Genomic DNA, 115,343 nt, shown 5'->3' with positions numbered 1-115,343 from the left:
CGAATGTGGCCGTGGCCCGTTTGCATGAGCTGTCCTCTGCGCTGGGTGAGGCTGAGGGCCGGGATGGTGAGGGCCTGCCTGCCGCCCGCCGTGAGGCCGCCCATGTTCTGGCCATGCTGGTTTCTCCCATGATGCCGCATCTGGCCGAGGAGCTGATGCTGCTGCTGGAGCCGGAAGGCCCGATGGTGGTGGAGCGGAGCTGGCCGGAAGCGGATGGGAGCCTGCTGGCGGTGAAGAAGGTGACCATTGCCGTGCAGGTGCTGGGCAAGCTGCGTGGTACGATCACCTGCGCCCCTGATGAGGCGAAGGAGACTGTGCTGGCACAGGCCAGGGCCGAGCCGAATGTGGCGAAAGCGCTGGAAGGCAGACGGGTCGTCAAGGAGATCCATGTGCCGAACCGGATCGTCAATTTTGTGGTAGCGGGCTGAGCGGGAGAGGCTGGATGAACGGAAACTCCCGGATGAAGAAAGTGGCTCGCCGGGGCCTTGGCATCCTGCTGGCCGGGGTCGGGCTTGCCAGTCTGGGAGCGTGTGGTTTCCAGCCACTTTATGGCAGGCAGGCTGGGCAGAAGGATGCTGCCGTCAATGCCCAGCTGAAGGATGTTTATGTAGCGAACATTCCGACCCGTTTCGGGCAGGAGCTGCGCCTTGGCCTGCAAAAGGAAATGGCGGGGGATGGGCCCGAACGGCCGGAGGGGTACATCCTGCGTGTGAATGCCACGGCTTCTCTGGAGTCGATCGATATCCATCAGGACAATACCTCGGGTCGCACCCGTGGTGTTGGCTGGGCTGACTGGCGGCTTTATCGTGTCGGGGATACCAGCAAGGTGCTGGCACGGGGCTATGCCCGCACTCTGGACGGCTTCAACATGAATATTGAGCAGTATTTTGCCCAGACGCTCAATAACGAAACGCTTTACAAGCGGATCGGGGAAAGCCTGGCGCATGACATCACCATGCAGGTGGCTGTCTGGTTCCGGGCGCATCAGTCTCTGGGAGAGGAGAAGTCCATCCGTCCGGGGCGTGATCCCTATCTGGACCGTCTGCCCGGCACGCAGCGGACGGACATGCGCTATATTGGTGTTGATGGCTTCCCAGCCAATGCAACGGGGCGCAGCAGCAACAACGCCTCCACATGGACGGGTGAGGACAGCCGGAATCTGGAGGACGAAGAGGATAACGGTCTGTGAAGATCAAGACGCAGGCTGCCAGGCAGACTCTGAAGGAGGCTGGCAGCTGGCGTGTGATTCTTCTCCACGGAGATGATGGCGGGTTGATCCGTGAGCGGGCGAGGGAGGCTGTCCAGACCATACTGGATGATCTGGATGACCCGTTTCGTCTGGCCCGGCTGGAAGCGGAAGAGCAGGACAGGCTGGAGGAAGAGGCTCTGGCCCTGTCCCTGACAGGGGGGCGGCGTGCTGTCTGGTTGCGTGGTGTGCAGGATGGCGCTCTTGGCCAGCTGAAATCCCTTCTGGAGCATCAGAGCGATACATTGGTCGTTCTGGAAGGGCCAGGATTGGGAAGTCGCTCCAAGCTGCGGCAGTTTGCAGAAAAACACAGGCAGGTGGCGTCCATCGGGTGTTATCCGGAGGAAGGGCGCAACCTTGCCCAGACGGTGAGCGATATTCTGGCGGAAGATGATATCCGGCTGGATCGTGATGGCATGGCGTGGCTGCTCGGTCATCTGGGGCATGATCGGACGCTGGTCCGTAGTGAAGTGGAAAAACTGCGTCTTTACGGTGAGCCGGGTAGCACCCTGACCGTTGATGACGTCCAGGCCTGCGTGGGGGATTCGGGGCAGGCGTCCCTTGATGATGCGGTGTATGCGGCCCTGGCGGGGAACCGGCTGGAGGCTGACCGGGCGTTTGAGCGGGCCATGGGGGATGGGGCCAGCCCTGTTGCTTTTGCCCGTGTGACACTGTCCGTGCTGGAGCGCTTCCAGCGGGCGTTTTTTCTGGTGCAGGAGGGACAGTCCCGGCAGGAGGCCATGGCTGCCCTGAAGCCACCTGTCTTTTTTCGTCACAAGGATGCTTTTCTGGCGGGCATGAGGCGCTGGTCTCAGGTTGCTCTCTCCCAAGCAGCGGAGGCAACGCAGGAGCTGGAGCTGGCCTGCAAGCAGAGCGGGGCCCCGGATGATCTGCTCTGTCGCCGTCACCTTGTCAGGCTGTGTCATCCCCGTTCTTTTGATCGGGAATAAAATAAATTAATTCCTATAATAGGATATACCTTTCACTGTGCCTATGTGACTGGTTTCATTGACTGTTCCCATCTGCTTTTTTTTAGAAAAAACATGAGTTTCCTGCCATTCTTCTGTTGGTGAGGAAGGGTGTGTGTCCGATCTTTAAATTAAACTTTATTATATAATAATTATTATTATCACCTAGAACGGCTTCTGAATAATGTTGTTTTTCTGGTGGTATATATGAGTCGTTTCATCCGTAGTGGTCTCAGGCCGTTATCTGCAGTTCTGACAATGGGGGGTGTTGTAGGGAGTGCCCATGCAGAGCCGGGAGCGGCAAACAGGGTTGCCCAGGATGTAACGTCTCCTGCAGATGGAACAGATGATTCCAGAGGAATTCAGGCCAAGGGGGTCGAGCAGATTCATGTCATCGGCCACCCGTTCAACACGATGCATGCCAGCAACGACATGGGCCGGATGCCGCAGGATGTCATGCACACGGCCCAGACGATCGATGTCGTTCCCCGGGAGCTCATCAAGCAGCAGAATGCAAAATCGCTCGAGGAAGCCCTGAAGAATGTTCCCGGTATCACCTCTTCCGTGGGGGAAGGGGCTGGAGGAATGAGTGGCGACCAGTTCCTCATCCGTGGCTTCCCGGCGCAAAATGACATTTATGAAGATGGTTTGCGGGATTTTGGGGTTTATACCCGTGACAGTTTCTTTCAGGATTCCGTCAATGTCATCAAGGGGCCGTCCTCCGAGGTGTTCGGTAACGGAACGACAGGTGGGGCCATCAATATCATCACCAAAACCCCGACCCTGAAGGATCATTACGGAGCCGATTTCAGTGGTGGGTCGGGGAATTTCTACCGTGGCACGGTGGATGTGAACAAACGCATCGGGGATACTTCGGCCTTCCGTCTGGAGGGCATGGGAAATTCCAATGACGTGGTGGGACGTGATTACGCCTATTCCCACCGCTGGGGTATTGCACCGTCCATCGCTTTTGGTATCGGCACGAAAACGACGGTTGTGTTGCAGGTGATGCACCAGACCTCCCGCAACGTGCCGGATTATGGCGTGCCGGTCGTCAAGGGCCATCCCATCACGGAGCAGTCGTCTCTCGGTGTGCGCCGGGGCAACTGGTACGGCAAGACGCAGGACCATGACAACAGCGATGACACGATGGAGACATTGCGGCTGAAGCATGTCTTCAACCGTCATTTCACGTTCCACAATGACCTGCGCTTCGGTGAATACAGCCGGGACTTTGCGGCCTCCACGCCGCACTGTGCCAATGCGTCCTGCTCCGAGATGCAGATATACAATCCGGGGTACAAGAAGGTCGATCCGGCTGCCGGTGTGGGCCTCAATGGCGGGCCGATGCCGTACAAGCAGTCCAGCTGGTCCTTTCAGGACGTGGCCTCCCTGCAGGCGGACTTCAATACGGGATTCCTGCGCCATCAGGTCGTGACGGGATTCGACATGGAATATGTGCAGGATTCCCGTCGCCAGTATGCGTATGATGCCGTGGGTGCCCACCGGGCCATTCCGTGGCAGAACACCTACCATCCGCAGCGTGACGCTTATGGTTATGCGACCTGCCGGGCGGATTCCGGAAACTGCTGGAAGAACACCAATTACAGTCTGGGGCGGCCGGATTCCCGTGGCTATGGATTCGATACGGGTCTTTTCCTGTATGACCAGATCTGGTTCACCAAGTGGCTGTCCGCCAAGGGTGGGCTGCGCTGGGACCGCTGGCAGACCATGTACAGGACATGGGGAGCGGACGGGCAGGAGAGTGCGGCGGCCCGTGGCCCGTTGGGCAAGGCGCCGTCTGCGGCGTTGGATTATCATGACACGAAGGGCGTCATCAATCCGACGGCCAGCCTGCTGATCACGCCCAACAGCTGGCAGACCTTCTACTTCACCTATGCAAGCTCCACGACGCCGATGGGCATGTATGTGACCAACGGTGCCCTGCCGATCCGCCCCGTGAACGGGCAGGTGGCCACCCAGCCTGAACGCTCCCAGCTCTATGAGGTGGGGTCCAAGATGAGCCTGCTGCATGACCGTCTCGGGGCCACGATCTCGCTCTTCCGGCTGGACAAGAGCAATGCCCTGACGACGGACCCGGTCGCCGGGCAGGTACTGGCCACGGGTGTGAAGGAACGCAACCAGGGGCTGGAACTGTCCCTGGGAGGCATGATCCTGCCGGGCTGGAACGTGACGGCCACATATGCCCTGTATGACCCGCGGGTGATGTCCGGTCCCAATCATGGCCGGAACATCCAGTACGTGCCGCACAATCAGGCGACGCTGTGGTCCGCTTATGAAGCCTTTCCCGGCAAGCTCTGGAACTTCACCATCGGTGGGGGGCTGACATGGCGGCAGGGCGTGTATCTGAACCTTGCCAACACGGCGAAGGTGCCCGCCAACGTGGAGTTCGATTCCTACATCTCGCACCGCATCAACCGGCACTGGGTCGTGTCGTTGAATGCCTACAACCTGTCCAACCGTCTCAACTACAACTCACTCTTCACGAACCGGGTAACACCGGCTCCGGGGCGGGCCTTCCTTGGGCGGTTGAGCATGGATTACTGATCTACCCTTCAGACACGGATCATCTGCTGGATTCTGCGCCTTTCCCGTTTGGGAAGGCGCAGTTTTTTTTTATGGGAGATCGCAATGGTTAATATTTAATTGTTTAAATATTAACAAAAATAATGAGAGGGACTGTGTCTGTCTTATAGATAACAAACAAAAGATTAAAATAAATGTGTTTTTTACGACACATTCATCAAATTTCTGCAAAGGACAACAATTTCTTAAAGTTAAAATTAAGAATTAGTCGCATTTATGAGCGGCTATCCCGCTGGGGATGTGCGTGACCCTTTCAGGACAAAGGTTGTTTCCATGAGTCGTTTTATCCATCAATGTCTAAAACCGGTCTCAGCGGTGCTGACTTTAGGGAGCATGGCAGGGGGGGCTTTGGCTGCTTCTGCCTCCCATCAGGAAGAAAGCACGCCTACAGGGCAGGAAACGACGACACCAGCGCCTTCTGTCAATGATGCCCAGACGCAGGGCGTGCAGGCAACGCAGGTGGAGCGCATCCATGTCATCGGTCATCCGTTCAACACGATGCATGCAGGCAACGACATGGGGCGTCTGCCGCAGGATGTCATGCACACGCCGCAGACCATTGATGTCGTCCCTCGGGAACTGATCAAGCAGCAGAACGTGAAGTCTCTGGATGAGGCCCTGCGCAACGTCCCCGGCATCACGGCTTCCGTCGGGGAAGGGGCTGGCGGCCTGAATGGGGACCAGTTTCTCATCCGTGGGTTCCCGGCACAGAATGACATCTACGAAGATGGCCTGCGAGACTTCGGTGTCTACGCTCGTGACAGCTTCAATTATGATTCCGTCAATGTCATCAAGGGGCCGTCTTCACAGGTTTTCGGTAACGGAACGACTGGCGGCGCCATCAATGTCGTGACGAAGACGCCGATGGCCAATGACCATTACAACGTGGATTTCAGTGGCGGGTCAGCGGATTATTTCCGTGGCACGGTGGATGTGAACAAGACCATCAATAACAGGACGGCCTTCCGTCTGGAAGGCATGGGAGCGTCCAACAATGTGGTGGGTCGGGACCATGTCTGGGATCATCGCTGGGGCATTGCGCCATCCGTGGCCTTCGGGCTGGGGACGAAGACGACCGTTGTTCTTCAGGTGATGCACCAGACAGATAACAGCGTGCCAGATTTCGGGATGCCGGTCATCAAGACAAAGTGGTCGGCTTATGGGCGGCCTTTGTCTGAATATGGCGTGCCGCGGCACAATTTCTTTGGCAAGCAGCAGGACCATAATCACACCGACGACACGATGGAAACATTGCGGCTGAAGCATGTTTTCAATCGGCATTTCACCTTCCACAATGATCTGCGCTTCGGTGAATACAGCCGTAATTTTGAAGCTTCGAAGGTCGTGTGCCGGGCTGGCTGTATTGATGCGATCAATGGCGGTGATTTTGGCAAGGGGCTGGTCAATCGCACGACGCCGGGCAACAGTGTGCCGCTGCCCTACAAGCAGAACAGCTGGTCCTTCCAGGACGTTGCGTCCCTGCAGGCCGACTTCAAGACATGGTCTCTCCGGCATCAGGTCGTGACAGGGTTTGACATGGAATATGTCCATGATTCCCGTCATCAGGACGTCTATGCCGGGACCATTCCTGCGGCCAATCTGCTCTATCCCAATCCGCATGAGGTAACGGATGCACAGGCCCGTCGTGTGCCGGGAGGGGAGAATCCGAAGAGCATGCCGTACATTGCCGGGCTGGGCAGAAAGCCGGACAATCATGGTTATGGGTTTGATACGGGCATCTTCCTGTATGACCAGATCTGGCTGACAAACTGGGCGTCCATCAAGGGCGGGTTCCGTTGGGACCGCTGGCAGAGTGGGTACACCGTAACAGGTGGGCCAGAGACGACCCTGAATGAGAAAAACCGCCCCGTCCCGAATGAGGACAAGCGTTTCCCGCAGACGAAGAATACCTTCAACCCGACGGCCAGCCTCGTGCTGACACCGACCAGCTGGCAGACGATCTATTTCACCTATGCCAGCTCCACCACACCAACGGGCATGTATGTGACCAGCGGGGCCGTGCCGGTCCGGCCGGGCAAGAATGGAGGAACGGTGGATAACCGGCCACAGCATGCCCGCCTGTATGAGGTCGGCAGCAAGTTCAGCCTGCTGCATGACCGCCTGGGGGCCACCATCTCGCTCTTCCGTTTGGACAAGGACAATGCCCTGACGACAGACCCGGTCTCCAACTCCACCATCAACACGGGGGCCCAGCAGCGCAACCAGGGCATGGAACTCTCCCTCGGGGGGATGATCCTGACGGGTTGGAACATCACAGCCACTTATGCGCTGTATGATCCGAAAACATCTTCCAACAATGGCGGGCCCATGCATAATCAGATCCAGTACGTGCCGCATAATCAGGCGACTCTCTGGTCCGCTTATGAGGCCTTCCCCAACCTGCCATGGAACTTCACGATCGGTGGGGGGCTGACATGGCGGCAGGGTGTGTATCTGGATAACAACAATACCTCCAAGGTGCCCGCCAACGTGGATTTTGACACCGTTATTTCCCATCATTTCGGGCGGCACTGGCAGGTCTCTCTCAACGGGTACAATCTGGCCAACCGGCTGAACTACAACACGCTCTTCAGTGGCTATTCTACCCCTGCACCGGGGCGGACATTCCTTGGCCGTCTGACCATGGATTACTGAGCTGTTTTTTCAGGCCGGACATACTGTCCGGCCTGAAGGTATGGCTCCGCATTGGGGCTGGGGAACGGGCTCCTGTTTTTGTGTTCGGTTTATCCTGTCATTTCTAAGAAATAATCGGCAATACCTGTTCACAACATGGGAGTGGAGGTAGCAACATGCTGAAAAACAGCAGGAAACAGCCATTATGGTAATGGTGTGTCATATTGTGGCAATTAAGACACAATCTTATCTGTAAACGATTTGGTATGATTTTTATGGTTTGAAACTGAGAATAATTATCATCTATGGAAGGTGTCTCTCCTTGGTGGAGGTCGTATTACCCTGATGTGGAGCACCTTTGTATGAGTCGTTTTATCCATCAATGCCTCAAGCCGGCTTCGGCTGTCCTGACACTGGGTGGTGTCGCTGGGGGGGCCTATGCTGCTGACACAACAGCCCTGCATCAGGATGGCGTTGCCACATCAGATGGAACACATGCGGAACAGACAACAGCCGGAACATCTGCATCCCGGGCGGCACAGGATGGTGTGCAGGCAACGCAGGTGGAGCGTATCCATGTCATCGGTCATCCGTTCAACACGATGCATGCAGGCAACGACATGGGACGTATGCCGCAGGATGTCATGCACACGCCGCAGACCATTGATGTCGTTCCCCGGGAACTGATCAAGCAGCAGAATGCGAAGTCTCTGGATGAGGCCCTGCGCAACGTCCCCGGCATCACGGCTTCCGTCGGGGAAGGGGCCGGTGGTCTCAACGGGGACCAGTTTCTCATCCGTGGGTTCCCGGCACAGAATGACATCTACGAAGATGGCCTGCGGGACTTCGGTGTCTATTCCCGTGACAGCTTCAACTATGATTCCGTCAATGTCATCAAGGGGCCGTCCTCACAGGTTTTCGGTAACGGAACGACCGGTGGTGCTATCAATGTCGTGACGAAGACGCCGACGGTCAACGACCATTACAACGTGGATTTCAGTGGCGGGTCAGCGGATTATTTCCGTGGCACGGTGGATGTGAACAAGCGGATCAACGACACCACGGCCTTCCGTCTGGAAGGGCTGGGGGCGTCCAACAATGTGGTCGGGCGGGACCATGTCTGGGATCATCGCTGGGGCATTGCGCCATCCGTGGCCTTCGGGCTGGGGACGAAGACGACCGTCGTGCTTCAGGTGATGCATGAGACGGATAACAGCATCCCGGATTACGGGATGCCGGTCGTCAAGGCCCGTGGGTCCGCCTATGGGCGGCCGATCTCGGAATATGGCGTGCCCCGGCAGAACTGGTACGGCAAGCAGCAGGACCATAATCATACCGATGACACGATGGAGACGCTGCGCCTGAAGCACATCTTCAACGATCATCTGACATTCCACAATGATCTGCGCTTCGGTGAGTACAGCCGTGACTTTGAGGCCTCCAAGGTGCAGTGCGGCACGAAGTGCGTCAATGCGCTGAACAGTGGCAATTACGGTGCCGGTGTGATCACCCGCAACACCAACGGGAGCGTGCCGCTGCCCTACAAGCAGAACAGCTGGTCCTTCCAGGACGTCGCCTCCTTGCAGGCCGACTTCAAGACAGGGTTCCTGCGGCATCAGGTCGTGACAGGGTTTGACATGGAATATGTCCATGATTCCCGTCATCAGGATACCTATGAGGGTGCTTCCCTCACTAAGGCGGTGCCGACCGCCAACATGCTGTATCCAGACCCGCACAATGTGCCGGATGCCATGGTGCGCCGTGTCTCCGCACAGGCCAATTCCATGCCCAATATTGCCGGTATCGGCAAGAAGCCGAACAGCCGCGGGTATGGGTTCGACACGGGCATTTTCCTGTATGACCAGATCTGGCTGACAAACTGGGCATCCATCAAGGGCGGGTTCCGCTGGGACCGCTGGCAGAGCAACTACCGGACGTCCGGCCTGTCCGAACTGCCGAACAACCCGGACAGGAGCTTCCCGCAGACGACCAACACCTTCAACCCGACGGCCAGCCTTGTGCTGACACCGACGAAGTGGCAGACGGTCTATTTCACCTATGCCAGCTCCACCACACCGACGGGCATGTATGTGACCAGCGGGGCCGTGCCGGTCCGTCCGGGATCAAAGGGAACCGTGGATACACGCCCGCAGCGTGCCCGCCTGTATGAGGTCGGCAGCAAGTTCAGTCTGCTGCATGACCGCCTGGGGGCCACCATCTCGCTTTTCCGTCTGGACAAGAGCAATGCCCTGACGACAGACCCGGTCTCCAACTCCACCATTAACACGGGTGCCCAGCAGCGCAACCAGGGCATGGAACTCTCCCTTGGTGGCATGATCCTGCCGGGCTGGAACATCACGGCCACTTACGCCCTGTATGACCCGAAGACATCCTCCAATGGTGGCGGGCGGATGCATAACCAGATCCAGTACGTGCCGCACAATCAGGCGACCCTCTGGTCCGCCTATGAGGCCTTCCCCGGTACGCCGTGGAACTTCACCATCGGTGGTGGTCTGACATGGCGTCAGAAAGTGTATCTGGATAACAACAATACCTCCAAAGTGCCTGCCAATGTGGATTTTGACACCGTCATTTCCCATCATTTCGGGCGGCACTGGCAGGTCTCTCTCAACGGGTACAATCTGGCCAATCGGCTGAACTACAACAGTCTCTTCAGCGGCTATGCCACGCCCGCACCGGGGCGGACATTCCTTGGCCGTCTGACCATGGATTACTGAGTGTCGGGGCCGGCCATGCCTTCTGCATGTCCGGTCTTGAAACCGGTGGATGATGGTGTGAAGGTTTCACATGGAGCAGGCAGGTCTGTCTGCTCCTTTTCCTGTAGGTGGCGGGGCTGCTGGCCTGCCTGAAAGGCATGATCTCATGATGTTGCATATTCCGGGAGTTCTCTCGGCAGAAGAGCTGGCTGACCTGCGGTCCCGTCTGGCCGCGGGAGAATGGGTGGATGGCCGGGGAACAGCCGGGTCACAGTCTGGCAGTGTGAAGAACAATCTTCAGATCGCTCCAGACAGCCCGCTGGGGAAGGAGCTCTCCACGTTTGTCCTGCGCAAGCTGGGCACGAACCCGCTCTATAACAGTGCCGTGCTGCCCCTGCGTCTCGTGCCGCCGCTCTTCAACCGTTATGATGTGGGGATGAATTTCGGGGCGCATGTCGATAACGCCCTGCGGCCCATTCCCGGTACGGGGCACCGCATCCGTACGGACGTGTCCAGCACGCTTTTCATTTCCGATCTTGATGAATATGACGGGGGCGAGCTGGTCCTTCATGGGCCGTCAGAGGAAAAGCGGGTGCGCCTGCCTGCGGGGGACATGATTGTCTATCCCACCACGGCCCTGCATACGGTCACTCCGGTGACACGGGGCAGCCGCTGGGGATCTTTTTTCTGGGCGCAGTCCGTCATCCGCTCGCAGGAGCACCGGTCCATCCTGTTCGACCTTGACCAGAGCATCATGGCCCTGACCCAGAGCCACGGCCCCAAGGATGCGGAGGTCCTGCGGCTGACCAACGTGTATCACAACCTGCTGCGGACATGGGCCGAGATGTGACCGTCTGGCCCACTTTTCAGAAGTGGGCTGACACATCCAGATAATAGTAGCCGCCATTGATGCCGAGCTGGGATGTGCTCAGGTAGTATTTGGCGGCTCCCAGATAACGGTTGCCATGAGGCACCTTGCTGGGGAAGGCGGCGAAGATGTTGTTCCCGCCCAGTGTTGTACTCCAGATTTTGTTGATGTTGTACGTCACCGAAAGATTGGTCGTCCATTTCGGTCTGTTATGGAACTGGAGGTAGTTGGTGGTCGAGGCCGTTGAGGTATTGTTGTTCCGGTAATAGGTCAGGGCGGAGGTCGTCTGCCCGTACCGGATTTCATGTAGGGCAACGGCCCAGCGATGCGCCGGGGATACCCATGTGCCACCAAAGATGATCTTGCTGCGGGGATACGCAGTCGTGATGTAGGCCCGGCTGGGGGCGTTGAGGACCGGCGTGCCGTCGCTGCGGGTCGCCTGATGGCGCAGTCTGGTGCGGTTCAGGTTGATGGCGGCATCCCAGTTGATGCGCCCGGCGTGGCGCAGTTTCGTGGTGTAGGTGATGGTCATGTCCATGCCCTGCGTGCGGGTGTTCGCCACATTGGCAAACCACTGGGTGGACAGATTGTTGTTCGTGATGTTGGCGGGCAGGTCGGTGATGCCGTTGGCTGCCAGAATGTTGGCGGCTTCCACACCATAGAGGTTGTTCCCGGGCAGGATGCGGCCCCGCAGGTCGATCTGGTAGAAATCGGTCGTGACATGCAGCCCTTTGAAGGGTTCGGCAATGATGCCCCCTTCCACATTCGTGCTCTGCTCCGGTTTCAGACGCTGGGCCCCGCTGGCCAGGGCTCCGGGAGAGGTGGCGGCCACCAGCCCACGGGCCACGGTCGGGGAGAGGGTCAGGGCGGAATAATGTTCCTGCGCCAGTGTGGGAGCGTGGAAGCCGTTGCTGAATGTCCCCCGGAAGGCAAGCCTCCTTGACACGTCATAACGGGTGGAAATCTTGCCGGTCTGCGTGTTGCCGACATCGGTGTAATGTTCGTACCGTCCGGCCATGTCCAGCTGCCAGTGCTTTGTCAGATGGGTGGAAATGTCGACATAACCGGAGACCACGTCACGGTTGGAGTTGCCCGCACTGCGGGGGCTTGTTCCGGCGAGGGCCAGGCTGGTGCCGCCGCCATAGGTACTGGCACTGGAGCCTTCAGCAATGGAGTAGGCTTCATAACGGTATCCGGCCCCTCCGGCGAGATTGATGCTGTGGGGCCAGAAGGACAGATTGAGCTTCCTGTTCAGGTTCAGTTCGTTGTTCCACTGCGTGTCATTGAAGCCCTGCACCCTGTTGTAGGTGGTTTGCAGGGCGGAGGCGGGAAGGGCCTTGTTGGCGTCATTCTTCAGGCCGATATTGTCGAAATCCCGCCCGTACGTGCTGGACAGGTCCCAGTGCCAGCCTGCCAGACGGCCTTTCAGCCCTGCCGTGATTTCAAAATCATTTTCTTCCAGCGTCTGGAGGGGGGAATAGCCGTCCGGGTAGATGGCGGCGTAACCGGGTGTGCTGGCAAGGGATGAGGGCAGACGGTAATTCTGGAAGGCCTCCGCATGGCGGTGGGCATAGGTGGCCGTGCTGTAGAGCTGGAGCGTGTTGGTGATGTCATAGCCTGCATTGATGGCTACGGACTCCCGGGTCTGTTCCGGCTGGCTCAGGATCTTGTTGATGGTTGTTCCGGTCCGGCTGTCCGGTCCGGAGCGGAAGCTGTGGTCCTGATGCACGAGGTCGCCACTGACATGGATGAAGCCACGGTCCTCCCCGAAGGAGGCCCCGCCATCAATGAAGATGCCCTGCTGGTAGCCGTCGCCCTTGCTGGTGATGCCGCTGTTGGACCGGATCGTCAGTCCGTGATCCTGCTTCTTGAGGATGATGTTTACTACTCCGGCAATGGCATCCGATCCGTACTGGGCCGAGGCACCATCTCGCAGCACTTCGATGTGATCGATGGCAGAGAGGGGGATCATGTCGATGTCGGTCGGGGTCGTGCCCTGCTGCGGCCCGGAATCGGCATAGATGTTGGCCGTGGTGTGCCGCCTGTGCCCATTGACGAGGATCAGCGTCTCATTGGAGCTCAGTCCCCTCAGGCTGATGGAATCCGTCAGGGCGCCTGTATCAAAGCCGCCTGTGGGGACGGTGAGGGATGGCAGCAGGAGCTGCATGGCATCCCGCAGGGTTGGCTGGCCGGTACTGGTGAGCTGCCGGCTGGAGACGACATCAATGGGTGCAATGGAATCACGGGCCTTTTTCCCGATCTCCCGTGTCCCTGTGACGATGAGTGTTTCCGTTCCGCCGGGCATCTGCTGGACGTGTTTCTGACGCAACGGGGTGGTGGCCTGCCGCCTGGTGATGGGTTTGGGCTTTCCTGTGGCAGATATTTTTTCCTGTGCCGGTGCCACGGTCTGGTCTCTGGTTGCCGCCTTGACCTGGGAGGATAGAGCCGTCATGCAGCCCAGCCCGATGCCAAGCAGGGAGGGGAGGGTAGTCAGGCGACGTGAAGGAGGCAGGGAACGCATCAGAGACCAACTTTCCAGCAGGTGAAGCAGGACCTTGCACACGGGGGATCATCCGGGCAAACTCCTATTCTTCATAGTGAAAAATAGAAACATCTATGCGCCTGTCTGATATAGAACAGTCGTCTTCAAGACCATGGGATAGAGGGTGTGACAGGGCACCTGTTGCATGAAAGGCGCCGTACTGTGCTGTCCTGGACACATAATGAACCATGATGAATCGTTCATTATGGGACAGAAAAAGCTCCTCTGGGGAGCGGAGCAGCGAAGACTGCAGAAACCGGCCTGGCAGCATCCCTGTCAGGCATAGGGAGACAGTGGCGGGGCAGGCCCCGCACAAGGTATGGTCAAGGGAAAGGGAGTACTACAGGTCCTCATTGGGGGTCATGGTGGAAACCTGCGCCCGCAGGCCACTCTGCGGGACCTGGATGTCGATCTCCAGCTTGGAGCATTTCTGCCCCCGATCCATCTTGATCTGCACATTGTCTTCATCAATGGAGACATGACGTGCCAGAACTTCAAGGATTTCAGCATGGAGAGTCCGGAGGAGGGTTGAGTCCCCACCTTCCTGCGCCTGCCGCTCATGCGCCAGCAGGATCTGCAGCCGGTCCCGTGCTACATTGCTGCTTGCCTCGGGGCGTTTCCGGGAAAAGAAGCTGTCCAGAAAACTCATGATCCCCTCTTTTTGAAGATGCGGTCGAACAGACCACGTTTTTCGGTCGGGATGGTGACGGGGATGTCCTTGCCTTCCAGGCGGGCCACGGCTTCGAAATAGGCCAGGGCAGGGACGCTCTCCGGGGAGGCAAAAGTGACCGGAGCCCCGACGTTGGAGGCCTTGAGGACATCTTCGCTTTCGGGAATGACGCCAAGCAGGGGCAGGGAGAGGATGCCCACGACATCTTCAACACTCAGCATCTCACCACGGGAGGCCCGGCTCGGGTCGTAGCGTGTCAGAAGCAGGTGCTTCTCGACCGTCTCACCTTTCTGTGCCCGGGCTGTCTGGCTGTCGAGCATACCGATGATGCGGTCAGAGTCACGGACGGAGCTGACTTCCGGATTGGTGACGATCACGGCGTGGTCGGCATGATGCATGGCCAGCTGGGCCCCGCGCTCAATGCCGGCTGGGCTGTCACAGAGGATCCAGTCGAAGCGCTCCCGCAGCTCGTTCATCACCCGTTCTATGCCCTCGCTTGTCAGGGCGTCCTTGTCCCGGGTCTGGGAGGCCGGCAGGATGGACAGGGTATCACAGCGCTTGTCACGGATCAGGGCCTGATGGAGTGTGGCTTCCCCCTGGATGACGTTGATCAGGTCGAACACGACCCGCCGTTCGACCCCCATGATGAGGTCCAGGTTGCGGAGCCCGACGTCAAAGTCGACCACAGCCACATTCTGTCCGCTTCGCGCCAAGGCGGCCCCAAGGGCGGCTGTTGTTGTCGTTTTGCCAACGCCCCCTTTGCCGGATGTAACAACAACGATCTTTGCCATGAAATTTTTAGCTTTCCCGCAGTCGGCTCATGAGCCTTATTTGTGGACATTATTGCAGATGATTAAGGTTCAGTAAAAGGGAACCTTACCTTGTTGCTTCATACTCTACAGTGATGATTAAGCATTGATAAGACATTCTGTGTCACAAGTGGGCAGTTTTCTTTTTTCAAAAAGGAAAAAGTCATATTTTGACAGTCCCTGCCTGAAGGGGAGTCACATTCAGCCGTTCCTGTTCCAGATAGACCTGTGCGGCTTTCCCCACGGAGTCTTCCGGCATTTCTTCGGCCACCATGTAGAAACCGTCAATGGCGAGCAGTTCGGCCTCCATCTTGGCGGTGTAGATGCGGGCCTGGGGATGGCCGTCCACCCCGGCAATGGCCCGCCCGCGCAACGGCCCGTAAACATGGATGGACCCACCGGCAATGATCTCCGCACCAGAGGAGACGGCCCCCAGCACGATGACGTCCCCATCGGGATTCTGGATGGACTGGCCAGAGCGTACGACCCGGTTGATGATGAGCGGTTCGCTCAGGTTCGCAGTGGCGGGCTCGGCCGCCTGCGGCTCTTCGCCATCGGGCAGGTTCACGGGCCCGCTCGGGCGCCCGCCCTGGAGTTCGATGGGCCACTCCCATGACTGGAGGGCTGCCCAGTGGCGATCTCCCCCCTCAATGCCGATCAGATGGATATGGCGCTGGCGCAGTTCCTGCTGGAAACCGGCCAGTCCTTCCGTATTTTCATCCAGCAGGCTGAGGTCCAGAATGACGGGCTGGCGGTTGAAGAACCCGGCGGCGCGCCTCATATGCTCATCCAGTCCGGCCAGCCAGTCCTTCAGCGGGGCTTCTGGGGAGAGAATGAGTGCCAGGAAAGACCGGCCCCGGGCACGGATGGTCATTCTGCTGGTACCTGGGGCTTGCACTGCGGACGCATCTGACGGATGAAACGACGGAGATGCTGATGGGCTGGACATGAACTGTGGATCACCGTGGTTGTGTCTGGACTGATTGGAATGGTCTCTGTTCCCTGATGCAAAAATGCCGTAGGAAAAACATATGCGTATACTGCATCACTTACCCCTGTCTCCGCAATCGCGTTTTGTGCGGCTCATGCTGGCAGAGAAGAAGCTGCCGTTTGAGCTCGTCGTGGAAAAGACGTGGGAGCAGAACGAACGGTTTCACGAACTGAATCCGGCAGGCGAGGTGCCCGTTCTGGTGGAGGACAGTGGCATGGTCGTGCCTGGCGGGCGTGTGATTGCCGAATATCTGGAGGATGCCTACCCGGAGACCTCTCTTCTGGGGCGCAATCTGGCTGAACGGGTGGAAGTCCGCCGCCTCATGGACTGGTTTGAGCGGCTCTTCCAGCAGGAAGTCATGGTCAACCTTCTGGGGGAAAAGGTGGAGAAGCGTCTTTTCGGGCAGGGGCATCCTGATGGGAAGATTCTTCAGGCAGGGTACAAGAATCTCCGTTTCCATCTGGATTACATTGGCTATCTGGCCGAAACACGGACATGGCTGGGCGGTTCTGTTCTGACAGCGGCAGATTTTACGGCTGCGGCCCATATTTCCGCCCTGGATTTTCTGGGTGATATCGACTGGCGCCGGGCTCCGTGTGTGCGGGACTGGTACGCCCGCATAAAGTCCCGCCCCTGTTTCCGTGATCTTCTGGGTGACCGTGTCAGCGGCGTGAAACCACCTGCCCATTATGCCGATCTTGATTTCTGACGGGTCATGAAGGGCGTGGGGCAGACATGGTGATGTGGGATGTGGCCGTCATGGGGGCGGGGGCAGCTGGCATGATGGCGGCTGCCACGGCAGGGCAGAGGGGCGCGCGGACTGTCCTTCTGGACCATGCCGATCAGCCGGGGCGGAAAATTCTCATTTCTGGTGGTGGGCGGTGCAATTTCACTAACCTGAAGGCGGACTGGACATATTACCGCTCTGAAAATCCCCGTTTCTGCCGCTCCGCTCTGGCCCGGTACCGCCCGCAGGATTTTCTGTCCCTTGTCGAGAAATACCGTATTCGCTGGCATGAGAAGGAAGAGGGACAGCTTTTCTGCGATGAATCGGCCCGGCAGATTGTTTCCATGCTGGAAGATGAATGTCGGGTTGGCGGGGTTACGTTCCAGCTGGGCTGTTCCCTGAGTGATGTGAGCCATGATGGTCACAGTTTCACACTGGAGACATCACAGGGGCCGGTGCGGGCACGGTCCATCATTCTGGCAACGGGGGGGCTGGCCCTGCCCAAGCTGGGCGCCACCGACATTGCCCTGAAGCTGGCCCGGCAGTTCGGCCTGCGGATTGTGCCACCCGCTCCGGCCCTCGTGCCTTTTCGTCTTGAAGCGGCCCAGCCGAATCTTGCCGGTGTGTCCCTTCAGGTCACGGCTTCGCTGGCCGGGCGGAAGAAGCCGGTCTTCACGGGGGGGATGGTCTTCACCCATCGGGGTGTGTCCGGCCCGGCCATCCTGCAGATATCGTCATGGTGGGACGGGCATGAAGCCCTGCGCCTGAATCTGGCTCCGGGGCGTGATGTTCATGAGGATATGCGGGGGATTTGCCAGCAGCGCCCGAAGGCCCATGCGCCTGCCCTGCTGGAGGCCCTGCCCGCCCGGTTGGTGAAGGTGTTGGTCGCTGGAATGCTGGATGACCGCCCGCTGGCGGAACAGCCAGCGAAGGCGGTGCGTGCCCTGGCAGCGCAGGTGAGTGACTGGGTTCTCCACCCGGCGGGTACGGAGGGTTACGCCAAGGCAGAGGTCATGCGGGGCGGTGTGGATACGAGAGACCTGTCCTCCCAGACCATGGAGGCCCGCACGGTACCGGGGCTGTATGTTGTCGGAGAGGCCGTGGATGTGACAGGCTGGTTGGGAGGGTACAATTTCCAGTGGGCCTGGGCCAGTGGCGTGGCGGCCGGACAGGCTGCGGCAGGGCGGTCTGGTGTGTGATGGTGGCCAGAGGAGGGGCGATGCGATGGCGGCGGAAAAGAAGATGAAGAAGATGGAACGGCAGCCATGGCCCAGCGATGCTCCGCTGGAGGGTGAGGGACAGGCCCCGGTAAAGCTTCTTCTTGTCGAGGATGACGACAGTCTTGCGGAAGAGATCGTGGGGGATCTGTGCGGGCGTGGCTATGAGGTTTCACGTGCGGCAACAGGGACCGAGGGGCTGGAGATGGCCCGCCGGGATGATTATGCCCTGCTGGTGATGGACCGCATGCTGCCGGGCATGGACGGGCTGAGCGTGTTGGAGACCCTGAGGGAGCAGGGCATGACCATGCCGGTTCTGGTCCTGTCGGCCCTGTCAGCCGTGGATGACCGCATCAGTGGCCTGAAGGCGGGCGGGGACGATTATCTGACAAAACCATTCGTGATGGAAGAGCTGGCCGCCCGGCTGGAAGCCCTGCTGCGCCGTCCCATCTATGGCCGTACCTCCATGCTGAAGCTGGGGCCGCTGGAGATGGACCTTCTGGAACGGCGGGTGCGACGGGACGGGCGGGAGATCGACCTTCTGCCACGGGAGTTCCGGCTGCTGGAATACATGATCCGCCGCCCCAATACGGTGCTGACCCGGACCATGCTGCTGGAGGATGTCTGGAATTACCGGTTCGTCCCCCGCACCAATCTGGTGGACGTGCATATCGGCAAGCTGCGTCGCAAGGTGGACCGGGATGGCGAGGAGCCGTTGATCCACAGCATCCGTGGTGCCGGGTTCTGCCTGCGTGTCCCGGAGTGACCTGTTTCGCACGGCGGCGTTCCGGCTGACGCTGGGGCTTGTCTGTGTCGTCGTGCTGGGGATGCTGCTGGAGCTGATCCTGCTTTATGGGCAGATCAGTACTTATGAGCAGCTGCGCACCAATGACCTGCTGCGCCGTTCTGCTTCGGTCCTGATGCAGGAGGCCCCGGGTGATCTGGAGGTCCGGCTGAAAGAACGCAGCACGAGCGAGCTGCGCATCTTCCTGAATGCTGCCGCCCTGTTCGACAGGGACCATCACCCCATAGCCGGGGACATGACAACGTGGCCCGCAGGGCTTACGGCCAGTCCCTCTACCCAGAACCTTTCCTTTGTCCTGCCGGATCATTCCGTGACGGTCATGCGCTTTCTTGTGGTGGAAGTGCCGGGGATGCAGCCGGGGAAGACCCGCCTTCTGGTATTGGGGCGCTCCCGCCACATGGTGGATGAGCTGCGGCGTGTGGCCCGGCAATGCGCCCTGTTCTCCATGGTTCCGGTCGTACTGTTTGCTCTCATGGCGGGGATGATCCTCAGCCGCCGTGCGTTGGGGCGCATCACCAAGATGCATCATTCCATCGAGCAGATCGTCAAGGGGCAGCTTCGGGAGCGCCTGCCTGTCGGACGCGGTCATGATGATCTTGACCGTCTTGCCGGGTCGGTCAACAGAATGCTGGACCGTCTGGAGCAGCTGATGGGTGAAATGCGGGATGTTGGCAACGACATTGCCCATGATCTCCGTACACCATTGGCCCGTGTCCAGGCCCGGCTGGATCGCCTGAACGGTTTTGTACAGGCGTTGACATCGACCCCGGAGGAGGAGCTCCGCTTCGAGCAGGCAATGGCTTTGTGCCAGAGGGATCTCGAGCAGTGTTTTTCTGTCATTACGGCCCTGCTGAGGATCGGGGAGATTGAAAATGGTCAGCGCAGGGCTGGTTTCAGGCGCATGGATATCATGCCTCTCATTGCCGACATGGCTGATCTGTACGAGCCCAATGCAGAAACGCAGGGGCTGACCCTGTCCGTGATACCTCATGAAGGCCCCGTGGAGCTTTGGGGGGATGCCGACCTGCTGAACGAGGTTCTGGCCAATCTTCTGGACAATGCTCTGAAATTCACGGGGGAGGGGGGAGCTGTCACTCTACGGGCAGGGCGGAACGAGCTGGGGGAACCGTGGTTCGAGGTGCGGGATACCGGGGTTGGTATTGCGGTGGAGGAGCGTGATGCCGTGATGGGCCGCTTCTACCGGGCAGACAAGAGCCGCCACGTGCCCGGCAGCGGGCTGGGGCTGAGCCTTGTGGCGGCCATCGTCCGGCTGCATGAGGCCCGTCTCGTGATTGATGAGAACCGTCAGGGGGATGTTGGCAGCGGAACCGTGTTCCGTCTTGTTTTCCCGGTTCCTGAACAGGCCCAGTGCGCAGGGTGAGGTGTGATGGGCCGTGGCAGATAAAAGGCTGGTAACGGAACCGTGTTCTTAAAAATCTTTTCAGATGAAAAGCATTTTTTCTTTGGGTTGCGTCGTTATAATCCCCCGGACGCAGGGTTGGGGCCTTCGGGCACCTGTGGCCCGTCCAGGTGGAGAGACAGATTGCCCAGCAGTATCGAGACAGAGAAGACAGCCTATCGAATGAAAGCAGGGATGGGTGAGGGGGCCTTCATGCTGGGACTGCCCCTGTCCGACATGGGGTCCTGCCCGTCATGAATGCCATTGTCCTGACCGCCCTGCGGCGGCCCTATACGTTTGTGGTCATGTCCATCATGATCCTCATTTTCGGGGTGAGGGCCATCCTGGGCACGCCGACGGACGTGTTCCCCAACATCAGGATTCCGACGGTGGCAGCTGTCTGGTCCTATACAGGGCTGATGCCAGAGGAAGTCTCAGGCCGTATCGTCTATTATTATGAGCGTGCCCTGACGGCGACCGTCAACAATATCGAGCACATTGAGAGCAACTCCTATTACGGGCGTGGGATTGTCAAAATCTTCTTCCAGCCCGGTACGGATACCAGCGTTGCCCAGACGCAGATCACTTCCGTGTCCCAGACGGTCATCAAGCAGCTGCCCACCGGGGCCACGCCGCCGCTCATTCTGGCACTGGATGCATCATCCGTCCCTGTCCTGACCCTGCAGGTCAACAATCCCAACATGTCCGCTTCGGAGGTCTATAACATGGCCTCCAACCTCATACGGCCGGAGCTGGTTTCCGTAGCGGGGACGGCCATCCCCAATCCTTATGGTGGTGTGGCAGCGGACATCATGGTGGATATCGACCCGGTGAAGCTTCTGGCGCACCGTCTCTCTGCCGTGGATGTGGCCAGTGCCCTGAACAGGCAGAATATCGTGCTTCCGGCCGGGGATCAGAAGGTCGGTGCCATGGATTTCATGGTGCGGACCAATTCTGCCCCCATGGATATTGCCGCTTTCAACCGGATGCCCATCAAGCAGGTGGGTAATTCCGTCATCTATCTGCGGGATGTGGCCTGGGTCCACAAGGGTGGGCCGCCGCAGACGAACGCCGTGCTGGTGCGAGGCAAGCAGGCGGTGATGATCGTCATCCTGAAGAGTGGGAACGCTTCCACGCTGGATGTGGTGAGCGGGGTGAAGAAACTTCTGCCGGATATCCAGAAGACGCTTCCCCCCGGCACAAGCATGGATATTCTCACCGATGCATCCAGCTTCGTGAAGGAATCCGTGGTCGATGTGGTGCGGGAAATGATCACCGCTGCCATCCTGACCAGCCTGACGGTTCTGCTCTTTCTGGGGTCGTGGCGTTCGACCGTGATCGTAGCGGTTTCCATTCCGCTGGCCATGCTTTCGGCTCTGATTGGCCTCAGCCTGGCCGGGCAATCCATCAATGTGATGACGCTGGGCGGTCTGGCTCTGGCTGTCGGTATTCTCGTGGATGATGCCACGGTGATGATCGAGAATATTGATGCCCACCTTCATATGGGCAAGGAGCTTGAGCCTGCCATTGTCGATGCTGCCAACCAGATCGTCATCCCGACATTCGTTTCGACCACCTGCATCTGCATTGTCTGGTTCCCGCTCTTTGAGCTGACAGGTGTGGCGGGATGGCTGTTCATGCCGATGGCCGAGGCCATCATTTTTGCGATGATTGCCTCTTTCGTTCTTTCCAGAACGCTCGTCCCGACGATGGCGAACTGGCTTCTGGCCGCACAGGTGGAGCAGCAGCGCCATCCTGACCATGCCAGCCGGAAAAAGGGTTTCTTTGGCAGGTTCCAGGAGAGATTTGAGGCATATTTCGAGCGGTTCCGCCAAAGTTATCATGATGTTCTTCTGGCCGTACTGGCGATACGGGCCCGGTTCATCATTCTTTTCCTCTCCGGTGCGCTGGCGTCTCTTCTTCTGCTTTTCTTTGTCGGGCAGGATTTTTTCTCGGAGATCAAATCCGGGACCATGCAGATGCATTTCCGGGCTCCGGTCGGAACCCGTATTGAGGAAAGTGCCAAACTCAGCGGGTTGATTGAAAAGAAAATCCGTGAGGCCCTGCCGGGTCAGGTGAAGCTGATCGTCAATAACTGCGGCCTGCCGATGAGCCAGATGAACCAGGCCATGGTGCCCTCTCCCACGACAGGAACACAGGACTGTGATGTCACCATTCAGCTGGAGGATGATGAAAGTCCGATCGCCGAATACCGCAAGCGCCTGCGTACGGCCCTCAGCACGGCTTTCCCGGGGATAGGCTTCACCTTCCAGCCGGGCGATCTGACAGCCAAGATTCTCAATTTTGGCCTGCCATCTCCCATTGATGTCCAGATTGTCGGGCGGGATCTCCAGCATAATTATGCCTTCGCCGTCCGTCTGGCCCAGCGTCTGCGCAGAATTCCCGGTGCGGTGGATGTCAGTGTCCAGCAACCCATGACCCAGCCGACCATGCTCATCAATGCCCATCGCAGTTTCGCCATGGGCACCGGCATCACGGAGCGTGATATCGCCTTCAATGTGCTGACAACCCTTTCGGGGAGTTCGCAGGTCGGGCAGACTTATTACCTCAACCCGCAGGGCACTTCACAGCTGATCGACGTGCAGGCCCCGGCCATGTACCTCCAGACCCTCAATGACCTGGAGAAGATGCCGCTCGACAAGGGGGATGGCAACCCGCAGAACGGGACCATGCAGATACTGGGTGGTGTCAGTCATATCGAACAGACAGGGACACCGGCGGAAGTCTCCCATTACAACATCATGCCGGTGTTTGACATCTACGTGGCGGCAGAGGGGATCGACCTCGGGGCTCTGTCCCGTGCTGTGAACCGGGAGGTGGAAAGCGTCCGGCCTGACCTGCCGCATGGGTCCAGCATGGTGGTGCGTGGGCAGGTCGTGACGATGAACAATGCTTATGTCCAGCTGATTGGCGGGCTGCTGCTTTCCATCGTGCTGGTCTATCTGATCATTGTCGTGAACTTTCAGTCGTGGCTGGATCCGTTCGTCATTGTCATGGCTCTGCCTGCCGCTCTGGGCGGGATTGCGTGGAGCCTGTTCCTGACCCATACGACCCTGTCCGTTCCGGCGCTGACAGGGGCCATCATGTGCATGGGGACAGCCACGGCCAATGCCGTGCTGGTTGTGGCTTTTGCCCGGGAGCGGCTGGAGGAACACGGCAATGCCGTTCTTGCCGCCTCGGAAGCCGGATTTGAACGCATCCGGCCCGTGCTGATGACAGCCCTTGCCATGATGATCGGCATGATCCCCATGTCCATCAGCAATTCCTCCAATGCGCCGCTGGGCAAGGCCGTGATCGGCGGGCTGATGATGGCCACGGTGGCTACGCTGCTGTTTGTCCCCTGCGTTTTTGCCCTGATCCATGGTGGTGCCCCGAAGAGTGACCGGGCCACTCCAGAAGGAGAACCTTCATGAATCCGTCCCCCCATCAGACTCCATCTCCGGCTCGTGGCAGGGGGCGCCTGCTGATTCTCATCCTTCTGGCGGTGCTTGCAGGGCTGGTTGTACTGGGGCTTGTGCAGCGTGCCTTGCACAGGAGAGAGCTGGTGCGGGAGGCGCAGGACAGTGCCATTGCCCGTGTCGTGCTGATAAAGGCGCAGCCGGGTCCTGCCACCCGGACCGTGGACCTGCCTGCCAATCTGGCAGCCTGGTATGAGGCGCCGATCTATGCGCAGGTCTCTGGTTATGTGAAGATGTGGTATAAGGATTACGGGGCCCATGTGAAGCGGGGCGACCTTCTGGCGGAGGTCAGCACGCCGAGCATTGATGCCCAGTACGCAGCGGCCAAGGCGCATTATGAGGTCATCAATGCCCGTTACAAACTGGCGCTGATTACCACGCAGCGCTGGACAGCTCTGCGGGGGACACAGGCCGTCTCCCGGCAGGAGGTGGATGTGCAGGCTGCCAATGCCGCTGCCCAGAAGGCCGAGCTTGACGCTGCCGCCCATGAAGTTGAACGGGTGGAGGCGCTGGAGAATTTCAAACGTATCGTAGCCCCTTTTGATGGGATCGTGACGTCCCGTCTGGTCAATGTCGGGGATTATGTGAACGCGGCCGGGGGCAATCTCAATTCACGGGGGGCGATCGCCGAGCTGTTTTCCGTGGCGGATGTGCATCGGATCCGTGTGTTCGTATCGGTACCGCAGGATTTTGCCAGTGTCATTTCGCCCCGCATCAGTGCGGAGCTCAGCGTGCCACAATATCCGGGGCGTGTGTTCAAGGCCCGTTTTCTGGCCACGGCCAATGCCTTCAATGCCGCAACCCGGACCGTGACGACCGAGCTGGTGCTGGACAATCCTGATGGGCTGCTCTGGCCCAATTCTTACGCCACGGCGCATATTCAGGCTCCCGGCGACCCGAACGTGCTGATTGTGCCTACCAGTGCTCTCATCTTCCGTGCCCAGGGGATGCAGGTGGCCAAGGTTGTGAATCATCATGTCCGGCTGGAGACTGTGCAGGTCGGTACGAATTTTGGCATGACGACACAGGTTCTTTCCGGCATGTCCCTGGATGATGAGATTGTGGCCAATCCGACAGCCGACATGCTGGATGGTGATGAGGTCCGGGTTGTGACACCCACCCGTGGATATAATGATGTCAAACCCAAGGATACTGAGAAGCCAGTGCCGAATGTGACATCGAATGATCTGAGGCGTGTCGGTGCGATGCCACCACCGGAGGAAAACAGCCCTGATGATCAGGCAAAGCCGGGCGAAAGAGGGGCAACGGCATCCGATTCTGCGCCTGTCAGACAGGAACAGGGGCAGCACTGATGGCAACAGGGGTGTGGAAGACGGTCTCCCTTCTGGCAGGAGGGCTCTCTTTTTTTCTGACATCATGTGATCTGGCTCCGAACTATCACAGGCCACATTTCATTTACCCGGAGGGGTGGGCAGGCAAAGGCATCATGGGGGATGCCAAGCCGGCCGATGCAGTCGTGCGGGGAGAATGGTGGAAGCTGTTCCACGATCCCCAGCTTGATGAGCTGGAAGAGCGGCTGAACGTCTATAATCCGGACCTTCAGGCAGCGGCGGAGGTTTTCACGCAGGAGCGTGACATCGCCCGTGAGACGGAAAGTCGTCTGTATCCGCAGCTGGCCGGTGGGGCGCAGATGAGCCGGAACAAGCAGTCTGATGGGCGGCTCTTCCTGCGGCGGAGCAACAATACGCCCATTTATGAATCCAACGTCGCCTATAGCGGTGCCGCCACGTGGGAGCCGGATTTCTGGGATGCCATCCGCAACCAGACGCACATGCAGAAAAATCTGGCGCAGGCCGGGGCTGCTGAATATGCACTGACGAGGCTGAGTCTCCAGGCCGAGCTGGCATCAAACTACATGGCACTGCGTGGGATTGATGCCCAGCTGGCTGTTTATGATGATTCCATACGGTATTTCCGTACGGCCGTGGAGATCACGAGGTTGCGGCAGGGTGGGGCCATTGGTGCGGGGCTGGATGTCTCCCGTGCGGAGAATGAGCTGTACTCCGCACAGGCGGCAAGGAGCTATCTGGAGGCGACCCGGCAGGTGCAGGAACATGCCATTGCTGTCATGGTGAACATGGTGCCTGCCAGTTTCCACATCCAGCCGGTCAAGGATTTCCGGCTGCATTTTGATACCATCCGGGTGAAGGAAGGTATCCCATCCACACTGCTGGAGAGACGGCCCGACGTGGCCATGAGCGAGCGGCAGATGGCTGCCGCTGCACGGGCCATTGGTGTGTCCCGGGCAGCTTTCTATCCCCATATCACCATCAGTGCGACGGGTGGCTTCGAGGATGCCGGGTTTGATCTGGCCAGCATCTCCAAGGCGTTCTGGCGGGTGGCCGTGCAGGCTGTGGAGCCGCTTTTCACGGGGGGGATGCGGCGTGCGGCCCTGCAACGGGCCTGGTCGCAATATCGGGAACGCGTGGACGCCTATCGGGCGACGGTTCTGGCGGCCTTTCAGGATGTTGAGGATGGGCTGAGCCAGACAGCCCTGTACCATCAGGAACGGCTCCAGCAGCATCAGGCAGTGGATGCTGCACTGCGGACACAGGCCATGACGATGGCTCTTTATACGGGGGGGCTGACGAACTATCTGGATGCACTGGTGGCCCAGCAGGATGCGCTGAAGGCCCGCCTGCTGGAGGTGCAGGCGCAGACACGGCAGCTCCAGTCCACGGTCAGGCTCATCCGTGCCCTTGGCGGCGGCTGGTCGGACAGGCTCCTGCCGGACATAAAGAGCATCGATCCGATTGGGCCGTTGCAGTATGAGGGGCTGCACCATGCCCGCCCCGCCGGTGAGGTGCCGGTGGGAACCCCGCAGAAGGGTTCTGAGATCGAACCACCCGCTGCGGAACGTGACCTGACGGGGGCGGCTGCCGTGCCAGCGCACCCCTGATTCCTGCTTGACGGTATGGGGGGAATGGTCTAGGCACCCTCTCAGTCGAACGTGGGAGGCGGGGATGATCCCTGCCGTCTCAACCACGGTTCGGGAACTGTAAATTAGGGAGTCCCGGATATGGCCAAAAAAGTAGTTGGCTACATCAAACTGCAGATTCCGGCTGGCAAGGCTAACCCGTCTCCGCCGGTCGGTCCGGCGCTGGGTCAGCGCGGTCTGAACATCATGCAGTTCTGTAAGGAATTCAACGCAAAGACGCAGGGTCTTGAGCCGGGGATGCCGATCCCGGTCGTGATCACCGCCTATGCGGACCGTACCTTCACCTTCATTACGAAGACGCCGCCGAACACCTACTTCCTGCTGAAGGCAGCGAAGATCACCAAGGGTTCCCAGACGGTTGGCCGTGCGTCTTCCGTCGGGTCCGTGACGACATCCCAGCTGCGTGAGATTGCTGAGAAGAAGTTCCAGGACATGAACGCAAACGACATCGATGGTGCCGTGCGTATGCTGGCAGGGTCTGCCCGTTCCATCGGTCTTGATGTGGTGGAGGGCTGAGAACATGGCCAAGAACAAACGTATTGCCGCCCTGCGCGCCAAGGTTGATGGTGACAAGCTGTACTCCCTGAACGACGCTGTCGCTCTGGTGAAGAGCAACGCAACGGCCAAGTTCGATGAGACGGTTGAATTCTCCATCGGTCTCGGTGTTGATCCCCGTCATGCTGACCAGATGGTCCGTGGTCTGATCTCCCTGCCGCACGGTACGGGCAAGACGCTGCGTGTCGGTGTGTTCGCCCGTGGCCCGAAGGCTGAGGAAGCTGCCGCCGCCGGTGCCGAGGTTGTCGGTGCGGAAGACCTGGCCGAGAAGGTGCAGGCTGGTGAGATCGAGTTCGATCGCTGCATTGCCACCCCGGACATGATGGCTCTGGTTGGACGTCTGGGTAAGATTCTTGGTCCGCGCGGCCTGATGCCGAACCCCCGTCTCGGTACCGTGACGATGGACGTCAAGGGTGCCATTGAGGCTGCCAAGTCCGGTCAGGTGGAATATCGTGCCGAGCGTGCCGGTATCGTTCATGCTGGCGTCGGCAAGGCTTCTTTCTCCGAGTCCCAGCTGGCTGAGAACGTGAAGGCTCTGGTGGATGCGCTCCAGAAGGCCCGTCCGTCCGGTGCGAAGGGGACTTATCTGAAAAAGGCTTCACTTTCCTCCACAATGGGGGTAGGTGTGCGTATCGATCTCTCCAGCTTTGAAGGCTGATTGAGGGGAGATTATGGAATCGCCACCCTCCAGGGTGGTGTTCTGGAGCAGCCTAGGCTGCTCCTTTCCTGTCCTAGAACGCATGTGGGTGTCATCCCTTAAAGCCCTTTTCGGGCGCAGGCGTGAGACGGGCAGAGCGTATCAGGCCCTCTGGGTGCGATGCGGTCTTCCTTATCATGGACAGGCGAGCGGGCTCTGTTGTGCCTTTGGGTAGGGCAGGGCCTATGGGTAACCTGGTCCGAGCAATCGGACTAACGAGGAGACAGGTTTTGGACCGTACGGAAAAACGGGCCTTTGTCGAGTCCCTCAGCAAGGTGTTTGGTAGCACGTCCATGGTTGTCGTCACCCAGAATCTGGGTCTGACGGTTGCCGATGCGACAGAACTGCGCCGCAACATCCGCGCTGTAGGTGCGACATACAGGGTTGCGAAGAACCGGCTGGTCAGCCGTGCTCTGGATGGGACCCAGTTCGACGGCATTGCGCCGCTGCTTAAAGGCCCGACGGCCATTTCTTGGTCGGATGAGCCGGTTGGTGTGGCGAAGGTGCTGGTCGAGTTCGCCAAGAAGAATGACAAGCTGGTGGTACTTGGTGGTGCCCTTGGCAATCAGACCCTTACGGCTGATAGCGTCAAGGCACTGGCCTCCCTGCCATCTCTGGACGAGCTGCGTGCACAGCTGGTTGGTATGATCAGTACCCCGGCAACCCGCATCGCAGGCGTCACCCAGGCTCCGGCTGGGCAGCTTGCTCGCGTTCTTGGTGCCTATGCCAGAACAGGCGACACGGAAGCCGCTTGATTAACGGGGTGGCCCGCATGAGCGACGCCGCCTGACATTTACGCATCTTAGAGGATATTATCATGGCCGATCTGGCAAAACTGGTTGACGAACTGTCCGCTCTCTCCGTTCTGGAAGCTGCCGAGCTGTCCAAGCTGCTCGAAGAGAAGTGGGGCGTTTCCGCTGCTGCTCCGGTTGCTGCTGTTGCTGCTGCTCCGGCTGCTGGTGGTGAAGCTGCTGCCGAGAAGACAGAGTTCGATGTTGTTCTGGCCAAGGCTGGTGACAAGAAGATCAACGTCATCAAGGAAATCCGTGGCATCACGGGTCTGGGCCTGAAGGAAGCCAAGGACCTGGTCGAGGGCGCTCCGAAGACCATCAAGGAAGGCGCCACGAAGGACGAGGCCGAGAAGATCAAGAAGGTTCTGGAAGAGAACGGCGCTACCGTCGAGATCAAGTAAGAGCTGTATCCATGCGGTCCCCTTTGGGGGAGCCGTTGGAGCGAGTGGGCGGGTGCTTTATGGTGCCCGCCCCATTTGCCGTTGACAGGGAAGTTGTCTATAGTAAGGCATTCCGTCACGCGTCATAGACAGGATTAAGCCAGCCGTTCAAGTCGTCTGATATTCCATGGGGTTAATGGGATGGTCACATAGCGGACGACTTGAAGGTCTGGTTCAGAGGCAGGATAAGATGGCGATCACAAAATCGTTCACAGGGCGTAAGAGGATCCGCAAGAGCTTCGGGCGCATTCCCGAAATTGCGCCGATGCCTAATTTGATTGACGTGCAGCGGGCTTCCTATGAAGCTTTCCTGCAGATGAATGTGCGCCCCGACAGCCGGGAGCCGGCTGGCCTTCAGGAGGTGTTCCGTTCAGTTTTTCCGATTCATGATTTTGCTGGCCGTGGGCGGCTGGATTTCCAGTATTATGAATTCGAAGAACCGAAATACGATGTGGAAGAGTGCATCCAGCGTGGCCTGACCTATGCGGCCCCGCTGAAGGTCATTCTGCGTCTGACAACGTGGGATATTGACGAGGATACGGGGACCCGCTCCATTCACGACCTGAAGGAGCAGCCGGTCTATATGGGCGACATGCCGCTCATGACAGACAACGGGACCTTCATCATCAACGGGACGGAACGTGTCATCGTTTCCCAGATGCATCGTAGTCCCGGCGTGTTCTTCGATCACGACAAGGGCAAGACACACTCTTCCGGGAAGTATCTTTTTGCTGCCCGTATCATCCCTTACCGTGGTTCCTGGCTCGATTTCGAGTTCGATGCCAAGGATATCATCCATGTCCGCATCGACCGCAAGCGCAAGCTGCCGGTTACCACGCTGCTCTATGCACTGGAAGGTGACAATTACCTCAAGGCTCGTGAAGCCAAGCTGGCCGAGGGTGGTGACGTCGATACACTTGAAGTTGCCGGTATGGATGAGGACGAGATTCTCTCCACTTTCTACGATGTCGTGCCCTTCACCCGCATGGGTGGCGAGTGGGCCCGCCCGTTTGAGCCGGATGCCTTCCGTGGCCTGAAGCTGCTCAGCCCGCTGGTGGATGCTGATACCGGCGAGGTTGTGGCAGATGCCGAGACCAAACTGACAGCCCGTGTCGTTCGCAAGATCGCCGAGAAGACCCGTGTTGTGCAGGTGGGGCGTCTGGATATTCTGGGTCGCTTCATTGCCCATGACCTTGTCAATGAAAAGACCGGTGAAATCTATGCCGAGGCTGGCGAGGAGCTGACGGAAGAGAAACTGGCCGAGCTGGAAGAGCTGGGCCTGAAGGAGCTTCCGCTTCTCGCAATTGACGGGACGCATGGCCCGTGGATCCGCAACACCCTGATGGCGGACAAGAACACCACGCGGGAAGAGGCGCTGATCGATATTTATCGCATCATGCGCCCTGGTGAGCCGCCGACCCGTGAGACAGCAGAAGCCATGCTGCATGGTCTGTTCTTCTCGCAGGACCGGTATGACCTGTCTGCCGTTGGCCGTGTAAAGATGAACATGCGGCTGGATGTGGATGCGCCCGATACGCTGCGGACGCTGCGCAAGGAAGACATCCTGCGGACGGTCAAGATCCTCTGCGACCTCAAGGATGGTCGTGGTCAGGTCGATGATATCGACAACCTCGGCAACCGTCGTGTCCGTTCCGTCGGCGAGCTGATGGAGAACCAGTATCGCATCGGTCTGCTGCGTATGGAGCGCGCCATCCGTGAGCGTATGGGCTCTGTCGATATTGACACGGTCATGCCGCATGACCTGATCAACGCCAAGCCTGCTGCTGCTGCCGTACGTGAGTTCTTCGGTTCCTCCCAGCTCAGCCAGTTCATGGATCAGACCAATCCGCTCTCCGAGGTGACACATAAACGTCGCCTGTCGGCCCTTGGTCCGGGCGGTCTGACCCGTGAGCGTGCAGGCTTTGAAGTCCGTGACGTTCATCCGACCCATTATGGCCGTATCTGCCCGATCGAGACGCCGGAAGGGCCGAACATCGGTCTGATCAACTCCCTGGCCACTTATGCCAAGGTGAACAAGTACGGCTTCATCGAGACGCCGTATCGTCTGGTGAAGGATGGCGTTTTCCAGGACGGCTGGAAGTATCTCTCCGCCATGGAGGAAGAACGCCTGCTGGTGGCGCAGGCCGATGCCAAGCAGAGCGACAATCGTCTGACGGATGAGCTGGTGGCTGTCCGCCAGACCGGTGACTTCCGTCTTGTGCCGCCGGAACAGGTTACCGCCTGTGACGTGTCGCCGAAGCAGCTGGTTTCCGTGGCTGCTGCGCTTATTCCGTTCCTGGAAAACGACGACGCCAACCGTGCGCTGATGGGTTCCAACATGCAGCGTCAGGCCGTGCCGCTGGTGAAGGCTGATGCCCCGCTGGTCGGTACCGGCATGGAAGGCCCTGTGGCGCACGACTCTGGTGCGACCATCATTGCCAAGCGTGGCGGTGTGGTGGACCAGCTGGATGGTGCCCGTATCGTGATCCGTGCGACGGACGAGCAGGGGGCCACCCAGGGCGTGGACATCTACCGTCTGCGCAAATACATGCGTTCCAACCAGTCTACCTGCCTCAATCAGCGTCCGCTGGTGAAGGTTGGCGATCTGGTCGCTGCCGGTGACATCATCGCTGATGGTCCGTCCACCGAACTGGGTGAGCTGGCTCTGGGCCGTAATGTGCTCGTGGCCTTCGTGCCGTGGAACGGGTACAACTTCGAGGACTCCATCCTGATCTCCGAGCGTATCGCCCGGGATGACATCTTCACTTCAATTCACATTGAAGAGTTCGAGGTCATGGCCCGTGATACCAAGCTGGGTCAGGAAGAAATCACCCGTGACATCCCGAATGTCGGTGAGGAAGCCCTGCGCAACCTTGATGAGGCCGGCATTGTCTATGTCGGTGCCGAGGTCAATCCGGGTGACATCCTGATCGGCAAGGTGACGCCGAAGGGTGAAAGCCCGATGACACCGGAAGAAAAGCTTCTGCGTGCCATCTTCGGTGAAAAGGCTTCTGATGTACGTGACACCTCCCTCAAGCTGCCCCCGGGCACGAGCGGGACGGTGGTTGATGTCCGTGTCTTCTCCCGCCGTGGTGTGGACAAGGACGAGCGTGCCATGGCCATCGAGCGGGCCGAGATCGAGCGTCTGGCCAAGGACCGTGATGACGAGCGTGCCATCCAGGAGCGCAGTTTCTACAACCGCCTCAAGGAGCGTCTGGTCGGGCAGGAAGCTGCTGCAGGCTTCAAGGGCGTGCGGGCTGGCACACCGATCACGGCCGAGCTGCTGGGTGAGCATCCCCGTGTGACGTGGCGCAATATTCCTGTTGCCGACGTGGCCGTCATGGCCGAGCTGGAAACGCTGTGCCGTGAGTTTGATGGTGCCATCAAGCGCATCAACAACCGCTTCGACAACAAGGTCGAGAAGCTCCAGCGTGGTGACGAGCTGCCGCCTGGTGTGATGAAGATGGTCAAGGTCTTCATTGCCGTGAAGCGCAAGCTTCAGCCGGGTGACAAGATGGCTGGCCGTCACGGTAACAAGGGTGTGGTGTCCCGTGTCGTTCCTGTCGAGGACATGCCGTTCCTCGAGAATGGTCAGCCGGTTGATCTGCTGCTGAATCCTCTGGGCGTGCCGTCCCGCATGAATGTGGGGCAGATTCTGGAGACGCATCTGGGCTGGGCCTGTGCCAATATCGGCCAGAGCATCGGTGCGATGGTTGATGAATATCAGCGCACGGGTGAGCGTCGGCAGGAGCTGCTGGACCGTCTGAAAGATGTCTATGGTGAGAAGATCTTCAATGAAGATATCGCCACGATGGACAACGATCAGCTGATCGAGCTGGCCAACAACCTGCGCAAGGGCGTGCCGATCGCAACTCCGGTGTTTGATGGTGCCTCCATCCCTGACATCGAGGAGATGCTGAAGAAGGCTGGTGTCAGCGAGAGTGGTCAGTCCCAGCTGATCGACGGGCGTACGGGCGAGAAGTTCGAGCGTCAGTCCACGGTGGGCTACATCTACATGCTGAAGCTGCATCACCTTGTTGATGACAAGATTCATGCCCGCTCGATCGGTCCTTACTCGCTGGTCACCCAGCAGCCGCTTGGTGGTAAGGCCCAGTTCGGTGGTCAGCGTTTCGGTGAGATGGAGGTCTGGGCACTGGAGGCTTACGGTGCTGCCTACACGCTGCAGGAAATGCTGACGGTGAAATCGGACGATGTGTCCGGCCGGACGAAGGTGTATGAGGCGATCGTTCGTGAACAGGACGACTTTGAAGCTGGTATTCCAGAGAGCTTCAACGTTCTGGTGAAGGAACTGAAGTCGCTTGGTCTGAATGTCGAACTTGAGCAGGGAGGGCTGTGAGGGCAGTGCTTTCCGCTTCTTCTTCATTGTTCATGTTTAACGTGCCGGCGGGACGCCGCCCGGCACAGTGGGGTTTCGGCAAATGAACGAACTCATGAAGATTCTGGGTCAGTCTGGTCAGTCAGGCACGTTTGACCAGATCCGCATCCAGCTCGCCTCCAGTGAGCAGATCCGCTCATGGTCCTATGGCGAGATCAAAAAACCGGAGACGATCAACTACCGTACCTTCAAGCCGGAGCGTGACGGGTTGTTCTGTGCCCGGATTTTTGGTCCGACCAAGGATTACGAGTGCCTCTGTGGCAAGTACAAGCGGATGAAGTTCCGTGGGATCGTCTGTGAGAAGTGCGGTGTCGAGGTGACGCTGGCCAAGGTCCGCCGTGAGCGGATGGGCCATATCGACCTTGCTTCACCTGTCGCTCACATCTGGTTCCTGAAGTCCCTGCCGAGCCGCATTGCCACGATGCTGGACCTGCCGCTCAAGGATGTTGAGCCGGTCCTGTATTTCGAGAAGTTCCTAGTGCTCGACAAGGGCGTCTGCGAGTCCGATCAGGTCGAGTCCTACAAGCACGGCAAGCGTCGTGACCAGTATCTGCTGGATGAAATCCGTTGCGAAGAGCTGATGGATGAATTCGCTGATGACGGTCTGGATGTCGGTATCGGTGCCGAGGCCATCAAGCGTGCGCTGTCCAGCTATGACTGGGGTCTGCCGAACGCTCAGGAGGCCGAGCTGAGCCGTGCTGCCCGGGAGCGTGGCGAGCCGGATCCGTTCGATTACGACGCCGAGGTGATGGACGGCGATTCGGAAAAGACGGTCATGCGCAAGAAGTTGCGCAAGGCGACATCCGAGGCAGCCCGCAAGAAGCTGGTCAAACGCCTCAAGATGGTCGAATCCTTCGTCGAGAGTGGTGCCCGTCCGGAATGGATGATCATGGACATCGTGCCCGTGATTCCGCCGGAGCTGCGTCCGCTCGTGCCGCTGGATGGTGGGCGTTTCGCCACCTCCGACCTGAATGACCTGTATCGCCGTGTCATCAACCGTAACAACCGTCTGAAGCGGCTGATCGAGCTGCGTGCGCCGGACATCATTGTCCGCAATGAAAAGCGCATGCTGCAGGAAGCCGTTGATGCGCTGTTCGACAATGGCCGCCGTGGCCGTGCCATCACCGGGGCCAACAAGCGTCCGCTGAAGTCCCTGTCCGACATGCTGAAGGGGAAACAGGGCCGCTTCCGTCAGAACCTGCTCGGCAAGCGTGTTGACTATTCCGGCCGATCCGTGATCGTGGTGGGGCCGGAGCTGAAGCTGCATCAGTGTGGTCTTCCCAAGAAGATGGCGCTGGAGCTGTTCAAGCCCTTTATTTATTCCAAGCTGGAGAAGTACGGGCACGCCACGACCATCAAGGCCGCAAAGCGGATGGTCGAGAAAGAGCGTCCGGAAGTCTGGGATATCCTCGAAGAGGTCATCCGTGAACATCCGGTGATGCTGAACCGTGCGCCGACCCTGCACCGTCTCGGCATCCAGGCGTTTGAGCCGAGCCTCGTGGAAGGCAAGGCCATCCAGCTGCACCCGCTGGTCTGCACCGCCTTCAATGCGGACTTTGACGGTGATCAGATGGCCGTGCACGTACCGCTTTCGCTGGAAGCCCAGCTGGAAGCCCGTGTGCTGATGATGTCCACCAACAACATCCTCAGCCCGGCCAACGGCAAGCCGATCATTGTGCCTTCCCAGGACATCGTGCTTGGCCTGTACTATCTGAGCCTCGAGGTGCCCGAGTACCGTCTGACGCCGGATGAAGCCGAGATCAAGGATGGCAAGGTCATCAAGGCGGCTCCGCCTGCCTATGCGGCTGTGGCCGAGATTGAGGCGGCCCTGCTTTCCGGTGCGCTGAAGCTTCATGACAAGATCCGTCTGCGTCTGGATGCTCAGGATGAGGAAGGCAAGCCGGTCCGTCAGATGATCCTGACGACACCGGGTCGCGCCCTGATTGCCCAGATCCTGCCGAAGCATCCGGCCATTCCGTTCAGCCTGATCAATCGTCAGCTGACGAAGAAGCTGGTGTCCGACGTGATTGATACCGTGTATCGTCACTGCGGGCAGAAAGAGGCTGTCATTTTCTGTGACCGTCTCATGGCTCTTGGTTTCCGCCACGCTGCCAAGGCTGGCATCTCCTTCGGCAAGGACGACATGATCGTTCCAGCCGAAAAGACCACTCTGGTCAACAAAACCACCGAAGAGGTGAAGGAGTTCGAGCAGCAGTATCAGGAAGGTCTGATCACCGCTGGCGAGCGCTATAACAAGGTGGTGGATGCCTGGTCCCGCTGTACGGATGAAGTGCAGGCGGCCATGCTCAAGGAGATTTCCAAGCAGGTACCGGGCAAGCCGACAAACTCTGTCTGGATGATGAGCCATTCCGGGGCCCGTGGGTCACCGGCCCAGATGAAGCAGCTTGCCGGTATGCGCGGCCTGATGGTGAAGCCGTCTGGTGAGATCATCGAGCAGCCGATTGTGGCCAACTTTAAAGAAGGTCTGTCAGTTCTTGATTACTTCACGTCCAGCCATGGTGCCCGTAAGGGGCTGGCTGATACGGCGCTGAAGACCGCCAACTCTGGTTACCTGACACGTCGTCTTGTCGACGTGGCGCAGGACTGCATCATTACCGAAACTGATTGCGGTAGCGAGCGTGGCCTCGTTGTCCGTGCGGTGACGGATAGCGGTGAGGTCGTGGCTTCTCTGGCAGAGCGTGCCCTCGGGCGGACCCTGTCCCAGGATGTGTTCCATCCGATGACGGGTGAGAAACTGCTGGAGCGCAACCGTCTGTTGGAAGAAGCTGATGTCGAGATGCTCGAAGGTGCCGGGATTGAAGCGGTGGAAATTCGCTCCGTCCTGACCTGTGACAGCAAGGCGGGCATCTGCGCTCATTGTTATGGCCGTGATCTGGCCCGTGGTACGCCGGTCAACATCGGTGAAGCCGTTGGCGTGATCGCTGCCCAGTCCATCGGTGAGCCGGGAACGCAGCTGACGATGCGTACCTTCCACATTGGTGGTGCGGCGACCCGTGGTGCCGAGCAGTCCATGGTCGAGGCCTTCCGTGACGGCAAGGTGACCATCCGTAACCGCAACGTCGTCCAGAATTCCCAGAACGTTCCTGTGGTCATGTCCCGGAACTGTGAGATTCTGCTGATTGACGAAACCGGGGCGGAGAAGGCCCGCTACCGTGTGCCTTACGGTGCCCGCCTGATGGTGTCCGAAGGGCAGGAGGTCAAGCGTGGTGACAAGATGGCAGAGTGGGATCCCTACACGCTGCCGATCATCACGGAGCAGGCTGGGACGGTCGAATATCAGGACCTGATCGACAGCATCACGCTGGTCGAGCGGGTTGACGAGGTGACCGGTCTGACCTCACGTGTTGTCGTGGACTATAAGCAGGCCGCCAAGGGTGTTGATCTGCGTCCCCGCCTCCAGCTCAAGGATGCGGATGGCAATGTGGTCCGTCTCGCCAATGGCAACGAGGCCCGCTACTTCCTGTCTCCTGACAGTATTCTGTCTGTGGAGAATGGGGCCGTGGTCCATGCCGGTGATGTGCTGGCCCGTATTCCGCGCGAGGGTTCCAAGACCCGTGACATTACCGGTGGTCTGCCACGTGTGGCCGAGCTGTTCGAAGCCCGCCGTCCGAAGGACCATGCGATCATCGCCGAAGGTGATGGCCGCATCGAGTTCGGCAAGGACTACAAGTCGAAGCGTTGTGTCATCGTACATAATGACGAGACGGGTGAGCGGACGGATTACCTGATACCCAAAGGCAAGCACATTTCCGTGCAGGAAGGTGACTTTGTCCAGAAGGGTGACCCGCTGGTCGATGGTCCCCGTGTGCCGCATGACATCCTCAAGGTCATGGGGATGGAAGCCCTGTCCGACTATCTGGTCAATGAGATTCAGGACGTCTATCGCCTGCAGGGCGTGAAGATCAACGACAAGCATATTGAAGTGATCGTCCGCCAGATGTTGCAGAAGGTTGAGGTTCTGGAGCCGGGTGATTCCACCTATCTCATTGGTGAGACTGTGGACCGGATCGAGTTCGAGCGGGACAACAGGATGCTTCTGGAGCAGGGGCGTGAGCCGGCAAAGGCCATGCCGATCCTTCAGGGTATTACCAAGGCGTCTCTACAGACGCAGTCCTTCATCTCTGCGGCCTCCTTCCAGGAGACCACGCGTGTGCTTACCGATGCTGCCACATCTGGCAGAATCGATACGCTTGGTGGCCTGAAGGAGAATGTGATCGTGGGCCGTCTCATCCCGGCAGGGACGGGCGGTGCCATGCGGCGTCTGCGTAATCTTGCAGCAGACCAGGCCCCGGCTCGTCTCGATAAGGGGAGAGCTGAGGTGGAAGACGCTGCTGAGTGAGGAATTCTGGGGTCAAGCCTCTCTGTTATGGCAGAGAGGCTTGACTCTCGGGCCAACCCAACTTAGGGTCCGCGCCTTAGACAGTTCCCGCCTGTTAAGGTGAAGGAATCGTCCCAGAATAAAAAATAGCATCTGGCACTACTTTTGTTTCTTGGAAAAAAAGGTTAAGTCCAGAGGCAAGTAGCTTTGGAGGAGGGAAGATTCTTTCCTTTCTTCTGTGCAATCGTGCGAAGACAGGCGGTTCAGCCGCATGTCGGTTAGAACGGAATGTCGTGGCGGGGGTTTCCCCGTCAGCATATGGACAAGGATTGGGAAGGGCGCATGCCGACCATCAACCAGTTGATCGCAAAGGGCCGTGAGCCGGCCGCAAAGCGGAACAAGGTTCCTGCTCTGCAGGGATGTCCGCAGAAGCGTGGTGTTTGCACACGTGTTTATACTGTAACGCCGAAAAAACCGAACTCCGCCCTGCGTAAGGTCGCCAAGGTGCGTCTGACCAACGGGTATGAGGTGGTGAGCTATATTCCGGGTGAGGGGCACAACCTCCAGGAGCATAGCGTTGTTCTGATCCGCGGTGGTCGCGTGAAGGATCTTCCCGGTGTGCGTTACCACATTCTTCGTGGTGTGCTGGATACGCAGGGTATCGCAAAACGCCGTCAGCGCCGTTCGCTGTATGGCGCAAAGCGGCCGAAATAAGGGGTATTTGGAATGAGTCGCCGTCATCGCGCTGTCAAGCGTGAGATCCTTCCCGATCCAAAATTCGGAGATGCCGTCATTACGCGCTTCATGAATGCGCTGATGTATGATGGTAAGAAATCTACTGCTGAACGCATCGTTTATGGAGCGCTGGAAGTGCTGCGTAAGCGTGGCGGGTCTTCTGCGGACCCGGTGGCCATGTTCCACTCAGCACTGGATAATGTAAAGCCGGCCGTTGAGGTCCGTTCCCGCCGTGTTGGTGGTGCGACCTATCAGGTTCCGGTAGAGGTTCGTGCAGAACGCCGTCAGGCGCTGGCTATCCGCTGGCTGATTGAGGCGTCCCGCAAGCGTGGTGAGAACACCATGCAGGACCGTCTTTCCAATGAGTTGATGGACGCGGTGAACAACCGCGGTGCAGCCGTCAAGAAGCGGGAAGACACTCACCGTATGGCTGAAGCCAATAAGGCATTCAGTCATTATCGCTGGTAATTTTTACCGGTAATAAGGCTTCTGGCCATTTTCTGGTTTCCAGAGTGGCCAGCATGAAGTTTCAGTCATACCTCTGGCCCCTGTGGGTCAAGGTTTTGGAGAGAGACGATGGCAAAGGCTAAATTTGAGCGTACAAAGCCGCATGTTAACATCGGCACGATTGGTCACGTTGACCATGGTAAGACCACGCTGACGGCTGCAATCACAAAGACACTGGCTGAGACCGGTGGTGCAACCTTCAGTGCTTATGACCAGATCGACAAGGCTCCTGAAGAGCGCGCTCGTGGTATTACGATTTCCACAGCTCACGTTGAGTATGAGACGGAAAACCGTCACTACGCTCACGTGGACTGCCCCGGCCACGCTGACTATGTGAAGAACATGATCACCGGTGCGGCCCAGATGGATGGCGCCATTCTGGTTGTCTCCGCTGCTGACGGCCCGATGCCGCAGACACGTGAGCACATCCTGCTGGCCCGTCAGGTCGGTGTGCCGGCTCTGGTGGTCTTCCTGAACAAGGTTGACCAGGTTGACGATCCGGAGCTGCTGGAGCTGGTGGAGATGGAAGTTCGTGAGCTTCTGTCCTCCTACGACTTCCCTGGTGACGATATCCCCATCGTCAAGGGTTCTGCTCTGGCCGTTCTGGAAGATGGTAACCCGGCGCAGGGCAAGGAAGCCATCCTGGAGCTGATGAAGGCTGTTGACAGCTACATCCCGCAGCCGGAGCGTCCGGTTGACCGTCCGTTCCTGATGCCGATCGAAGACGTGTTCTCCATCTCCGGGCGTGGTACGGTTGTGACTGGCCGTGTCGAGCGTGGTGAAGTCAACGTCGGTGACGAGGTCGAGATCGTTGGTCTGCGTCCTACCGTCAAGACGACAGTTACGGGCGTCGAGATGTTCCGCAAGCTGCTGGATCGCGGTGAAGCCGGTGACAACATCGGTGCTCTGCTGCGTGGCACGAAGCGCGAAGATGTTGAGCGCGGTCAGGTTCTGGCAAAGCCGGGCACCATCACCCCGCACAGCAAGTTCAAGGCTGAGGCCTACATCCTGACGAAGGAAGAGGGTGGCCGTCATACGCCGTTCTTTACCAACTATCGTCCGCAGTTCTACTTCCGTACGACGGACGTGACGGGTGTTGTGACCCTGCCGGAAGGCACCGAGATGGTGATGCCGGGTGATAATGCTACCATGGATGTCGAGCTGATTGCTCCGATCGCCATGGACGAAGGTCTCCGCTTCGCTATTCGTGAAGGTGGCCGTACAGTGGGTGCCGGCGTGGTGGCTTCCATCAGCGCCTAAGTCCCTGCTGACTTCGGAATCTGGTGCCCCGGTCGAATTTTTTTCGGCCGGGGTTCCATTTCTAGGAGAAATGCAGTAGGACGGCATCCGGTTTATTAAGGATGAAGTGAAATCATGGACGACCAGAACATCCGCATTCGCCTTAAAGCGTATGATCATCGCGTGCTGGATAACAGCACGAAAGAGATCGTCAATACGGCGAAGCGTACGGGTGCGCGGGTTCGGGGTCCCATCCCCCTGCCGACGCATATTGCCCGGTTTACTGTGAATCGTTCACCGCATGTGGATAAGAAGAGCCGCGAGCAGTTCGAAATGAGAACGCACCGCCGGCTGCTCGACATTGTCGAGCCGACCCCGCAGACCGTGGACGCCCTCATGAAGCTCGATCTCGCCGCTGGCGTAGATGTCGAGATTAAACTCTAAGGTCCAGACGATGCGTACCGGATTGATTGCAAAAAAGCTGGGGATGACCCGGCTCTTTAAAGAAGACGGCACACATGTGCCGGTGACGGTGCTGCACCTTGATGCTGTCGAGGTTGTGGATGCCCGTACACAGGAGCGTGATGGCTATACGGCTGTCCAGCTTGGTATGGGGGCTGCAAAGGCCAAGCACGTCACAAAAGCGAACCGTGGGCATTTTGCCCGTGTGAAGGTTGAGCCCAAGAAGAAGCTGGCCGAGTTCCGTGTGGCAGAGGATGCCCTGCTGGAACCGGGGACGAAGCTTTCTGCTGCCCATTTCGTGGTTGGTCAGAAAGTGGATGTCACGGGCCGCAGCAAGGGTAAAGGTTTTGCTGGTGTCATGAAGCGCCACAACTTTGCCGGTCTTGAGGCGACACACGGCGTGTCCATCAGTCACCGTTCTCACGGCTCTACAGGTCAGCGCCAGGATCCTGGCAAGGTCTTCAAGGGCAAGAAGATGGCTGGTCACCTCGGTGACAAGCGCGTGACAACACAAAACCTCGAAATTGCTGCTGTGGATGAAGAGCGTAACCTGATCATGGTGCGCGGTGCTATCCCAGGTGCCAAGAACAGTGTTGTTCTGGTTCGCGATGCAATCAAGAAGGCCCGTAATGCGGACGCGCCATATCCGGCAGCGACCGTTGAGGCCGCCGGGTGAGGGATATGGAATACGATATCAAAACCCTCGAAAACGGAAGTGCCGGTAAAATCGCACTGCCGGAAGAGATTTTCGGGATTGTTCCCCGCAAGGACATCATGGCCCGCGTCGTGAACTGGCAGCTTGCCAAACGTCGTGCTGGCACACACGCAACAAAGGGCAGGGGTGTCGTTTCTGGCACAACCAAGAAGCCGTATCGCCAGAAGGGGACAGGTTCTGCCCGTCAGGGCTCTCTGAGAGCTCCGCAGTTCCGTACCGGTGGTGTTGTGCATGGTCCGGTCGCCCGTGATCATGGTTTCGACCTCCCCAAGAAGGTGCGTCGTCTCGGGCTGCGCTCTGCCGTTTCCCAGAAGGCTTCTGAAGGCAAGCTGATCATCCTGAAGGATCTGGCTGGCGTTGAGAAGACCCGTGAGGCTGCTGCCCGTCTGAAGGCTCTTGGCTGCTCGTCTGCGTTGATCGTGGATCAGGTTGCTGACCAGCCGTTTGCCCGTGCGATTGCCAATCTGCCCAAGATTGATCTCCTGCCCACGATCGGGGCAAATGTTTATGATATTCTCAAGCATGATGTGCTGGTGATTACCCACGCTGCTCTTGAGGGTCTCAAGGAGCGTCTGGCATGACAACGAAAACAGTTCTGAATGCACGCAAGGCGGCTGCTGGCCTGTCTCAGGAAGCTCTGTTTGATGTGCTGCGTGCACCGCTGATCACTGAAAAGGCAACCATGGCTTCTGAGAAGAACCAGGTTGTGTTCAAGGTGGCTCTGGAAGCAACGAAGCCGCAGATCAAGGTCGCTGTCGAGAAGCTTTTCAACGTCAAGGTGGCTGGTGTCAGCACCCTGATCCAGAAAGGTAAGACAAAGCGCGTCAAAGGTCGTCCGGGTCGCCGTTCTGACATCAAGAAGGCGTATGTCCAGCTTGCTGAAGGTCAGTCAATTGACCTCACAGCGAAGCTTGGTTGAGGCGCGGGGTAAGATACCATGGCATTGAAGCACTTTAATCCCACGACACCAAGCACTCGTGGTACCGTGCTGATTGACCGGAGCGAGCTCTGGAAGGGCAAGCCCGTCAAGCAGCTTACGGAAGGCAAGAACAAGACTGGTGGCCGTAACAACTACGGGCGTACAACCGTGCGCTTCCGTGGCGGCGGGCACAAGCAGTCCTACCGTTATGTTGATTTCAAGCGTCGCAAGTTCGATGTTGTCGGCACGGTCGAGCGTCTGGAATATGACCCGAACCGTACGGCCTTCATCGCACTGGTCCGCTATGAGGATGGTGAGCTGGCCTATATCCTGGCTCCGCAGCGCGTGAAGGCTGGTGACCGTGTGGTTGCTGCCCATCATGCTGACGTCCGTCCGGGCAACGCCATGCCGCTGGCTTCCATGCCGGTTGGTACGATCATCCACAACATCGAGCTGAAGCCCGGTGCTGGTGGCAAGCTGGCCCGTTCGGCTGGCAACTATGCCCAGCTCGTTGGCAAGGATGCCGGTTACGCACAGATCAAGCTGCAGTCCGGTGAGCTGCGTATCGTGCGTGCCGAGTGCATGGCAACTGTTGGTGCGGTTTCCAACCCGGACAACATGAACCAGCACTTTGGTAAGGCAGGTCGTCGTCGCTGGATGGGGCGTCGTCCACACAACCGTGGTGTGGTCATGAACCCCGTCGACCATCCGCATGGTGGTGGTGAGGGTCGTACCTCTGGTGGCCGTCATCCTGTCACACCGTGGGGTGTGCCGACCAAGGGCTACAAGACCCGTACCAACAAGAAGACGGACAGCCTGATTATCCGTCGTCGTAAAACCGGCAAGTAAGAGAGGGGCATAGAAGATGGCACGTTCCGTCTGGAAAGGCCCGTTCGTCGACGGGTATCTGTTTGGCAAGGCTGAGAAGGCCCGTGCATCGGGCCGGAATGAGGTGATCAAGATTTGGTCCCGTCGTTCCACCATCCTGCCGCAGTTCGTCGGGCTGACGTTCGGCGTCTATAATGGTCAGAAGTTCCTGCCTGTGCAGGTGACGGAGCATATGGTCGGTCATAAGTTTGGTGAGTTCTCACCCACCCGTACTTATACCGGTCATGGTTCCGATAAGAAGTCGAAGCGAGGCTGAGCATGAGTAAGCCTAAGCATATCCGTACCCTGGCTGATACAGAGGCACAGGCTGTTGCCCGCAACATCCGTGTCAGCCCACGCAAGCTGAATCTGGTTGCTGCCACGATCCGCAACCAGCCGGCAGGCAAGGCAATCGCTGCGCTGACGTTCTCCCGTCGCCGTATCGCCCAGCAGGTCAAGAAGGCTCTTGAGAGTGCCGTGGCCAATGCAGAAAACAATCATCAGCTTGATGTTGACAAGCTGGTGGTGAAGACTGCTGAGGTTGGCAAGTCGATCGTGATGAAGCGCTTCCATGCACGGGGCCGTGGTCGTTCTGCTCGTGTTGAGAAGTTTTTCAGCCACCTGAAGATTGTTGTTGCTGAGCGCGCTGAAGCTGAGGAAGCTCCGAAGGCCGGCAAGAACTCAAAAGAGCAGAAGGCAGCCTGATCTATGGGACATAAGGTTAATCCGATCGGGCTTCGGCTCGGTGTCAATCGTACATGGGACAGCCGCTGGTATGCAGGCGGGGATTATGCCCGTCTGCTCCATGAGGATCTGAAGCTGCGCTCTTTCCTGCGCAAGAAGCTTTCGGGTGCTGGTGTTTCCCGTGTGGTCATCGAACGTCCTGCCAAGAAGCCTCGTGTGACGATCTACGCCGCACGTCCTGGCGTGATCATCGGCAAAAAGGGTCAGGACATTGATGCCCTGCGCAAGACCCTCAGCGCCATGGCCAAGGCTGATGTCGCTTTGAATATTGTCGAGATCCGCAAGCCGGAAATCGATGCGACTCTGGTGGCAGACAACATCGCCCAGCAGCTGGAGCGCCGTGTGGCCTTCCGCCGTGCGATGAAGCGCTCCATCCAGTCTGCAATGCGTTTGGGTGCCCAGGGTATCCGCGTGACATGCAGTGGACGTCTTGGTGGCGCCGAGATCGCTCGTGACGAGCAGTATCGTGAGGGTCGTGTACCGCTGCATACGCTGCGTGCCGACATCGACTATGGGACTTCTACAGCGCACACCACTTACGGTTCCTGCGGCGTGAAGGTCTGGATCTTCAAGGGTGAGATCCTGGCTCACGACCCGATGGCCCAGGACCGTCGTGCTGCGGAGCAGGCTCCTCAGCGTTAAGGGGCGGGGGGCTTCCCCCGTCTTTTATCCGAGGTGCTTGATGTGAGGATAGAAAATCATGCTTTCTCCAAAGCGGACAAAGTTTCGTAAGGCCCACAAGGGCCGCATTCATGGGATGGCCAAGGGCGGTACGCAGCTGAATTTCGGTGCGTATGGTCTGAAGGCTCTGGAGCCTGAGCGTATCACGGCTCGTCAGATCGAGGCATCCCGTCGTGCCATCACGCGTGCCATGAAGCGTGCCGGACGTGTTTGGATTCGTATTTTTCCTGACACTCCGGTCTCGACAAAGCCGGCAGAAGTGCGTATGGGTTCCGGTAAAGGTAACCCCGAGTACTGGGCAGCCCGTGTGAAGCCGGGTCGTATCCTCTTCGAAATTGAAGGGGTGCCGCCGGAGGTTGCTCGCTTGGCTCTTAGCTTGGCAGCTGCAAAACTGCCGATCAAGACCAAGTTCATTCAGCGTATCGGGGAGGCTTGAGAATGGCTGAGACGACCTATAAGGTTGCCGAGCTGCGCGCAAAGAGCGAGGATGAGCTCAAGGCTCTCCTGCTGGATCTGAAGCGTGAGCAGATCAACCAGCGTTTCTCTGCGGCTACAGGCCAGTCCGAGAACACCAGCCGTGTCAGGATCGTGCGTCGTGCTGTCGCCCGCATCAAGACACTGCTGAACCAGTCGAAGAACCGTGCGGGCGCAAAAACGTCCGCCGCCAAGTCCTGAGAGGAGACGGACGATGCCCAGGCGCGTCCTGACAGGGCGGGTGACAAGTGACAAGATGGACAAGACGGTGACCGTTCTTGTTGATCGTCGTGTCATGCATCCGCTCTATAAAAAGTTTATCCGCCGTTCCAAGAAGTATGCAGCGCATGATGGCGCCAATGCATGCAAGGTTGGTGATGTGGTCCGCATCGTTGAGTGCGCACCTCTCTCCAAGCGTAAGACGTGGACGGTCGTTTCCCGTAATGGAGTCGATGTTGCCGAGGCCGCTTCGACTTCTGTCGGCGCATAAGGGGGTAGACACATGATTCATCCCGAGACCAACCTTGACGTAGCTGACAACTCCGGTGCACGTCGGGTGCAGTGCATCAAAGTGCTGGGTGGCTCCAAGAGGAAGACCGCCTCGGTCGGCGACATCATTGTCGTATCCGTCAAGGAAGCAATTCCCCGCGGGAAGGTGAAGAAGGGTGACGTCCATCAGGCTGTCATCGTTCGCACATCTTACCCGGTGCGTCGTGCAGATGGCTCCGCCATCCGCTTTGACCGGAACGCTGCTGTCCTGCTGAACAAGCAGCAGGAGCCGATTGGTACGCGTATTTTTGGCCCGGTTGTTCGTGAGCTGCGTGCCCGCAAGTTCATGAAGATCATCTCCCTGGCTCCGGAGGTGCTGTAATGGCTGCACGTATCAAAAAAGGTGATCAGGTTCTGGTCCTGACAGGGCGTTCCCGCGGTGTGCGTGGGGAAGTCCTTTCCGTTCTGCCGAAGGTGGAAAAGGCTGTGGTGCGTGGCGTGGCTGTTGCCAAGCGCCACTCCAAGCCGAACCGTATGGGCGAGGGTGGCGGCATCATCGAGCGTGAGATGCCTGTTCATCTGTCCAATCTGAAGCTGATCGACCCGAAGAGTGGTAAGCCGACCCGTGTTGGTTTCCGTGTTCTGGAAGATGGTCGCAAGGTCCGTGTTGCCAAGGTGACCGGCGAAGTGATCGAAGGCTGAGGAGCGAACGATGAGCGATAACAAGAGTGCCGTTCTGCCCCGTCTGCAGCAGGAATATCAGGACAAGCTCCGCGCCAAGCTGCGTGAGCAGTTCGGGTATAAGAGCGACATGCAGATCCCCAAACTGGAGAAAATTGTCCTGAACATGGGGGTCGGTGAGGCTGCTGCTGACCAGAAGAAGCTGGATGCCGCTGTTGAAGAGATGGCTCTGATCTCTGGTCAGAAGCCGGTCAAGACTGTGGCACGCAAGGCTGTTGCGGGCTTCCGTATTCGTGAAGGGCTGCCGATCGGTTGTAAGGTAACGCTGCGCAAGGCTCGCATGTACGAGTTCCTGGATCGTCTGGTGACGATCGCCATGCCGCGTATCCGTGACTTCCGCGGTCTTCCGGCGAACAAGGGCTTTGATGGCCGTGGCAATTTTGCTATGGGTCTGAAAGAGCAGATCGTGTTCCCGGAAATTGATTATGACAGGGTTGATGCCATCCGTGGTATGGACATCATCTTTGTGACAACGGCAAAAACTGATGAAGAAGCGAAGGCTCTTCTGAAGGCATTTGATCTGCCGTTCGTGTCCTGAGCGACAATTTTTCGTATCAATCACGGGAAAATGGACTTTCCCCCTTCACATGAGGGGGGAGTTTCCGTTACAAGTCCGGTGATTGGAAAACCGTCGGGATAGGCCTGACAGGTTCCGGGAGAAGATTCGAGATGGCGAAAGTCTCTGCGGTGAACCGTAATAATCGTCGTGCTGCCATGGCGCAGCGTGACCTTGAAAAGCGGACCGCTCTCAAAAATACTATCAAGAACCGCTCTCTCTCCATGGAGGAGCGCTTCGAAGCGACACTTAAACTGGCCAAGCTGCCGCGTAATGGGTCCCAGACCCGTGTGCGCCTGCGTTGCAAACTGACCGGTCGTCCCCGTGGGAACTACCGCAAGTTTGAACTGTGCCGTATTGCTCTGCGTGACCTTGCTTCTACGGGGCAGATCCCCGGCATGGTCAAGTCCAGCTGGTAAAAGGGTAGTCTGAATGTCTATGTCTGATCCTTTGGGTGATATGCTCACCCGGGTCCGTAACGCTCAGCGTGCCCGCCATGCTGCCTGCGTTGCTCCGGCGTCCAAGCTGCGTGCCAGTGTTCTTGAAGCACTGAAACGCGAAGGATATATCCGCGGTTACACGACCGAGGAAGTCCGCAAGGGCATTTCCCAGTTCCGTATCGAGCTGAAGTACACAGATGGTCAGCCGGTGATCCGCGAGATTCATCGCGTGTCCCGTCCGGGGCGCCGTGTGTACTCCAAAATCAAAGAGCTGCCGCGTGTTTATGCTGGTCTGGGTGTTTCCATCCTCTCCACGCCGCGCGGTGTTCTTTCAGACGTCGAGGCTCGGGCTGCCAATGTTGGTGGCGAGATCCTCTGCCGCGTCTTCTAAGGAGGGAATATGTCTCGCGTAGGTAAATATCCTATTGACCTCCCCGCAGGCGTGGAAGCAGCTGTCAAGGACGGTATGTTCTGCGTCAAGGGTAAACGTGGTGAGCTCAGCGTGCCGGTATCTTCTCATGTTGATGTGAAGATTGCCGACGGCAAGGTTACCGTGTCTCCGCTGGGTGGTCGTACCAACAAGAGCTGGACGATGTGGGGGACATCCCGTGCGGTGTTCGCCAACATGATCAAAGGTGTCTCTGAGGGCTTCCAGAAGGGGCTTGAGATCCAGGGTACGGGTTTCCGTGCTGCTGTTCAGGGTTCCAATCTGGTCATGAACCTCGGTTTCTCTCACGATGTGATCTATCCGATCCCGTCCGATGTGAAAATCACGACGCCCCGCCCGACAGCCATTCTGGTTGAAGGTAACGACAAGCAGCGCGTTGGTCAGGTAGCTCTGGATATCCGCAGCTTCCGCAAGCCCGAGCCTTACAAGGGCAAGGGCGTCCGGTATGAGACCGAAGTTCTGCGTCAGAAAGAAGGTAAGAAGAAGTAATGGCATCGCTGCAAGGATTGCAGGAACGCCGCCGCAAGCGGCTGCGTTTCCAGCTTCGTCGCAAGAGCGGCGGCCGGCCGCGTTTGTCGGTCTTCCGTTCCAGCAAGAATATCCACGTCCAGGTCATCGACGATGCCCGTGGAATTACGCTGGCCAGCGCCTCTACGCTTGAGAAGAGTGTTCGTGAAGCCGGTAAAACGGGTGCGAATATCGCAGCAGCTACCGTTATCGGTAAGCTCGTTGCCGAGCGCGCTGTCAAGGCTGGGGTCAAGGAAGTCGTGTTCGACCGTGGCTCCTATCTCTATCATGGCCGGGTGAAAGCCCTGGCAGAGGCTGCCCGTGAGGGCGGGCTGTCTTTCTAAGGAGGATCACACATGGCACGTGAGCCAAGAGAAGGCGGCCGTGGTGGTCGTGAGCGCGAGCAGGGTGATGAGCTGGTTGACAAGCTGGTAACCATCAACCGTGTCGCTAAGGTTGTTAAGGGTGGTCGGCGTTTCGCCTTCGCGGCTCTGGTCGTTGTTGGCGACCAGAAGGGTCGTGTCGGTTACGGTGCTGGTAAGGCCCGTGAGGTGCCGGAAGCCATTCGTAAGGCAACCGAGCGCGCCCGTCGCAACATGATCCGTGTACCGATGAAAGAAGGCCGGACTCTGCATCATGATGCAGTGGGCCATTTCGGTGCTGGTGAGGTTGTCGTTCGTGCAGCTGAGGCTGGTACGGGGATCATCGCTGGTGGTCCGATCCGTGCTGTCTTCGAGAGCCTGGGCATCAGCGACGTTGTTGCCAAGAGCCTCGGGACCCGGAACCCGCACAACATGATCAAAGCTGCTTTCAACGCTCTTGAGCGTGCAAGCAGCCCGCGTCAGGTTGCGGCCCGCCGTGGCAAGAAGACATTCGAGCTGTTCGGACGTCGTGAGCAGTCAGAGACGGAGGCTGCCAATGTCTGAGACAAAAGGCAAGACAATCCGGGTGACGCAGATCGCTTCTGTGATCGGTTCCAAACCGGGTCAGGCGGAAACGGTGAAGGGGCTGGGCCTGCGTGGCATCGGTTCCAGCCGTGAGCTGGAGGATACCCCTTCTGTCCGTGGCATGATCCGCAAGGTGTCCCACCTGGTGAAGGTGGAGGGTTGATATGAACCTGAATGAATTGCGCGACAACGCCGGGGCACGCTATCACAAGAAGCGTCTCGGGCGTGGTATCGGTTCCGGCAAGGGCAAGACCTCCGGAAAGGGTCACAAAGGTCAGAAGGCACGCTCCGGCGTGGCCATCAATGGCTTTGAGGGTGGTCAGCTGCCGATCTATCGCCGTATGCCGAAGCGTGGCTTCGTCAACATTTTCCGCAAGGAATATGCTGCGGTGAATATCGGTGCAGTGAGCAAGGCTCTGGAGGCTGGCAAGCTTTCCGCCTCTGCTCCTGTGACGGAAGAAGCACTGTACCAGGCTGGTCTGGTCGGTAGCCGCAAGGTTGCTGGTGTGCGTCTTCTGGCAAAAGGTGAACTGTCTCAAGGCGTGAACTTTGAAGTGTCCGGTGCCTCTGCTGCTGCTGTGGCTGCAGTGGAGAAGGCCGGTGGCTCTGTGAAGGTTCTGGCCGCAAAGAAGGATGCTCAGGCTGAAGCCTGAGCCTGTCCTGCCCAGCCTGCTGGGACGACGGTGAACTAGTGAACAGCGTCCCGTACGATGTGCGGTGGCGCTGTTTTCATGAAAGGACGGGGAGATGGCTTCTGCCGCAGAACAGCTGGCCGGTAACCTGAATATGGGTGCCTTCGCGAAGGCGACGGAGCTGAAAAAACGGATCTGGTTCACGCTGGGTGCGTTGATTGTTTATCGACTGGGAACATTCATCCCGGTTCCGGGGATTGATGCCTCTGTGCTGGGGCAGCTTGTTGGGGAGCAGCAGGGTGGCATCCTGGGCATGTTTGACATGTTCACGGGTGGCGCTTTGGGGCGCATGACCATTTTTGCTCTCAACATCATGCCCTACATCAGTGCATCCATCATCATCCAGCTTCTTTCCACGGCTTTGCCTTCCATGGAAGCGCTGAAGAAAGAAGGGGAGAGTGGGCGCAAAAAACTGAACCAGTATACCCGTTATCTGACGGTGCTGATCGCCATCGTGCAGGCCTATGGCTTTGCCATGGGACTGAGCAGCATGCACACGCAGGCAGGGCTCAGTGCTGTCATCTCGCCGGGTCCGACTTTCCTCGTCTCTTATGTCGTGATGCTGGTAACGGGAACCCTGTTCCTGATGTGGCTGGGTGAGCAGATAACCTCCAGGGGTATCGGGAACGGTATTTCCCTGATCATTTTCTCGGGTATCGTGGCCAACCTGCCTCATGCACTGGGGAGCCTGCTGGAGCTGGGACGTACTGGCGCGCTGTCTCCGGTTTTTGTCGTGGTTTTCCTGCTGCTGGCGCTGGCTGTCATTGCCTTCATCGTGTTCATGGAGCAGGCACAACGGCGTGTCGTGATCCAGTATCCCAAGAGGCAGGTGGGTAACCGCATTTATGGTGGCGATTCCACGCACATGCCGCTGAAGGTCAATACAGCCGGGGTCATCCCGCCGATCTTTGCATCATCCGTTCTGCTGGTGCCGGCAACGCTGTCAGGCTTCATGCATAACAATGGTGGATTTCTGGGGCATGTCGGGCAGTGGCTTTCCCAGGGGCAGCCACTTTACATGGCATTTTATGCCTTCATGATCGTCTTTTTCTCCTATTTCTATGCTGCGGTAACCTTCAATCCTGAAGAGACAGCTGAGAATTTGAGAAAGCAGGGTGGTTTTGTACCGGGTATCCGGCCGGGTGCGAATACGGCCCGTTATTTTGACCGGATTCTCTCAAGGCTGACGACTATCGGTGCCGCCTACATGGTGCTGGTCTGTCTGCTGCCGCAGTTCCTGATCAACAAATATAATGTGCCGTTCTATTTTGGGGGAACCAGTCTGATCATCATTGTCTCCGTGACGATCGATACGGTCACACAGGTCCAGTCTCATCTGGTGGCCCATCAGTATCAGGGGCTCATCCGCAAGCAGCGTGGCCGGAAGGGAGCCCGTGGCCGGGCGGGCAAGGAAAGAAGGAACTTACGGTGAACATCATTCTTCTTGGCCCGCCGGGTGCGGGCAAAGGGACACAGGCAAAACGTCTTGAAGACAGCCGGGGCATGAAGCAGATCTCAACAGGGGACATGCTTCGTGCCGAGGTGAAGGCACAGTCACCGATTGGTGTGGAGGTGAAGGCGTTGATGGAGAAGGGGCATTTTGTTCCTGATCCGATCATCGTTCAGATGATTGAAAACCGTATCGCTCAGCCTGACTGTGGAAAGGGTGTCATCCTTGATGGTTTCCCGAGGACTGAAAGCCAGGCAGAGATTCTGGACTCCATGCTGAAGGAGCAGGGGCTTAAGATTGATGCAGTCGTTCTTCTGGAGGTCAGTGAGGAAGCGCTGGTGAAGCGTCTGTCTGAACGGCAGCATGAAGATGGCTCTCGCAGGGCTGACGATCATCCTGAGGTGATCCATGCCCGGCTGGAGATGTACCGGAAGCAGACGGCCCCCATCCTGCCCTATTATGAGCAGAACGGTCGTCTGAACCGCATTGATGGTATGCAGGATGTCGAAACAGTCGGGAGGGCGATTGATGCCATTCTCGATCGGGCAGGCTCCTGAATGAATGAGCTGATCACGAAAAAGTGATCTTTATGGTTTGACTTGTCTGGCAGGGCAGTATATTCGCCCAGCATAAGGTGAGCGTACGGCCCTGATGGTGGGGCTGGAATCGTTCTGGGGACCGACGCCGGTGAGCGGCCATGGTCCGGTCAGACAAAGATTTTTGTAAACACGGCTTTGGGCCGTGTGGATGGGAGAATTGGCGTGGCACGTATTGCCGGCGTAAACATTCCGACCAACAAGCGGGTGGTCATCGGTCTGCGCTATGTTTATGGCATTGGTCCTTCGAGCGCACAGGCTATCTGTGAGAAGCTCGGTATCGACAATGCCAAGCGCGTGAATGAGCTGTCTGATGATGAGGTGACGAAGATTCGTGACCTGATCGATAGCGATTATCGTGTGGAGGGTGATCTCCGTCGTGAGACGGCGATGAACATCAAGCGTCTGATGGACCTTGGCTGCTATCGTGGCCTGCGTCATCGTCGTGGTCTGCCGGTTCGTGGTCAGCGTACGCATACCAACGCCCGTACCCGCAAGGGTAAGGCTGTTGCCATTGCAGGTAAGAAGAAGGCAACGCGCTGATAGGCGCTGCTTCTTTCACCCTATCGCAGATTTAATAGGACAAGCATACTATGGCCAAGGCTGCCGCACCGCGTATCCGTAAGAAGGAACGTAAAAACATCATTTCCGGTGTTGCTCACGTTCTTTCCACCTTCAATAACACGATGATCACGATTGCTGATGCCCAGGGCAACGCCATCGCCTGGTCCTCCTCCGGCGCACAGGGTTTCAAGGGCTCCCGCAAGTCCACCCCGTATGCAGCTCAGGTTGCTGCCGAGGATGCAGGGCGCAAGGCCCGCGAGCACGGCATGGAAACGCTGGAGATTGAGGTTTCCGGTCCTGGTTCAGGGCGTGAGAGCGCTCTGCGTGCCCTTCAGGCTGTCGGGTTCACGATCACATCCATCCGCGACATGACGCCGGTGCCGCATAACGGTTGCCGTCCGCGCAAGCGTCGCCGCGTCTGATCTGGACGCAAAAATCTGGTAGGTCTGGCTGTCACGAATGGATGGTGCAGCCAGATTGACCTTGGTGAGTTCGTACCGCACGACAGTGCGGGCCTGGCACCGCCATCCTGTGGCGGGCTTCGTTGTTTGAAAGGCCATGATCTTGGTTCTCCAGAAAAATTGGCAGTCTCTCATCAAACCGGAGAAGCTTGAAGTCGAGCCCGGCCCGGTTCCTTCCCGTATGGCAACCATCGTTGCAGAGCCGCTTGAGCGTGGCTTTGGCCTGACGATGGGCAACGCCCTGCGTCGTATTCTTCTTTCCTCCCTTCAGGGTGCTGCTGTTACGGCCATCCAGATTGACGGGGTCCTTCACGAATTCTCATCCGTTGCGGGTGTGCGTGAGGATGTGACCGACATCGTGCTGAATGTGAAGCAGCTTGCTTTGCGCATGCATGGTGAGGGCCCGAAGCGTATGCTTCTCACGGCAACAGGGCCGGGAGAAGTGAAGGCTGGGCAGATTCAGACGGGCCATGACATTGAGATCATGAATCCGGAGCTGGTGATCTGCACGCTTGACGATGATGTCAAGCTTGGCATGGAATTCACGGTGAACATGGGCAAGGGTTATGTCCCTGCTTCTGCCAACCGTCCGGATGATGCACCGATCGGGCTGATCCCCATTGATGCGATCTATTCGCCGGTGCAGCGTGTGTCTTACAAGGTGGAGCCGACCCGTGTTGGACAGGTCACCGACTATGACAAGCTGCTGCTGAGTGTCGAGACAAACGGAGTCGTCACTCCGGAAGACGCACTGGCACTGGCTGCCCGCATCATGCAGGATCAGCTTCAGCTCTTCATCAATTTCGATGAGCCGCGTCCGGTTCAGAATGAAGAGCCGCAGGATGATCTGCCGTTCAGCCGTCACCTTCTGCGTAAGGTGGATGAGCTTGAGCTTTCCGTGCGTAGCGCAAACTGCCTGAAGAACGACAATATTGTGTATATTGGCGACCTCGTGCAGAAGAGCGAGCAGGAAATGCTGCGGACTCCGAATTTTGGTCGTAAGTCGCTGAATGAGATCAAGGAAGTGCTCACAGGCATGGGGCTTTCGCTGGGGATGAATGTCCCGGCCTGGCCGCCGGAGAGCATCGAAGATCTGGCCCGGCGTCTCGACGAGACATTCTAAGAACCCCGGCTGGGAAGTTCGGGTAGAAGGATTAGGGAAACAACATGCGTCATAATCTGAGCGGACGTAAACTTGGCGTCACCTCCACTCATCGCGCTGCGATGTTCCGCAACATGGCTGTTGCGCTCATCAAGCATGAACAGATCTCCACGACTCTGCCGAAGGCCAAAGAGCTTCGCCCGGTTGTCGAGAAGCTGATCACGCTGGGCAAGCGTGGCACACTTCATGCACGCCGTCAGGCTTTTGCCCAGCTGCGTGATGATGCCATCGTCACCAAGCTCTTTTCTGAGCTGAGCAAGCGTTATGCAGGCCGTGCAGGTGGCTACAGCCGTGTGCTGAAGGCTGGCGTCCGCTATGGCGACAATGCCGACATGGCCGTGATTGAGCTGGTCGAGCGTGATGTCGAGGCCAAGGGCAAAGATAGCGGCCCTGTTCAGAAAGAAGATCAGGAAGCTGCTTGAGCTTTTTCTCCAATGGGAGAATAAAGGAAAGGTCGGTGCCATCAGGCATCGGCCTTTTTTCACGGGGTAAGAGTACCCGATAGAAAAGCAGGTAATGCCATGAGTTCTAATCTGAAAGACGTAAGCAGCCCGATTCTGGGGATGGTGCAGGACGTAATTGAGGATCTGGTAATGGACCATCCTTGGGGATGGACTGGATTTGCTTTTTTCGTAGGGATACTTTTGGGCCGAAAGAAGAAGCCTTGTCAGGAGCAGCAGCCTTCCTGAAGGCATGGGACAGAATCATGTCCTCGTGGAAAGGCGTCTCTCTCCCCAGAGGAGAGGGCGCCTTTTTTGATGCGGTCAGTTTTTGTCTTTCTGGATGAAGCTGGGCAGGAAGGGATTGTCAGTCTGGAGGGAATCCTTGCTGGGGAGCTGGTCTGTGCTCCAGCCGCCACCAATATCGGTGATGAGGCGGATGACACTGTTGAGGCGCTGCTGCTGTATCTGAAGGCGGGATTCTTCATATTGCAGGGCTGTCTGCTGCGCCGTGATGACAGTGGTGTATATCTGTGTTCCGGCCAGATACTCGTTCATGGAGACTTCCACGGCCCGCTGTGCGCTCTCTACAGCCTGATTCTGGTAGGTCATCTGGTCGCCGAGATAATGCAGGTTGGAGAGCTGGTCCTCCGTATCCTGCAGGGCCTTCAGCACGACCTGTCTGTAATTGGCAACAGCGTTGTCGTAGTCGGCTTCGGCTTCCCGTACGGCAGCGGAACGGGCCCCACCATTGAAGAGGGTCTCGCTGGCGGCTGCACCGAGCGACCATGTGCGTGTTGCCAGCTGGATCAGATGCTGGATAGGATTTCCGCTGTAGCCATAGCTGGCTGACAGGGTGATCTGCGGATAGAAGGCCCCGATCTCGTACCCGATTTCAGCATTGTATCCTTCCATTTCCCGCTCGGCCTGGGCGATGTCTGGTCGCCTTTGCAAAAGGTCGGAGGGGAGGAACTGTGGAATGGGTGGCAGCGTGAAGGGCAGCGGTGCATGGGGAATGGTCAGGTCAGCCGGAGGACGGCCGATCAGCACGGCTATGGCATGCTCGTATTGGGCACGGGCCACATGGGCGTTGGCCAGACTGGCCTGGGTTGATTCCAGCTGGTATTTGGCCTGTAGCACACTGGTGGGGTCGGCGACACCGGCGGCCAGCTGGTTGCTGAGAATCTCCAGATTATGCTGGTACAGGCCGACATTGCGTGTGAAGAGGTCAATCAGGCTGTCCTGATAACGCAGGTTCATATAATCGGTGGCCAACTCCAGCTGGTAGGAGAGCTGCATGTTGGCCAGCAGGGCTGCGCTGGACTGTGTCGAGCTGACCTGCTGTTCTATCTGCCGCCGGATCATGCCCCAGACGTCAATCGTCCAGCTGGCACTGGGCCCCATGGTCCAGGTGTTGGTGGTGTTGACGAAGGTATGGGGTTCGGCATTCAGGCCGCTGATGGTCCTGCCCCCGCTGGAATTGCGGTTGAAGCCGAATTTGCCGTTGAGGGTAGGGAAAAGGCTGGCCCGCACGGAGTCGATCATGGCCCGTGCTTTGCGGTATTGCGCCTCATACTGCTTCAGGCTCTGGTTGGAACGGCTGACTTCCTCTTCCAGTCCGTTCAGCGTGGGATCATTGAAAACGGTCCACCAGTTTCCCTTGGGCATGTTGCTCATGGCCGGATTGGCTTTTGTCCAGCCCTCAGGTGGAGGGGCTTCTTTGAAGCGTGAGGAGATGATCGCTTTTGGCCGGTGATAATCCGGCCCGACCATGCAGCCCCCCAGTGTAGCAAGCAGGCCTGTTGTCAGAACGGCAGAGCGAAGGGCACGAAAGGGAAGCGACATGAAAATCCGGGCGTGATGATGGATAAGGTAATGTGTTGTGTGAGGAGGTGTTATATCAGATGGAGGCACGTTCATGAGCATTATTACGTTTTTGGAATAAAGAATATCAGCGAGCTGAGGGAAGCCCGGTAAGGTGCTAGCGGTATCTTGTGGGGAAAGAAAGGCAGGATGTGATGTTTTGCATGACTGAGCCAGGATGGCAAAAGATGTGCAGTAGAATTTTTAACAAGCTCAGCATGTCTGAATGTGGTGTGATGACAGGTCTGTATGTGGATGCCTATTCCTTCCGTCACAGGTCTGTCGGTCCCCACGCATGGCTGAATTTATGATTTCTTCATCTGTTTGATCCAAAAAAAGAATATATAAGATACGATGCATACAACCATCAGGTATTTCAGTCTTTCTGAAGCAATTTTCTTTCTAGGGAATGATTCGATCACATCTGTCATGGCGTATTGGAGGAGATTTTTGTTTTTCCAATACGGAGGGCAGATTACGTCATGTATGTTTCCTGAAGAGTGAACGCTGCACCCTGTGGCTCAGCCGGTCGAGTGACAGATAGACAAGTGGTGTCGTATAGAGTGTCAGAAGCTGGCTGAGGCAGAGCCCCCCCAGGATGGCGAGGCCAAGGGGCTGGCGCATTTCACTGCCATAATCACCACCGACAAGCAGTGGAACGGCTCCGAGGGCAGCGGCTGCCGTTGTCATGAGGATAGGGCGGAAACGCAGATGGCTGGCTGTGAGAATGGCTTCCTCTGCCGTCTTGCCCTGATGGCGGGCATGGGTGGCAAAGTCGATCAGCATGATGGCATTTTTCTTGACGATGCCGATGAGCAGAATGACGCCGATCAGGGTCAGAAGTGAAAAAGGCTGCCCGAACAGATCAACGGTCAACAGAGCCCCCACACCGGCAGAAGGCAGTGTGGAGAGAATCGTGAGTGGGTGGATCAGGCTTTCATACAGGATGCCCAGCACGACATAGACGGCTACCAGTGCTGTGAGGATCAGGAGTGGCTCCCGGCTGACGGATTTTTTCAGACTGGCGGCGTTGCCGGTGAATCCCCCCTGTATGGTGTGGGGAAGGTGAAGGCGGACCATGGTGTCTTCCACCGCCTGTATGGCGGGGCCCAGGCTGGCCCCCGGTGCCAGATTGAAGGAGATGGTCGTGGCGACAAATTGGCCTTGATGGTTGACAGCAAGCGGCGCATTGACTGCTTTCAGCGGTCCGAGCAATGGCAGGGGGACCATGGTTTCGCTGCTGGTGGTAACAGCCGAACCATTGGAGGCTGATCGGCCACCGGCCAGAGCATTGGCCACGGAATTCAGATAGGAAAGCTGGCTCTGCGACATGGTGGCAGGGCGGCTGCTGGCCCGGACACGGATGTTGTTGGACGCATAGGCCCCGTTGGCCGTTCCCCCTGTAACACTGACACGCATCTGTTCCAGAAAAGCGGGATCGGCCCAGAAAACGGGCGCAGCTTCCATGATGACACGGTACTGGTTGAGGGGCTCATAGATGATGGAGGCAGCCCGCTGGCCAAAGGCGTCGTACAGGGCGTTGCTGACAAGCTGTGGTGTGATGCTGTAGCGGGCCTCCATGTCCCGGTTGATGGCCAGCGTGATGCCACGGCCACCCTCCTCCACGTCGGAGGTCACGTCCGAGAGCAGGGGCAGGTGGGAGAGCGCTGTCACGACCCGGGGTGTCCATTGATACAGCTCCTCCGCAGAGTCGCCCTGAAGGCTGTATTGATAAGCGCCGTCTGTTGATCGTGCCCCCCCGCCGATCATGCTGGGCAGGCGCAACCTGATGGAAAAACCGGCCCTGTGTCGGAATATGTGATTCAGCCGGCTGACCGTGGCGGAAATATCATCGTTCCGTTCGGCTTTTGGCTTCAGCGTGACGAAGAGATTCACGGAGTTGGCGGAACGCTTGCCCGGCCCCCCAATGACACTGACGACATCCGGGTCCTTTGCCAGCCGCTTTTCCACCCGGATGGTCAGGGCCTGCAAGGCATGGAAGGAAATGTCCTGGTCAGCTACCAGCCGTCCCATGAGCATGCTTTCATCCTGCTGGGGAAACAGTTCCTTCGGCAGGATGACGAAGAGCCAGCCTGCCAGCAGCAGGCTGAGAGGCAGGGAGAGCAGTACGGGTACGGGATGGCGCATGATGGCATGGAGTGACCTCATGTAGCCTGCTGTCAGCATCCGGAAGCCATCATCCAGCCTGGCCCCACACCAGCGCAGGCCTCGCCGGACCAGACTGGGGCGGTATCTGTCCCCCGGGGCGAGCAGCAGGGCCCCGAGCATGGGGGTCAGGCTGAGGGAGAGCAGCATGGAGACGCAGAGTGCCAGAATGATCGTCATGGCAAATTCGTGGAAGAACAGGCCGGATACCCCTTCCATGAGCAGGATGGGCACAAACACGACGATCAGCGACAGTGTGATGGAAATGACGGTGAAAATGACTTCTCCGGTGCCTTCTATGGCAGCCTGCTGGGCTGTCTTGCCCATTTCCCGGTGGCGGGTGATGTTTTCCAGCACGACGATGGCATCATCCACCACAAAGCCGGTCACGATAGTCAGGGCCATGAGCGACATGATGTCGAGCTGATAACCAAGGAGATCCATCAGGGCGAATGTGGTGACGATGGAGGCGGGAACAGTAATGGCCGGGATGAGGACGGCAATACCGTCCCGCAGGAAGAGCAGCACCACGAACACGACCAGAATGACGGACAGGATGAGCGTGCGCTGCGTATCGGCCAGAGAGGCCCGGATGGTGATGGACCTGTCCAGCTGGAGGTCCAGTTTCGTATTGCCCGGCAGGGCCGTGCGCAGCTGGGGCAGGCGGGCTTTCAGTTCATCGGTTGTTCTGATGACATTGGCCCCGCTCTGGGGATAGACGGTACAGATGATGTCCGGCTCACCGTTGACATAACCGGCCTGTCGGAGGTCCTCTGCACTGTCCACGACATCAGCCACGTCGGAGAGACGCACAGGCTGGCCGTTGCGGTAGGCGATGATGAGAGACCGGTAGGCACTTGCTTTCGTGGCCTGGTCGTTGGTGGCAAGGATGAGGCGCTGCCCCTGAAGCTCTATGAAGCCCTTTGGTGTATGGGCGTTGGCGGAGGTCAGGGCGGCCCGGATGTCCTCAAAGCCGATGCCGTAACGGAAGAGGCGCAGGGGGTTGATTTCCACCCGGACAGCAGGCAGCGCACTGCCATGGATGTCCACATTGCCTACCCCTTCGACCTGGCTGAGGCCGGGCATGATGACATTGTTGGCAAAATCATAGAGCTGCTGCGGCGTGCGGGTGGGTGAAGTCAACGAAAGGACCATGATGGGCGGCCCGTTTGCGTTGGCCTTCATGTAGCTCGGGTCGCTGCGCAGGGTGGTGGGCAGGTCCTGCCGGGCGGCCCGCAGGGCGGACTGTACATCCCGGGCAGCCCCGTCAATGTCCCGGGACAGATCGAACTGGAGAAGAATCCGGGTCTGGTTCACGGTGGACTGGGAGGTGATCTCCCGGATTCCAGCGATGGCGCCAAGGTGGCGCTCCAGTGGTTCGGCAATCGTGCTGGCGATTTCGGAGGGAGACCCGCCCGGCTGGTTGGCAATGACCATGACAACCGGAAAATCGACATCAGGCAGGTCGGAGACAGGCAGGTTCACATAGCCGATGCAGCCTGCAAGGAACATGGCCAGTGTCATGAGGATGGTGCCGACAGGCCGGGTGACGAAGAGGCGGATCAGACTCACGGTGTATCGGCAGGCAGGCCGCTGTCATCGGCTGAGGTCCGGAAGAAGCGCTTCACCCTCAGGCTGCACTGGTTCATGAAGAGATAGATGACAGGTGTGGTGAAAAGGGTGAGAAGCTGGGACAGCATCAGCCCGAAGACGATGGCCACGCCCAGTGGGCGGCGCAGCTCCGCCCCTGTCCCGACACTGAGAAGTAACGGCAGCGCCCCAAAGAGGGCAGCAAGGGTTGTCATGAGGATGGGGCGGAAGCGCAGCAGGGCGGCCTGGCGTATGGCTTCGGGAGGTGCCAGCCCGTCCTGACGTTCGGCCTGGAGGGCGAAGTCGATCATCATGATGGCGTTCTTCTTCACGATGCCGATGAGCAGCACGATGCCGATGATGCCCATGATGTCCAGCGGCATACCGAATGCGTACAGCCCGAGCAGGGCACCGATGGCCGCCGAGGGCAGGGTCGAAAGGATCGTCACGGGGTGGATGAAGCTCTCATACAGCACACCCAGCACGATATAAACGGCCACGATGGCAGCAACGACCAGCCCCAGCTCATTGGTCAGGGAATTCCGGAAGGCGGCTGCTGTCCCCTGGAAGGCTGTCTGGAATGTGGCGGGCAGGCCTATCTTCTGGCGGATATGGTCAATGGCTGTCGTGGCCTCCCCCAGCGCATGATGCGGTGCGACATTGAAGGAGATCGTCGTGGCGGGGAACTGCCCGTAATGGGTGATGAGCAGGGGAGACACGATGCGGGAAAGGCTCGTGACCTGGAGGAGCGGGACTAGTCCCGATGTGGGCTGGCGGCTGGGGCCGCTCGTGCTGCCTCCGGCCTCCGAAGAGATGCCGGGCAGATAGAGCTGGGAGAGGCTGCTTTCATGTTTCTGGAAGCGTGGGTCTGTCTCCAGAATCACGCGGTACTGGTTGGACTGCGTGTAGATTGTGGACACCTGCCGCTGGCCGAAACTGTCATAGAGCAGGTTGTCAACCGTCTGCGGGGTGATGGAGTAGCGGGCACCGTTGGTCCGGTCCAGCGTCAGCATGGCGGTCAGACCATCCGCCTGAAGGTCGGAGGTGACCCCTCCCAGAGAGGGTTCATGTTTCAGCGCATCAAGGAAGCGGGGTACCCAGAGGGAGAAGTCATCATAATCGGGTGTTTCCAGTAGGAACTGGTACTGCATGGCCGAAACGGATGATTCCAGTGAGAGGTCCTGTACGGGTTGGGTATAAAGGTGAACTCCCGGCAGGGCCGTGGCGGCTTTTTCCAGTCCGGCCTGTATCTCTGCCAGTGAGTGGGTCCGCATCTCTTTGGGCTTGAGATTGATGAGGAAACGGCCGGAATTGAGTGTCATGTTCTGGCCGTCAATCCCGATGAAGGAGGAGAGGCTGACAATATCCGGGTTCTGGAGGAGGAGCGCTCCCAGTTCGGCCTGCTTTTTCTTCATGCCTTCAAAAGAGATGTTGGCTGGCATGATGGAAATACCCTGGATCACTCCCGTATCCTGCGGGGGGAAAAAGCCTTTCGGGATGGACCAGGCCAGCAGGCCGGTCATGATGAGGCTGGCGAGCGTGGTGAGCAGTGTCAGGGGCTGGTGCCGCAGGACGATGCCGAGAGCATGGTCATAATGGCGGATACACCAGTCCATCATCTGGCCGGTTTTTCGGGCGAACATGGCCAGACGACCTTCACGGCGGGTATGGCCATGTCTGGTGGGGCCATGCTCGCTCAGCATCCGGGCGCACATCATGGGCACGAGCGTGATGGAGACCAGGGCCGAGATGGTGATGGTGATGGCCAGCGTCATGGCGAATTCGTGGAAGAGACGGCCTACCACGTCACTCATGAAGAGCAGGGGAATGAGGACGGCGATCAGGGAGACGGTCAGGGAGATGATGGTGAAACCGATTTCCTTTGCGCCCTTCAGGGCCGCAGTGTAGCGGTCGTCCCCAGCCTCCACGAAGCGGGAAATGTTCTCGATGACCACGATGGCATCATCCACCACAAAGCCGGAGGCGATGGTGAGGGACATGAGGGACAGATTGTCCAGCGAGAAGCCCAGCATGTACATCGCCGACAGGGTGCCGATCAGCGAGAGGGGGACGGAGAGACCCGGAATGATGGTGGCCGGAACATTGCAGAGAAAGACGAAGATGACCCCCACGACGAGCAGCATGGCCAGAACAAGCTCGAACCCCACATCCTTGACGGACGCCCGGATGGTGGTCGTGCGGTCGGTCAGGGGGATGATGTCGATGCCCGGTGGCAGTTCCTGTTTCAGGCGGGGGAGGATGGCCAGCACATTGTCCGCCACGGCAATGACATTGGCACCGGGCTGCCGCTGGATGTTGAGGATGAGAGCCGGTGTCCTGTTGGCCCAGGCGGCAAGCTGGCTGTTTTCTGCGCCCTCCACCACGCGCCCGACATCACGGAGGCGGATGGGCCCATTGTTCTGATAGGCGATGACCTGGTCCATCAGCTGTTCGACAGACTGTATCTGCCCGTCAATCCGCAGGGAGGTGGCGTGCTGGGGACCATCGAAGGTTCCTGTCGGAGAGTTGACGTTGACTGTGCCGATGATGGTCCGGACCGTATCCAGTGCAATGCCGTAGGAGGTCAGCTTTGGAACATTGATCTGCACCCGGTAGGCCTTGCGGTTGCCTCCAGAGAGCGTCACCAGCCCGACGCCGGAAATCTGGCTGATCTTCTGGACAAGCCGTGTGTTGACGTAATCCTCCACCTCCGGCAGCGGCATGATGCGGGAGGTGATGCCCAGCGTCATGACAGGCGTGTCCGCCGGGTTGACCTTGGCATAGATGGGGGGTGCAGGCAGGTCGCTGGGCAGCAGGGAGCCGACATTGTTGATGGCGGCCTGCACTTCCTGCTCGGCAATGTCCATCTTCATGTTCAGCCCGAAGCGCAACGTGATGACGGAGGCGCCGCCGGAGGACTGTGAGGTCATCTGGTCCAGCCCGGCCATCTGTCCCAGCTGTGTTTCCAGCGGGGCGGTGATGGAGGTGCTCATCACGTCCGGGCTGGCACCGGGATAGAAGGTGGAAACCGTGATGGTGGGATATTCCACTTCCGGCAGGGCCGAGATGGGCAGGAAGTGGTACCCCAGCACACCGGCCAGCATGATGGCCAGCATGAGCAGGCTGGTGGCAACGGGACGTTCGATGAAGATGCGTGAGGGATTCACGGGCTCGGGCTTCCGGTCGGCGGGCAGGAGAGGGGCGTGGGCATCCTTGCAGGCATCAGTGCGGTTGGGTGGTGGCAGGGTTCGGGGAGGAACCGGGCCCGGCAGCAATGGTGACCCTGCTGCCAGGGCGCAGATGGTTGACGCCATCTGTCACGACCTGGTCCCCTTCCTGGAGACCGGAAAGAATGACGGTATGGTGGTCATCGCTATAGCCTGTCTTCACGAGGCGGATGGCCACGGTCATGTCCTGCTGTACGGCATAGACAAAAGCACCGTCAGGGCCTGTCTGTATGGCATTGCCGGGCACGACGAGGGCGTCTTTCAGTGTCTGGACGAGGAGATGGGCATTGACGAACTCATTGGGGAAAAGCCGCTCCGTTTCGTTGGGGAAGATGCCGCGCAGGCGTACGGTCCCCGTAGCCGTATCAATCTGGCTGTCCAGCGCATTGACCGTCCCGGTAGCGAGGCGGCGGGTGTTGTCGCTGCTCCAGGCTTCTACGGTCAGGTTGGGATGGCTGTTCAGCTGGTCCTGCACATCCGGCAGGCTGTTCTGCGGCAGGGTGAAGATGACGGAAATGGGCTGCATCTGGGTCAGGGTTGTCAGCCCGCCGGATTGCCCGACCGTGACATAGTTGCCGGCATCCAGGGCACGGATACCCACCCGGCCATCCACCGGGGCGACGATGTGACAGTACAGGACATTCAGTGCGGCATTGCGGACATTGGCCTCGTCAAAAGCAACCTGCCCTTCAAGCTGCTGGACGGTGAAGGCCTGGTCCTGTGCCAGCATGGCCGATGTGGAGTTCTGCTTTATCAGCTTCTGGTAGCGGGCATTGTCCACACGGGCCTTGGCCAGCTGCGCACGGTCGGCGGCCAGGGTGCCCATGTACTGGTGCAGCGTGGCCTCATAGGGGCGGGGGTCGATCAGTTCCAGCTCATCCCCACGGTGGACGTGCTGCCCTTCCTGATAATAGACCGCCAGTATGTGCCCGCTGACACGGGGTGTGATGGTGACGTTGGTGATGGGGACAACTGTACCGAGCAGCTGGAGAATGACCGGCACATCGGCCCGGTGGACAGCCTCCACGGCTACGGCCTGGGCGACGTCGCCATGGGCCATGGTGGTCTGCCCACCACCGGCATGAGGACGCAGGACAAGGAAAAGCAGGATGGCGACCAGGGCAGCCCCGATGATCCACCATTTTTTCCCCCTGCCGGGCTGCCGGGTTTCTGAAGCTGGGGCGGCGCTCATGGTCGCAGGGCACTCCTGTAGGCTGGGGAAACGGTGCATGACATGCACATCATCGACATTATGTCAGAAAGTCCGGCGCATATTAAAGATGATTGGCCAGAATTGCACCTAAACATTCGGCAGTCACAAAAATACCTTCCTCCTGAGGGAGGAGGACGGCTGTCCCCCTCTTGAAGAAAATCCATGAGGGTTACATATCTGCGGGGTGGCCCCGTCATGCAGTGCACTGGGGCCCACAGGTGAAACGGTGCATGGAAATGCATGGCGCTGATTGGGAGTGATGGAATGGTTGATACAACGTCGATGAAGGCCGAGGGTTTCGTGCAGGAAGCCAAAGGTCGGCTGAAGGACACGGTCGGTGCGATCTCTGGTGATGCTGCCATGCAGGCCGGTGGGAAGATTGACCAGCTGGGTGGTCGTGCCAAACATGAATTTGCGGATCTCTACGATGCCAATGAAAGCCGCCTGGAGGCTGTAGCCGCTTTCATTCAGGAGCGTCCTTTCGTTGCCCTGGGGATCGTTTCCCTTGTTGGGCTGGTGATCGGACGCCTCTTCTTCAGGAAGCGTGGCTGAAACAGGGAACAGGAGGCCGGAGAGGGTTCATGCACTGGTATTACGAACGGGATGGTCGGGAGGTTGGGCCAGTATCGCAGAGCGAGATGGTGCGGCTGATCATTCATCGTCATATTCGGCCGCAAACCCTCGTCTGGCATCCGGGTTTCGGGAATGAGTGGCGTCCGGCCAGTAAGGCTGGGCTTGTGTCGCCTTCCGCCGGTGTGCGGCTGTTTGTCACCGTGGGTGGGCGGTCATCCACACGGGACGAAGGAGTGGCGGGAGCGGTGTCGTCCGTCTGGGCCTGGTTGATGCTGGTTCCCGGGCTGGTTGACCTTCTTCTTCTCGTTGTCGGGCAGCGGACACATTGGGCGGTCACGCCGGACCGGCCGGTAACGGGTGTCTGTATTTACGTCATCCTGTTTCTGACGCTGATAAAGGACCGCCAGACCTTGGCCCGGGCTGGGGTGAAACCTCCTTCTTTCTGGTGGTGGCTGTTCTTGCCGGGTTATTTCTGGTGCCGCATGAAAGTGCTGCGCCGTGGGGTGGGGCTGTTTGCTGCCTGCCTTTTCCTGGGGTTCCTGGAAGCCGGAATTCTTCTCTCCAATCCTCCACCGGGTTTTGAACCGCTTCTGAAGCTGAAACAGGCAGAAAAACCGGTTGCTTCGTCCCCTCGTGAGCTTCCCCGGCAGGATGGCCAGGCGTCTCATGGTGATGGAGGGTCCGGGGCATCTTCTGATGGAAGTCCGGACCAGAACGGGCATGTGAAGCTCTGATGGCCAGACGGCTTCTGTCTGTCCGGCCAGCGGGGCATAATTTTTCCTATTGACTCATTTTATTTCAAAAAAGGTCTTTCCTTTCGACTCGGAGTGATTCAGAATCGGCCTCACGTTGATGATGTGCCGTGTGAGGCGAGTGGAAGAAGGACCCGATGCCGGATTACAGCCTGGAAGAACAGTATGACGGGCTTGTAGCCGGTGTGGACGAGGTTGGCCGTGGCCCTCTGGCTGGGCCGGTCGTGGCGGCTGCGGTTGTGTTCCGTGCGCCACCATCTCCTCTGCTGTCCGGACTGCTGGATGACTCAAAAAAGCTGACGGCCCGCCGCCGGGAGAAGGCTTATGCCGCTCTGCTGGAGGATGATACGGTCTGTGCGGCTCTTGGTGCGGCATCCGTCCCGGAGATTGATCGGCTGAATATTGGTCAGGCCTGCCATCTGGCCATGCGGCGGGCCATGGTCCGTCTGGCCGAGGCGTTGGGAGAATGGCCCGCCGTTGCCCTGATTGATGGCAACAGGGCACCATCCCTGCCTTGCCGTGTGGAGACGGTCGTCAAGGGTGACAGCCGGAGTTTGTCCATTGCGGCAGCTTCCATCCTGGCGAAGGTCGTGCGGGACAGGCTGATGACCCGTCTCGCCATGCGCCATGGTAATTATGGTTGGGACCGGAATGCTGGTTATGGCACGGCACATCATCTGACGGGACTGAAAGAAGAGGGGATAACCCTCCATCACAGGCGCAGTTTTGCCCCTGTGAGACAGATGATCGCAGCAAAGGTTCACGCAGCATGAAAGCGGATATGCCCCTGAACAGGATTTTACGCGGGGAATGTGTGGAGGTGATGAAGACACTTCCGGATGCCAGCGTGAACTGCGTGTTTGCTGACCCTCCCTACAACCTTCAGTTGCGGGGAGAGCTTCGTCGCCCGGATGAGAGCGTGGTGGATGGCGTGGATGATGACTGGGACAAATTCACGGGCTATGAGGCTTATGATGAATTTACGCGTGCCTGGCTGGGTGAGGCACGCCGTTTGCTGCACAAGGACGGAACCATCTGGGTGATCGGCTCCTATCACAATATTTTCCGCCTTGGTGCGATCATGCAGGATCTGGGGTTCTGGATTCTTAATGACATCATCTGGCGCAAGTCGAACCCCATGCCCAACTTCCGGGGGCGTCGCTTTACCAATGCCCATGAAACGCTGATCTGGGCTGCCCGGGGGCCGGAGAGCAAATACCGTTTCAACTATCAGGCGATGAAGGCACTCAATGAGGACCTTCAGATGCGGTCGGACTGGTACCTGCCTCTCTGCACGGGGAATGAACGGCTGAAGAATGATCACGGGCTGAAGCTGCACCCGACCCAGAAGCCGGAAAGTCTGCTGCACCGGACCCTGCTGGCCGCAACGGTAGAAGATGATGTGGTGCTGGACCCGTTCTGCGGGACAGGGACTACCCCAGCCGTGGCCAAAAAGCTGGGGCGCCGTTATCTCGCCATTGAGAGGCATCCGGATTACATCAAGGCAGCAGAAGCCCGGCTGGAGCGGGTGGAAGTTCTGCCAGCAGACCAGCTGGAGATCACTCCGGCCAAACGGGAGATGCCCCGCATTCCATTCGGGTCTTTCGTGGAGAATGGCAGCCTGCCCGCCGGTACGGTGGTATATGATCGCCAGAAGCGGCTGAAGGCTCGTGTCTCACCGGATGGAACGCTGGTATCCGGCCAGCATCGGGGATCCATTCACAAGCTGGGGGCCCTGCTGACCAATGCGGCCTCCTGCAATGGCTGGACATTCTGGTATTTTGAACGGGACGGGCAGTTCCTGTCCATTGATACATTGCGGCAGGAGACACATCTGCTGCGCCGAACTGCCTGAAAAACGGCTTTTCAGAGATGTGAAGGGAAGGGACGACGCATGGATTTTCTGGAGACACATACCGGGCTGGTCATTGCCGTCATAGCTTTGGTTTTTGCCATTCTGTTTCATTTCATCATCATGCGCCCGCAGAAGAAGTCCGCTTTTGTCTGTTTCTGTTGGGACCTGCTGATTTTTCTCATCTGTCTGGCGGGCATTTCCATCATCTATTATAGCGCTCTGCCGCTAATGGCTTCATCGTGACCATCCGGCAGCTGCCATGAAAAAAGCCCTTTCCGTCAGACCACGGGAAGGGCTTTTTTCATGATCAGTCATGCTTTGTGAAAACAAAGGAAGAGGCTCAGGGCGCAGTCCGAGGGGCTGGAGCTTTCTGCGGATGGGATGTGCGATGCACGATAGCGTGGGGCCTGCGCTGTGGGGCATGGGCTGTTCCAGTCCGTGCCGGAGGGGCTGCCGGCCCCCCGAAGCCCAGAAAGCCGACCGAGGGGACGGGCTGGCCCGGATTTTCCACAACAGGCGCAGGAGCACGTGCGGCAAGGCTGGCCTGGCCATTGACGGTAATATGGCTGCTGCTCTCATCATGCGTGGCGCTGGTGATGAGCTTGCCATCGGGATTGTAGGTCCGCAGGGAAAGCAGCTGGAACATGATGTCATTGCGGCCAAGGTCTATGGCAAGGTCCAGAGGCGTCTGCTCCAGCACGTTGCGGGCATTGATGTCAGCACCACGGCTGAGGGCCTCTTTGGCGCCGATGAGTGACCCACGGTTGATGGCATCAAACAGGGCGGCTGTCGGGTTGATGTCCATCCGGGCATGGCTGTTGTCGCCGCTGTCCGTCTCTGCGCCGGGCAGGGCCGAAGGTGGCGCTGCACGTCGTGCATCCTTGCGGGCCTCGGCCTGTTTCTGGGCGTCCATGGCTTCCTGCTCGGCCTCGGCTTCATCGGCGGACTGGGCATGGGCCCGGTGTGGCAGAACCATAACGGAGGCAGCCGAAAGACCGATGGCGAAAGCGAGACGGGGCAGGAATGAACTCAATGGACGCATGATCGGGAACAGTGCTTTCTTTTCTACCAGCTACGGGGGACAGGCCGCAGGCATCATGTCAGGCAGTGGCAGGGCCTGTCAATTTCACAGGGTGACGGCACCACAGCATGGACTGCTGTCGTTTTACCGTCCTTCACGCCACCAGCCAAGGCCCATCATGGCAAGAATGAGGATGAGGGCCAGCCATCCTGGCAGAAAAGCCGTGCTGGATCCGCCCGCTGCAAGGGCTGACTGATGCAGGGGCAGCCCTGCCCAGCCTGTTCCATGCAGGGGATGGCCTTCGGCGATCTGTCTGATCTCCGGGATGGTCCCTGTTCCGAGCCAGAACAGGCCACCACCGGAGCGGCTCACGAGGGAGGCCATCCTGGTGGCGGTACTGCGCAGGTCCTGGTCTTCCAGCGGGTTGGTTTCAGGCAGGGCCACGGTTGTGCTCAGCCCGCCCTGCTGGACGGTCCATATCCGGCCATTCTGCTCAGGCCGTGATGGCAGGGGCAGGCTGCCTGTCCAGATACCGTCACGCCCCGGCACGGGGGAGAGGGGAAGGACAGCATGATGGCCATCCGGGTCGATGATGTCAGCCTGAACATTGGCCAGAGGAGCCAGACTGGTGCGGCTGACATGCAGCTGCCCCTGCTCGATATGGGCGTCCAGCTGGTTTTCTTCCAGTTCCGGCTCCTTCATCAGCCAGTGTGAGAGGCGGCGCAGCAGTTCGGCCTGTGGTCCTCCACCTTTTTCTCCACGGGACCAGAGCCAGATCTGGTCTGAGAGAAGCATGGCCACACGCCCCTGTCCCTTCTGGTCCAGCACCAGCAGCGGTGCCCCTGAAGGTGTGGCCAGAAGGGTACGGCCCTGCGTCTGGTCCGTACGGAGTGCCCTGTACCATGGGCCCCATTCTTTGCCCCAGGGGCCCTGTTCCGGCAGGGCCTGCGTGACGGGATGGGACAGCCCGAGGGCGGTCCGTCTGGGGGAGAAGGGCTGTGTCATGATACCCTGTTCAGAGGGGACATGGGCAGGGAGAATGGCGCCGACAGGTGTATCCTGCAATGTGCCCGGCTGTGTCATTTCCGGCCCACCAACCACAAGCAGCCCACCGCCCTTGCGGACATAGCGGGCAATATTTTCCAGATAACTCTCCGGCAGAATGTTCTGGTTGCGGAAGCCATCCAGAATGATGAGGTCGAAGCTGTTGATCTTTTGGGCAAAAAGCTCATGCGTGGGGAAAGGGATCAGGGCGAGGTCGGAGAGGGGGGTATTATCTTCCGTATCGGGGGATCGCAGAATGGTGAAGTGGACCAGATCAACAGATGGATCGGCCTTCAGCAGGGTGCGCCAGACACGGGCCCCCTGATTGGGTACACCGGAAACAAGCAGGACACGCAACCTGTCCCGTACGCCCTGAAGCTGGATGATGGTACTGTTGTTCCGCAGGGAAGCTTCACCCGGCAGGGGGGAGGCCGTGAGCTCCTTCAGGGTAAGCCCGGCATGGGTGACGGGGACATCCAGCTCCACGGGCTGGCCGCTCTTCGTATGGGCGAGGATGTTCGTCTGGCCGTCAGGGCCATGGTCCAGAATATCGACAGGCTGCCCGCCAGGCGTTCCCAGATCATCGACCTGAACACGGATATGGGCCGTCTGGCCGATGATGACATAAGGGGGGGCACTGAGAACCCGTAGCCGCCGGTCCGTTTCCTCCCCTCTGGCGGAAAGCAGGAGATGCAGGGGAATGATGCGGCCTGTCATGTCCTTGAGGGACGGGGGAAGCTGGTCGGGAATGTCGTGATCCATTCCGTCCGTGAGCAGGAAGATGCCTGCCGGATTGTTCAGGGAGAGGGCGGCATGGTCCATGGCGTCGAAAAGGCGTGTGCCCTGGCCATGCCCGCCAGAAACTTCCAGCTCATGGATTGTCAGGTCATGCAGTGCCCGGCCCTGGCGCAGCAGTTGGGCACGAGCCTGCTGGACGAGGGCTTTCCGTTGCCCGATGTCCATGGAAGGGGAAACATCCACCACGAGGAGGGCATCCTGTGGCTGGGTCTGCATGTGGGGGTGTATCTGCCGGGGGTTGGCCAGCCAGAGCAGCCCCAGCAGGATGGCACCCACCCTCCAGAGGACATCCCGCCTTCCGCGCAGGGCACCATAGAGACCAGGGAGCAGGCATAGGCCCGCCAGTGCTGCAAGCAGCCAAGGGGGCAGGAATGGTGCCCAGATGATGGAAGACAGGGCGTCCGTCATGGAGCCTCACTTTCATCAGCGTCATCAGGGCTGTCATCATCCCCGTTCCTGAGACGTTTCAGCATCTCTGGATAATGGCGCTGGTCGTTCTTGTAGTTGCCGGTAAGGGCATAGATGATGGTGTTGAAACCAAAGCGGTAGGCCAGTGTCCGCTGATTTTCGCCATCAGGAATGACGGCGAAAGGGTGCTCCCCATTCTGGTCAATGGCCCAGGCATGGGCCCAGTCTGCATTGCCGATGATGACAGGGCTTACGGTTTCGCTGTCATCATTGTTCCCCTGCCGGGCGACATAGACGGGCTGTCCAGCAATGCGACCGGGAAAATCGTGCAGCAGATAGAAGGTATGGGAGAGGGTGTGCTGGTCGGTCAGTCTGGCAAGCGGTGGGATGGGCAGTCCCTCCATGGCCTGTCTGAGGGCGGTGCGGGTAGCCTGGCCATCCGTACCGTCCATGGCGCTGCCTGCGCCCATCTCATCAATCAGGATCATGCCATTGTGCTGGAGGTAATGGGCAAGCGCTGTTTTCCCGGCTGGATCCAGATGGGTGCCGGGTATGACAGGCCAGTAGAGGAGAGGATAGAAGGCCAGATCATCCTGTCCCGGCACGACCCCTACGGGACTGTCCAGATGTGTGGTGCTGCGCTGGTTGAGGAAGTGCGTCAGCCCTTCAAGCCCCTGTTGGACTGCCTCATCCGTGTCTGCGTTACCGGTCTGGATATGGGCCAGACGGATGGCCAGAGCCGCAGGAGGAACAGGAGCCTGCGGGGCCGAGGCTGGTTGCCCCGTCGTAGCGGCCTGCAACTGCGTCACGATGAGCAGCCCGGCTCCCAGGGAAAGAGTGGCGTTGCGGGCCATGCGGAACAGTCCGGCCCGACCGAGGGAGAGGTAGAGGTCCAGCAGGATCAGCCCGAGGGCCAGCAGCATGAGGGGTGGCCAGAGGGGCTGTTCTGGCGTGGCCTGCCCTGCTGCCCTGATCGGACCGAGAGCGGCTTCATCTGCCATAGGGGGCTGATGGTCTGCCAGATTGAGTGGGTGATGCTGGGCAGCCCCTCCGTAGAATCCGGCCTGATGGAGGGCATCGACAGGCTGTTCTGTCGTGCTGGGCAGAGGGCGGATGGCGGGGGATGGCGGTACGAGGGTCTTGTCGAGAGTCAGGACCCGCCATGGCGCCAGGGCGTCCGAGGTGGTGTGATTGGTGCCTGTCTTTGTCTGCATGATGGGAGTACGGGTGATGAGACGTTCCATCATCTGGGGGAAAAGGCCGGAGAGTGGCAGGCTGGACCAGTCTGCCGTCGGGGTGATGTGGAAGAAGACGATCAGGCCGCCGCCTTCCTGCCGGGCAGTTACGAGGGGAGTGCCATCGGTCAGCGTGGCCCAGACATGCCGGGACAGGTCATCCGTGGGCTGGGCCAGAAGCTGACGGGATACGGTGGCGTCTTCGGGGATGGTCAGCCCGGCGAAAGGGGTGTCTGCCGGGAAGGGAGCCAGTTTCTGCGGGCTGCCCCACGACATGGGGCCCCCCAGTTGCCTCATGCCGGAGAGGAGGGGCACGGGCAGAAGAGCAGCGTCATCGTCTTTCATGGTCTGCTGGCTCTGGCGGGCCAGTTCCGGCCCTGCGAAGCGGATCAGGATGCCCCCTTTGCGGACCCAGCCGAGTATGTCGCTCAGCCCCGCATCGGAGAGTGTGCCATCCGTAGCGATGATGATGTCCGGGTGGCGGGGCAGGAGACTGTCCACAGTGCCCTCCTGATAGGGGATGACAGCCTGCAGGGCACGGGTCAGGTAGAAGCCGCTACCTGTCAGCGGTGCATCATCACCATTGATGTGCAGAAGGCCAACCCGGTGCTGGTCCGTCCTGCCGGGTAGAAGCACCATGCCCGCCGGACCGGAAACGGATGGCAGGCTGAAGGCATCGAAATGGTCCGGGTCAGGCAGGGTACGCCAGGTTCCGGTGGGAAGTGGCGTATCGGCCTGGACGGCGAAATGTCCGTCTTTTTCCAGCGTCATGCCCAGCAGGCGGCGTGTCTGCTCCGGGCAGTCGGGGAGTGTTTCCGCCTGTGCCGTCAGCTGGCTTTCCTGCCGGATGGAAAGACGGATGAGGTCGCAGCGGGGCCAGCGTACATCTTCGGTCCGGCGGGCAGGCTGAAGGGCGGCACGCAGGGCCTCATCCCCCGGCTGTGCCAGGCCATTGGAAAGTGCGATGACCGTTGCTCCATGCAGGTCCGGGGCGAGCGCCTGAAGCTGGCGGGCGAGGGTCTGCCGGTCCCCAGGCCATGTGTGGGGAGACAGACCGGCAAGAAACTGTTGCAGGGCAGTGCGGTCACCGGGCTGGAAGGGGCGAGGCATGTGGCCGTCCGCCTCTGGCGTGTTCAGCAGCAGGGTCACCCGCCCGCCGGAGCGGAGTGTGGCTTCTCCCAGAGCGAGGGCATTTTTCCTGCGGTCATCCCAGTGTGGGGTGGCCGCCCAGTCATCATCCAGAATGAGAACCAGTTTCTGCGGGGTCTGCTGGTCCTGTCCGGGGAGATGGAGTGGCCGGGCAAAGGCCAGAACGAGCAGAGCTAGGGCAACCATGCGCAGGAGCAGGAGCCAGAGCGGCGTGCGTGCGGCATCCTGTCGGACAGGCGAGAGCCTGCGGAGCAGGATGAGAGAGGGGAAACGCTGTTGCCGGGGGTGGGGAGGAATGGCCCGGACCAGCCACCACAGGGCAGGCAGGAGGAGCAGGAACAGCAGCAGGTAAGGGGAGAGAAGGATCATGCCCGCCCCCGCAGGAAGGTGTGGCAGTCTGCCAGGATAGGCAGGGCAGGATGGTCGGTGACATGGAGGCGGAAGAAGGGCGCCTGTCCCTTTCCGATTTTTTCAAGCTGGCTGAAATGTTCGGTCAATCGGGCCTGATAGGCCTCATGCAGGCTCTCCGTGGCCGGGAGTGTCAGGTCTGGTTCAGCCTCGCAGCTGGTAAACTGGACAGACCCGCTGAAGGGCAGGCGATGCTCCTGTGGGTCCAGCACGGCCAGCAGGGCGATGCGGCCGGGATGGGTGGCCAGCGGCGCCAGGCAATGCTGCATGGTGGCCTCTTTCCAAAGGAAGTCACTGACGAGCAGCAGAGCTGCATGAGGGGGAACAGCTGTCAGGCTGGGCAGGACCGCATCCCTGCCAGTATCGTCACGGGGAGGAAGCTGCATGAGAGCATGGGCGAGACGGGGCAAGGCCTGATGACCGGAAAAACGGGACCGGAAGCCAGGAATGCCCACATCCTCACCGCCCAGCAGGGCTGCCTGGCCAAGGGCCAGGGCATCAGCCAGAGCGGTGTCATGTTTGCTGGGCAGGCTGTTGGCAGACCGCCAGCGCATGGAGGCAGAGGGGTCAACCCAGATGAAAAGTGGCCGGGGGGCATGCTGCTCCCGCTCCCGAACCCAGAGCAGGTTTGGTTCCGGCGAGCGGGCAGACTGTTTCCAGTCGATCAGGGAGGCTGGTTCTGTTGGCTGATGGGGACGGAACTGCCAGAATTCATGTCCGTCCCCGGCTCTGCGGTTGCCGTGAGGGCCATTGCGCAGCTGCTTTGCCAGCCCTCGGGCTGAGAGAACCAGCTCCGGCAGGGAGACAGGCTGCGGGGCGGCATCACGCCCTTTGCGAGTGCCAAAAAACCGCTGGAAGAAGGAGGGTGAGCTGGCCATGTCCGTACTCTGGGAACCGCCTGGGAGCCCGGCCTAGCCGAGGCGCTTCAGCTGGGCGGCAATGAGCTGCCGGGCATCCACACCCTGCGTCTGGGCGGCGAAGCTGATGCCCAGGCGGTGAGCCAGAACAGGCTCGGCCAGCACACGGACATCTTCCATCGAGGGGGAGAGACGGCCATGCAGCATGGCCCGTGCCCGGCTGGCAATCATCAGGGCCTGGGCAGCACGAGGGCCGGGGCCGTAATCCAGTGACTGACGGACCTCGGCACTGGCTGTTTCATCCTGTGGCCGCAGGCCCCGGACAATGGTCAGGATGGCTTCCACGACCGTTTCCCCGACCGGCAGCGTGCGGACGAGTTTCTGGGTGGCCAGAAGCTCTGCGGTGGAAAAGATGCGTTCAGCCTTCCGTTTCGTGGCCCCTGTGGTCTGGAGCAGCATCCGGCGCTCGGCCTCCCGTGCCGGAAAATCCAGCGGAATACGCATCATGAAACGGTCAAGCTGGGCTTCTGGCAGGGGGTAGGTTCCTTCCTGCTCGATGGGGTTCTGGGTGGCCAGAACATGAAATGGCTTGGGCAGGGGCCATGTTTTGCCACCCTGCGTGACGTGCCCCTCCGCCATGGCCTGAAGCAGGGCGGACTGGGTGCGGGGGCTGGCGCGGTTGATCTCGTCCGCCAGCACCAGCTGCCCGAAGAGGGGGCCGGGCAGGAAGCGGAAATGGCGCCTGCCCTGTTCATCCTGCTCCAGGATTTCTGCCCCGGTGATGTCGGAGGGCATGAGGTCTGGCGTGAACTGGATGCGGCTGTCTTCCAACCCCAGAACATGGGCGCAGGTATTGACCAGCAGCGTCTTCCCCAGCCCCGGCGCCCCGAGCAGCAGTGCATGCCCCCCCCCCAGCAGGGTTGTGAGGACATGCTCGATGACCGTTTCCTGCCCGAGGACGATTCGGCCAATTTCCTGTACGAGCGTTTTCAGCCTGGGGGCCAGCCCATCAAAGGCACGGACCGTGTCATCATGGTGGAACGCCCTGTCCTGGGGGGAGGATGTCGGGCCGGAGGCAGAAGGATGCTGGGTCATTACAGATTCGGAAACAGAGGGTAGGGGGGTTTTAACAGGCCGGGATCATTCCCAACTCTGGGGCAGGCGGTAAGCTACCATGCAAGAGGCCCTTTTAAAAAGAGAGGGGCGCAGGAAAGTGGCACACCATCATGCAGGTCCATCGTGATGGAAGGACGGAAAGGGAGGAGATCATGAGCATCAAGCCTTATGAGAGACCGGTGCCCCCGCTGGAGGGGCCGGATGAGGCCGTGATGTCCGAGGACGAGATGGTCCTGCACCTGCCTTTCCATATCCGGCGGGACGGGACATGGCTGTACCGGGGGACGCCCATCCGGCGCAAGGCCATGCTCTGCCTGTTCGCCTCCTGCCTCGACCGGGACCGCCAGGGACGTTACTGGCTGCGGACGCCGACCGAGGCTGGCGTCATACAGGTGGATGACGTTCCCTTTCTGGCGGTGGAGCTGGATTTCAGGGGCTGCTCGGAAAAGACGCAGACACTGTGCCTGCGGACCAATCTGGATGAGGTCTTCTGCGTGGATGCGGAACATCCCCTTCTGTGTGACTGGGATCGCCCGGCTGATGGAGCGACCGTGCCCTACATCCACATGAGGACCGGAGCAGGAGGGAAGCCCATTCTGGCCCGCATCAGCCGGGCGGTCCTTTTCGAGCTGGCGGCTCTGGCCGTTCCGGGCTGCGTGGGAGGTGAACCCTGCATGGGAGTCTGGAGCCACGGGATGTTCTTCCCGCTGTCCCGCCTGCCGGATGAGACCGTGGACGACCTTGAGGAGCTGTGCGTGTGACCATCAGGACACCATCTCCGGCCGCCCTTCTGGCAGCCCTGTCCGATGTGCCCGGTCACGCCGGGCTGGCCCGTATCTGGCAGGCCCTGCCGGAGGCCCGGCTGGTGGGAGGCTGCGTGCGGGACCTGCTCTGTGGTCGCGACGTGCATGATCTTGACCTGGCCAGCCCGGTTCCACCGGAAGAAGCCCAGCGGCGGCTGGAAGAGGTCGGTGCTAGGGTGATACCGACCGGCCTTGAGCATGGAACCATCACGGCGGTGATTGACCATCACCCTTATGAAATCACCACCCTGCGGCGTGATGTCAGTACCGATGGCCGCCATGCTGTCGTCGCCTGGACGGATGACTGGGAGGAAGATGCGCAGCGGCGGGACTTCACGATCAACGCCATGTCGCTGGATCAGGATGGGCAGCTGCATGATTATTTCGGCGGACTGGATGATCTCCGGGCCGGGAAGGTACGGTTTGTCGGGCAGGCGGCACGGCGCATCGAGGAGGATGCCCTGCGGTGCCTGCGGTTTTTCCGCTTTTTTGCCCGTTATGGCCGTGGCGAACCGGATGGCGAGGCCTGTCAGGCCATCATCCGCTTGCGGGAGACGATGACCCGTCTTTCAGTCGAGCGTGTGGCGATGGAGCTGCTGAAAATCCTGTCAGGCCCGCAGCTTCTGCGGACTCTGGAGCTGATGGAGGAAACGGGCACCCTTGCCGTGCTGCTGCCGCACCATGCGCCCCTGTCTGGTCTGGAGCGTCTTCTGGCCTGTGGTGATCCTGCCGAGCCGCTGCATCGTCTTGCCGTTCTGTATCCACCCGGCGGAGGGGACGGGCAGGGCATGGCGGATGTCGGTGCCCATCTGAAACTCTCCAATGAGAGCCGGGACATGCTGGCCGCTTTTGCCAGATACGGGCCGGAACTGGCGGTCACGCTGGATGATGACGGTATCCGGCGGGTTCTTTTCCAGCAGGACAGGTCCATCCTGCTGCTGCGAAGCTGGCTGGTGCAGGCGCAGGAGCTGGGACGGCCTGATGGGAGCTGGAATGAGTTGCGGCACCGGCTGGAAACCGTGGAGCAGCCCGTTTTCCCTCTGGCGGGGCGGGACCTGATTGCTCTGGGTGTGAAACCGGGGCCGGAAATGGGGCGGTGGCTGAAACAGACGCAGCACTGGTGGCTCACACAGGGTTGCCGTCCCGATGCCGGGGCATGTCGGGACTGGGTGAGCCACCAGCTTTCCCCTTCCTGAGGGGGCTGCTAGAAGGTCTGCATGACACAGCAGACAGGCAGGCACCCTGCGGACAGGGCAGCGTATGAGGCAACCTTCCCCCTGATGCGGAGGCTCTGGCGGGAGGACATTGCCCGGCACCGGCTCATGCTGCTGGCCGTGTTCGTGCTGACGGTCGTCATGGCCCTGCTGACGGCGGCCTATCCGCTCGTCATCAAGCGGGCGATCGACATGTTCACGGCGCATGACCCCCGCATCCTGTATCAGATTCCCCTGCTGGTTGTGGTCGTGACGGGGGCCAAGGCTCTGGCCCAGTATGGGCAGAATGTCTGCGTGCAGGCACTGGTCCTTCAGGTCGTGCGGCGTCTTCAGGAACGTATGTTCACCCATGCCCTGAAGGCGGATGTGGCCCGGATTGAAAGAGAGGCTCCCGCCCGCTGGGCGGCACGCTTCACCACGGATGCCCTCGCCATGAGGGAAGCCCTGACACGTTCGGTCAATGCGCTGGGGGACGTCATCACCATCATCGGGCTTGTCGCCTCCATGATCTGGACGGACTGGGAACTGAGCTTGATTGCGGTCGTGCTGTATCCCCTGGCCATCATTCCCGTGCAGAAGCTCGGGCGGCGGGTGCGCCGGGCCTCCGGCGGGATGCAGGAGCAGGTCGGGGAAGCCTCGGCCCTGCTGACGGAAAGCTTCTCCCTGTCCCGGCAGATACGCATCTACCGGATGGAGGAGCATGAGCATCACCGCATCGGTTCGGCTCTCGACAGGCTGCATGACATGTTCTTCCGTATTGCCAGCAACCGTGCCCGTCTGGATCCGATGCTGGAGGTCATCGGTGGTGTGGCGATCGCTTTCGTGCTGGGGTTTGCGGGCTGGCGTGCCGCCACGGGCGGGGCCACGCTGGGGGACTTCACGGCCTTCATTGCCGCCCTGTTTGCGGCCTCACGTCCTCTGCGTGCCTTGGGGTCGCTCAACACCTCCATGCAGGAAGGACTGGCCGGGCTGGGACGTATCTTTGCCGTGATTGATGAACCGGCCAGCGTGCAGGAACAGCCGGAGGCCCGCCCCCTGCCGGAAGGGCCGGGGCACCTTGTGTTCAGGGATGTATCCTATCGTTTTCAGGATGGGCATCATGCCCTGAAAAATATATCTCTGGATGTGAGGCCGGGGCAGAGCGTGGCTCTGGTCGGGCCGAGCGGGGCAGGGAAATCTACCATGCTGGCTCTGATCCCCCGTCTTTTTGACGTGACGGAAGGGACGATCACGTTGGAGGGGGTGGACATACGGTCCCTCACGCTGGCCAGCCTGCGGGATCATCTGGCCTATGTCAGTCAGGAAACGGCCCTGTTCGACATGAGCGTGCGGGAGAACATCCATCTTGGCCGTCCTTCCGCGACACGGGAGGAGGTGGAGGCACTCTGCCGGATGGCGGCACTGGATTTCGTGCATGATCTGCCGGAAGGGCTGGAAACCATCATCGGTCCCGGTGGGCAGAGGCTCTCGGGTGGGCAGAGACAGCGCATCATGCTGGCCCGTGCCCTGCTGCGTAACCCCCGCCTGCTGCTGCTGGATGAGGCCACGAGTGCGCTGGACTCAGAAAACGAGGCCCGTGTGCAGGAGGCTCTGGCCCAGCTCCGGCAGGGACGGACGACGCTCATCGTGGCGCATCGGCTCTCCACCGTGCAGAGTGCCGATCACATCGTGGTGCTGGATCAGGGCCAGATTGTCGAGACGGGCACCCATGCCCAGCTCATGGCCAGGGCCGGACTTTACGCCCGGCTGGTGAAGGCTCAGGCTCTGGACGCAGCCCGGTAGATGGCAAGAATGTCGGGCAGGAGCCGTTCGTAGACGTCCTTCTTGAAGCCCAGATTGTACCTGCCGCTCAGGACATCCTCCGGTGGCACCCAACGCCATGTGGTGAACTCGATTTCCTCAAACGTGTCCAACCTGATGTCGCTGTCCTGGCCGGTGAAGCGGAAGAGGAACCACTGCTGTTTCTGCCCCCGATACTTCCCGTGCAGGGCCTTGCCGATAAGGTGGTCCGGCAGGTCGTAGAGAAACCAGCCATCCCGCTTACCGATCATGGTGGCGTTGTTTGTGCCAATCTCTTCTTTCATTTCCCGCCAGACGGCCTGTTCCGGCTCTTCGCCCTCATCAATGCCGCCCTGCGGAAACTGCCAGATGTCCCCCGGCAGGTCCGCACGGCGGGCCATGAAGATTTCGCCTTTCCCATTGAAGAGGACGATGCCGACATTGGGGCGGTAGGCCAGTGTTTCACGCAGGGACATGGGCTTATTTCTTCGTCTTTGCTGCACTGTCGTCCTTGGCCTCATCAGGGGCCGTGTCGTGGGACTGTGGCGGCAGTTGTGGATGGGCGAGCAGGGCGGCCTCATGGGCTGCATCAGCCCCGCCAGTCTGGGCATTGATGAAATGCAGGGCCTGCTGGAGCTGGAAGTCCGTTTCCGGCTTCGTGGGGTCGAAGGCAGGCCATTTGGCAGGGGGCAGACGTTCCACGGTCTTGGCGAAAGCGGGCAGGTCCGTCCGTGGGGCCTCCTTGGGCAGTTTGCCATCCGTGTTGGTGATGGTGTGGGCGAGGTCGGCCTCATGGTATGTAAAGAGACTGTCATCATCCCGGCTGGCCAGAACGGGCACATCCGGCGTGATGCCCAGCCCCTGGATGGACCGGCCCGACGGTGTGTAATAACGGGCGGTTGTCAGCCGGATGGCCCCCTGGTCGGCAATGGGGATGATCGTCTGGACGGACCCCTTGCCGAAGGTCCGGTCTCCCATGATGATGGCACGGCGATGGTCCTTCAGCGCACCGGCCACGATCTCGCTGGCAGAGGCCGAGCCGGCGTTGGTCAGGACAATGATGGGCAGGCCGTGGGTGATGTCCTTGCCGACACCATCCCAATGCTGGTTGCCCTCGGGGTGGCGGCCACGGATGGAGACGATCTCTCCATCCTTGATGAAGTCACGGGCCACGGCGATGGCCTGGTCCAGCTTCCCGCCGGGGTCGGAGCGGAGGTCCAGCACGAGGCCGTTCAGTGTCTTGCCGGGCGTCTTGGCGACGGACTGGACCAGCTTGCCGTAAGCCTTGCGCATCTCCTTTTCCAGCGAATCATCAAATTCACTCAGGCGGATATAGCCCGTCTGCCCATAGAGGGCGGAACGGACGATCTGCACATGGATGATCTCCCGTGTCAGGGTCAGGTTCTGCTGCTTGCCAGTTTTGGGGCGCAGGATGGTCAGGGTGATCTGCGTTCCCGGCTTGCCCCGCATCTTGCGGACGGCCTGATCCAGCGTGAGGTTGGCGATGCTCTTGTTGTCCACCATGGTGATGACATCGCCGGACTGGATGCCCGCTTTGGCGGCCGGTGTGCCATCAATGGGGGAGACGACCCGTACATGCCCGGCATCGCCCTGCACCTGTAGCCCAAGCCCACCAAACTGGCCGGACATCTCATCCTGCATGTCCTTGAGCTGCTGGGCATCCATGAAGGAAGAGTGAGGGTCCAGATTGCTGATCATTCCGTCAATGGCATTGCGGATGAGCTTCTTGTTGGGAAGGGGAGAGACATATTCCGAATGGGCAATGTCCATCACCGTGCCCAGCAGTGTCAGCATACGGACGGTTTCAGCATTGTTGCTGTCGCTGCTGTTGGCCGGCGTGTTGCTGTCCTTGTGTGTGATCTCCTGCGCCCAGGCGGGGGGGACGAGTGACGGGCGACTGGCAAAAAAGGCACCAGAGGCAACACCCATGGCTGAACAGGCAAGACCCAGCATAAGGCCAGTGCGGAAGTTCATGGTCGGTCTATTCCTTAACATTTAGAAGACAGGCGGTTCGCTGCGATCAATATGAGAGGGCCCTGGCCCGGAGACATGATGGAGGCAGCTTACAGTGTTTTCGGCACGGGTGAAACTCCCGGCAGGACTCAGCATGGCCTCAGAAGAAATGGGCCGGATCCATGAGCTTTGTTCCCTGCCGCAGCTGTACGAAGAGGAGAGGGTCCCGGGTGGGCATCTGGCCGATCACGCCCCCCTGCTGGACGGACTGGCCGCTCTGTAGCTGGAGCGTGCCAAGACCGGCCAGAACAAGTCGCTGTTTCTGCCCGCAGTCCAGAATCACCATGGGGCCGAAGGAGCGGAAGGCCCCGCTGAAGAGCAGGCGGCCCGTGCAGGGGGCGGTCACAGGGGCGGAAGGAGCCGTCTGGTAGGTCAGCCCCGTGGCGGGGCCAGCCTCGGTAGGCTGTGCCCAGCGTGTGACGATGCGCCCCTGCACAGGGGCCCGTGCAGAGCCCCGCATCAGCCCTTTGCCGGGGTTGAAGCTGCGGTCCTGCTGCTCCACTTCCTGTTCCTTGTGGCGCTGGTGCAGCTTGTGGAACCGGGCCTTCTGGGCCCGCAGGCGGCGGCGTGTTTCAGCTTCCTGCCGGGCCAGGACGGTGATGATGGCTGTCAGGGCCTCCGTGCTCTGGCGGGCCTGTGTCAGTAGAGCCTGCTGCTTTAGCAGGGCCTGCTGGGCCTGTTCCGATTTTATGGCCGCCTGCTCGGCCCGGCTTTCTGCCTCGTTCTGGCTGGTCTGGAGGCGGGTTTCCTGTGCTGTGATGGTACGGCTCTGGTCTGTCAGCCGCATCTGCTCTCTCTGGAGATGGGTCTGCCGCTGGATGTTGTCTGCCATGGCGTCCCGGTTCTGCTGGTGGCGCAGAGCGAGAAGGGCAAAAGGAACTGCAGGGCTGATGGCTGGATTGTCTGGTGGCATAAGAAGGGCGAGTTCTGGCGTGGTGTTCATCTGCTGGAGGGCAGGAAGACGTGTGGCTTCATCCAGAAGAATGGTGTTTTCTTCGGCTTTCAGCTGGTCATTGCCCGTACTGAGCTGGTCCAGCTGAGCTGAAACCTTTGTGAGGTGACGTTCCACGAGCATGTGCTGCCGGGCCAGTCTGGCCTGCTTCTGGCGCAGGCGGGCCAGCTGACGGGCACTGAGATGCGCCTGGGCTTCAGCCTTGCGGGTTTCTTCTTCCTTCTGCTGGAGCAGCTGGGCTTTCTGGGCCAGAAGCTGCTGAAGATTCCGCCGTGCAGCCCGTGCCTTGCGGATGCCAGCCTCCGTGGTGGGAATGGGCGTGTTTGATCCCCACAGAGTACCGGCCTGGTCCGGGGCGGCATGGGCCTGATGCTGGTCGGCAAGGCAGGTCAGCATCAGGCAAGGCAGCAGCCAGCAGAGGGCGAGGGATGTGCTGGTGCGTTTCGGGAGCATGAGCCTGCCTGGGAATCCCTTTCCGGGTGGGATGGTATGGGGCTTGAAAAACACATCTGACAGCATGAGATCAGTCAGGCAGGAATGAGTGACAGGGACATGCGGGACAGATGCGATGATCGGTTTTCGTATGTCTTTTGTGGCGGAGAATGGGCTGTCTGTCCAGCCGGAGGGGCGGGATGGTGCCCCGGAGAGGAGTGGAGATGAAAGACCAGACATCTGAAAAAGCACCCGTCTGTGGCTGTGGGCCGCTCAGTGAAGCGCAGAAGCATGTCCTGCATGGTCATGGAACCGAGCCGCCGGGTTCCAGCCCGCTGAATGGTGAGAAACGGCCCGGTCATTACGACTGTGCCGCCTGCGGGAAGAGGCTGTTCAGCTCGACGGCGAAATATGAGAGCGGATCAGGCTGGCCGTCTTTCTTCCGGGCCGTGCCCGGGGCGGTGGGCGAGCGTGAGGACCGCAGTCTCGGCATGGTGCGGGTGGAGATACATTGCGCAGGCTGTCACGGTCATCTGGGGCATGTCTTCCCTGATGGCCCCCCGCCCACGGGGCTGCGTTACTGCACCAATGGTCTGGCCCTTCATTTCGTCCCGGACGAAGAGGGAGCCTGAACGCAAAAAAGGGAGTGGCCCCGTCTCACACGGGCGGGACCACTCCCTTCTGCTTCAGAGGACGTTCCGGGGGGTCAGTCCCGTTCGACGTGGTAATGGCGGGAGAGTTCCCGCTCGATTTCCAGGGCATGTTCCGTGTCACGGGCTTCGATCATCACCACCAGCTCTGCCGTCTGCACGGAAGGGGCGGCGAAGAGGCGGTGATGGGAGACCTCGATGATGTTGCCACCATAGCTGCCAATCTTCTCGGAGATGGCGGCCAGCAGGCCGGGGCGGTCGGGAATCTGGAAGATCAGCCGCAGGATGCGTCCTTCTCTCAGCAGGGAGCGGAGGATGACATGGGCAAGGATGCGGGCATTGATGTTGCCGCCGGAGATGGGAAAGCCCACCTTCTTGCCCCTGAAGAGGTCATGATTGGCCAGAATGGCGGCCAGTGGCGTGGCTCCGGCCCCTTCGCCCACCTGACGGGCCTTCTCGGCCAGCGTCGTGATGGCACTTTCGACCTGGAGTTCGTTGACGACGAACACGCCATCAAGGTTCCTGCCAATGACATCCAGGCAGTGATGGCCCGGCTGGACGACGGCGATGCCCTCGGCAATGGTTGACCCGCCGGGAACGGAGCGGAGCGGTTCAGGATAGGCTCCCAGTGGGGAATAGCCCTCCACCTGCACGCCATAGAGCTTCGTCTTCGGGCTGAGTTCTTTCAGTACCGTGACGAAACCGGCCATGAGGCCACCTCCACCGATCGGCACCACGATGGCGTCCAGATCGGGCGCATCCTCAATCATTTCCAGAGCGCAGGTGCCTTGTCCGGCGATGACGGCAGGATCATTGAAGGGGTGGATGAGGGTCTGGCCTTCTTCCTGACGGATTTTTTCGGCCGTTTTCACGGCCTCGTCGAAATTCTCGCCAGCCAGAACGACTCTGGCTCCCCAGCTCTGGGTGGCGGCCACCTTGGTGGCGGGGGTGAAACGGGGCATGACGATGGTGGCTTCCACGCCCAGCAGGCTGGCCTGCCGCCCTACGCCCTGGGCATGGTTGCCTGCCGAGACGGTGATGACACCCCGTTTGCGTTCCTCGGGCGTGAGCAGGGCCATGCGGTTGGCCGCTCCACGCTCCTTGAAGGAGCCAATGGCCTGAAGATTTTCCAGCTTGATGATAATCTCTGCTTCCGTCAGCCGGGAAAGGGCCACATTGCTGATCGTGGGTGTACGGGCAATGGTGGCGGCAATGCGCTTCTGGGCGTCTTTGACGTCGTTGAAGGTCAGGCTGGTCTTGGAAGCAGAGTCCGGCATTATTTGTAGATCACTTTCAGAACTTCATAGGTACGGTCCCCGCCCGGTGCCGGGACGGAAACGCTGTCCCCAGCTTCCTTCCCGATGAGGGCTTTGGCAAGGGGGAGGAGATGGAAATGCGGTGCTGCTTGATGTCAGCTTCGTGAGCGCCGACGATCTGGTAGGTGCTTTCCTTGTCGGTTTCCTCATCCACCAGCTCGACCGTGGCACCGAACTGGATGCGGCTGCCGGAGAGGGTCGTGGGGTCGATCACCTCGGCCGTGGAGATCAGGCTCTCCAGCTCCAGCACCCGCCCCTCGATGAAGGACTGACGCTCCCGGGCGGCGTGGTATTCCGCATTCTCGGAGAGGTCCCCGTGGGAGCGGGCTTCTGCAATGGCCCGGATGACGGCGGGGCGTTCCTCTGACTTGAGCTGGCGCAGCTCATCCTCAAGGCGTTTCAGTCCTTGGGCGGTCATGGGGCTTTTCTGCATGGAGGGAATCCTCGCACTGGTACAAAGAGATGAATGGCACACCGCCCCGCCCCCTTCCACATGGAGCGGAAAAGGGCGGGGCGGCATACGCTGTGGCGGACAGGATAACCAGCACGCCATGCGTGCTGCAAGCCTTCTCTTAGAAGGCGCCGTGGAAATAGGATTGCAGCGGCGCCACATCCGGCTCCTTCTGCTTCAGGACAGAGATGGCATAGGTTGCTGCCCGGGCACCGGCGATGGTCGTGTAATGGGGCACGTTCATCGTCAGGGCGGAGCGGCGGATGTCAAAGCTGTCCCGGGCGGACTGGCCACCCTGGGCGGTGTTGATGACCATTTGCACCTCGTTGGAGTGGATGGCATCCACACAGTGTGGGCGACCTTCCAGCACCTTGTTGACACGGGTGACCGGAATACCGGCTTCCTTGAGCCGGTCCGCCGTGCCACGGGTGGCAAGAATGGTGAAGCCCATCTCCACCAGCTTGCGGGCCAGTGGCTGCACATGGGCCTTGTCGCTCTCCCGGACGGAGAGGAAGACGGTGCCTGTCCGGGGGAGTTTCACGCCTGCGGCCAGCTGGGATTTGGCAAAGGCCATCTCGAAGTTGGCATCCAGCCCCATCACCTCACCAGTGGAGCGCATTTCCGGCCCGAGGATCGTATCAACGCCGGAGAAGCGGTTGAAGGGGAAGACCGCTTCCTTGACGGCCACATGTGGGGCGACGGACCGGCCTTCCAGCGGGAACTCGGACAGTCTGGCTCCGGCCATGATCCGGGCCCCGATCTTGGCGACCGGCACACCCGTGGCCTTGGCCACGAAAGGCACCGTGCGGGAGGCACGGGGATTGACCTCCAGAACGAACACCTCGTCATCCTTGATGGCGAACTGCACGTTCATCAGTCCACGGATGCCCAGCTCACGGGCCATGGCTTCGGTCTGGGCCTTCAGCTCCGTCACCAGAGCCGGGGAGAGCGTGTAGGGCGGCAGGGAGCAGGCAGAGTCGCCAGAGTGGATTCCGGCTTCCTCGATATGCTCCATCACCCCGGCGACATAGACATCATGACCATCGGCAATGCAGTCCACGTCGGCCTCGATGGCCTCATTCAGGTAGTGATCCAGCAGGACCGGCCCGGTGGAGACATCCTCACCGGCGGCACGCAGGACGGTGTTGAGGTAATGGGAAAGACCGGCCCTGTCATAGACGATCTCCATTGCACGGCCACCCAGCACGTAGGAGGGACGGGCCACGACCGGATAGCCGACTTCCTCGGCGATCTTCAGGGCCTCGTCGGGGGTGCGGGCGATGCCGTTGCGGGGCTGGCGCAGGCCCAGCTTGCGCAGCATGGCCTGGAAGCGTTCCCGGTCCTCGGCACGGTCGATGGCATCGGCCGGGGTGCCCAGCAGGGTGATGCCCGCTTCCTCCAGCGCACGGGAGAGCTTCAGCGGGGTCTGCCCACCATACTGCACGATGCAGCCCAGAACGGTGCCGTTCGTCATCTCCTTCTTCACGAGGCTGATGACGTCCTCGGCCGTCAGCGGCTCGAAATAGAGGCGGTCGGACGTGTCATAGTCCGTGGAGACGGTTTCCGGGTTGCAGTTGACCATGATCGTCTCGAAACCGGCCTCACGCAGGGCGTAAGCGGCATGGACGCAGCAGTAGTCGAACTCGATGCCCTGACCGATCCGGTTGGGGCCACCGCCGAGGATGACGATTTTCTGTTTGTCCGTCGGGCGGCTCTCACAGTCCGGGATGCCGAAGCCCCCTTCATAGGTGGAATACAGATACGGCGTGTCAGAAGAGAACTCGGCTGCACAGGTGTCGATCCGGCGATAGACGGGCAGCACGTCCAGCTTTGTGCGCAGGGCGACGACGTCCTTCACGCTTTTGCCGCTCAGGCGGGCAAGCTGCTGGTCGGAGAAGCCCTGGGCCTTGATCTGGCGCAGGCTGATGGCGTCATCCGGCAGGCCGTTCGCTTCGATCTCACGTTCCGTCGCAATGATGCCTTCCAGCTGGCGGAGGAACCACGGCTCGAAATGGCAGGCTTCCTGAATGTCCTCCAGTGAGAGACCGGCCCGGAAGGCCTGGGCGGCCATGAGGATGCGCTCCGGCCGTGGCTCGGAGAGGGCGGCACGGTAGGCATCCGGGGAGCCATCGCCGGGGGCTTCCACAGGGTCCAGACCTGTCAGGCCCGTCTCCATGGAGCGCAGGCCCTTCTGGAGGGATTCGGCGAAGCTGCGGCCCACGGCCATCGCCTCACCGACGGATTTCATGGAGGTGGAGAGCAGGGCCGGCGTGCTGGGGAATTTCTCGAAGGTGAAGCGGGGAATCTTCGTGACGACATAGTCGATTGTCGGCTCGAAGCTGGCCGGGATGGTGCCGGTGATGTCGTTCGTCAGCTCATCCAGAGTGTAGCCCACGGCCAGCTTGGCGGCGATCTTGGCGATCGGGAAGCCGGTAGCCTTGGAGGCCAGGGCGGAGGAGCGGGACACGCGGGGGTTCATCTCGATGACGACCATGCGGCCATCCTTCGGATTCACGCCGAACTGCACGTTGGAACCACCCGTCTCCACGCCGATGGCCCGCAGGCAGGCGATGGAGACATCACGCATCCGCTGGTATTCCTTGTCCGTCAGCGTCATGGCCGGGGCCACGGTGATGGAATCCCCGGTATGGACGCCCATCGGGTCGATGTTCTCGATGGAGCAGACGATGATGCAGTTGTCCGCCACGTCACGGACCACTTCCATCTCGTACTCTTTCCAGCCGATGACGGATTCTTCGATCAGCACCTCGGTGGTGGGGGAGGCATCCAGCCCGCTGGCCACGATCTGGGAGAATTCCTCCCGGTTATAGGCGATACCACCGCCGGAGCCGCCCATGGTGAAGGACGGACGGATGATGGCAGGCAGGCCGATATGCTCCAGGGCCGTGCGGGCCTCGTCCAGCGTGTGGGCGATGGCACTGCGGGGGCTTTCCACGCCGATGGCATCCATGGCCTCACGGAACTTCAGGCGGTCCTCGGCACGGTCGATCACGTCAGCCCGTGCGCCGATCAGCTCCACGCCGTGCCTGGTGAGGAAGCCGGACTTGTCCAGCGCCATGGCGGCATTCAGGGCTGTCTGGCCACCCATGGTCGGCAGGACGGCGTCGGGCTTCTCCTTGAGGATGATGCGCTCGACAAATTCCGGCGTGATGGGCTCGATGTAGGTGGCATCAGCCAGACCGGGGTCGGTCATGATGGTGGCCGGGTTGGAGTTCAGGAGGATGACACGGTAGCCTTCCTCCTTCAGGGCCTTGCAGGCCTGTGCGCCGGAATAGTCGAACTCGCAGGCCTGCCCGATGACGATGGGGCCAGCACCGATGATGAGGATGGAGCGGATATCTGTGCGTTTGGGCATGGGTCAGGCTCCTGCCTTGCTGGTTGTGCGGGCTGCGGCGCGGCGGTCCATCACGGCGACAAACCGCTCGAAGAGGTAGAAACTGTCGGTCGGGCCGGGGCTGGCTTCCGGATGATACTGGACGGAGAAGGCTTCCTTCACGGTGGAGGCCAGTCCTTCGTTCGAGCCGTCAAACAGGCTGACATGCGTCACCCTGACGGTATCGGGCAGGGACTTCTCATCCACAGCGAAGCCGTGATTCTGGCTGGTGATTTCCACCCGGCCCGTCGTGAGGTCTTTCACCGGCTGGTTGGCCCCACGGTGGCCACGGTCCAGCTTGTAGGTTGTGCCGCCCAGTGCCCGGGCCAGAAGCTGGTGGCCGAGGCAGATGCCGAAGACCGGAATGTCCGCCTCCATGACGGCCTGGATGGCCGGGACAGCATAGACGGCCGTGGCGGCGGGGTCGGCCGGACCGTTGGAGAGGAAGACGCCTTCCGGCTTCAGGGCGAGGATCTCCTCACCCGTGGCGGTGCCGGGGAGGACATGCACCTCACAGCCAGCGGCAACGAGGCTGCGGAGGATGTTGTCTTTTGCTCCGTAATCCAGAGCCACGACACGGCGTTTCACGGCCCGCTCGGGGCGGGTGTTGTGCCATGTGGTTTTCGTCCAGCTGCGGGCGGGCTGGGCAACCTCCTTCACGAGGTCCATCCCTTCCAGACCGGGCCATTCTGCAGCCTTCTGGCGCAGGGCGGCGAGGTCGAAGCGGCCATCTTTCGGGTAGAAAAGCAGGGCGTTCTGTGGCCCCTTGTCCCGCAGCAGGCGGGTGATGCCCCGTGTGTCCACACCGCTGATGCCGGCCCGCCCGTGGGCTTTCAGCCAGTCCTGCAGTGGCTGGATGGACCGCCAGCTGGCCGGGGCGGTGACATCTTCTTTCACCACGAGGCCGAGGGCCGCCATGGTGGGGGCCTCGTCATCATCCCCGTTGGTGCCGACATTGCCGATATGGGGGAAGGTGAAGGTGATGATCTGTCCGGCGAAGGAGGGGTCTGTCAGTGTTTCCTGATAGCCCGTCATGCCGGTGGAGAAGCAGAGCTCGCCTGCGGCACCGTCATTGAAAGCCCCGAAACCACGGCCCCAGAAATGGGAGCCATCCGCCAGCACGAGGACGGCCGTTGCGCCTTTGGGGGGCATGTCATCGGTAGGGTGGGTCATGGCGGATGTCTCCTCTGACGTCTCGTTCAGGTCGGCCAGGGTGATCCCCGGCACATGAAGCAGGGCAGGCCAGTGTTTTGTGGGTATCATACCAGCCTGCCGCCACTTGCGCACGGCCTCGGTGCTGACACCGGTAAGCTGGGCGATTTCAGCCGCACCGCCTGCTTTCTTGATGAGTGAATCGACGTTCATCTGTCTGCTGCTCTGCCTCGTGCCCTGTCTGTTCTGAACCCGGATGGGCCTGTCCCTTCATAGGGCAGCCAGAGCGTGATGGGAAGTTTTTTCCCATATGGAGGGAGGGTGCCGGAATACAAGCAATGGTGGGAAGTTTTTTCCCGCATCTGTGACTGCTCCCTGTGGACTCCTGCAATATCGACAGGATAGTGCAGGGCTGGTACCTCTTACGCTCCTTTATGGAACTTATAAACTCATCATTAAGAGAGAGAACCATCATGTCACTCCGTACCCGTATCATGGATGATCTCAAGGCAGCCATGAAGGCCGGTCAGTCTGACCGTGTGGCGCAGATCCGTGCCATTTCCGCAAAGATCAAGGACCTTGATGTCGCTGCCCGGGCCAAGAGTGGGGAGGTGAGTGAGGATGATATCCTTCTGGCCCTGCGTTCCATGATCAAGACACGCACGGAGTCTGCGGCCATGTACCATCAGGGCAACCGGCCCGAACTGGCCGCCAAGGAAGAGGCGGAAATCGAGACCATCCGCAACTATCTCCCGGCGGAACTGTCCGAAGATGCCCTGAAAGAAGCCATTGCCGAGGCCGTGAAGGAAACAGGTGCCGAGGGCATGAAGGACATGGGCAAGGTGATGGGTGTGCTGAAAGGTCGCTTCGGTGCGGCACTGGATGCCGGACGGGCCAGCGGTCTCGTCAAGGCCCATCTTGGCTGACGGTTTTTCCGCTTTGCGGACCGGAGTGTGAAAACCCCGCCTGATGAAACAGGCGGGGTTTTCGTGTCAGTGGTAGGAGTGGGAGGCTTCGTTGTTCTTGTGGGCCCGGACACAGGCCAGAACGCCGCTGACGGAGAGCAGGAAGGCAGCAGCTTCCCATATGGTGGGCAGGCGCTGCTCCCAGAGGAAGCCGTAGATCAGCGAGAAGAGCGTTTCGAACAGGATCATCTGCCCGACCATCGTCAGGGGCAGAAGATGGGTCATGCGGTTCCAGAACGCATTGGCGATGGTGGAGGAGAACAGCCCCACACCGCAGGAAATGAGGATGAAGCGTGTCCAGCCGGTCGTGGGCAGGTGCGCCGGCCAGAAGAAGGCGGCTGGCAGGAGAATGACCAGCGACAGGATACCGGCCATGACGCCCGTCAGCAGGTTCCATTCATCGCTCGTGATGTGATCCAGCTTTTTCAGCCAGTCAGAGTTGATGACATTGAACAGTGTCCAGCCCAGCAGGGACCCGATGGCCATCAGCAGGCCGACGGCCTGTAGCAGCGGGCCGGTATGATGCAGGGCGGAGCCGACAAAGAAATTCTGCCAGGAGATGCAGAGGATGCCCGCCGTGCTGAGCAGGATGGACGGGATGAGCTGGCGGAATGTGACAACGGCATTATGGCGACAGATGCCAGCCAGTGTCACCGTGACGGGGATGAAGCCGATGATGAGGGATGGCATGGCTACGCCGCTCAGCTGGATGGCCACGCCCATCATGCTGTAATAGCCCACGCTGCCCAGTATGGCGAGAAGTACGAGCGCCCGGAATGCCTTGAAGGTAAGGTGTGGCAGCAGCGTTTTCAGGCGTGGGAGAAGGATGAGAAGGGAGACAATCCCGAAGGTCAGATAGCGCAGCGTTGCCAGCTGAAAAGGCGTGAACGGGGCGACAAGCTCCGGGGCGAGAAATGTTATCCCCCAGAATGCTCCCGCCATGGCACCATAAGCGGTGCCCATGAGGATGGAACGTGTCATGCAGGCTCATTCTTGAATTGTTAATTATGCGATATGGGCCTGTGTTGTAGGTAATGGTGCCTGCGTCAAGAGGGAAGAATGTTCAGCCGTGCTTCGCCGGACCGTGGGCACGGACGCAGGAGATGACCCCACTGATGGCCAGAACGATGGCGCAGGCCTCCAGAGGCCGGGGAAAACGCTGCTCCCAGAGGAAGCCGTAGAACAGGGAGAAGAGCGTCTCGAACAGGATCATCTGCCCGACCATCGTCAGGGGCAGCAGGCGTGTCATGCTGTTCCAGAACGCATTGGCCACGACCGAGGCCAGCAGGCCCATCCCGCAGGCAACCATGAGGAAATGCGCCCAGCCCGTGGCGGGCAGATGCTGCGGCAGCAGGAAGGCCAGAGGCAGCATGAGCAGGGCGAGAGCCCCGGTGACGAGGCCTGTCAGCAGGTTCCAGTCATTGTGGGTGATGTGGTCAAGCCGCCGTAGCCAGTTGGCGTTCTTGACGACAAAGCCTGTCCAGCTGAGCAGGGCACAGGCCGCCATGAGCAGCCCGGCCAGCTGGACCCAGAGGCCGCCCTGATGCTGGGGAGAGGCATTGTGAAAATTCTGCCAGGCGATGCAGACAATGCCGCCTGCACTGAGCAGCATGGAAGGGACAAGCTGGCGGACATGCAGGGTGGAATCATGCCGCAGTGCTCCCACGAGGGTCACCGTGACAGGGATGAAACCGACGATCAGCGAGGGCATGGCTACGCCACAGAGCTGCACGGCCGTGCTGAGCAGGCTGTAATAGATGATGTTGCCCATCAGGCTGAGCCCCAGCAGGCCCCACCATTCGGCAGTACCCAGATGGGGAAGGAGTGTCTTCAGCTTCGGGGCGAGCAGCAGCAGGGCGATGACCCCATAGGTGACGAACCGGACAGACGCGAGCTGCAATGGTGCGAAGGGGCCGATCAGCTCCGGAGCGAGGAGGGACAGTCCCCACAATGCTCCTGCTGCGGCGCCGCAGGCAATGCCGGTGAAGGTGGAACGTGTCATGAAAAGGCCCGCTCTCTGCTCTGGAATGGAGGGTGTGACCTGTCGTGTGTTGAAGTTTGGGGTTCTTTCGTCAAGGGGGAATCGGGAGCATCTTCCTTTTTGGGGGGGAGAGTGTCACAGTGTGTGCATGGCCATAGACACTGCGTTTCTTGATGAACTGCGCCAGCGGACATCCCTTACATCCCTGTTCGGCCGGCGGAACAAGCTGGTCCGGTCCGGCCGGAACTGGAAGGTCTGCTGCCCCTTTCATGGGGAAAAGACGCCTTCGCTTTACATCTATGATGATCACTATCACTGCTTTGGCTGTGGCGCACATGGTGATGCGATCAGCTACATCATGCAGAGTGAGGGGGCCGGGTTCCGTGAGGCTGTCGAGCGGTTGGCGTCGGAAGCCGGGATGGAGGTTCCGGCTGATGACCCGCGGCAGGTCGAGAAGGCCCGTGTCCGGCAGACCCTGCATGATGTCATGGATGAGGTCCAGGCCATCTATCGCAGCAGGCTCTACCAGCCGGAAGGTCGTGCCGGGCTGGATTACCTGCAGAAGCGTGGCCTGAGTGAAGAGACGCTGGAGCGTTTCGGGCTCGGCTGGTCTGGTGACGGGCGCTCCCTGCTGAAGGCGCTGGAAGGGAAAAACATTACAGCGGCGACGCTGGTTCAGGTCGGGCTGATGCGGACCGATGAAAATGGGCACGCCAAGGGCGAGCTGTTCTTCAACCGGGTCATGTTTCCGATCCGGGACAGGAAGGGGCGGATCATCTCTTTCGGCGGGCGTGTTCTGGGGGATGGCCAGCCCAAATATCTGAATGGGCCAGAGACAGAAATCTTTTCCAAAAGACGGACACTCTTCAATATCGATCTGGCACGGCAGGCCATCCACAAGGGCGCAAAGGCCGTGGTGGTGGAAGGGTACATGGATGTCATTGCCATGGCTCAGGCAGGTTTTGCCGGGGCTGTGGCGCCATTGGGTACGGCTCTGGGCGATGAGCAGCTGGAACTGCTCTGGCGGATGACGGACACGCCCATCATCTGTTTTGATGGTGATGGCGCCGGGCAGCGTGCGGCCCTGCGGTCCTGTGAGGTTGCCCTGCCATTGCTGAAGGTCGGGCGCAGCCTGCGGTTCTGTCGTCTGGATGGTGGAGATGACCCTGATTCCCTTCTCCGGCGGGAGGGCGTACAGGGCATGGAGCGCCGTCTTGCGGCTGCCCGCCCGATGGAAGAAGAGCTGTTCGGCCTGCTGACAGCGCAGGAGCGTGACCCGACGCCCGAGCGGCGGGCGGCCTTGCGGGAGAAACTCAATGCCCTGGCCCGGATGATTCCGGACAAGGTGCTGGCTGGTGAATATCGCAGCACGTTGAACGATATGTTCTTCGCCCGCTATCGCCGTCAGAAGCCGGGATGGGGGAGGCGTGGGCAGCAGGACAGCATGACCGCCTCTGTCATTCCGGTCTCAGCGGAGCGCACCGTAGAGGAGGGCAGTGGTGAACGGCTGAACATTCTCACGGCCATCCTGCTCCAGCATCCGGACATATTGCCGGGTATTGACCGGGAGTATAATGCGCTGGCCCTGTCGGGTTCTCTCGCCGATATCCGTACGGCCCTGTTGAGCTGGGCTGATGAATGTACCGGTGCCCTGACGGCGGAAAGCTGCCGGGAGTGGATGGCCGGGCAGGGGCTGGCAGATGCGGTGGCAGCACTGTGCAGCAGTTCCATGCCCCGGCAGGTGCGGGTGGAGGATGATGAGGACCGCATGCAGGCGGTCATGAAGCTCTGGTGGCATTTCTATGCGCTGGAAAATCTCAGGACACTTCAGGAAACAGTGGAAGAAGAGGTGCGCCGGACAGTGGAGCAGCTTCTGAATTCTTCCTCCGAATCGGATGAGGCAACGAAGCGGACATTACTGGCGGCGATGCAGGCCAAGCAGAACGTGCTGTTTGCCCTACGCCGTGGAGAAAACCCGCAGCTGGAGCCGGAAGACGGCTGAAGTGGCGGATGGACGTTGAGCCCGATGCCCGGGATAAAGCACGCAATCGCAACTTTCTGGTGCCCCGGTCCTTGACTTGGAGGGCTGGATTAACCAATTCCAAGCTGCCCCATTACTGGCTTTCGAGTAAAGTTGACGGAGAGACGCATGGCCACAAAATCAGCCTCTGGATCAGACAGGAATGCACCAGAGCAGGACAGTTCTCCGCTTGATGTGCAGTCCTCGGCCGTCAAGAAGCTGATTGCCAAGGGGCGGTCTGCCGGTCACATCACGTTTGATGAACTGAATGCCATCCTCCCGCAGGACAAGATGTCTTCCGAGCAGATCGAGGACGTCATGGCTGCCCTCTCCGAAATGGGGATACAGGTGGTCGAAAGCGTGGACAAGGAGGAAGAAGAGGGCAGTAGCGAAGACCGTTCTGGCAATGACGACGCCTCGGATGACGAGGCGAATGGTGGTAATGTCGATGCTGTTGCGGCCAGCCGGACGGATGACCCTGTCCGCATGTATCTCCGTGAGATGGGAGCGGTGGAGCTCCTTTCCCGTGAGGGTGAGATTGCCATTGCCAAGCGTATTGAGGCCGGGCGTGGAGAGATGATCGGAGGGCTGTGCCGCAGCCCGCTGACCTTCCAGTCCATCCTGGGCTGGTATGAGCAGCTCAAGAACGAGACGCTGCTCCTGCGTGAGGTGATCGATCTTGAGGCCAGCCAGAGCGACCCTGAATCGCCAGAGGATATGGAAGACCTGACATCCGAGGAAGAGAACGAACCGGATGACGAGTCTGAGGACAGTGATGGAGATGGCAGTGGCAGCGAGGGGAGTGGCCTGTCACTCTCTGCGCTGGAGGAAAAACTCCGCCCGGACATCATGCTGCTGTTTGAAGCCTTCGAGCCACTTTATCAGAAGCTGATAAAGATGCAGAGCCAGCGTCTCAAGGTCCTGCTGGAAGGGCGGTCCCCGTCCGATACGGATGAGAAGAAATATAACAAGCTGCGGACGGAGCTTGTCGCTCTTGTGGAGCGGATGCGCCTGCACAACAATCGTATTGAGGAGCTGGTCCAGTCCCTGAAGGCTCATGTGCAGAAGCTGAATGCCGTTGAGGGGCGGATGCTGCGTCTGGCAGAAACATGCAAGATTCCCCGTGAAGATTTCATGGACCGGTATCGTCATCAGGAGCTGGCGCCGGACTGGATCGAAGGCATCTGCCAGCTTCCCGGCAAAGGCTGGAAGACCCTGACAAGCAAGCACCTCCCCGCCCTTGAGAAAATGCGGGACGAAGTGGCTGCCCTGGCCAAGGAAACTGGCCTGCCGGTGGATGAGTTCCGTCTGGTCTATCAGACCATTTCCCGTGGGGAACGTGATTCCACCCGGGCAAAGAAGGAGATGATTGAGGCCAATCTGCGGCTGGTGATCTCCATTGCCAAGAAATACACCAATCGTGGCCTTCAGTTCCTTGACCTGATCCAGGAAGGGAACATCGGCCTGATGAAGGCGGTAGACAAGTTTGAATATCGCCGTGGCTACAAGTTCTCCACCTATGCGACATGGTGGATCCGTCAGGCGATTACCCGCTCCATTGCCGATCAGGCCAAGACAATCCGTATCCCCGTGCACATGATCGAGACGATCAACAAGCTGGTGCGGACATCCCGGCAGATGCTGCATGAAATTGGCCGTGAGCCCGCCCCGGAAGAACTTGCTGAAAAGCTGGGGATGCCGCTGGAGAAAGTCCGCAAGGTCCTCAAGATCGCCAAGGAGCCGATCTCCCTCGAGACACCGATCGGTGATGAGGAAGACAGCCACCTTGGTGACTTCATTGAGGACAAGACCGCCGTCATTCCGCTGGATGCCGCCATCCAGACGAACCTGCGTGAGGCAACGACCCGTGTTCTGGCCTCTCTGACGCCTCGTGAGGAGCGTGTGCTGCGCATGCGCTTTGGTATCGGCATGAACACCGATCACACGCTGGAGGAAGTGGGCCAGCAGTTCAATGTGACTCGTGAGCGTATCCGCCAGATTGAGGCCAAGGCGCTCCGCAAGCTCAAGCATCCGAGCCGCAGCCGCAAGCTGCGCTCCTTCCTTGATGATTGATCCGCTTTGCCGGTAAGGGCCTCGGGCCCTGCCGGTTCCCCTTGCCTTTGGGCCGTTTTCGTGCTTAAAGGCCGCTTTCCCTGCCGTGCGCTATGGCGGCGCAACGGCTATACCCGGCACTCCTTCGTTGGGGGGAGTGCGGTCAGGCCAGCACTGGGCTGGTCCGGGTTGACCTTATCCGAAGGGAGTTTTCATGCCACTTTATGAGACCGTGCTGATTGCACGTAACGATGTCTCTCAGGCTCAGGTTGAAACCCTGGTCGAGAACATCTCCGGTATTCTTGGCGAGCACGGCGGGACCATCCGCAAGCGTGAGTTCTGGGGTCTGCGTACCCTTGCTTACCGCATCAAGAAGAACCGCAAGGGCCATTATGTCCTGCTGGGGATTGAAGCTCCGGTCGAGGCCATGAACGAGATGAGCCGTCAGATGGGCCTGCATGACGATGTCCTGCGTCTGCTGACACTCCGTGTTGATGAGATCGATGAGACACCGTCCCCGATCCTGTCCCGCAAGGATGATCGTGGTGACCGTGGGTCCCGTGGTGGGGCTCGCAGCGGTGGGCGTTATGAGAGCGGTCGTGGCGGCCGTCGTCATAACGATTCCTCAGAGACGCGCGATCACAACGCGGCTGCAGCGGAGTAAGAAACCATGTCAGACACAAACACGACACCGGCAGTCAACCCTGCCTCCCGCCGTCTGGCTGTTGGGGCACGTCGTCCCTTCTACCGCCGTCGGAAATCCTGCCCGTTCTCCGGTGCGAACGCTCCGAAGATCGACTACAAGGACGTGCGTCTTCTGAGCCGTTTCCTGTCCGAGCGTGGCAAGATCGTTCCCAGCCGCATCACGGCAGTGTCGGCCAAAAAGCAGCGTGAACTGGCGCAGGCGATCAAGCGCGCCCGCTTCCTCGCCCTGCTCCCTTACGTTGTAAACTGAGGAGCACGACATGTCCCAGACATCACTGATTCTGCTTCAGCGTGTGGAAAATCTCGGCCAGATGGGCGACGTCGTCCGTGTGAAGCCGGGTTATGCCCGCAACTTCCTCCTGCCCAAGGGCAAGGCCCTGCGTGCCACGGCTGCAAACCGTGCCCGTTTTGATAACGAGCGCGCCCAGCTGGAAGCCCAGAACATCCGCAAGCGTGAAGAGGCTGAGCGTCTTTCCGAGCGTATGCATGGCCTGAGCGTGACGCTGATCCGTCAGGCTGGTGACAGCGGCAGCCTCTATGGCTCCGTGACACCGCGTGACATCGCTGCTGCCGCTACGGCTGCTGGCCTGACAGTGGCCCGCCAGCAGGTTGTGCTGGATGAGCCGATCAAGGTTCTTGGCCTTGTGGAAGCCCGCATCATCCTGCACCCGGAAGTCTCCATCCAGATCACGGTCAATGTGGCCCGTTCTGAGGAAGAGGCCGAGCGTCAGGCCCGTGGTGAGGCCGTTGGTCATGAAGAGGAAGAGGACAACATCCTCGGTGAGCTTCATGCCGAGCAGGCTGCTGAAGAGGCTGCGGCTGAGTCCGCTGCTCTGGCAGCTGAAGGCGAAGTTGCTGAAGGCGCTGGTCACGAGGGCTGATCTTCGATCATTCCTTTCGGACATCGTCCAGAAGAACCCGGCAGGCAAGGCGCCTGCCGGGTTTTTTCTTTTTGGGGGCGGGAAGAAAGTGACGCCTTTCAGCTGATGACGTTTTTCCAGTATGCTGGGGGGCTTGCCATATTGCTGGACTATGCCAAAGTCTGAAAAAGCAGTTGAAGCAGGGGGTTGGTAGCAACAGACCTGTTTCGTTCCGAATCAGGATGGAATAACGCATGAAATCGGTTCTTGATGCTCTGCTGAAGCGCTTCATTTATTTTGGTAGCCTGTCCGTGACCTATAGCGACGGCACGGTGCGACAGTATCAGGGAGAAAGGCCGGGGCGCAGGGCTGCTGTCCGGATCCTTACAGCCGCAGCGGAGAGGGCACTGGCTCTCAAACCGGCGCTTGCCTTTGGTGAAGAATATATGAACGGCACGGTCGTGCCTGATGGCTGTTCGCTGGAGGACGTCCTGTGGGTCATCATACCCAATGTGGAGCGTGGAGGGCTGTTGAGTGAGGATATCAGCGGCAGGCTGCGTTATGTCAGCCGTGTGCTGCGCCCTCTGAACTCGCTCAAGCGTTCCCGCAGCAATGTCGCTCATCATTATGACCTCAATGGCAGCCTGTATGAGCTGTTTCTCGATAAGGACAGACAGTATTCCTGCGCCTATTTCGAGCATGATGGCATGTCGCTTGATGATGCTCAGCGTGCCAAGAAGCGGCACATTGCTGCCAAGCTGAACCTGAATCAGCCGGGGCTGGAGGTTCTGGATATTGGCTGTGGCTGGGGTGGCATGGCCCTGACGCTTGCCCGGGATTACGGTGCAAAGGTGACGGGTATTACCCTGTCCGTTGAACAGCTTCAGGTGGCCCGTAAGAGGGCACAGGATGAGAAGCTGGATCATCTTGTGTCATTTGAGCTGCTGGATTACCGGACGCTGAAAAAGCAGTTCGACCGTATCGTGTCTGTCGGCATGTTCGAGCATGTCGGGGTGCGGCAGTATGAGACCTTCTTCAACCACATCAAGCGGCTTCTGAAACCGGATGGCGTGGCGGTCATTCATTCCATCGGGCGGATGGATGGGCCGGGCATGACCAATCCGTGGATTTCGAAATATATTTTCCCCGGCGGTTATTCTCCGGCCCTGAGCGAGACACTGGCTGCACTGGAACAGATAGGTCTGTGGTTGACGGATTGCGAGGTCTGGCGCCTGCATTACGCCAAGACACTGGCACACTGGCGGAAGCGTTTTGATGGGAACAGGGAAAAGATACGGGCCCTGTATGATGACCGTTTCGTGCGGATGTTCGAGCTTTATCTGCTGGCCAGTGAGCTGGCCTTCCGTATTCAGGGGCATATGAACTTCCAGCTTCAGATCACCCGGGGCATTGAAGCAGTACCGTTGACTCGTGATTACATGTTTGAGGCTGAAAATGCCCAGCGGGAAAAAGCCAGAGCGAAGACGGGAGGTTGAGCCTGTCCATAGGTCCGTGAAGAAGAAAGCCCCCCAGATAAATGATGGGGGGCTTTCTGTTTATGTATCGTTCTGCTTTTGCTGGAGATGACAGCGGGCGAGGCTGTCAAATTCGGCAATGGAGAGCGTCTCTGCCCGTCTGGTCGGGTCGATGCCGGTTTCTTCCAGCAGTATGGCCCCCTTGATGGGTTTTAGCGCAGCCCGCAGCATCTTGCGGCGCTGCCCGAAGGCGGCTGCCGTGACCTGTTCCATGGCCTTGAACAAGGCCGGAGAAGGCTGCTCAGCATGAGGGATGATGAGCGCCACAGCTGAGTGGACCTTGGGTGGTGGTGAGAAGGCCCCCGGTGGCAGGGTCAAGGCGATGGAGCAGTCAGCGCACCATTGTGAAAGAACGGCCAGTCGCCCGTAAGCGGAGGTGCCGGGGGCGGCGCAGACCCGTTCAGCCACCTCTTTCTGGAACATCAGAGCCATGCGGGACCATTGGTCGGCCTGTCGTAGCCAGCCTACAAGAAGAGGGGTGGCGACATTATAGGGCAGATTGGCGATGATCTGTCGGGGGGCGGGGGCGAGCTGGGCCGCATCCAGCTTCAGCGCATCCTGGCGGACGATGTGCAGCTGGTCTGGATAATGGGTCTGAAGCTCTTCAAGGAGAGGCCAGGCCCGTCGGTCAATTTCAACAGCATGAACGCTTCTGGCATTGGATTGCAGCAGGGCCCGGGTCAGCCCCCCCGGCCCGGGACCGATCTCCACGACGTGACTGTCGGTCAGATTGCCGCCCAGAGCGGCAATGCGCATGCAGAGCGTGGGGTCCAGCAGGAAGTGCTGGCCGAGTGTCTTGAGGGCGTCCAGCCCATGCGCCCGGATGCTCTCCCGCAGGGAAGGAAGGGGGGGCAGGGCAGTCTCGGGTGTCATCCGTGGGACAATACGGTTTTGGCGGCCGGACGGAGCTTGATGATGGCGTGGCGGCGCAGGGAACGCTGGAGCTGCTGGGAGGCCTGCTCAACACGTTCATTCATCAGCTGGTCGGCAATCTGGCCGGGTGTCTGCTGTGCCAGATTGCGTTCTTCGCGGGAGCAGACCATGATGAGCGCAATGCCATCCGGTGCCACAAGCGGGCGGGAGACATGCCCCGTGGGGATTTTCTCCACGACCTGCCGCATCTGCGGCGCAAGACGCTCCATGACCTGAAGGCCAGGATTGCTGGGGCGGGTATTGCCCAGGGAGGTGTTCAGGCTCTCCATCTCATTGCAGCTTTTGATGGTCTGGGACGCATGAAGAGCTTTCTGGAGGGAGAGCTTCTGCTGGTCTGTCGGTTCAGCTGGATTCAGGGCAGAGCTGAAGGGGAAGAAAGCCTGTCTCATGCTGAGGAGTGTCCCCATCTGCTTGCCGATGGTCCGGCGGGCATGGACAGTGACAATGGCATAACCGCCGGGAACCTTGATGGGGTTGGAGATGGCATTTTCCGGCATTTTTCTGATGACGGAAAGCACTTCCGGCTCGATGTTGTCTTCCTGCATCCATCCGCGGGAGCCCCCCTGAAGGGCGGACTGGTCCTGTGAGAACTGGGCTGCCACGATGGGAAAGGGAGCTCCGTTGCGCAGCTGTGTGATGATGGTCTTCACAAAGGAGAGTTCCGTCTCATCATGACGGGGATCAATGACAGGGATGAAGATTTCACTGATGAAATATTGCGGGCGGCCTGCTTCATTCTGAAGGGCCTGCTCACGCTGGGTGATCTGGAGGGGGGTCACACGGCTGCGAACGCCGAGGTCTTCCCGGAGAACCTGCATCCAGCCGATCTGGACACGCAGCTGGTCGATCAGGGTCGTCAGGGAGATGCCATCCGCTTTCAGGCGGTTCCGCAAGGCATTTTCCGGCATGCCATTGCGGGCCTCAATGGTGTGGATGGCCTCGGCAATCTGCTCAGGCTCGACATTGATGTGCCGGCCAAGGATTTCCTGCATTTTCAGCCGTTCATCAATCAGCTGGTTGATGAGCTGGCTGCGCATCCGTGCCATGATTTCGGGGGTGAGGGGCAGCCCGGTGGAAACGGCAAACAGCCGGGCCCGGTCTTCCACATCACGCTGTGTGAGGATCTGCCCGTTCACGATCGCAATGATCTGGTCTTCTGTCAGGGCAGAGGGAGAACCTGCCTGGTCTGATGGGGTCGCAGCTGCCTGCTTCTGGGCTGGGGCCTGCCCATGGCGGGCGGCCACGGCGCCACCGCCGACCATCAGGGCGGCGCAGGCTGTCAGGGGCAGAAGGGTGGAGCGGGAGAGACGGGAGCAGAAGGACGTGGTCAAGATCATTTTCCGAACGTACCGAGAGATCTGAGTGAAATGCTGAAGCCGACAGACAGTCTGGGGCGCCGTCCCCCAATGCGGGTGTTCTGACGGGAGACATAGAAATTTGTTGTGAGACAGTCGTTAGAGTAGCCGATTACCCCACCATTCGCCACAAATTCCTTACGGGAAATACTGCGCCGTGTGTAGTAGGCGAAATGGACATGTTTCCACCGGCCCGTGACGCCCCCGCTGATCTCGCTTGTCTTGCTGAGATAGGGATTGTTCAGGATTGTGGGGTCCAGATGTCTGAAATGCGGGGTGTAGTAATAGTAATATGATGTTATCGGCTCATAGACATACCCGGCCGACACACGCAGGAAAGGCAGCCCGGCAGAAACGAGGCCCTCCCCGTAATCGAAGCTCCGGCTGTAGGGATTGAAGCGCCCGCGGGCTGTCAGGTCGAAAAAGCGCGACGGTGTCATCTGGATCCGTCCGACAGGGTCGGAGAAGGTGTGCTGGACACCAGAATAGGCAAGATAGGCCGGACCACCACGGGTGGGGTGCTCGATGAAGCTCTCCCCGATCAGCATGTCGATGGAGCGGCCATTCCAGCTCCAGTTCTGATGCAGGCCAACATTGGCCCGCAGGCCACCATCAAGCCGGTCGGTGCCCATGTACCGGTTCAGCGCAAACAGCGTCGTATCGTTGAACTCGTAGGCGAAGCTGTCTTCATTGGGGAGCTGTCTGTGCAGGGCATTACCGGTATTGGGGGCGGCGATCAGCTGCACGATGGGCTCAAGAACCTGCGTGCCATGCCCTTTGGCAAAGGAGCGGAGAAAGGGCCAGCTGACCTTGACAGCCACCGTCGGCTGGGCCTGCCCCCGGACATGGGAGCCTGCATTTTCATAGAGCGGCTGCTCATGCATGCGGGTGGCGTGGTAGAGCATGGAGTCAACACGAGCGGTCAGCACCCATTGCTGTCCCCAACGGTTGGTCCATGGGCGGTCCCACTGGAGGGCAAGCTCGCCACGCTGGTCGTTGGCACCACGCTCGCGCAGGACCACGAAATCGGTCGTGTGGATGCTCAGCCGCCCGCCGAGCCGGTCCGGCTCTCCCTGGAACTCATAGGTGAAGCGGGGCAGGGAATAGGGCAGGTCCCTGTTGTTGATGAGCCCCTGGTTCAGCCCCTGATAGACCTGCGTATCCAGCCGGAGATAGGAGCCGACCCCGAAGCCTTCCAGATAGGCGTTGGAATTGAGCGTGTCGTTGCCATAGCCTGGCAGGCTGTAGTCGCGCATGTAGTTGGCTGAGGTGGCACGATTGGCATTGAAGCCAACCCGCCAGTGCGGAGAGAGATTGAACTCGCCACGGCTGGCGATATAGGCCTGTGCGCCGTGTTCTTTCCCGCCGTTGCTGAGCTCACCAAAGGCGTTGTAGAAGGGCCGTCCCCGCAGGGTGTCATCAGCCACCCCGCCCTCAAAACGGATATAACCGTTGTTCAGGCGGTTGCGGTAGATGGTGGAAAGCTGCGGGCCGGATTTGGTGGAGACCAGCGGTGTGAAGGTGGCGTCCTGATGTCCGTCAATGACCCAGTAATAGGGCAGGCTGAAGACCGTACCCAGATAATGGTCATGGGGTTTGACATTGAAATTCAGCAGGCCACTGTGGCGTTGTGAGCTGGGATCCGTGACAGGCAGATAAGGAAAATAGAAGACCGGCACACCAAGGACATGCAGCCAGGCCCGGTCGAACTCTATGTTCTGGTTGTCCTTGTCCTGCGTCATGCCATGGGCCTTGATGTCCCAGACGGGTGAGCGCTCGGGGTGAGCCGCACAGACGGGACAGGCCGTATAGACGGGGTTGGCGAAATCCGTCACGCGGCTGTTGCTCCGGCGCATGCCGCTGCTGGAGAGTTTGGCCTCATCTGGCATGCGGACATACATGGAGGAGCTGACAGCATCTTTCATGCCGTGGGCCAGCTCGACATGGTCAGCGTAGGCGATGGTCCCGTCAGGCTGTGTCAGGGCTACATGATGGATGGCCCTGATGATGCCTGCTGCCCGGTCGTAGGTGACCGTATCAGCCCGGAGGGTCTGCTCGCCCTGCCAGAGGCGGACATTCCCCTCCAGAATGAGCAGCCCGGTTTTATCGTAGCTTTCATGGTCGGCCAGATACGTCACCGGGTCTGAGCTGGAAACACGCCCATCTGCTGAACTGTCCGTCGTCGGGCTGGAGGGCAGAGTGCGGGCATTCTTCGGGGCTTTTGCCCGGGGAGCTGTGCCCGCCATGGCTGCCGTGCTGTCGGGAGTGGTCTGCGGAGCGGGCTGGGCAGAGGCAGGAATGACCTGAAGCAGGGCCCCCAGGGCTGTCCCTGCAAGGGCCTGGCTAAGCAGTGACCGGGGCTTTCCAGCGCGGAATGGAAAGTCATCAGACAGTGGCATCAGCCATCCTCCAAGTGCAGCAGCAGGGCTGCGGCAAGACACAAACCGGCACCCGCCGGACCCCATGCAGCAGGGAACGGGGGTAGAGCTCCAGACTTTCCCAGCTGCTCGGCTATTTTGGAGACAGCAAAAAGGGCAAAGCCAGCGGTGACACCAACGCCCAGCATGCGCATGATCCCGCCCCGCCCGGCTGGGCGCATGGAAAAACCGGCGGAAACAAGCGTCATGGTGACGGCCAGCATAGGAAGGGCCAGTAGCCCTTGAAAGTGGAGACGATAAGGTATCGTGGAAAAACCGGAATGACGCAACAGTTTAATCACCCCGGGCAATGCCCAGAGGGACAGGGCATCAGCCGGAAGGGTGCGCTGTTTTAAGGTTTCCGCAGTGATTCCGGAGGGGAACAGGCTGTCATTTTTCCATTGTGGGGGATGGCCATCCGAAAGGACAAGAACGCCATGGAGTCTCCACAAGCCATCCGCAAGCAGACCTTCGGAGACTTCCATCCGCTGCTGGAGTGTCATGTCATGACCCAGCCGGAAGATGGTGATGGCCTGCCCGCGCAGGGTCCGGCCCTGCTGCTGGAGTGTGCCGATATGAAAAATGACATCACCATGGGCAGCCGGATTGCCGGGGTCCCGTATCCATAGATCGGAAAAACGGGTTCCGTCATGGTCGTGCTGGCCCCGCAGCCATGTCTTGTCCAGCTGGGCCGCCAGCCCGTAGCTGAAGGAGGAAAGGGGCGACAGCCCGGCACTGACGGCAAGTCCCATCAGCGCGGCACAGAGCGCAGGGCTGGTGAGAACCTGCCAGGCGGATATTCCCGCCGCCCGGGTTACGACAAGTTCGGAAGACCGGGCCAGACGGGAGAAGCAGATCACACCCCCCAGCAATATGGCAAAGGGCAGGATATAGATCACATAATACGGCACATGCAGGGCGGTGATTTCCAGCACGCGCATGAGGCCAGCCTCTGGATGGGCGGCAGCCCGACGGAGGAGGTCGATGAAGTCAAACAGGGAGATCAGTCCGGTCAGGGCCAATAGGGTCAGGCACGTTGTCATGACGAACCGGCGGCCGACATAACGGGCAAGAGTGAAAGAGAAACCGGAATGGACCATGGGGGCGCAGCGCTCTCTGTCGTGTCGGGCTAGCGGGAGGCCGGGGAGGGAACAGGGGCGGCGGACAGCCTGTAACGGCGGGTGGCATCCCACAGCAGAAGCCCTCCCCCGAGGGTAATGGGCAGCAGAACCTCCGTCCATAGCAGGGGCACGAGTGATGGGTCTCTTTCCGCCAGATTCTTGAGCATCAGGGACAGGATCATCAGCCCCACGACGCTCAGGATGGCCACTGTTGGCCGGATGATGTTGCCATGGCGGCTGAAACGCCCCCGCAGCACGCAGAGCAGTCCGATCATGCCGTAGGACAGGCAGGCCAGCGGGCCGGTCAGGCGTGTCCAGCCTTCGATGAGCAGCTTGTTGCGTGCATGGGGGGACAGATCGCCCTGTGGGTGGAAAAGCTGGGACATGGTCAGTTCCGCCACGTCCGGGCTGAGGGCCTGGTCATGTGGGGAGCCGAAATCCAGAGTTTCAAGCTGGAAGAGCAGGGTACTCAGTTCCCCGGTTCGGCGGTTGAGTGTCTGGCGGGAGCCGTTATGCAGGATCAGGCGCAGCGTATTGCCGTGCGGCTCTGCCAGCCCATCCTCGGCAAGGATGGTCACGGGATTGGCCGGAACCCGGTTGTCCTCAATCATGATACCACCAAAACTGTCATCGCTGCGGCGTTCGCGGACATAAACGGTCATGGCTTTCGAGATGGGGGTGAAGACCCCTTCTTCCAGCAGGAAGGCGGCCGCCCGGTTGCGGATTTCCAGCTCATACCGGTGGAAGTGATGATAGGCGAGAGGTGCCCCCCACAGGCTCAATCCATAAGCTGTCAGAGTGGCAAAACCGGCGCAGAGCAGGCCGGGGCAGGCCAGTCGTAGAGGGGACAGACCGGTAGCCTGGAGGATGGTCAGTTCCCGGTCACTGTCCAGCCGCTGATAGACCCAGAGAATGACGAGGAAGCAGGTCACCGGCAGAATGACGGTGATGAAGGAGGGGAGCATCAGCAGGGTCAGATGCAGGAAGGCTGGCAGGGAGAGACCGTGCTGGACGATCATGCCGATGAAATGCAGCGACTGGGTCAGCCATATCAGGGCAGTGGCTCCGCCCGTCAGGGCGGCCAGTCCCAGAAGCAGGTGCTGGAGGATGTAACGTTCCCGCAGGGGGAGGAGCCTTTCGGGTTTTATGAGGCGCCCGCCCCTGCCTGCATGGAGCCGGGCCATGTCAGGTTGGGGGAGCGGCAGAATCCGTCGGGCGGGGAGCGGCCGCCCGTTTCAGCCTGTCTTTCAGGGCACGGCCCAGCCCGGCATCCGGCAGGGGAGCCACGGCTATGCCGGCCAGTCCCTGCCGGCTGGCAGACTGGTCCAGCTGGCGCAGGCTGGCAAACAGGCGGCGGGCAGCTTCTTCCACATTGCCATCGGGGCTGAGATTGAGGGTGAGGCTGGAGGAAACTGTCTCAGCCTGTGTGTCCCCAAAGGTCAGGAAGGCCTCATCGGGTTGGGCGTGGGTAGCATCCAGCCTGACAGGCAGGGACGGTGCATAATGGGATGACAGCTGCCCCGGGGCGTTGGGGTGGCTGGTGCCATCAGCTGCGCCAGCATGGTCGGCCACAATGATGGGACCGCAGATTTCCTGCAACTCTTCCAGCGTCACGCCTCCGGGGCGGCGGAGTATGGGGTGGGACCCGGAGAGGTCCAGCACGGTGCTTTCCAGCCCGACGGCACAGGGCCCCGTGTCCAGCACGGCATCAATCCGGCCTTCCAGCTCGTCCAGAACGTGACGTGCGGTGGAAGGGCTGACCCTGCCGGAACGATTGGCGGAAGGAGCCGCAATGGGAGCCCCGGCCAGGCGGAGCAGGTCTTCCACCGCACGGCCTTTGGGAACACGGACCGCCAGCGTTTCCAACCCTGCGGTGACCGCCTGTGCAATACGGCTCTTCGCATGGCGGGGCAGGATGAGTGTCAGCGGCCCGGGCCAGAAACGCTGGGCCAGACGTCGGGCCATGTCATGCAGGGGAATGGCCATGTCGGCCTCGGCAAAGGCGGCATCAGCTGAAGCGAAATGACTGATGAGGGGATTGAAGGATGGGCGTCCTTTTGCCTTGAAGATACGCTCCACTGTCCGCTGTGAGGTGGCCAGCCCTCCCAGCCCGTAGACCGTTTCCGTCCCGAAGGCGACCAGAGCCCCCTGCCGGAGCAGCCGGGCTGCACGCCGGATACCATCATGGTCCTGGTCGAGCCGTTCTGTGCGGTGATGGGAGGAGGCAGTATGGGGCATGGTGATGATACCGGGTGATGAAGCGGGGAGGGGGAGAGAGTTGGGAGGGGGAAAGGTCAGTCCTGCGAATAGCCGGTGCAGAAGAAGGGGGAGTTGAGCCAGCCCTTTTTGCCGTAGCGCAGTGTCTGGCCTGCATCGTCCAGCAGGTGCCCGCCTGCGGCTTCCAGGATGGCCTGCGGGGCAGCGGTGTCCCATTCCATGGTCGGACCGAAGCGGGGGTAGAAATCAGCCTTGCCCTCGGCAATGAGGATGATCTTGGCGGCAGACCCCATGTGCGTGACGGATTGGACATGCCGCCCGGCCAGCCATTTTTTCAGCAGGGCCTCGGATGTGTGGTGAGATGATGTCAGAACCCGCAGCCCATCCGGTCCCGGCTCTGTCGTTCTGATGGGGTGGCGCTGCGTGCCGATCAGCTGGAAGGCTCCCTGCCCGATACCCCCGCCATACACGCCCTGTCTGGCGGGCAGGGCCACGGCACCCAGCACGGGCCTGTTGTTGCGGATCAGCCCGATATTGATGGTGAAATCTTCCCCTCCGGCGGCGAACCCCCATGTGCCATCAAGGGGATCAATCAGCCAGTAGCTGTTGCCCGCCGGGACATGGATGCCTGCGGCATGTTCCTCTTCCGCAATGGCGGGGATGGCCGGGCAGGCGTCCCGCAGGCGAGCGAGGATGTGGCGCTCCGATGCCTTGTCTGCTTCCGTGACAGGCGAGGAATCGGCCTTGATCTCGGTCTGGAACCCACGGTCACGGATCTCTCTTACGATCCCGGCGGCTTCGGTGGCAATTTCCAGAGCCAGCGTCAGCAGCTCATGGTCGTGTGGGAGGGTCTCGGGGGAAACAGTCATGGCAACAGGTTACCGTATTATGGATCATTCGTCACTTCTCCTCTTCTCTGCTATGATGGGCGGACTGAAAAGAGGAAGTCCCATCCCGTCACGCTCATGTGAGGCTGGTCCGCCAGTCTTGGCCGGGGCTGTGGCTTTCTTTGCAGATGAGGGCAGGGTCCATGCTGTTCCTGCAGAAGGTGGGGCCTGCCAGAAGAATGAAACAGGATGATCATGATCGATATTTCTTTTACAGCAGCAGCCCGCCCGGAAGATGGTAATGGCCTTTCCGCTGTTCTGCTCTGTCATGGAGCGGAGTTTGCACAGGGTGCCGTGTTCCGCCAGCATGATGAGGCCCTGGGCGGTGCCCTGTCCCGTGCTGTTTCCTTGCGGGACTTCTCTGGCAAGGCCGGACAGACTCTCAGCCTGACAGCTCCATCAGCGGCTGTGGCGCAGTTCCACCTTCTGGGCTGCGCCCCGGCGGATGATGAGCCGCAGAGTGCTGGGACGGCGGCCCGGAGTGCCGGGGGTGAGGCTGTGAAACTGCTGAAGGCCAGCGGTGTCGAGGCGCAGGACGCTGCCTTGCTGCTGGAAGCCGGGCAGGCGCCGCTGGCGGCGGAAATCGCCCTGGGTGCCCAGCTGGGCAGCTATCGGTTTGACCGCTACAGAACGGTAAGCAGCAGGACACCGGCCCTTCAGGCACTGCATGTGGTCCTGCCTGATGCTGGACAGCTGGCAGAGGCCCGGGCAGGCTGGAAGGAGCTGGAAGGGCTTGGCAGAAGTGTTTTCCTGACGCGGGACCTCGTCAACGAGCCCGCCAATGTCCTTTTCCCGGAGGAATTTGCACAGCGCATCAAAGAGCTGGAATCTCTGGGGCTGGAGGTCGAGGTGCTGGACCGTGCCCGGATGGAAGAGCTTGGCTTTGGGGCCCTGCTGGGCGTGGCGCAGGGCAGCGAGAAGCCGCCTTTCACCGTCATCATGCGGCATAGGGGGGCTGCCGGGACTGACAGTGCGCCGCTGGCCTTCATCGGCAAGGGTGTGACCTTTGATTCCGGTGGCATTTCCATCAAGCCCGCTGCTGGCATGGATGAAATGAAGATGGACATGGGCGGTGCTGCCGCTGTTGTGGGCGTGATGAGCGCTCTGGCCCGCCGGAAGGCACCGGTCAATGCCGTGGGGGTTGTCGGCCTTGTGGAAAACATGGTTTCCGGGGCGGCCCAACGTCCGGGTGACATCGTGAAAAGCCATAGCGGGCAGACCATCGAGGTGCTGAATACTGATGCGGAAGGGCGTCTCGTTCTGGCGGATCTCCTGTCCTACACACGGCAGACTTTTGAACCGGCCCTGATGGTCAATCTGGCCACGCTGACAGGGGCCATTGTCGTGGCTTTGGGCAGCGATCATGCTGGGCTGTTCAGCAATGATGACCAGCTTGCCAGTGCGTTGGCCCAGGCTGGTGAGGAAAGCGGTGAGACCCTGTGGCGCATGCCGATGGGGGCCTCTTACAATCGCCGGATTGATTCCGACATTGCCGACATGAAGAACATCGGGGGACGGCCGGGCAGTTCCATTCTGGCAGCCGAATTCCTGAAGCGTTTTGTCGGGGATACACCCTGGGCTCATCTGGATATCGCCGGCACAGCGTGGGCAGAGCAGGCTTCTGCCATTACCCCTAAAGGTGCCAGTGGGTTTGGTGTACGGCTGCTGGACCGGTTTGTCCGGTTGCATCAGGAGAGAACGTCCCGGTACTGAGGGATGGAGAGACGGGCAGTCCCCGCAAGGGGGCATGTCCGGGCTGGCCCTTGCTGGTTTCCCCCCTGTGGGAAAGGAAACCGGCAAGGGCTTTTCATGAAAGAGGCATGACATGCAGGAGCCGTCTGATGGGCTGGTCACGCGCAGGGTGTATCCGCCGCAGGACGTGCAGGTGGGGTTCTATCATCTGACACGGACGTCTTTTGAAGCCGCCCTGCCTGCCCTGCTGAACCGGACGCTTGAGGCTGGCGAGCGTGCCGTGATCCGCTGTCAGGATGCCGGGCAGGTCAAGATGCTGGACGAGGCCCTGTGGGCCACGCCTGCCGGTGTCTGGCTGCCACATGGCAGCCGTGCGATGGGTCATGCGGACCGCCAGCCTGTCTGGCTGACAGCGTGTGATGAATTACCCAATGGCGGCGCCTTCCTGTTCCGCATGAATGGGGCCTGGGATGGGGCGCTGACGGGGTTCAGGAGGATTTTCGACCTGTTCAACGGGCATGACGGGGACGCCGTCCAGCAGGCCCGTCTGCGCTGGAAAGAGATGAAACAGGCCGGATACCGCCTGACATACTGGCAGCAGGACGCCAGAGGTTGGAGAAGGGCAGGGTAAAGCCGGACATGTCGTTTCATGACCCTTTCATGGTCTGTCTGCTGGTTTTTATGGCCGTGCTGCTCTGTGGGGAGAGGCATGTCCGCATTTTTGTCAGCGGGCTCTGGCGTTCCGTGCCACTGGCTCTCTGGCGACGGGGTGGCTGCCACATGGCAGGCATGGTCGTGGCCATGCTGGCGCTGGCAGTCTCGCACCATGTGGGGGCGGCGGCCTGTCTGGTGGCCGTGTCGCTCACCCTCATGGGAGGAGGGACCGTTTTTCAGCCCGTCTGGGGGATTCCGGCGCTGGTTGGGTATGGTCTGCTGCCTGATGGGGCAGGGGGCGTGGGGTTGATGGCCGTCTGTCTCTGGGCTGCGGGCCGGGCCGGCAACGATGGGGCGGCCCGTCTGGTCGCCCTGTTCCTGCTGCTGGGGCTGGGGCATGGGTTGGCTGCCCTGCATCCTCTGGGGTGGGTTCTGGCCGCTGTCGGTCTGGCGGGGGTATGTCTTCTGGCCGGGGCGTGGCCGGACCGGCTCTCCCTGTATCGGCACTGTCGGTTGGTGCGGCCCGTGCTTCTGTTGGGCATTGTGGAAATTTCACGCCAACAGGGCATGGACCTTGGGGTGGAGGGTGCCCTTTTTGCGCTTCTGCTGGACCTTGTCTGTCAGTCTCTGGCTGTGATCTGGCACCGGGCGGCCCTGCTGCTGTTGCCAGCTCCGCCGTTGCCGGGATTTGTCGTAGGGTGGGTTGGTCTTCATGCGGCTTTGGGGTTGAGCAGCAGTACGGAAGGATGGACCGTGGTGGGCTGTTTGCTGGGGGTGGCCATCATGGGGCTTGCCTGTGGGGATGGCATGGTGCTGCTGGGTGAAGGTGCGGCCGTCCTGCCAGAGGAGCGCCGCCGGTCCTGGATATGGGGTCTCTTTCTGGCCATGGGGCTGCCTTCGGCCTGTGGCATGGTGGCAGGCTGGATGACGGGCCATGGTGCGGGTTGGGCGGCCTGGTTGTATGGCCTGTCCGGTGGTGATGGCAGTCTGATGGCTCTGCCGCTGTTCTGGGCGGGCCTGCTGCCTCTCTGGTTCTGCCTGTCCCGTGGGCGCTGGCGTGATGGGCCGGATGCTGGCCTGCAACGGGGTGGAGGGAGCAGCCCCATGCTGGGTAGTCTCCAGCCTTACATGCAGGCACAGCCTGTCCGTCCCCGGGGCCTGCGGCGGTGGTTGATGCGGGGGCAGCGGCAGGTTCGCAGTGTTCGTCTTTCCGCAAGGGAGATTCTGTCCCTTCTCCCTGTGCAGGAGCCGGAAGCAGTTTTCTGGCTTGTCTTTCTGGGGGGTGTGCTGGTTGTCATGGGGCTGGCGCAATGATGGGCATGGTTCTGCTTTCTGGCCTTCGTGTTCTGCTGGAGCTGAGCCTTCAGCTGGCCGTGATCCTGCCTCTCCTGCCGGTAATGTTCTGGCTGGGGGAGGATGTTCCGGCCCTGCTGGTTGGCAGGGCTGTGGCACCATTGCGGGAGAGATATGGCCGGATGGCTGCATTCTGGCGGCTGACCCTGCGGCATGGCCTGCCGCTGGAGGATGGGCTGATGCTGGCTCTGGGGCTGCTGGTGCTGCTCTGTCTGGCGGGTTTGTCCATCGTCATGCCGGATGTCGGTGCCGTGATGGGTGCATGGCTGGCGGACCCGTTGCTGATGGGGAGTGTTCTGCTGGCTGGCGCTTTCTGGGCTGTCCCGGGGCCGCTCTGGTGGATGCATGGACGCTGCTGCCTGGTCCTCTGTCTGACAGAAGCTTTCATCGTGCTGGCGGCTCCGGGTGTGACCGGCCTGCGGGGTGTGCAGCAGCTTTTGCTGGCGGCACCGGGGTCCAGTCTGGCTGGGACAGCCCTCTGCTGTGCCGTGGCGCTGGCCCTGACGACCTCCCTGCCGGATCGCCAGACACTGGCTGATGACATGGTGGCGAGGGGCCAGCCTGTTGGCCGGTTGGCACGGGATCAGCGACAGGTGATCGTGGGCGTGTATCATGCTGGCTGGTCGCTGCTTCTGGGGGATCTTCTGCTGCCTGTCCTGTTTGGTCTGGAGGGGCCGGGGGGAGTTCTCGGGCTGTCTGTCAGGTTCGTGGGGGGGAGTGTTCTGGTAGCTCTGGGGCAGATGACAGGCATGAGACGGCATGGACGGTTTGTGGCCCTTCTGCTGGGGCTGGCCGGGTTGATGGCGCTTGCCGGGAGGTTTGCCGTATGATGGCCGGGTTTGCCTGCGCACTGGTATTCGTTCTGCTGAGGCTGGGGCGGGATGGTCGCTGGCTGCCGCTTTATGGCGGGTTCTGCGCCATCATTGCGGGGACATCCGGTACGGGAGGGCTGGCAGGTCTCTGTGCCCTGCTGCTGCCGGTCTTCAATCTGATCCTGTGGGGGCTCGTGCGGCATTTTGCTGTTGGCCAGCAAGGGCGTCTCCTTGCCAGTGGGCGGGGTTTGCTGCCTGTCGTGATGACATTGCTCCTTCAGGTTGTTCTGGCTTTCTTTGGGGCAGGTCTCGGACTGGTGCCGACTTTTGGCATCGGTCTGGTGCTGGCCGGTTTGTGTGCAGCAGCCTGTGGTGTGGCTCTGGCCCAGTTCTGCGGGCTGATCATGGCTGTGGATGGCCTCATGGTGATGGCGGCCATCCTGCCTTCATGGGGGCTGTTCGTGACGGCTGTGGCACTCTGGGCGGTCATGGTGTTCCTGGCACTTGTGCTTCTGCCCCGGCTGGCCTGGTTGCGGGTGGAGGAAGGGTGATGATGCTGGCTGCCGCGTCTTTCTCTTCCGGACTGTTTGCCTCTCCTGTGCTGTTCGGGCTGATGTGCTGGCCGTTTCTGGTGGTCTGGGTCCTGTGGGCTTCACGCCGGCCCGATCAGGCCAGCTTCATGGCACGGCTGGGATTGGGTCTCAGTGGCCTGGCCCTGTTGGGCTGTTCGTCCGGCATGACGTGGGGACAGGAGGTCTGTCTGGCCATGGAGGCCTGTGTACCGGCGCTGCTTTTTGTTCTGCGGGGCAGAACTGAACCGATCACGGGGACGGCGTCCTTCAGGGAAGGGATGAGCGTCTATCTGCCCTTTCTGGTAACAGGTTGCGTGTTTATGGGGCTTCTGCTGCGCCCCCCTCTGGCAGCCCTGTTTTTTGATGGTGCCGGGACTGTCCTGCTGGCCTGGTGGGATGGCCGGGCAACCCGGCGGGCCATGCCTGCCTGGGAGGTGGTCCGTCTGCGGCTGAGTGGCCTGATACTGGCGGGGCTTGGCTTTGCAGTGATGCAGGGAGGGGGTGTGTTTTCCAGCAGCGAGAGTGCAGCCCAGGTTGGGCAGGTTCTGGCGCTGACAGGGTTGTGCATGATGGCGGGGCTGGGGAGTGCCGTGTCCAGCCGGGCAGAGCTGGTCCTGCTGGATGCGGGGCTGCGTTTTGTTCCGCTGTTTCTTATGGCGTTGCTGGCCGTGACCCCTTTCATGCGGCACCTCATGGTGGTGGCTGGACTGCTGGCTCTGGCAGGCACGTTTCTGGGGCGACAGGGCAGTTTTCCACTTCTTTCATGGATGACGGGTTTGGGCGTGCTGGCTGCGGGAACAGGGCAGATGCCATGCCTTCTCCTGCTTTATGGGGGCGCCCTGCTCGCCACGGCCCTGCGGCTGGGATGTGATGGCCTGCTTCTGGGAGGTGTGGCTGCCCTGCCGGTGCAGATGGTCCTGCCCGTCATCATGATCGTACTGGCTGTCATGGCGCCGCTGCTGGGCTGGCCGGCCCTGCTTGGGCTGCTGGCCTGTGTGATGCTGGGATTCCGGCATCTGGAGCTGGAAACCATGCCGCAGGGTGTTCTGGCCGTTTGGCAGCGTGGTG

100 protein-coding genes and 1 pseudogene (2 of these 101 running past the window's edge) are annotated in these 115,343 nt (G+C 59.9%); 72 read left to right on the top strand and 29 right to left on the bottom strand.

Annotated features, from left to right (window positions below; all coding sequences use genetic code 11):
* The 7 genes from leuS to DTQ13_RS02140 form a co-directional block, all read left to right on the top strand.
* Nucleotides 1-428: the 3' end of a leucine--tRNA ligase gene (gene leuS / locus DTQ13_RS02170; protein ID WP_248460997.1), read on the top strand. 2,188 nt of this gene lie to the left of the window's left edge; the window shows 428 of its 2,616 coding nt (coding positions 2,189-2,616); its start codon lies off the left edge, out of view; the stop codon is at nt 426-428.
* A 14-nt stretch (nt 429-442) separates the two neighbouring features.
* Nucleotides 443-1,189, top strand: coding sequence for a hypothetical protein (locus DTQ13_RS02165; RefSeq protein ID WP_227431506.1), 747 nt, complete (start codon nt 443-445; stop codon nt 1,187-1,189).
* A complete protein-coding gene (gene holA, locus DTQ13_RS02160; protein WP_248460995.1) occupies nt 1,186-2,196 on the top strand; it encodes a DNA polymerase III subunit delta in 1,011 nt (336 codons plus the stop codon). The genes DTQ13_RS02165 and holA overlap by 4 nt, the downstream gene beginning before the upstream one ends.
* A 225-nt stretch (nt 2,197-2,421) precedes the next feature.
* Complete coding sequence (locus tag DTQ13_RS02155) at nt 2,422-4,782, top strand: TonB-dependent siderophore receptor (protein WP_248460987.1); 2,361 nt, start codon at nt 2,422-2,424, stop codon at nt 4,780-4,782.
* Between the two features lie 372 nt (nt 4,783-5,154).
* Nucleotides 5,155-7,476 carry a TonB-dependent siderophore receptor gene (locus DTQ13_RS02150; protein WP_248460985.1) on the top strand — a complete coding sequence of 774 codons (2,322 nt, stop codon included), beginning with the start codon at nt 5,155-5,157 and terminating at the stop codon, nt 7,474-7,476.
* Between the two features lie 341 nt (nt 7,477-7,817).
* Complete coding sequence (locus DTQ13_RS02145; protein WP_248460984.1) at nt 7,818-10,193, top strand: TonB-dependent siderophore receptor; 2,376 nt, start codon at nt 7,818-7,820, stop codon at nt 10,191-10,193.
* Nucleotides 10,194-10,338: 145 nt separating this feature from the next.
* Entirely contained in the window at nt 10,339-11,022 is a 684-nt protein-coding gene (locus DTQ13_RS02140) for a Fe2+-dependent dioxygenase (RefSeq protein WP_043558305.1), read from the top strand.
* 16 nt (nt 11,023-11,038) lie between these two features.
* On the opposite strand, the gene DTQ13_RS02135 is transcribed toward DTQ13_RS02140, so the two are convergent.
* The 4 genes from DTQ13_RS02135 to minC all read right to left on the bottom strand — a co-directional run bounded on the left by DTQ13_RS02135 (nt 11,039) and on the right by minC (nt 15,935).
* Nucleotides 11,039-13,561, bottom strand: a complete 2,523-nt coding sequence (locus tag DTQ13_RS02135; RefSeq protein ID WP_248460982.1) for a TonB-dependent siderophore receptor — start codon at nt 13,559-13,561, stop codon at nt 11,039-11,041.
* 361 nt (nt 13,562-13,922) lie between these two features.
* Nucleotides 13,923-14,231, bottom strand: coding sequence for a cell division topological specificity factor MinE (gene minE / locus DTQ13_RS02130; RefSeq protein WP_043557807.1), 309 nt, complete (start codon nt 14,229-14,231; stop codon nt 13,923-13,925).
* Nucleotides 14,228-15,043 carry a septum site-determining protein MinD gene (gene minD / locus DTQ13_RS02125; RefSeq protein WP_081562853.1) on the bottom strand — a complete coding sequence of 272 codons (816 nt, stop codon included), beginning with the start codon at nt 15,041-15,043 and terminating at the stop codon, nt 14,228-14,230. Before minD ends, minE begins: the two co-directional genes overlap by 4 nt.
* 181 nt (nt 15,044-15,224) lie before the next feature.
* Entirely contained in the window at nt 15,225-15,935 is a 711-nt protein-coding gene (gene minC, locus DTQ13_RS02120; RefSeq protein ID WP_103765221.1) for a septum site-determining protein MinC, read from the bottom strand.
* A 157-nt stretch (nt 15,936-16,092) separates the two neighbouring features.
* Between minC and DTQ13_RS02115 the strand changes: the two genes are divergently transcribed.
* From DTQ13_RS02115 to rplQ, 43 genes are all read left to right on the top strand, one after another.
* The gene (locus DTQ13_RS02115; RefSeq protein WP_043557811.1) at nt 16,093-16,761 is read left to right on the top strand and encodes a glutathione S-transferase family protein; all 669 of its coding nucleotides are present in this window, start codon (nt 16,093-16,095) and stop codon (nt 16,759-16,761) included.
* 32 nt (nt 16,762-16,793) lie between these two features.
* Entirely contained in the window at nt 16,794-17,978 is a 1,185-nt protein-coding gene (locus DTQ13_RS02110) for an aminoacetone oxidase family FAD-binding enzyme (RefSeq protein WP_103765282.1), read from the top strand.
* 52 nt (nt 17,979-18,030) lie between these two features.
* Nucleotides 18,031-18,762, top strand: a complete 732-nt coding sequence (locus DTQ13_RS02105) for a response regulator transcription factor (RefSeq protein WP_052348917.1) — start codon at nt 18,031-18,033, stop codon at nt 18,760-18,762.
* Nucleotides 18,749-20,182, top strand: coding sequence for a HAMP domain-containing sensor histidine kinase (locus tag DTQ13_RS02100; protein WP_043558309.1), 1,434 nt, complete (start codon nt 18,749-18,751; stop codon nt 20,180-20,182). The genes DTQ13_RS02105 and DTQ13_RS02100 overlap by 14 nt, the downstream gene beginning before the upstream one ends.
* A gap of 272 nt (nt 20,183-20,454) precedes the next feature.
* The gene (locus DTQ13_RS02095; protein ID WP_086431268.1) at nt 20,455-23,634 is read left to right on the top strand and encodes an efflux RND transporter permease subunit; all 3,180 of its coding nucleotides are present in this window, start codon (nt 20,455-20,457) and stop codon (nt 23,632-23,634) included.
* The gene (locus DTQ13_RS02090) at nt 23,631-24,992 is read left to right on the top strand and encodes an efflux RND transporter periplasmic adaptor subunit (RefSeq protein ID WP_248460980.1); all 1,362 of its coding nucleotides are present in this window, start codon (nt 23,631-23,633) and stop codon (nt 24,990-24,992) included. The genes DTQ13_RS02095 and DTQ13_RS02090 overlap by 4 nt, the downstream gene beginning before the upstream one ends.
* The gene (locus tag DTQ13_RS02085) at nt 24,992-26,599 is read left to right on the top strand and encodes an efflux transporter outer membrane subunit (RefSeq protein WP_192848441.1); all 1,608 of its coding nucleotides are present in this window, start codon (nt 24,992-24,994) and stop codon (nt 26,597-26,599) included. Before DTQ13_RS02090 ends, DTQ13_RS02085 begins: the two co-directional genes overlap by 1 nt.
* Before the next feature lie 120 nt (nt 26,600-26,719).
* Nucleotides 26,720-27,154: a 50S ribosomal protein L11 gene (gene rplK / locus DTQ13_RS02080; RefSeq protein ID WP_043557819.1), complete on the top strand. Its 435-nt coding sequence runs from the start codon at nt 26,720-26,722 to the stop codon at nt 27,152-27,154.
* Nucleotides 27,155-27,158: 4 nt separating this feature from the next.
* Entirely contained in the window at nt 27,159-27,851 is a 693-nt protein-coding gene (rplA, locus tag DTQ13_RS02075) for a 50S ribosomal protein L1 (protein WP_043558313.1), read from the top strand.
* 269 nt (nt 27,852-28,120) lie between these two features.
* A complete protein-coding gene (gene rplJ / locus DTQ13_RS02070; protein ID WP_043557820.1) occupies nt 28,121-28,645 on the top strand; it encodes a 50S ribosomal protein L10 in 525 nt (174 codons plus the stop codon).
* A gap of 62 nt (nt 28,646-28,707) precedes the next feature.
* Nucleotides 28,708-29,082, top strand: coding sequence for a 50S ribosomal protein L7/L12 (rplL, locus tag DTQ13_RS02065; RefSeq protein ID WP_043557822.1), 375 nt, complete (start codon nt 28,708-28,710; stop codon nt 29,080-29,082).
* A gap of 229 nt (nt 29,083-29,311) precedes the next feature.
* Complete coding sequence (rpoB, locus tag DTQ13_RS02060) at nt 29,312-33,478, top strand: DNA-directed RNA polymerase subunit beta (protein ID WP_043557823.1); 4,167 nt, start codon at nt 29,312-29,314, stop codon at nt 33,476-33,478.
* Between the two features lie 82 nt (nt 33,479-33,560).
* Entirely contained in the window at nt 33,561-37,877 is a 4,317-nt protein-coding gene (gene rpoC / locus DTQ13_RS02055; RefSeq protein ID WP_043557824.1) for a DNA-directed RNA polymerase subunit beta', read from the top strand.
* Nucleotides 37,878-38,198: 321 nt separating this feature from the next.
* The gene (gene rpsL / locus DTQ13_RS02050) at nt 38,199-38,570 is read left to right on the top strand and encodes a 30S ribosomal protein S12 (RefSeq protein ID WP_023979007.1); all 372 of its coding nucleotides are present in this window, start codon (nt 38,199-38,201) and stop codon (nt 38,568-38,570) included.
* Between the two features lie 12 nt (nt 38,571-38,582).
* On the top strand, nt 38,583-39,059 hold the full coding sequence (rpsG, locus tag DTQ13_RS02045) for a 30S ribosomal protein S7 (protein WP_043557827.1): 477 nt from the start codon (nt 38,583-38,585) through the stop codon (nt 39,057-39,059).
* A 108-nt stretch (nt 39,060-39,167) separates the two neighbouring features.
* Nucleotides 39,168-40,358 carry an elongation factor Tu gene (tuf, locus tag DTQ13_RS02040; protein ID WP_043557828.1) on the top strand — a complete coding sequence of 397 codons (1,191 nt, stop codon included), beginning with the start codon at nt 39,168-39,170 and terminating at the stop codon, nt 40,356-40,358.
* 114 nt (nt 40,359-40,472) lie between these two features.
* On the top strand, nt 40,473-40,781 hold the full coding sequence (gene rpsJ, locus DTQ13_RS02035) for a 30S ribosomal protein S10 (RefSeq protein ID WP_018980179.1): 309 nt from the start codon (nt 40,473-40,475) through the stop codon (nt 40,779-40,781).
* 10 nt (nt 40,782-40,791) lie between these two features.
* Nucleotides 40,792-41,475, top strand: a complete 684-nt coding sequence (rplC, locus tag DTQ13_RS02030; protein WP_043557830.1) for a 50S ribosomal protein L3 — start codon at nt 40,792-40,794, stop codon at nt 41,473-41,475.
* 5 nt (nt 41,476-41,480) lie between these two features.
* A complete protein-coding gene (rplD, locus tag DTQ13_RS02025; protein ID WP_043557831.1) occupies nt 41,481-42,095 on the top strand; it encodes a 50S ribosomal protein L4 in 615 nt (204 codons plus the stop codon).
* A gap of 41 nt (nt 42,096-42,136) precedes the next feature.
* On the top strand, nt 42,137-42,433 hold the full coding sequence (locus tag DTQ13_RS02020) for a 50S ribosomal protein L23 (RefSeq protein ID WP_181005181.1): 297 nt from the start codon (nt 42,137-42,139) through the stop codon (nt 42,431-42,433).
* Between the two features lie 18 nt (nt 42,434-42,451).
* Nucleotides 42,452-43,282: a 50S ribosomal protein L2 gene (rplB, locus tag DTQ13_RS02015; protein ID WP_081562856.1), complete on the top strand. Its 831-nt coding sequence runs from the start codon at nt 42,452-42,454 to the stop codon at nt 43,280-43,282.
* A 16-nt stretch (nt 43,283-43,298) separates the two neighbouring features.
* The gene (rpsS, locus tag DTQ13_RS02010; protein ID WP_043557836.1) at nt 43,299-43,577 is read left to right on the top strand and encodes a 30S ribosomal protein S19; all 279 of its coding nucleotides are present in this window, start codon (nt 43,299-43,301) and stop codon (nt 43,575-43,577) included.
* Between the two features lie 2 nt (nt 43,578-43,579).
* Complete coding sequence (gene rplV, locus DTQ13_RS02005; protein ID WP_043557837.1) at nt 43,580-44,005, top strand: 50S ribosomal protein L22; 426 nt, start codon at nt 43,580-43,582, stop codon at nt 44,003-44,005.
* A 3-nt stretch (nt 44,006-44,008) separates the two neighbouring features.
* Nucleotides 44,009-44,686 (top strand): 30S ribosomal protein S3, encoded by a 678-nt coding sequence (gene rpsC, locus DTQ13_RS02000; protein ID WP_043557839.1) that lies wholly within the window; start codon nt 44,009-44,011, stop codon nt 44,684-44,686.
* A gap of 58 nt (nt 44,687-44,744) precedes the next feature.
* Nucleotides 44,745-45,161 carry a 50S ribosomal protein L16 gene (gene rplP / locus DTQ13_RS01995; RefSeq protein WP_043557840.1) on the top strand — a complete coding sequence of 139 codons (417 nt, stop codon included), beginning with the start codon at nt 44,745-44,747 and terminating at the stop codon, nt 45,159-45,161.
* A 2-nt stretch (nt 45,162-45,163) separates the two neighbouring features.
* Entirely contained in the window at nt 45,164-45,400 is a 237-nt protein-coding gene (rpmC, locus tag DTQ13_RS01990; protein ID WP_043557842.1) for a 50S ribosomal protein L29, read from the top strand.
* Nucleotides 45,401-45,413: 13 nt separating this feature from the next.
* Nucleotides 45,414-45,689, top strand: a complete 276-nt coding sequence (gene rpsQ / locus DTQ13_RS01985) for a 30S ribosomal protein S17 (RefSeq protein WP_043557843.1) — start codon at nt 45,414-45,416, stop codon at nt 45,687-45,689.
* 12 nt (nt 45,690-45,701) lie between these two features.
* Nucleotides 45,702-46,070 (top strand): 50S ribosomal protein L14, encoded by a 369-nt coding sequence (gene rplN / locus DTQ13_RS01980; protein WP_043557844.1) that lies wholly within the window; start codon nt 45,702-45,704, stop codon nt 46,068-46,070.
* Nucleotides 46,070-46,390 (top strand): 50S ribosomal protein L24, encoded by a 321-nt coding sequence (gene rplX / locus DTQ13_RS01975; RefSeq protein WP_081562857.1) that lies wholly within the window; start codon nt 46,070-46,072, stop codon nt 46,388-46,390. The genes rplN and rplX overlap by 1 nt, the downstream gene beginning before the upstream one ends.
* Before the next feature lie 10 nt (nt 46,391-46,400).
* Nucleotides 46,401-46,967 carry a 50S ribosomal protein L5 gene (gene rplE / locus DTQ13_RS01970; RefSeq protein WP_043557848.1) on the top strand — a complete coding sequence of 189 codons (567 nt, stop codon included), beginning with the start codon at nt 46,401-46,403 and terminating at the stop codon, nt 46,965-46,967.
* A gap of 131 nt (nt 46,968-47,098) precedes the next feature.
* Entirely contained in the window at nt 47,099-47,404 is a 306-nt protein-coding gene (gene rpsN / locus DTQ13_RS01965) for a 30S ribosomal protein S14 (RefSeq protein WP_043557849.1), read from the top strand.
* Between the two features lie 13 nt (nt 47,405-47,417).
* Nucleotides 47,418-47,816: a 30S ribosomal protein S8 gene (gene rpsH / locus DTQ13_RS01960; RefSeq protein ID WP_043557850.1), complete on the top strand. Its 399-nt coding sequence runs from the start codon at nt 47,418-47,420 to the stop codon at nt 47,814-47,816.
* A gap of 9 nt (nt 47,817-47,825) precedes the next feature.
* Nucleotides 47,826-48,362 (top strand): 50S ribosomal protein L6, encoded by a 537-nt coding sequence (gene rplF / locus DTQ13_RS01955; protein ID WP_043557852.1) that lies wholly within the window; start codon nt 47,826-47,828, stop codon nt 48,360-48,362.
* Nucleotides 48,362-48,724: a 50S ribosomal protein L18 gene (gene rplR, locus DTQ13_RS01950; protein WP_043557853.1), complete on the top strand. Its 363-nt coding sequence runs from the start codon at nt 48,362-48,364 to the stop codon at nt 48,722-48,724. The genes rplF and rplR overlap by 1 nt, the downstream gene beginning before the upstream one ends.
* Nucleotides 48,725-48,736: 12 nt before the next feature.
* Complete coding sequence (gene rpsE / locus DTQ13_RS01945; RefSeq protein ID WP_043557855.1) at nt 48,737-49,306, top strand: 30S ribosomal protein S5; 570 nt, start codon at nt 48,737-48,739, stop codon at nt 49,304-49,306.
* Nucleotides 49,299-49,490: a 50S ribosomal protein L30 gene (gene rpmD, locus DTQ13_RS01940; protein WP_043557856.1), complete on the top strand. Its 192-nt coding sequence runs from the start codon at nt 49,299-49,301 to the stop codon at nt 49,488-49,490. The genes rpsE and rpmD overlap by 8 nt, the downstream gene beginning before the upstream one ends.
* A 1-nt stretch (nt 49,491) precedes the next feature.
* Complete coding sequence (rplO, locus tag DTQ13_RS01935) at nt 49,492-49,980, top strand: 50S ribosomal protein L15 (protein ID WP_043557858.1); 489 nt, start codon at nt 49,492-49,494, stop codon at nt 49,978-49,980.
* Between the two features lie 94 nt (nt 49,981-50,074).
* Nucleotides 50,075-51,451 (top strand): preprotein translocase subunit SecY, encoded by a 1,377-nt coding sequence (gene secY, locus DTQ13_RS01930; protein ID WP_043557860.1) that lies wholly within the window; start codon nt 50,075-50,077, stop codon nt 51,449-51,451.
* Complete coding sequence (locus tag DTQ13_RS01925) at nt 51,448-52,026, top strand: adenylate kinase (RefSeq protein WP_248460979.1); 579 nt, start codon at nt 51,448-51,450, stop codon at nt 52,024-52,026. The genes secY and DTQ13_RS01925 overlap by 4 nt, the downstream gene beginning before the upstream one ends.
* A gap of 204 nt (nt 52,027-52,230) precedes the next feature.
* The gene (gene rpsM / locus DTQ13_RS01920; RefSeq protein WP_043558318.1) at nt 52,231-52,608 is read left to right on the top strand and encodes a 30S ribosomal protein S13; all 378 of its coding nucleotides are present in this window, start codon (nt 52,231-52,233) and stop codon (nt 52,606-52,608) included.
* A 50-nt stretch (nt 52,609-52,658) separates the two neighbouring features.
* Entirely contained in the window at nt 52,659-53,051 is a 393-nt protein-coding gene (rpsK, locus tag DTQ13_RS01915) for a 30S ribosomal protein S11 (protein ID WP_043557862.1), read from the top strand.
* Nucleotides 53,052-53,193: 142 nt separating this feature from the next.
* Nucleotides 53,194-54,213, top strand: coding sequence for a DNA-directed RNA polymerase subunit alpha (locus DTQ13_RS01910; RefSeq protein WP_248460977.1), 1,020 nt, complete (start codon nt 53,194-53,196; stop codon nt 54,211-54,213).
* A 44-nt stretch (nt 54,214-54,257) separates the two neighbouring features.
* Nucleotides 54,258-54,674 carry a 50S ribosomal protein L17 gene (gene rplQ / locus DTQ13_RS01905; RefSeq protein WP_043557864.1) on the top strand — a complete coding sequence of 139 codons (417 nt, stop codon included), beginning with the start codon at nt 54,258-54,260 and terminating at the stop codon, nt 54,672-54,674.
* A 342-nt stretch (nt 54,675-55,016) separates the two neighbouring features.
* On the opposite strand, the gene DTQ13_RS01900 is transcribed toward rplQ, so the two are convergent.
* From DTQ13_RS01900 to DTQ13_RS01885, 4 genes are all read right to left on the bottom strand, one after another.
* Complete coding sequence (locus DTQ13_RS01900) at nt 55,017-56,537, bottom strand: efflux transporter outer membrane subunit (protein WP_043558323.1); 1,521 nt, start codon at nt 56,535-56,537, stop codon at nt 55,017-55,019.
* 498 nt (nt 56,538-57,035) lie between these two features.
* Complete coding sequence (locus DTQ13_RS01895) at nt 57,036-60,293, bottom strand: efflux RND transporter permease subunit (protein ID WP_248460975.1); 3,258 nt, start codon at nt 60,291-60,293, stop codon at nt 57,036-57,038.
* A complete protein-coding gene (locus DTQ13_RS01890; RefSeq protein WP_284438451.1) occupies nt 60,290-63,478 on the bottom strand; it encodes an efflux RND transporter permease subunit in 3,189 nt (1,062 codons plus the stop codon). Before DTQ13_RS01890 ends, DTQ13_RS01895 begins: the two co-directional genes overlap by 4 nt.
* A gap of 55 nt (nt 63,479-63,533) precedes the next feature.
* Complete coding sequence (locus DTQ13_RS01885; protein WP_248460973.1) at nt 63,534-64,730, bottom strand: efflux RND transporter periplasmic adaptor subunit; 1,197 nt, start codon at nt 64,728-64,730, stop codon at nt 63,534-63,536.
* A 261-nt stretch (nt 64,731-64,991) separates the two neighbouring features.
* Between DTQ13_RS01885 and DTQ13_RS01880 the strand changes: the two genes are divergently transcribed.
* From DTQ13_RS01880 to DTQ13_RS01860, 5 genes are all read left to right on the top strand, one after another.
* A complete protein-coding gene (locus DTQ13_RS01880; RefSeq protein ID WP_227449673.1) occupies nt 64,992-65,303 on the top strand; it encodes a CsbD family protein in 312 nt (103 codons plus the stop codon).
* A gap of 29 nt (nt 65,304-65,332) precedes the next feature.
* Nucleotides 65,333-66,058, top strand: coding sequence for a DUF4339 domain-containing protein (locus DTQ13_RS01875; RefSeq protein WP_248460971.1), 726 nt, complete (start codon nt 65,333-65,335; stop codon nt 66,056-66,058).
* A 155-nt stretch (nt 66,059-66,213) separates the two neighbouring features.
* Nucleotides 66,214-66,849: a ribonuclease HII gene (locus DTQ13_RS01870; RefSeq protein ID WP_081562861.1), complete on the top strand. Its 636-nt coding sequence runs from the start codon at nt 66,214-66,216 to the stop codon at nt 66,847-66,849.
* Complete coding sequence (locus DTQ13_RS01865) at nt 66,846-67,931, top strand: DNA methyltransferase (protein ID WP_043557870.1); 1,086 nt, start codon at nt 66,846-66,848, stop codon at nt 67,929-67,931. The genes DTQ13_RS01870 and DTQ13_RS01865 overlap by 4 nt, the downstream gene beginning before the upstream one ends.
* Before the next feature lie 39 nt (nt 67,932-67,970).
* Nucleotides 67,971-68,174 (top strand): hypothetical protein, encoded by a 204-nt coding sequence (locus tag DTQ13_RS01860; RefSeq protein WP_043557871.1) that lies wholly within the window; start codon nt 67,971-67,973, stop codon nt 68,172-68,174.
* A 97-nt stretch (nt 68,175-68,271) separates the two neighbouring features.
* On the opposite strand, the gene DTQ13_RS01855 is transcribed toward DTQ13_RS01860, so the two are convergent.
* The 5 genes from DTQ13_RS01855 to DTQ13_RS01835 all read right to left on the bottom strand — a co-directional run bounded on the left by DTQ13_RS01855 (nt 68,272) and on the right by DTQ13_RS01835 (nt 75,946).
* Nucleotides 68,272-68,973, bottom strand: coding sequence for an ankyrin repeat domain-containing protein (locus tag DTQ13_RS01855; RefSeq protein ID WP_408902120.1), 702 nt, complete (start codon nt 68,971-68,973; stop codon nt 68,272-68,274).
* A 123-nt stretch (nt 68,974-69,096) separates the two neighbouring features.
* Nucleotides 69,097-71,202 carry a glutamine amidotransferase gene (locus DTQ13_RS01850; RefSeq protein WP_248460969.1) on the bottom strand — a complete coding sequence of 702 codons (2,106 nt, stop codon included), beginning with the start codon at nt 71,200-71,202 and terminating at the stop codon, nt 69,097-69,099.
* The gene (locus DTQ13_RS01845) at nt 71,199-73,955 is read right to left on the bottom strand and encodes a DUF4159 domain-containing protein (RefSeq protein WP_248460967.1); all 2,757 of its coding nucleotides are present in this window, start codon (nt 73,953-73,955) and stop codon (nt 71,199-71,201) included. Before DTQ13_RS01845 ends, DTQ13_RS01850 begins: the two co-directional genes overlap by 4 nt.
* Nucleotides 73,952-74,872 carry a DUF58 domain-containing protein gene (locus DTQ13_RS01840; protein ID WP_248460966.1) on the bottom strand — a complete coding sequence of 307 codons (921 nt, stop codon included), beginning with the start codon at nt 74,870-74,872 and terminating at the stop codon, nt 73,952-73,954. The genes DTQ13_RS01845 and DTQ13_RS01840 overlap by 4 nt, the downstream gene beginning before the upstream one ends.
* A 33-nt stretch (nt 74,873-74,905) precedes the next feature.
* Nucleotides 74,906-75,946, bottom strand: a complete 1,041-nt coding sequence (locus tag DTQ13_RS01835) for a MoxR family ATPase (RefSeq protein WP_052348866.1) — start codon at nt 75,944-75,946, stop codon at nt 74,906-74,908.
* Between the two features lie 233 nt (nt 75,947-76,179).
* Between DTQ13_RS01835 and DTQ13_RS01830 the strand changes: the two genes are divergently transcribed.
* From DTQ13_RS01830 to DTQ13_RS01820, 3 genes are read left to right on the top strand one after another with little or no spacing between them, the layout of a single operon-like run.
* On the top strand, nt 76,180-76,728 hold the full coding sequence (locus DTQ13_RS01830; protein ID WP_232086381.1) for a DUF1285 domain-containing protein: 549 nt from the start codon (nt 76,180-76,182) through the stop codon (nt 76,726-76,728).
* Nucleotides 76,725-77,966, top strand: coding sequence for a CCA tRNA nucleotidyltransferase (locus tag DTQ13_RS01825; RefSeq protein WP_248460964.1), 1,242 nt, complete (start codon nt 76,725-76,727; stop codon nt 77,964-77,966). The genes DTQ13_RS01830 and DTQ13_RS01825 overlap by 4 nt, the downstream gene beginning before the upstream one ends.
* Nucleotides 77,967-77,987: 21 nt before the next feature.
* On the top strand, nt 77,988-79,766 hold the full coding sequence (locus tag DTQ13_RS01820; protein WP_081562866.1) for an ABC transporter ATP-binding protein: 1,779 nt from the start codon (nt 77,988-77,990) through the stop codon (nt 79,764-79,766).
* Here the strand turns inward: DTQ13_RS01820 and DTQ13_RS01815 are convergent.
* The 3 genes from DTQ13_RS01815 to DTQ13_RS01805 form a co-directional block, all read right to left on the bottom strand.
* A complete protein-coding gene (locus tag DTQ13_RS01815; protein ID WP_043557878.1) occupies nt 79,742-80,239 on the bottom strand; it encodes an RNA pyrophosphohydrolase in 498 nt (165 codons plus the stop codon). The genes DTQ13_RS01820 and DTQ13_RS01815 overlap by 25 nt on opposite strands.
* A 4-nt stretch (nt 80,240-80,243) precedes the next feature.
* The gene (locus DTQ13_RS01810; RefSeq protein WP_081562867.1) at nt 80,244-81,758 is read right to left on the bottom strand and encodes a S41 family peptidase; all 1,515 of its coding nucleotides are present in this window, start codon (nt 81,756-81,758) and stop codon (nt 80,244-80,246) included.
* A 139-nt stretch (nt 81,759-81,897) separates the two neighbouring features.
* On the bottom strand, nt 81,898-83,202 hold the full coding sequence (locus DTQ13_RS01805; RefSeq protein ID WP_166651576.1) for a murein hydrolase activator EnvC: 1,305 nt from the start codon (nt 83,200-83,202) through the stop codon (nt 81,898-81,900).
* Between the two features lie 203 nt (nt 83,203-83,405).
* Between DTQ13_RS01805 and msrB the strand changes: the two genes are divergently transcribed.
* Nucleotides 83,406-83,813, top strand: a complete 408-nt coding sequence (gene msrB, locus DTQ13_RS01800; RefSeq protein ID WP_081562869.1) for a peptide-methionine (R)-S-oxide reductase MsrB — start codon at nt 83,406-83,408, stop codon at nt 83,811-83,813.
* A 74-nt stretch (nt 83,814-83,887) separates the two neighbouring features.
* Here msrB and DTQ13_RS01795 read toward each other — a convergent pair whose 3' ends face one another.
* The 4 genes and pseudogenes from DTQ13_RS01795 to carA all read right to left on the bottom strand — a co-directional run bounded on the left by DTQ13_RS01795 (nt 83,888) and on the right by carA (nt 90,357).
* Nucleotides 83,888-85,108, bottom strand: a complete 1,221-nt coding sequence (locus DTQ13_RS01795; protein ID WP_043557881.1) for a threonine ammonia-lyase — start codon at nt 85,106-85,108, stop codon at nt 83,888-83,890.
* Nucleotides 85,108-85,580: pseudogene (greA, locus tag DTQ13_RS01790) on the bottom strand (transcription elongation factor GreA). Before greA ends, DTQ13_RS01795 begins: the two are co-directional and overlap by 1 nt.
* A gap of 139 nt (nt 85,581-85,719) precedes the next feature.
* A complete protein-coding gene (carB, locus tag DTQ13_RS01785) occupies nt 85,720-88,974 on the bottom strand; it encodes a carbamoyl-phosphate synthase large subunit (RefSeq protein ID WP_081562870.1) in 3,255 nt (1,084 codons plus the stop codon).
* A 3-nt stretch (nt 88,975-88,977) separates the two neighbouring features.
* Complete coding sequence (gene carA / locus DTQ13_RS01780; RefSeq protein ID WP_086431254.1) at nt 88,978-90,357, bottom strand: glutamine-hydrolyzing carbamoyl-phosphate synthase small subunit; 1,380 nt, start codon at nt 90,355-90,357, stop codon at nt 88,978-88,980.
* A gap of 260 nt (nt 90,358-90,617) precedes the next feature.
* Between carA and DTQ13_RS01775 the strand changes: the two genes are divergently transcribed.
* A complete protein-coding gene (locus tag DTQ13_RS01775; protein ID WP_043557888.1) occupies nt 90,618-91,070 on the top strand; it encodes a GatB/YqeY domain-containing protein in 453 nt (150 codons plus the stop codon).
* A 66-nt stretch (nt 91,071-91,136) separates the two neighbouring features.
* On the opposite strand, the gene DTQ13_RS01770 is transcribed toward DTQ13_RS01775, so the two are convergent.
* Together DTQ13_RS01770 and DTQ13_RS01765 are read right to left on the bottom strand one after the other, a co-directional pair.
* The gene (locus tag DTQ13_RS01770; protein ID WP_081562871.1) at nt 91,137-92,090 is read right to left on the bottom strand and encodes a DMT family transporter; all 954 of its coding nucleotides are present in this window, start codon (nt 92,088-92,090) and stop codon (nt 91,137-91,139) included.
* 82 nt (nt 92,091-92,172) lie between these two features.
* Nucleotides 92,173-93,111 carry a DMT family transporter gene (locus tag DTQ13_RS01765; RefSeq protein WP_248460963.1) on the bottom strand — a complete coding sequence of 313 codons (939 nt, stop codon included), beginning with the start codon at nt 93,109-93,111 and terminating at the stop codon, nt 92,173-92,175.
* 127 nt (nt 93,112-93,238) lie between these two features.
* Between DTQ13_RS01765 and dnaG the strand changes: the two genes are divergently transcribed.
* The 6 genes from dnaG to DTQ13_RS01735 all read left to right on the top strand — a co-directional run bounded on the left by dnaG (nt 93,239) and on the right by DTQ13_RS01735 (nt 100,223).
* The gene (dnaG, locus tag DTQ13_RS01760) at nt 93,239-95,092 is read left to right on the top strand and encodes a DNA primase (protein ID WP_248460961.1); all 1,854 of its coding nucleotides are present in this window, start codon (nt 93,239-93,241) and stop codon (nt 95,090-95,092) included.
* A 147-nt stretch (nt 95,093-95,239) separates the two neighbouring features.
* On the top strand, nt 95,240-97,183 hold the full coding sequence (rpoD, locus tag DTQ13_RS01755) for an RNA polymerase sigma factor RpoD (protein ID WP_043557893.1): 1,944 nt from the start codon (nt 95,240-95,242) through the stop codon (nt 97,181-97,183).
* A 193-nt stretch (nt 97,184-97,376) separates the two neighbouring features.
* Complete coding sequence (gene rpsF, locus DTQ13_RS01750; protein WP_043557894.1) at nt 97,377-97,826, top strand: 30S ribosomal protein S6; 450 nt, start codon at nt 97,377-97,379, stop codon at nt 97,824-97,826.
* Nucleotides 97,827-97,832: 6 nt separating this feature from the next.
* Nucleotides 97,833-98,117 (top strand): 30S ribosomal protein S18, encoded by a 285-nt coding sequence (gene rpsR / locus DTQ13_RS01745; protein ID WP_043557896.1) that lies wholly within the window; start codon nt 97,833-97,835, stop codon nt 98,115-98,117.
* Between the two features lie 10 nt (nt 98,118-98,127).
* Complete coding sequence (gene rplI, locus DTQ13_RS01740) at nt 98,128-98,748, top strand: 50S ribosomal protein L9 (protein ID WP_043557897.1); 621 nt, start codon at nt 98,128-98,130, stop codon at nt 98,746-98,748.
* Nucleotides 98,749-98,981: 233 nt separating this feature from the next.
* Nucleotides 98,982-100,223: a cyclopropane-fatty-acyl-phospholipid synthase family protein gene (locus DTQ13_RS01735; RefSeq protein ID WP_248460959.1), complete on the top strand. Its 1,242-nt coding sequence runs from the start codon at nt 98,982-98,984 to the stop codon at nt 100,221-100,223.
* Between the two features lie 60 nt (nt 100,224-100,283).
* Here the strand turns inward: DTQ13_RS01735 and rsmA are convergent, their stop codons facing one another.
* The 7 genes from rsmA to DTQ13_RS01700 are packed head-to-tail and all read right to left on the bottom strand — an operon-like array spanning nt 100,284 to nt 109,174.
* Nucleotides 100,284-101,135 carry a 16S rRNA (adenine(1518)-N(6)/adenine(1519)-N(6))-dimethyltransferase RsmA gene (gene rsmA / locus DTQ13_RS01730; protein WP_103765208.1) on the bottom strand — a complete coding sequence of 284 codons (852 nt, stop codon included), beginning with the start codon at nt 101,133-101,135 and terminating at the stop codon, nt 100,284-100,286.
* Nucleotides 101,132-102,532, bottom strand: coding sequence for a peptidylprolyl isomerase (locus DTQ13_RS01725; protein ID WP_408610220.1), 1,401 nt, complete (start codon nt 102,530-102,532; stop codon nt 101,132-101,134). The genes rsmA and DTQ13_RS01725 overlap by 4 nt, the downstream gene beginning before the upstream one ends.
* Nucleotides 102,529-104,949: an LPS-assembly protein LptD gene (locus DTQ13_RS01720; protein ID WP_052348871.1), complete on the bottom strand. Its 2,421-nt coding sequence runs from the start codon at nt 104,947-104,949 to the stop codon at nt 102,529-102,531. Before DTQ13_RS01720 ends, DTQ13_RS01725 begins: the two co-directional genes overlap by 4 nt.
* Nucleotides 104,949-106,067: an LPS export ABC transporter permease LptG gene (gene lptG, locus DTQ13_RS01715; protein WP_081562877.1), complete on the bottom strand. Its 1,119-nt coding sequence runs from the start codon at nt 106,065-106,067 to the stop codon at nt 104,949-104,951. Before lptG ends, DTQ13_RS01720 begins: the two co-directional genes overlap by 1 nt.
* A 29-nt stretch (nt 106,068-106,096) precedes the next feature.
* The gene (locus DTQ13_RS01710) at nt 106,097-107,272 is read right to left on the bottom strand and encodes an LptF/LptG family permease (protein WP_081562878.1); all 1,176 of its coding nucleotides are present in this window, start codon (nt 107,270-107,272) and stop codon (nt 106,097-106,099) included.
* Nucleotide 107,273: 1 nt separating this feature from the next.
* Entirely contained in the window at nt 107,274-108,326 is a 1,053-nt protein-coding gene (locus DTQ13_RS01705; RefSeq protein ID WP_043557902.1) for an L-threonylcarbamoyladenylate synthase, read from the bottom strand.
* A 56-nt stretch (nt 108,327-108,382) separates the two neighbouring features.
* On the bottom strand, nt 108,383-109,174 hold the full coding sequence (locus tag DTQ13_RS01700; RefSeq protein ID WP_248460958.1) for a 3'(2'),5'-bisphosphate nucleotidase CysQ: 792 nt from the start codon (nt 109,172-109,174) through the stop codon (nt 108,383-108,385).
* Nucleotides 109,175-109,387: 213 nt separating this feature from the next.
* Here DTQ13_RS01700 and DTQ13_RS01695 point away from each other — a divergent pair, with 213 nt between their 5' ends.
* The 6 genes from DTQ13_RS01695 to DTQ13_RS01670 all read left to right on the top strand — a co-directional run.
* Complete coding sequence (locus DTQ13_RS01695; protein ID WP_081563424.1) at nt 109,388-110,905, top strand: leucyl aminopeptidase; 1,518 nt, start codon at nt 109,388-109,390, stop codon at nt 110,903-110,905.
* 112 nt (nt 110,906-111,017) lie between these two features.
* Entirely contained in the window at nt 111,018-111,515 is a 498-nt protein-coding gene (locus DTQ13_RS01690; RefSeq protein WP_052348873.1) for a DNA polymerase III subunit chi, read from the top strand.
* Nucleotides 111,516-111,523: 8 nt separating this feature from the next.
* Nucleotides 111,524-112,852 (top strand): hypothetical protein, encoded by a 1,329-nt coding sequence (locus DTQ13_RS01685; protein WP_248460956.1) that lies wholly within the window; start codon nt 111,524-111,526, stop codon nt 112,850-112,852.
* 5 nt (nt 112,853-112,857) lie between these two features.
* Complete coding sequence (locus DTQ13_RS01680; RefSeq protein ID WP_248460954.1) at nt 112,858-113,721, top strand: hypothetical protein; 864 nt, start codon at nt 112,858-112,860, stop codon at nt 113,719-113,721.
* Nucleotides 113,718-114,254, top strand: a complete 537-nt coding sequence (locus tag DTQ13_RS01675; RefSeq protein WP_043557906.1) for a hypothetical protein — start codon at nt 113,718-113,720, stop codon at nt 114,252-114,254. The genes DTQ13_RS01680 and DTQ13_RS01675 overlap by 4 nt, the downstream gene beginning before the upstream one ends.
* Nucleotides 114,254-115,343: the 5' portion of a hypothetical protein gene (locus DTQ13_RS01670; protein ID WP_248460953.1), read on the top strand. The gene runs 116 nt beyond the window's last position; the window shows 1,090 of its 1,206 coding nt (coding positions 1-1,090); it begins with the start codon at nt 114,254-114,256; its stop codon lies off the right edge, out of view. Before DTQ13_RS01675 ends, DTQ13_RS01670 begins: the two co-directional genes overlap by 1 nt.

Source organism: Parasaccharibacter sp. TMW 2.1888 (assembly GCF_023167265.1).
GTDB lineage: Bacteria > Pseudomonadota > Alphaproteobacteria > Acetobacterales > Acetobacteraceae > Bombella > Bombella apis.
This window is presented reverse-complemented; position numbering and strand designations above follow the sequence as displayed.

Excerpts from the sequence above, each read along its gene's own strand:
- DTQ13_RS02165 (WP_227431506.1), top strand. The coding sequence starts at position 443 with ATGAACGGAAACTCCCGGATGAAGAAAGTGGCTCGCCGGGGCCTTGGC.
- DTQ13_RS02155 (WP_248460987.1), top strand. The coding sequence starts at position 2,422 with ATGAGTCGTTTCATCCGTAGTGGTCTCAGGCCGTTATCTGCAGTTCTG.
- DTQ13_RS02150 (WP_248460985.1), top strand. The coding sequence starts at position 5,155 with ATGGCAGGGGGGGCTTTGGCTGCTTCTGCCTCCCATCAGGAAGAAAGC.
- DTQ13_RS02145 (WP_248460984.1), top strand. The coding sequence starts at position 7,818 with ATGAGTCGTTTTATCCATCAATGCCTCAAGCCGGCTTCGGCTGTCCTG.
- DTQ13_RS02140 (WP_043558305.1), top strand. The coding sequence starts at position 10,339 with ATGATGTTGCATATTCCGGGAGTTCTCTCGGCAGAAGAGCTGGCTGAC.
- DTQ13_RS02135 (WP_248460982.1), bottom strand. The coding sequence starts at position 13,561 with ATGCGTTCCCTGCCTCCTTCACGTCGCCTGACTACCCTCCCCTCCCTG.
- minE (WP_043557807.1), bottom strand. The coding sequence starts at position 14,231 with ATGAGTTTTCTGGACAGCTTCTTTTCCCGGAAACGCCCCGAGGCAAGC.
- minD (WP_081562853.1), bottom strand. The coding sequence starts at position 15,043 with ATGGCAAAGATCGTTGTTGTTACATCCGGCAAAGGGGGCGTTGGCAAA.
- minC (WP_103765221.1), bottom strand. The coding sequence starts at position 15,935 with ATGACCATCCGTGCCCGGGGCCGGTCTTTCCTGGCACTCATTCTCTCC.
- DTQ13_RS02115 (WP_043557811.1), top strand. The coding sequence starts at position 16,093 with ATGCGTATACTGCATCACTTACCCCTGTCTCCGCAATCGCGTTTTGTG.
- DTQ13_RS02110 (WP_103765282.1), top strand. The coding sequence starts at position 16,794 with ATGTGGGATGTGGCCGTCATGGGGGCGGGGGCAGCTGGCATGATGGCG.
- DTQ13_RS02105 (WP_052348917.1), top strand. The coding sequence starts at position 18,031 with ATGGAACGGCAGCCATGGCCCAGCGATGCTCCGCTGGAGGGTGAGGGA.
- DTQ13_RS02095 (WP_086431268.1), top strand. The coding sequence starts at position 20,455 with ATGAATGCCATTGTCCTGACCGCCCTGCGGCGGCCCTATACGTTTGTG.
- DTQ13_RS02090 (WP_248460980.1), top strand. The coding sequence starts at position 23,631 with ATGAATCCGTCCCCCCATCAGACTCCATCTCCGGCTCGTGGCAGGGGG.
- DTQ13_RS02085 (WP_192848441.1), top strand. The coding sequence starts at position 24,992 with ATGGCAACAGGGGTGTGGAAGACGGTCTCCCTTCTGGCAGGAGGGCTC.
- rplK (WP_043557819.1), top strand. The coding sequence starts at position 26,720 with ATGGCCAAAAAAGTAGTTGGCTACATCAAACTGCAGATTCCGGCTGGC.
- rplA (WP_043558313.1), top strand. The coding sequence starts at position 27,159 with ATGGCCAAGAACAAACGTATTGCCGCCCTGCGCGCCAAGGTTGATGGT.
- rplL (WP_043557822.1), top strand. The coding sequence starts at position 28,708 with ATGGCCGATCTGGCAAAACTGGTTGACGAACTGTCCGCTCTCTCCGTT.
- rpoB (WP_043557823.1), top strand. The coding sequence starts at position 29,312 with ATGGCGATCACAAAATCGTTCACAGGGCGTAAGAGGATCCGCAAGAGC.
- rpoC (WP_043557824.1), top strand. The coding sequence starts at position 33,561 with ATGAACGAACTCATGAAGATTCTGGGTCAGTCTGGTCAGTCAGGCACG.
- rpsL (WP_023979007.1), top strand. The coding sequence starts at position 38,199 with ATGCCGACCATCAACCAGTTGATCGCAAAGGGCCGTGAGCCGGCCGCA.
- rpsG (WP_043557827.1), top strand. The coding sequence starts at position 38,583 with ATGAGTCGCCGTCATCGCGCTGTCAAGCGTGAGATCCTTCCCGATCCA.
- tuf (WP_043557828.1), top strand. The coding sequence starts at position 39,168 with ATGGCAAAGGCTAAATTTGAGCGTACAAAGCCGCATGTTAACATCGGC.
- rpsJ (WP_018980179.1), top strand. The coding sequence starts at position 40,473 with ATGGACGACCAGAACATCCGCATTCGCCTTAAAGCGTATGATCATCGC.
- rplC (WP_043557830.1), top strand. The coding sequence starts at position 40,792 with ATGCGTACCGGATTGATTGCAAAAAAGCTGGGGATGACCCGGCTCTTT.
- rplD (WP_043557831.1), top strand. The coding sequence starts at position 41,481 with ATGGAATACGATATCAAAACCCTCGAAAACGGAAGTGCCGGTAAAATC.
- rplB (WP_081562856.1), top strand. The coding sequence starts at position 42,452 with ATGGCATTGAAGCACTTTAATCCCACGACACCAAGCACTCGTGGTACC.
- rpsS (WP_043557836.1), top strand. The coding sequence starts at position 43,299 with ATGGCACGTTCCGTCTGGAAAGGCCCGTTCGTCGACGGGTATCTGTTT.
- rplV (WP_043557837.1), top strand. The coding sequence starts at position 43,580 with ATGAGTAAGCCTAAGCATATCCGTACCCTGGCTGATACAGAGGCACAG.
- rpsC (WP_043557839.1), top strand. The coding sequence starts at position 44,009 with ATGGGACATAAGGTTAATCCGATCGGGCTTCGGCTCGGTGTCAATCGT.
- rplP (WP_043557840.1), top strand. The coding sequence starts at position 44,745 with ATGCTTTCTCCAAAGCGGACAAAGTTTCGTAAGGCCCACAAGGGCCGC.
- rpmC (WP_043557842.1), top strand. The coding sequence starts at position 45,164 with ATGGCTGAGACGACCTATAAGGTTGCCGAGCTGCGCGCAAAGAGCGAG.
- rpsQ (WP_043557843.1), top strand. The coding sequence starts at position 45,414 with ATGCCCAGGCGCGTCCTGACAGGGCGGGTGACAAGTGACAAGATGGAC.
- rplN (WP_043557844.1), top strand. The coding sequence starts at position 45,702 with ATGATTCATCCCGAGACCAACCTTGACGTAGCTGACAACTCCGGTGCA.
- rplX (WP_081562857.1), top strand. The coding sequence starts at position 46,070 with ATGGCTGCACGTATCAAAAAAGGTGATCAGGTTCTGGTCCTGACAGGG.
- rplE (WP_043557848.1), top strand. The coding sequence starts at position 46,401 with ATGAGCGATAACAAGAGTGCCGTTCTGCCCCGTCTGCAGCAGGAATAT.
- rpsN (WP_043557849.1), top strand. The coding sequence starts at position 47,099 with ATGGCGAAAGTCTCTGCGGTGAACCGTAATAATCGTCGTGCTGCCATG.
- rpsH (WP_043557850.1), top strand. The coding sequence starts at position 47,418 with ATGTCTATGTCTGATCCTTTGGGTGATATGCTCACCCGGGTCCGTAAC.
- rplF (WP_043557852.1), top strand. The coding sequence starts at position 47,826 with ATGTCTCGCGTAGGTAAATATCCTATTGACCTCCCCGCAGGCGTGGAA.
- rplR (WP_043557853.1), top strand. The coding sequence starts at position 48,362 with ATGGCATCGCTGCAAGGATTGCAGGAACGCCGCCGCAAGCGGCTGCGT.
- rpsE (WP_043557855.1), top strand. The coding sequence starts at position 48,737 with ATGGCACGTGAGCCAAGAGAAGGCGGCCGTGGTGGTCGTGAGCGCGAG.
- rpmD (WP_043557856.1), top strand. The coding sequence starts at position 49,299 with ATGTCTGAGACAAAAGGCAAGACAATCCGGGTGACGCAGATCGCTTCT.
- rplO (WP_043557858.1), top strand. The coding sequence starts at position 49,492 with ATGAACCTGAATGAATTGCGCGACAACGCCGGGGCACGCTATCACAAG.
- secY (WP_043557860.1), top strand. The coding sequence starts at position 50,075 with ATGGCTTCTGCCGCAGAACAGCTGGCCGGTAACCTGAATATGGGTGCC.
- rpsK (WP_043557862.1), top strand. The coding sequence starts at position 52,659 with ATGGCCAAGGCTGCCGCACCGCGTATCCGTAAGAAGGAACGTAAAAAC.
- rplQ (WP_043557864.1), top strand. The coding sequence starts at position 54,258 with ATGCGTCATAATCTGAGCGGACGTAAACTTGGCGTCACCTCCACTCAT.
- DTQ13_RS01900 (WP_043558323.1), bottom strand. The coding sequence starts at position 56,537 with ATGTCGCTTCCCTTTCGTGCCCTTCGCTCTGCCGTTCTGACAACAGGC.
- DTQ13_RS01885 (WP_248460973.1), bottom strand. The coding sequence starts at position 64,730 with ATGAGCGCCGCCCCAGCTTCAGAAACCCGGCAGCCCGGCAGGGGGAAA.
- DTQ13_RS01880 (WP_227449673.1), top strand. The coding sequence starts at position 64,992 with ATGGCGCTGATTGGGAGTGATGGAATGGTTGATACAACGTCGATGAAG.
- DTQ13_RS01875 (WP_248460971.1), top strand. The coding sequence starts at position 65,333 with ATGCACTGGTATTACGAACGGGATGGTCGGGAGGTTGGGCCAGTATCG.
- DTQ13_RS01870 (WP_081562861.1), top strand. The coding sequence starts at position 66,214 with ATGCCGGATTACAGCCTGGAAGAACAGTATGACGGGCTTGTAGCCGGT.
- DTQ13_RS01865 (WP_043557870.1), top strand. The coding sequence starts at position 66,846 with ATGAAAGCGGATATGCCCCTGAACAGGATTTTACGCGGGGAATGTGTG.
- DTQ13_RS01860 (WP_043557871.1), top strand. The coding sequence starts at position 67,971 with ATGGATTTTCTGGAGACACATACCGGGCTGGTCATTGCCGTCATAGCT.
- DTQ13_RS01855 (WP_408902120.1), bottom strand. The coding sequence starts at position 68,973 with ATGCGTCCATTGAGTTCATTCCTGCCCCGTCTCGCTTTCGCCATCGGT.
- DTQ13_RS01850 (WP_248460969.1), bottom strand. The coding sequence starts at position 71,202 with ATGACGGACGCCCTGTCTTCCATCATCTGGGCACCATTCCTGCCCCCT.
- DTQ13_RS01845 (WP_248460967.1), bottom strand. The coding sequence starts at position 73,955 with ATGATCCTTCTCTCCCCTTACCTGCTGCTGTTCCTGCTCCTCCTGCCT.
- DTQ13_RS01840 (WP_248460966.1), bottom strand. The coding sequence starts at position 74,872 with ATGGCCAGCTCACCCTCCTTCTTCCAGCGGTTTTTTGGCACTCGCAAA.
- DTQ13_RS01835 (WP_052348866.1), bottom strand. The coding sequence starts at position 75,946 with ATGACCCAGCATCCTTCTGCCTCCGGCCCGACATCCTCCCCCCAGGAC.
- DTQ13_RS01830 (WP_232086381.1), top strand. The coding sequence starts at position 76,180 with ATGTCCGAGGACGAGATGGTCCTGCACCTGCCTTTCCATATCCGGCGG.
- DTQ13_RS01820 (WP_081562866.1), top strand. The coding sequence starts at position 77,988 with ATGACACAGCAGACAGGCAGGCACCCTGCGGACAGGGCAGCGTATGAG.
- DTQ13_RS01815 (WP_043557878.1), bottom strand. The coding sequence starts at position 80,239 with ATGTCCCTGCGTGAAACACTGGCCTACCGCCCCAATGTCGGCATCGTC.
- DTQ13_RS01810 (WP_081562867.1), bottom strand. The coding sequence starts at position 81,758 with ATGAACTTCCGCACTGGCCTTATGCTGGGTCTTGCCTGTTCAGCCATG.
- DTQ13_RS01805 (WP_166651576.1), bottom strand. The coding sequence starts at position 83,202 with ATGCTCCCGAAACGCACCAGCACATCCCTCGCCCTCTGCTGGCTGCTG.
- msrB (WP_081562869.1), top strand. The coding sequence starts at position 83,406 with ATGAAAGACCAGACATCTGAAAAAGCACCCGTCTGTGGCTGTGGGCCG.
- DTQ13_RS01795 (WP_043557881.1), bottom strand. The coding sequence starts at position 85,108 with ATGCCGGACTCTGCTTCCAAGACCAGCCTGACCTTCAACGACGTCAAA.
- carB (WP_081562870.1), bottom strand. The coding sequence starts at position 88,974 with ATGCCCAAACGCACAGATATCCGCTCCATCCTCATCATCGGTGCTGGC.
- carA (WP_086431254.1), bottom strand. The coding sequence starts at position 90,357 with ATGAACGTCGATTCACTCATCAAGAAAGCAGGCGGTGCGGCTGAAATC.
- DTQ13_RS01775 (WP_043557888.1), top strand. The coding sequence starts at position 90,618 with ATGTCACTCCGTACCCGTATCATGGATGATCTCAAGGCAGCCATGAAG.
- DTQ13_RS01770 (WP_081562871.1), bottom strand. The coding sequence starts at position 92,090 with ATGACACGTTCCATCCTCATGGGCACCGCTTATGGTGCCATGGCGGGA.
- DTQ13_RS01765 (WP_248460963.1), bottom strand. The coding sequence starts at position 93,111 with ATGACACGTTCCACCTTCACCGGCATTGCCTGCGGCGCCGCAGCAGGA.
- dnaG (WP_248460961.1), top strand. The coding sequence starts at position 93,239 with ATGGCCATAGACACTGCGTTTCTTGATGAACTGCGCCAGCGGACATCC.
- rpoD (WP_043557893.1), top strand. The coding sequence starts at position 95,240 with ATGGCCACAAAATCAGCCTCTGGATCAGACAGGAATGCACCAGAGCAG.
- rpsF (WP_043557894.1), top strand. The coding sequence starts at position 97,377 with ATGCCACTTTATGAGACCGTGCTGATTGCACGTAACGATGTCTCTCAG.
- rpsR (WP_043557896.1), top strand. The coding sequence starts at position 97,833 with ATGTCAGACACAAACACGACACCGGCAGTCAACCCTGCCTCCCGCCGT.
- rplI (WP_043557897.1), top strand. The coding sequence starts at position 98,128 with ATGTCCCAGACATCACTGATTCTGCTTCAGCGTGTGGAAAATCTCGGC.
- DTQ13_RS01735 (WP_248460959.1), top strand. The coding sequence starts at position 98,982 with ATGAAATCGGTTCTTGATGCTCTGCTGAAGCGCTTCATTTATTTTGGT.
- rsmA (WP_103765208.1), bottom strand. The coding sequence starts at position 101,135 with ATGACACCCGAGACTGCCCTGCCCCCCCTTCCTTCCCTGCGGGAGAGC.
- DTQ13_RS01725 (WP_408610220.1), bottom strand. The coding sequence starts at position 102,532 with ATGATCTTGACCACGTCCTTCTGCTCCCGTCTCTCCCGCTCCACCCTT.
- DTQ13_RS01720 (WP_052348871.1), bottom strand. The coding sequence starts at position 104,949 with ATGCCACTGTCTGATGACTTTCCATTCCGCGCTGGAAAGCCCCGGTCA.
- lptG (WP_081562877.1), bottom strand. The coding sequence starts at position 106,067 with ATGGTCCATTCCGGTTTCTCTTTCACTCTTGCCCGTTATGTCGGCCGC.
- DTQ13_RS01710 (WP_081562878.1), bottom strand. The coding sequence starts at position 107,272 with ATGGCCCGGCTCCATGCAGGCAGGGGCGGGCGCCTCATAAAACCCGAA.
- DTQ13_RS01705 (WP_043557902.1), bottom strand. The coding sequence starts at position 108,326 with ATGCCCCATACTGCCTCCTCCCATCACCGCACAGAACGGCTCGACCAG.
- DTQ13_RS01700 (WP_248460958.1), bottom strand. The coding sequence starts at position 109,174 with ATGACTGTTTCCCCCGAGACCCTCCCACACGACCATGAGCTGCTGACG.
- DTQ13_RS01695 (WP_081563424.1), top strand. The coding sequence starts at position 109,388 with ATGATCGATATTTCTTTTACAGCAGCAGCCCGCCCGGAAGATGGTAAT.
- DTQ13_RS01690 (WP_052348873.1), top strand. The coding sequence starts at position 111,018 with ATGCAGGAGCCGTCTGATGGGCTGGTCACGCGCAGGGTGTATCCGCCG.
- DTQ13_RS01685 (WP_248460956.1), top strand. The coding sequence starts at position 111,524 with ATGTCGTTTCATGACCCTTTCATGGTCTGTCTGCTGGTTTTTATGGCC.
- DTQ13_RS01680 (WP_248460954.1), top strand. The coding sequence starts at position 112,858 with ATGGTTCTGCTTTCTGGCCTTCGTGTTCTGCTGGAGCTGAGCCTTCAG.
- DTQ13_RS01675 (WP_043557906.1), top strand. The coding sequence starts at position 113,718 with ATGATGGCCGGGTTTGCCTGCGCACTGGTATTCGTTCTGCTGAGGCTG.